This window comes from Agrococcus casei LMG 22410 (genome assembly GCF_900163565.1).
Lineage (GTDB): Bacteria > Actinomycetota > Actinomycetes > Actinomycetales > Microbacteriaceae > Agrococcus > Agrococcus casei.
Genome location: NZ_FUHU01000004.1, coordinates 1 through 87217 on the forward strand (window position 1 = coordinate 1; position 87217 = coordinate 87217).

General features: G+C 65.9%; 93 protein-coding genes, 2 tRNA genes and 2 pseudogenes. 59 read left to right on the top strand and 38 right to left on the bottom strand.

Translation table 11 applies throughout. The features are described from left to right. Nucleotides 1-175 precede the first annotated feature (175 nt). Together CZ674_RS00885 and CZ674_RS14315 are read left to right on the top strand one after the other, a co-directional pair. Nucleotides 176-739, top strand: coding sequence for a hypothetical protein (locus CZ674_RS00885; RefSeq protein WP_086990281.1), 564 nt, complete (start codon nt 176-178; stop codon nt 737-739). Nucleotides 740-1123: 384 nt separating this feature from the next. Beyond that, nucleotides 1124-2170: pseudogene (locus CZ674_RS14315) on the top strand (recombinase family protein); the annotation flags it as partial. A gap of 165 nt (nt 2171-2335) precedes the next feature. Here CZ674_RS14315 and CZ674_RS14320 read toward each other — a convergent pair. The 3 genes from CZ674_RS14320 to CZ674_RS00900 all read right to left on the bottom strand — a co-directional run bounded on the left by CZ674_RS14320 (nt 2336) and on the right by CZ674_RS00900 (nt 3777). Further along, complete coding sequence (locus CZ674_RS14320; protein ID WP_234988361.1) at nt 2336-2734, bottom strand: hypothetical protein; 399 nt, start codon at nt 2732-2734, stop codon at nt 2336-2338. Nucleotides 2735-2768: 34 nt separating this feature from the next. Beyond that, nucleotides 2769-2844, bottom strand: a tRNA-Lys gene (locus CZ674_RS00895). A gap of 42 nt (nt 2845-2886) precedes the next feature. Then, nucleotides 2887-3777, bottom strand: coding sequence for a DUF368 domain-containing protein (locus CZ674_RS00900; protein ID WP_200810021.1), 891 nt, complete (start codon nt 3775-3777; stop codon nt 2887-2889). 169 nt (nt 3778-3946) lie between these two features. Between CZ674_RS00900 and CZ674_RS00905 the strand changes: the two genes are divergently transcribed. The 5 genes from CZ674_RS00905 to pstB all read left to right on the top strand — a co-directional run bounded on the left by CZ674_RS00905 (nt 3947) and on the right by pstB (nt 8876). Continuing rightward, complete coding sequence (locus CZ674_RS00905) at nt 3947-4585, top strand: hypothetical protein (RefSeq protein ID WP_086990287.1); 639 nt, start codon at nt 3947-3949, stop codon at nt 4583-4585. Between the two features lie 282 nt (nt 4586-4867). After that, nucleotides 4868-5965 carry a phosphate ABC transporter substrate-binding protein PstS gene (locus tag CZ674_RS00910; protein ID WP_086990290.1) on the top strand — a complete coding sequence of 366 codons (1098 nt, stop codon included), beginning with the start codon at nt 4868-4870 and terminating at the stop codon, nt 5963-5965. Between the two features lie 85 nt (nt 5966-6050). Then, entirely contained in the window at nt 6051-6995 is a 945-nt protein-coding gene (pstC, locus tag CZ674_RS00915) for a phosphate ABC transporter permease subunit PstC (protein WP_086990294.1), read from the top strand. Beyond that, complete coding sequence (gene pstA / locus CZ674_RS00920; RefSeq protein ID WP_086990296.1) at nt 6995-8080, top strand: phosphate ABC transporter permease PstA; 1086 nt, start codon at nt 6995-6997, stop codon at nt 8078-8080. The genes pstC and pstA overlap by 1 nt, the downstream gene beginning before the upstream one ends. Before the next feature lie 16 nt (nt 8081-8096). Continuing rightward, nucleotides 8097-8876, top strand: coding sequence for a phosphate ABC transporter ATP-binding protein PstB (gene pstB / locus CZ674_RS00925; RefSeq protein ID WP_086990299.1), 780 nt, complete (start codon nt 8097-8099; stop codon nt 8874-8876). 69 nt (nt 8877-8945) lie between these two features. Here the strand turns inward: pstB and CZ674_RS00930 are convergent, their stop codons facing one another. The 3 genes from CZ674_RS00930 to mshD form a co-directional block, all read right to left on the bottom strand. After that, on the bottom strand, nt 8946-9893 hold the full coding sequence (locus CZ674_RS00930; protein WP_086990302.1) for an NUDIX hydrolase: 948 nt from the start codon (nt 9891-9893) through the stop codon (nt 8946-8948). Next, nucleotides 9890-12073, bottom strand: coding sequence for an RNA degradosome polyphosphate kinase (locus tag CZ674_RS00935; RefSeq protein ID WP_086990306.1), 2184 nt, complete (start codon nt 12071-12073; stop codon nt 9890-9892). The genes CZ674_RS00930 and CZ674_RS00935 overlap by 4 nt, the downstream gene beginning before the upstream one ends. Before the next feature lie 63 nt (nt 12074-12136). Next, the gene (mshD, locus tag CZ674_RS00940; protein WP_086990309.1) at nt 12137-12958 is read right to left on the bottom strand and encodes a mycothiol synthase; all 822 of its coding nucleotides are present in this window, start codon (nt 12956-12958) and stop codon (nt 12137-12139) included. A 56-nt stretch (nt 12959-13014) separates the two neighbouring features. On the opposite strand from mshD, the gene CZ674_RS00945 reads away from it, so the two are divergent. The 4 genes from CZ674_RS00945 to ygfZ are packed head-to-tail and all read left to right on the top strand — an operon-like array spanning nt 13015 to nt 15186. Next, nucleotides 13015-13359, top strand: a complete 345-nt coding sequence (locus tag CZ674_RS00945) for a hypothetical protein (RefSeq protein ID WP_086990312.1) — start codon at nt 13015-13017, stop codon at nt 13357-13359. A gap of 23 nt (nt 13360-13382) precedes the next feature. Next, entirely contained in the window at nt 13383-13505 is a 123-nt protein-coding gene (locus CZ674_RS14490) for a hypothetical protein (protein ID WP_268802376.1), read from the top strand. A 3-nt stretch (nt 13506-13508) separates the two neighbouring features. Beyond that, nucleotides 13509-14144 (top strand): FABP family protein, encoded by a 636-nt coding sequence (locus CZ674_RS00950; protein WP_086990315.1) that lies wholly within the window; start codon nt 13509-13511, stop codon nt 14142-14144. Then, nucleotides 14131-15186, top strand: a complete 1056-nt coding sequence (ygfZ, locus tag CZ674_RS00955; RefSeq protein ID WP_086990318.1) for a CAF17-like 4Fe-4S cluster assembly/insertion protein YgfZ — start codon at nt 14131-14133, stop codon at nt 15184-15186. The genes CZ674_RS00950 and ygfZ overlap by 14 nt, the downstream gene beginning before the upstream one ends. Here the strand turns inward: ygfZ and CZ674_RS00960 are convergent, their stop codons facing one another. Continuing rightward, on the bottom strand, nt 15187-16044 hold the full coding sequence (locus CZ674_RS00960; RefSeq protein ID WP_086990502.1) for a class I SAM-dependent methyltransferase: 858 nt from the start codon (nt 16042-16044) through the stop codon (nt 15187-15189). It lies immediately after the preceding gene. A gap of 52 nt (nt 16045-16096) precedes the next feature. Between CZ674_RS00960 and CZ674_RS00965 the strand changes: the two genes are divergently transcribed. After that, nucleotides 16097-16852, top strand: a complete 756-nt coding sequence (locus CZ674_RS00965) for a phosphoglyceromutase (protein WP_086990321.1) — start codon at nt 16097-16099, stop codon at nt 16850-16852. A 57-nt stretch (nt 16853-16909) separates the two neighbouring features. Here CZ674_RS00965 and phoU read toward each other — a convergent pair whose 3' ends face one another. Beyond that, nucleotides 16910-17572 carry a phosphate signaling complex protein PhoU gene (gene phoU, locus CZ674_RS00970; RefSeq protein ID WP_086990324.1) on the bottom strand — a complete coding sequence of 221 codons (663 nt, stop codon included), beginning with the start codon at nt 17570-17572 and terminating at the stop codon, nt 16910-16912. 186 nt (nt 17573-17758) lie between these two features. Between phoU and CZ674_RS00975 the strand changes: the two genes are divergently transcribed. After that, complete coding sequence (locus CZ674_RS00975; protein ID WP_086990327.1) at nt 17759-18895, top strand: sensor histidine kinase; 1137 nt, start codon at nt 17759-17761, stop codon at nt 18893-18895. An 8-nt stretch (nt 18896-18903) separates the two neighbouring features. Beyond that, nucleotides 18904-19584: a response regulator transcription factor gene (locus tag CZ674_RS00980; RefSeq protein WP_086990330.1), complete on the top strand. Its 681-nt coding sequence runs from the start codon at nt 18904-18906 to the stop codon at nt 19582-19584. A gap of 6 nt (nt 19585-19590) precedes the next feature. Here the strand turns inward: CZ674_RS00980 and CZ674_RS00985 are convergent, their stop codons facing one another. Further along, entirely contained in the window at nt 19591-20091 is a 501-nt protein-coding gene (locus CZ674_RS00985; protein ID WP_086990333.1) for a hypothetical protein, read from the bottom strand. Nucleotides 20092-20259: 168 nt separating this feature from the next. Here CZ674_RS00985 and CZ674_RS00990 point away from each other — a divergent pair, with 168 nt between their 5' ends. Both CZ674_RS00990 and ispD read left to right on the top strand, forming a co-directional pair. Beyond that, the gene (locus CZ674_RS00990; protein ID WP_086990336.1) at nt 20260-20742 is read left to right on the top strand and encodes a CarD family transcriptional regulator; all 483 of its coding nucleotides are present in this window, start codon (nt 20260-20262) and stop codon (nt 20740-20742) included. A gap of 22 nt (nt 20743-20764) precedes the next feature. Further along, on the top strand, nt 20765-21925 hold the full coding sequence (gene ispD, locus CZ674_RS00995; RefSeq protein ID WP_086990339.1) for a 2-C-methyl-D-erythritol 4-phosphate cytidylyltransferase: 1161 nt from the start codon (nt 20765-20767) through the stop codon (nt 21923-21925). On the opposite strand, the gene CZ674_RS01000 is transcribed toward ispD, so the two are convergent. Further along, nucleotides 21912-23111: a winged helix-turn-helix domain-containing protein gene (locus CZ674_RS01000; protein WP_159456853.1), complete on the bottom strand. Its 1200-nt coding sequence runs from the start codon at nt 23109-23111 to the stop codon at nt 21912-21914. The two genes, ispD and CZ674_RS01000, sit on opposite strands and share 14 nt — an antisense overlap. Before the next feature lie 73 nt (nt 23112-23184). On the opposite strand from CZ674_RS01000, the gene CZ674_RS01005 reads away from it, so the two are divergent. Together CZ674_RS01005 and ilvA are read left to right on the top strand one after the other, a co-directional pair. Beyond that, nucleotides 23185-24369 carry an AI-2E family transporter gene (locus CZ674_RS01005; protein WP_086990345.1) on the top strand — a complete coding sequence of 395 codons (1185 nt, stop codon included), beginning with the start codon at nt 23185-23187 and terminating at the stop codon, nt 24367-24369. Between the two features lie 5 nt (nt 24370-24374). Next, nucleotides 24375-25607: a threonine ammonia-lyase gene (gene ilvA, locus CZ674_RS01010; protein WP_086990504.1), complete on the top strand. Its 1233-nt coding sequence runs from the start codon at nt 24375-24377 to the stop codon at nt 25605-25607. 11 nt (nt 25608-25618) lie between these two features. Here the strand turns inward: ilvA and greA are convergent, their stop codons facing one another. Further along, nucleotides 25619-26107 carry a transcription elongation factor GreA gene (gene greA / locus CZ674_RS01015; protein ID WP_086990348.1) on the bottom strand — a complete coding sequence of 163 codons (489 nt, stop codon included), beginning with the start codon at nt 26105-26107 and terminating at the stop codon, nt 25619-25621. Between the two features lie 55 nt (nt 26108-26162). Further along, entirely contained in the window at nt 26163-26555 is a 393-nt protein-coding gene (locus CZ674_RS01020) for a DUF4307 domain-containing protein (RefSeq protein WP_086990351.1), read from the bottom strand. Between the two features lie 58 nt (nt 26556-26613). On the opposite strand from CZ674_RS01020, the gene mca reads away from it, so the two are divergent. Further along, a complete protein-coding gene (gene mca / locus CZ674_RS01025) occupies nt 26614-27519 on the top strand; it encodes a mycothiol conjugate amidase Mca (RefSeq protein WP_086990354.1) in 906 nt (301 codons plus the stop codon). Continuing rightward, nucleotides 27513-27839 carry a hypothetical protein gene (locus CZ674_RS01030; RefSeq protein ID WP_086990356.1) on the top strand — a complete coding sequence of 109 codons (327 nt, stop codon included), beginning with the start codon at nt 27513-27515 and terminating at the stop codon, nt 27837-27839. The genes mca and CZ674_RS01030 overlap by 7 nt, the downstream gene beginning before the upstream one ends. Here CZ674_RS01030 and CZ674_RS01035 read toward each other — a convergent pair. After that, nucleotides 27822-28229, bottom strand: a complete 408-nt coding sequence (locus tag CZ674_RS01035) for an Rv3235 family protein (protein ID WP_086990359.1) — start codon at nt 28227-28229, stop codon at nt 27822-27824. The genes CZ674_RS01030 and CZ674_RS01035 overlap by 18 nt on opposite strands. 124 nt (nt 28230-28353) lie before the next feature. On the opposite strand from CZ674_RS01035, the gene CZ674_RS01040 reads away from it, so the two are divergent. After that, nucleotides 28354-28938 (top strand): hypothetical protein, encoded by a 585-nt coding sequence (locus CZ674_RS01040; RefSeq protein ID WP_086990361.1) that lies wholly within the window; start codon nt 28354-28356, stop codon nt 28936-28938. Nucleotides 28939-28943: 5 nt separating this feature from the next. Here CZ674_RS01040 and CZ674_RS01045 read toward each other — a convergent pair whose 3' ends face one another. Next, the gene (locus tag CZ674_RS01045) at nt 28944-29195 is read right to left on the bottom strand and encodes a helix-turn-helix domain-containing protein (RefSeq protein WP_086990364.1); all 252 of its coding nucleotides are present in this window, start codon (nt 29193-29195) and stop codon (nt 28944-28946) included. A gap of 111 nt (nt 29196-29306) precedes the next feature. On the opposite strand from CZ674_RS01045, the gene CZ674_RS01050 reads away from it, so the two are divergent. From CZ674_RS01050 to CZ674_RS01060, 3 genes are read left to right on the top strand one after another with little or no spacing between them, the layout of a single operon-like run. Then, complete coding sequence (locus CZ674_RS01050; protein ID WP_086990366.1) at nt 29307-29918, top strand: SAF domain-containing protein; 612 nt, start codon at nt 29307-29309, stop codon at nt 29916-29918. Between the two features lies 1 nt (nt 29919). Further along, entirely contained in the window at nt 29920-31155 is a 1236-nt protein-coding gene (locus tag CZ674_RS01055) for an AAA family ATPase (protein WP_200810022.1), read from the top strand. 4 nt (nt 31156-31159) lie between these two features. Then, nucleotides 31160-32668 (top strand): sensor histidine kinase, encoded by a 1509-nt coding sequence (locus CZ674_RS01060; protein WP_086990506.1) that lies wholly within the window; start codon nt 31160-31162, stop codon nt 32666-32668. 56 nt (nt 32669-32724) lie between these two features. Here CZ674_RS01060 and CZ674_RS01065 read toward each other — a convergent pair whose 3' ends face one another. After that, entirely contained in the window at nt 32725-32973 is a 249-nt protein-coding gene (locus CZ674_RS01065; RefSeq protein WP_086990369.1) for a WhiB family transcriptional regulator, read from the bottom strand. Between the two features lie 249 nt (nt 32974-33222). Between CZ674_RS01065 and CZ674_RS01070 the strand changes: the two genes are divergently transcribed. Continuing rightward, the gene (locus CZ674_RS01070; RefSeq protein WP_086990376.1) at nt 33223-33606 is read left to right on the top strand and encodes a hypothetical protein; all 384 of its coding nucleotides are present in this window, start codon (nt 33223-33225) and stop codon (nt 33604-33606) included. 6 nt (nt 33607-33612) lie between these two features. Next, a complete protein-coding gene (locus CZ674_RS01075) occupies nt 33613-34449 on the top strand; it encodes an alpha/beta fold hydrolase (RefSeq protein ID WP_086990378.1) in 837 nt (278 codons plus the stop codon). 3 nt (nt 34450-34452) lie between these two features. Here CZ674_RS01075 and bcp read toward each other — a convergent pair whose 3' ends face one another. After that, nucleotides 34453-34923 (bottom strand): thioredoxin-dependent thiol peroxidase, encoded by a 471-nt coding sequence (bcp, locus tag CZ674_RS01080; protein WP_086990381.1) that lies wholly within the window; start codon nt 34921-34923, stop codon nt 34453-34455. 75 nt (nt 34924-34998) lie between these two features. Between bcp and CZ674_RS01085 the strand changes: the two genes are divergently transcribed. Further along, a tRNA-Lys gene (locus tag CZ674_RS01085) sits at nt 34999-35070 on the top strand. A gap of 136 nt (nt 35071-35206) precedes the next feature. Continuing rightward, nucleotides 35207-36247 (top strand): hypothetical protein, encoded by a 1041-nt coding sequence (locus CZ674_RS01090; RefSeq protein WP_143244577.1) that lies wholly within the window; start codon nt 35207-35209, stop codon nt 36245-36247. Here CZ674_RS01090 and CZ674_RS01095 read toward each other — a convergent pair. Genes CZ674_RS01095 through CZ674_RS14080 form a run of 4 tightly spaced genes read right to left on the bottom strand, consistent with a single transcriptional unit; the run spans nt 36226 to nt 38829 of the window. Beyond that, nucleotides 36226-36519 (bottom strand): hypothetical protein, encoded by a 294-nt coding sequence (locus CZ674_RS01095; protein ID WP_086990387.1) that lies wholly within the window; start codon nt 36517-36519, stop codon nt 36226-36228. The genes CZ674_RS01090 and CZ674_RS01095 overlap by 22 nt on opposite strands. Nucleotides 36520-36534: 15 nt before the next feature. Next, nucleotides 36535-37761 (bottom strand): pyridoxal phosphate-dependent aminotransferase, encoded by a 1227-nt coding sequence (locus CZ674_RS01100; RefSeq protein WP_086990390.1) that lies wholly within the window; start codon nt 37759-37761, stop codon nt 36535-36537. Nucleotides 37762-37765: 4 nt separating this feature from the next. Next, nucleotides 37766-38623, bottom strand: a complete 858-nt coding sequence (locus tag CZ674_RS01105) for a PfkB family carbohydrate kinase (protein ID WP_159456854.1) — start codon at nt 38621-38623, stop codon at nt 37766-37768. Next, nucleotides 38620-38829: a hypothetical protein gene (locus CZ674_RS14080; protein WP_159456855.1), complete on the bottom strand. Its 210-nt coding sequence runs from the start codon at nt 38827-38829 to the stop codon at nt 38620-38622. Before CZ674_RS14080 ends, CZ674_RS01105 begins: the two co-directional genes overlap by 4 nt. Nucleotides 38830-38907: 78 nt before the next feature. On the opposite strand from CZ674_RS14080, the gene CZ674_RS01110 reads away from it, so the two are divergent. From CZ674_RS01110 to CZ674_RS01130, 5 genes are read left to right on the top strand one after another with little or no spacing between them, the layout of a single operon-like run. Beyond that, nucleotides 38908-39915, top strand: coding sequence for a 3-oxoacyl-ACP synthase III family protein (locus tag CZ674_RS01110; protein ID WP_234988362.1), 1008 nt, complete (start codon nt 38908-38910; stop codon nt 39913-39915). A gap of 8 nt (nt 39916-39923) precedes the next feature. Next, entirely contained in the window at nt 39924-40694 is a 771-nt protein-coding gene (locus CZ674_RS01115; protein WP_234988363.1) for a glycosyltransferase, read from the top strand. Beyond that, nucleotides 40691-41857, top strand: coding sequence for a cytochrome P450 (locus CZ674_RS01120; protein ID WP_086990400.1), 1167 nt, complete (start codon nt 40691-40693; stop codon nt 41855-41857). Before CZ674_RS01115 ends, CZ674_RS01120 begins: the two co-directional genes overlap by 4 nt. Nucleotides 41858-41864: 7 nt before the next feature. Continuing rightward, complete coding sequence (locus tag CZ674_RS01125) at nt 41865-43430, top strand: class I adenylate-forming enzyme family protein (RefSeq protein WP_200810023.1); 1566 nt, start codon at nt 41865-41867, stop codon at nt 43428-43430. Next, nucleotides 43427-44347 carry an NAD-dependent epimerase/dehydratase family protein gene (locus CZ674_RS01130; RefSeq protein ID WP_086990403.1) on the top strand — a complete coding sequence of 307 codons (921 nt, stop codon included), beginning with the start codon at nt 43427-43429 and terminating at the stop codon, nt 44345-44347. The genes CZ674_RS01125 and CZ674_RS01130 overlap by 4 nt, the downstream gene beginning before the upstream one ends. On the opposite strand, the gene CZ674_RS01135 is transcribed toward CZ674_RS01130, so the two are convergent. Genes CZ674_RS01135 through CZ674_RS01145 form a run of 3 tightly spaced genes read right to left on the bottom strand, consistent with a single transcriptional unit; the run spans nt 44317 to nt 47173 of the window. Next, the gene (locus CZ674_RS01135) at nt 44317-44892 is read right to left on the bottom strand and encodes a cysteine hydrolase family protein (RefSeq protein WP_086990406.1); all 576 of its coding nucleotides are present in this window, start codon (nt 44890-44892) and stop codon (nt 44317-44319) included. The two genes, CZ674_RS01130 and CZ674_RS01135, sit on opposite strands and share 31 nt — an antisense overlap. Next, nucleotides 44889-46361 (bottom strand): purine-cytosine permease family protein, encoded by a 1473-nt coding sequence (locus tag CZ674_RS01140; RefSeq protein ID WP_086990409.1) that lies wholly within the window; start codon nt 46359-46361, stop codon nt 44889-44891. The genes CZ674_RS01135 and CZ674_RS01140 overlap by 4 nt, the downstream gene beginning before the upstream one ends. 17 nt (nt 46362-46378) lie before the next feature. Then, complete coding sequence (locus CZ674_RS01145) at nt 46379-47173, bottom strand: sugar phosphate isomerase/epimerase family protein (protein WP_086990512.1); 795 nt, start codon at nt 47171-47173, stop codon at nt 46379-46381. Between the two features lie 101 nt (nt 47174-47274). Here CZ674_RS01145 and ilvD point away from each other — a divergent pair, with 101 nt between their 5' ends. From ilvD to ilvC, 4 genes are read left to right on the top strand one after another with little or no spacing between them, the layout of a single operon-like run. After that, nucleotides 47275-48969, top strand: a complete 1695-nt coding sequence (gene ilvD, locus CZ674_RS01150; RefSeq protein WP_086990412.1) for a dihydroxy-acid dehydratase — start codon at nt 47275-47277, stop codon at nt 48967-48969. Nucleotides 48970-48994: 25 nt separating this feature from the next. Continuing rightward, on the top strand, nt 48995-50776 hold the full coding sequence (locus tag CZ674_RS01155; RefSeq protein WP_086990415.1) for an acetolactate synthase large subunit: 1782 nt from the start codon (nt 48995-48997) through the stop codon (nt 50774-50776). After that, nucleotides 50776-51282 (top strand): acetolactate synthase small subunit, encoded by a 507-nt coding sequence (ilvN, locus tag CZ674_RS01160; protein WP_086990418.1) that lies wholly within the window; start codon nt 50776-50778, stop codon nt 51280-51282. The genes CZ674_RS01155 and ilvN overlap by 1 nt, the downstream gene beginning before the upstream one ends. Nucleotides 51283-51309: 27 nt before the next feature. Then, entirely contained in the window at nt 51310-52335 is a 1026-nt protein-coding gene (gene ilvC, locus CZ674_RS01165) for a ketol-acid reductoisomerase (protein WP_086990421.1), read from the top strand. 70 nt (nt 52336-52405) lie between these two features. Here the strand turns inward: ilvC and CZ674_RS01170 are convergent, their stop codons facing one another. From CZ674_RS01170 to CZ674_RS01180, 3 genes are read right to left on the bottom strand one after another with little or no spacing between them, the layout of a single operon-like run. Further along, nucleotides 52406-53134 (bottom strand): GntR family transcriptional regulator, encoded by a 729-nt coding sequence (locus CZ674_RS01170; RefSeq protein WP_086990423.1) that lies wholly within the window; start codon nt 53132-53134, stop codon nt 52406-52408. Between the two features lie 9 nt (nt 53135-53143). Beyond that, entirely contained in the window at nt 53144-53950 is an 807-nt protein-coding gene (locus tag CZ674_RS01175) for a carbon-nitrogen hydrolase family protein (RefSeq protein WP_086990426.1), read from the bottom strand. Continuing rightward, nucleotides 53947-54624, bottom strand: a complete 678-nt coding sequence (locus CZ674_RS01180) for an RraA family protein (protein ID WP_086990429.1) — start codon at nt 54622-54624, stop codon at nt 53947-53949. Before CZ674_RS01180 ends, CZ674_RS01175 begins: the two co-directional genes overlap by 4 nt. A gap of 308 nt (nt 54625-54932) precedes the next feature. Here CZ674_RS01180 and CZ674_RS01185 point away from each other — a divergent pair, with 308 nt between their 5' ends. From CZ674_RS01185 to CZ674_RS01200, 4 genes are read left to right on the top strand one after another with little or no spacing between them, the layout of a single operon-like run. After that, nucleotides 54933-56012 carry an extracellular solute-binding protein gene (locus CZ674_RS01185; protein ID WP_086990432.1) on the top strand — a complete coding sequence of 360 codons (1080 nt, stop codon included), beginning with the start codon at nt 54933-54935 and terminating at the stop codon, nt 56010-56012. Nucleotides 56013-56015: 3 nt separating this feature from the next. Further along, nucleotides 56016-57122, top strand: a complete 1107-nt coding sequence (locus tag CZ674_RS01190) for an ABC transporter ATP-binding protein (RefSeq protein WP_234988364.1) — start codon at nt 56016-56018, stop codon at nt 57120-57122. Between the two features lie 3 nt (nt 57123-57125). Further along, complete coding sequence (locus CZ674_RS01195) at nt 57126-58031, top strand: ABC transporter permease (protein ID WP_086990435.1); 906 nt, start codon at nt 57126-57128, stop codon at nt 58029-58031. Between the two features lie 2 nt (nt 58032-58033). Then, nucleotides 58034-58816 (top strand): ABC transporter permease, encoded by a 783-nt coding sequence (locus CZ674_RS01200; protein ID WP_086990438.1) that lies wholly within the window; start codon nt 58034-58036, stop codon nt 58814-58816. Between the two features lie 64 nt (nt 58817-58880). On the opposite strand, the gene CZ674_RS01205 is transcribed toward CZ674_RS01200, so the two are convergent. Together CZ674_RS01205 and CZ674_RS01210 are read right to left on the bottom strand one after the other, a co-directional pair. After that, complete coding sequence (locus CZ674_RS01205; RefSeq protein WP_086990440.1) at nt 58881-59459, bottom strand: hypothetical protein; 579 nt, start codon at nt 59457-59459, stop codon at nt 58881-58883. Between the two features lie 34 nt (nt 59460-59493). Beyond that, nucleotides 59494-60084, bottom strand: coding sequence for a TetR/AcrR family transcriptional regulator (locus CZ674_RS01210; RefSeq protein WP_086990443.1), 591 nt, complete (start codon nt 60082-60084; stop codon nt 59494-59496). A gap of 101 nt (nt 60085-60185) precedes the next feature. On the opposite strand from CZ674_RS01210, the gene CZ674_RS01215 reads away from it, so the two are divergent. Genes CZ674_RS01215 through CZ674_RS01250 form a run of 8 tightly spaced genes read left to right on the top strand, consistent with a single transcriptional unit; the run spans nt 60186 to nt 66523 of the window. Next, on the top strand, nt 60186-60653 hold the full coding sequence (locus CZ674_RS01215) for a hypothetical protein (RefSeq protein ID WP_086990446.1): 468 nt from the start codon (nt 60186-60188) through the stop codon (nt 60651-60653). A 27-nt stretch (nt 60654-60680) separates the two neighbouring features. Further along, a complete protein-coding gene (locus CZ674_RS01220; RefSeq protein WP_086990449.1) occupies nt 60681-61670 on the top strand; it encodes a DUF2332 domain-containing protein in 990 nt (329 codons plus the stop codon). Between the two features lie 17 nt (nt 61671-61687). Continuing rightward, nucleotides 61688-62128: a hypothetical protein gene (locus tag CZ674_RS01225; protein WP_086990452.1), complete on the top strand. Its 441-nt coding sequence runs from the start codon at nt 61688-61690 to the stop codon at nt 62126-62128. Next, a complete protein-coding gene (locus CZ674_RS01230) occupies nt 62125-62481 on the top strand; it encodes a hypothetical protein (protein WP_086990455.1) in 357 nt (118 codons plus the stop codon). Before CZ674_RS01225 ends, CZ674_RS01230 begins: the two co-directional genes overlap by 4 nt. Nucleotides 62482-62527: 46 nt before the next feature. After that, nucleotides 62528-63634, top strand: coding sequence for a bifunctional 2-methylcitrate synthase/citrate synthase (locus tag CZ674_RS01235; RefSeq protein ID WP_086990458.1), 1107 nt, complete (start codon nt 62528-62530; stop codon nt 63632-63634). A 31-nt stretch (nt 63635-63665) separates the two neighbouring features. Beyond that, on the top strand, nt 63666-64493 hold the full coding sequence (locus CZ674_RS01240) for an aldo/keto reductase (protein WP_086990461.1): 828 nt from the start codon (nt 63666-63668) through the stop codon (nt 64491-64493). Between the two features lie 44 nt (nt 64494-64537). Beyond that, nucleotides 64538-65650 (top strand): hypothetical protein, encoded by a 1113-nt coding sequence (locus tag CZ674_RS01245; protein ID WP_086990463.1) that lies wholly within the window; start codon nt 64538-64540, stop codon nt 65648-65650. Between the two features lie 54 nt (nt 65651-65704). Then, on the top strand, nt 65705-66523 hold the full coding sequence (locus CZ674_RS01250) for a siderophore-interacting protein (protein ID WP_086990466.1): 819 nt from the start codon (nt 65705-65707) through the stop codon (nt 66521-66523). A 4-nt stretch (nt 66524-66527) separates the two neighbouring features. On the opposite strand, the gene CZ674_RS01255 is transcribed toward CZ674_RS01250, so the two are convergent. Continuing rightward, nucleotides 66528-67967 (bottom strand): APC family permease, encoded by a 1440-nt coding sequence (locus CZ674_RS01255; RefSeq protein ID WP_086990469.1) that lies wholly within the window; start codon nt 67965-67967, stop codon nt 66528-66530. A gap of 131 nt (nt 67968-68098) precedes the next feature. Here CZ674_RS01255 and CZ674_RS01260 point away from each other — a divergent pair, with 131 nt between their 5' ends. Next, nucleotides 68099-69007 carry a LysR family transcriptional regulator gene (locus tag CZ674_RS01260; RefSeq protein ID WP_086990471.1) on the top strand — a complete coding sequence of 303 codons (909 nt, stop codon included), beginning with the start codon at nt 68099-68101 and terminating at the stop codon, nt 69005-69007. Here the strand turns inward: CZ674_RS01260 and hisD are convergent. The 5 genes from hisD to CZ674_RS01275 all read right to left on the bottom strand — a co-directional run bounded on the left by hisD (nt 69004) and on the right by CZ674_RS01275 (nt 73020). Continuing rightward, nucleotides 69004-70326, bottom strand: coding sequence for a histidinol dehydrogenase (gene hisD, locus CZ674_RS01265; RefSeq protein WP_086990516.1), 1323 nt, complete (start codon nt 70324-70326; stop codon nt 69004-69006). The genes CZ674_RS01260 and hisD overlap by 4 nt on opposite strands. Nucleotides 70327-70345: 19 nt before the next feature. Next, nucleotides 70346-70531 (bottom strand): hypothetical protein, encoded by a 186-nt coding sequence (locus CZ674_RS01270; RefSeq protein WP_086990473.1) that lies wholly within the window; start codon nt 70529-70531, stop codon nt 70346-70348. Then, entirely contained in the window at nt 70524-70679 is a 156-nt protein-coding gene (locus tag CZ674_RS14085) for a hypothetical protein (RefSeq protein ID WP_159456856.1), read from the bottom strand. The genes CZ674_RS01270 and CZ674_RS14085 overlap by 8 nt, the downstream gene beginning before the upstream one ends. Nucleotides 70680-70682: 3 nt before the next feature. Further along, a complete protein-coding gene (locus CZ674_RS13875; protein WP_143244578.1) occupies nt 70683-71396 on the bottom strand; it encodes a hypothetical protein in 714 nt (237 codons plus the stop codon). 106 nt (nt 71397-71502) lie between these two features. Further along, the gene (locus tag CZ674_RS01275) at nt 71503-73020 is read right to left on the bottom strand and encodes a dolichyl-phosphate-mannose--protein mannosyltransferase (RefSeq protein ID WP_159456857.1); all 1518 of its coding nucleotides are present in this window, start codon (nt 73018-73020) and stop codon (nt 71503-71505) included. Nucleotides 73021-73054: 34 nt separating this feature from the next. Here CZ674_RS01275 and rsmI point away from each other — a divergent pair, with 34 nt between their 5' ends. Together rsmI and metG are read left to right on the top strand one after the other, a co-directional pair. Further along, complete coding sequence (gene rsmI, locus CZ674_RS01280; protein WP_086990477.1) at nt 73055-73867, top strand: 16S rRNA (cytidine(1402)-2'-O)-methyltransferase; 813 nt, start codon at nt 73055-73057, stop codon at nt 73865-73867. A 36-nt stretch (nt 73868-73903) separates the two neighbouring features. Next, entirely contained in the window at nt 73904-75436 is a 1533-nt protein-coding gene (gene metG, locus CZ674_RS01285; protein WP_086990479.1) for a methionine--tRNA ligase, read from the top strand. A gap of 12 nt (nt 75437-75448) precedes the next feature. Here metG and CZ674_RS01290 read toward each other — a convergent pair whose 3' ends face one another. After that, nucleotides 75449-75844 (bottom strand): hypothetical protein, encoded by a 396-nt coding sequence (locus tag CZ674_RS01290; protein ID WP_143244579.1) that lies wholly within the window; start codon nt 75842-75844, stop codon nt 75449-75451. An 86-nt stretch (nt 75845-75930) separates the two neighbouring features. Then, nucleotides 75931-76440 (bottom strand): hypothetical protein, encoded by a 510-nt coding sequence (locus tag CZ674_RS01295; RefSeq protein ID WP_143244580.1) that lies wholly within the window; start codon nt 76438-76440, stop codon nt 75931-75933. Nucleotides 76441-76511: 71 nt separating this feature from the next. Between CZ674_RS01295 and CZ674_RS01300 the strand changes: the two genes are divergently transcribed. From CZ674_RS01300 to CZ674_RS01320, 5 genes are all read left to right on the top strand, one after another. Further along, entirely contained in the window at nt 76512-77435 is a 924-nt protein-coding gene (locus tag CZ674_RS01300) for a TatD family hydrolase (RefSeq protein WP_234988365.1), read from the top strand. Next, on the top strand, nt 77432-78271 hold the full coding sequence (gene rsmA, locus CZ674_RS01305; RefSeq protein ID WP_086990486.1) for a 16S rRNA (adenine(1518)-N(6)/adenine(1519)-N(6))-dimethyltransferase RsmA: 840 nt from the start codon (nt 77432-77434) through the stop codon (nt 78269-78271). Before CZ674_RS01300 ends, rsmA begins: the two co-directional genes overlap by 4 nt. 24 nt (nt 78272-78295) lie before the next feature. Next, on the top strand, nt 78296-78832 hold the full coding sequence (locus CZ674_RS01310) for a hypothetical protein (RefSeq protein WP_086990488.1): 537 nt from the start codon (nt 78296-78298) through the stop codon (nt 78830-78832). Nucleotides 78833-78923: 91 nt separating this feature from the next. Next, nucleotides 78924-79859, top strand: a complete 936-nt coding sequence (locus CZ674_RS01315; protein ID WP_086990490.1) for a 4-(cytidine 5'-diphospho)-2-C-methyl-D-erythritol kinase — start codon at nt 78924-78926, stop codon at nt 79857-79859. Further along, nucleotides 79856-80695: an SDR family NAD(P)-dependent oxidoreductase gene (locus tag CZ674_RS01320; RefSeq protein ID WP_086990492.1), complete on the top strand. Its 840-nt coding sequence runs from the start codon at nt 79856-79858 to the stop codon at nt 80693-80695. Before CZ674_RS01315 ends, CZ674_RS01320 begins: the two co-directional genes overlap by 4 nt. Here the strand turns inward: CZ674_RS01320 and CZ674_RS01325 are convergent. After that, nucleotides 80692-82233, bottom strand: a complete 1542-nt coding sequence (locus CZ674_RS01325) for an HNH endonuclease signature motif containing protein (RefSeq protein WP_086990494.1) — start codon at nt 82231-82233, stop codon at nt 80692-80694. The genes CZ674_RS01320 and CZ674_RS01325 overlap by 4 nt on opposite strands. Nucleotides 82234-82413: 180 nt before the next feature. On the opposite strand from CZ674_RS01325, the pseudogene CZ674_RS01330 reads away from it, so the two are divergent. Then, nucleotides 82414-83724, top strand: a pseudogene (locus CZ674_RS01330) (ABC-F family ATP-binding cassette domain-containing protein); the annotation flags it as partial. Between the two features lie 131 nt (nt 83725-83855). Continuing rightward, nucleotides 83856-85640: an ABC-F family ATP-binding cassette domain-containing protein gene (locus CZ674_RS01335; RefSeq protein ID WP_086990498.1), complete on the top strand. Its 1785-nt coding sequence runs from the start codon at nt 83856-83858 to the stop codon at nt 85638-85640. A gap of 586 nt (nt 85641-86226) precedes the next feature. On the opposite strand, the gene CZ674_RS01340 is transcribed toward CZ674_RS01335, so the two are convergent. Further along, nucleotides 86227-87217, bottom strand: a 991-nt coding sequence (locus CZ674_RS01340; RefSeq protein WP_234988366.1) for a type IV secretory system conjugative DNA transfer family protein, incomplete at its 5' end; no start/stop codon positions are given.

An 87217-nucleotide genomic window follows, 5' to 3' on the forward strand; every position in this document is an offset into this window, starting at 1 on the left:
TCCTCTGCGAAGAGCCAGCAGCGACCATCGCAACAGCATCCCGCTTGAACTCATCGGAATAGATCTTCGGCACGATTGCCATCCTTCCAGCACGACCCCAGTCAGAAATCATGCGGTCATAGACTCAACCGAACCTTCAGCAGACCCCCCGGTATGGGGATCTGAGGCGACGAACATGAGCGACTACAACATTGAACCTGACGAGATCGACGTTGGTGCTCTCGGGGAAGACAGTTTTGATGCTCCCTCAGAGCCCCCACACCCAGTGAACTGGAATCTCCTGAGTGCTGACGATCTGGAGGCCGAGTGGCTTGAACTCAACCGATGGGTTGACTGGCTCCGTAAAACCTATGGGCTCCCGGCAAGCGTGATCCCGCCGTTCTGGCACCACCACCCCGAACTGGTGTGGGAACTGTCCGCACTACACCTGCACTGGCTCTGTGCCTACGACCCAGAACAAAACGGATCTGCACCACTGGGATGGCACCGTGATTTCGTGGACGCTCGACAACGCCTCCGCGACTGGGTCGCAGCCTCCGGCACACGCCTCGACCGAGACCGCCCGACACGGCAGACGACCTGGCCTGGTGAAGAACCGGCACCGCAAGTCGAAGACATTGTCATCGAAGATCGCGATGACGAGTTCACGGATTTTGTGCTGGCTGAAGTGAACGTTCGGCGTGCACAAGAGGATGAGTTCTACCGAACCCTCGACGCTGAAACCGGGGAAGTATCATGAGTGCCCCCGATCCGCGCCTCCCTGCCCGAATGCGAGATTATGAAGTGCATGCCGAGCTTCGGGAAACCCCGGACCTTCAACGCCTTGCCCAAGTCTTTATCGGAATGGCTCTCGCTCGCACCGAGCAACCCCGCACCGGTCACGAGGGTTCGGGCGGTGCACCTGGGGGCTGTCAGCCCGGTGAGATAGAATCTAGAGACGTAAGAAGCTAGCGGTCAAGCCTTCGGCTTGGCCGCGGTGCGCAGTCCTGTTTGGCCCATCGTGGCTTACCTGGCTGGCTCCGCAGAGAGTCGTCCAGGTCTTGTTTCCTTTTAAGAGTCGCACCGCACGAGCGGTACAGGCTGCTCGTGTTGGCCCCACCTATGGGGAGAGGAAACACAACCCGTGAGCACCACACAGCAATCTGCCGCCACCGACTTCACGCACCTCGGTGCAACCACCGCCATCGCAGTCTCATACCTACGAGTCTCAACGAAAGAGCAAGCTGAACGCGGAGGTCGTGACGAAGGCTTCTCTATTCCCGCTCAACGCGAAGCGAATCTGCGCAAAGCCCGCGACCTCGGCGCGATCGTGGTCGAAGAGTTCGTCGACGCCGGTGAATCAGCCCGGAAGGCCGACCGCCCTGAACTCATGCGCATGATCGAGTACGTCAAAACCAACCATGTGGCCTACTGCATCGTGCACAAGGTTGACCGCCTCGCACGTAACCGAGCCGATGATGTCGCGATCCATGTCGCACTCAAAGACGCCGGGGTCATGCTGGTCTCGGCAACAGAGAACATTGACGAGACTCCCTCGGGGATGCTGCTCCACGGCATTATGTCCACCATCGCCGAGTTCTACTCCCGCAACCTCGCCAACGAAGTCTCTAAGGGCATGAGCCAAAAAGCGATGACGGGTGGCACCAACGGAAAAGCGCCCATTGGATATCTCAACGTGACCACGCGCGATGAACTTGGCCGCGAGCTGCGCATCGTTGAACCTGACCCCACGCGTGCGGAGATCGTGAAGTGGGCATTCGAGGCATACGCGACGGGCAACTACTCAACTGCAATGCTCCGCGAAGCCCTCATCGACCGGGGCCTCACCACACCGCCCACGCCGAAACGACCAGCACGGCCACCCGCGCTATCGACGGTGCAGAAAATGCTCTCCAACCCGTACTACAAGGGCAGCGTGTCGTTTCGTGGTGCCACCTATGACGGCATCCACGAACCACTCGTCGGCCCCGAAGTCTGGTACCGAGTCCAATCAGTGCTCGGTGCGAAGCAAGTATCCGGTGAAAAAACCCAAACCCACGATCACTACCTCAAAGGCACCGTGTTCTGTGGCGAGTGCGGCTCCCGACTCATGGTCACCAACGCCAAGAGCCGCCGTGGCGTCATCTACCCGTACTTCATCTGTGCCGGTCGTCACGCCAAACGCACCAACTGTGAACGCAAAGCAATGTATGTGCCTGATGTTGAAGCCGCGGTCGAAGACTACTACCGGCGCATCCAAATCCCTGAACACACCATCCAGGCACTGCGTAACCTCATCACGGCGCAATTCTCACAGCTCCACGCCACGGTGAAGCAGGAACGCAACGCTCACGTGCTAGAACGCGACGATCTCCAGGCAGAGCGTTCCAAACTTTTGCAAGCCCACTATGCAGGAGCGGTGCCGCTCGATCTGCTCAAGTCGGAGCAGGATCGCATCGGCAGACGGCTCGCGTTCCTCGAAGCACAGATCGAAGCCGGTGACATGGAGTACGAACTGGCAAGTGCCCACCTTGATGACTGTCTCGCACTGGCCAAGGACTGCCACAAGCTGTACATGAGCATCGATGACTCGCTGCGGCGTATCGCCAACCAGGCATTCTTCGACAAGCTCTACCTCAGTGAAGAAGGCACCGTCACCGGTGAACCGGGAGAACCGTTCAACGCGTTCTTCGACCCGGGAGTGCAGACGATAGCGGCCCGCCACGAGGGACGGGCCGCTGAGTCGAGGTCTCAAACCGGTAATGTCGCCGGTTTGAACAACGACCTTCTGGTGGGCCCTGCGGGGCTCGAACCCGCGACCAATGGATTAAAAGTCCACTGCTCTACCGACTGAGCTAAAGGCCCCAACTGGTCTAGCGTACCGAATCGAGCGGGTGTTCGAGAACGTCAGTCCTGCAGCGGACGCGCGCCGACCTGGCGCCGTTCCCAGAGCAGCAGCGCCGTTACTGCAACGAAGCCCGCGATCATCGCGACGATGACCCACAGAGGCGAGTCTGCTCCGCCGTTCTCGGTCGCGGCCGGACCCCAAGGCCAGAGCGCACGAAGCGACCCAGCCATGAGCCCGGTCAGCACCACGAGCGTCACGTGGCGGTGGTTCGTCAGCAGATGCTGCAGCATCTTCACGAACGACGCGAGCCCCACGGCGGCGCCGGCCATGAACGACGCGATGTAGACGAAGTCGAGCGACTTCACGGCTGAGAGCGTCGGCTCGTAGAGACCCAACGTGAGCAGGATGAACGAGCCTGAGAGTCCCGGAATCACCAGGGCACAGATCGCCACGGCTGCACCGAAGAACACCACCCAGAGGTGCGGCTCGAACTGTGTCTGCGGGAGCCCCATCACGAAGAACGCGGCCGCCGCAGCGACGACTGCGAGACCGTAGTCGCGCATCCGCCATCGGCTCTTCGACTCCTGGTACGGCACCGGCAGACTGCCCAGCACGAGCCCGAAGAAGATCGCGTAGACGATCTGGGTGTGGCTGGTCACGATCGGCTCGATCAGCACGATCGCGATGCCGAGAAACACCGCCATGCCGATCAGCGCAGGCACCATCACGGGCCAGTTCACTTTGGCGAAGCGGGTCTGCGCGCGGGCTGTTCCGCGACCTCGAATGCCGTCTGCCACGGTCAGGCGGATGCCGCCGAAGACGTGCCCGGCCCCCTGGATCAGGTCGTCGTAGAGGCGAACGATGAGGGCGACGGTGCCGCCGCTGATGCCGGGAAGCGCTTCGGTCGTGCCGACCGCGCCTCCGCGAAGAAAGCTGGTGAACCAAGACACGGGCTGTGGAGTCCTGTCTGTCGAACGTCTGTCGAGTGGGAGCGAGTGCGAACTGCGACCTCGGCGTGCTGTGGCCATTCTACCCGTGTGCGGCCCGCTGCGAATGCGCGTACCCTCGGGTGCGAGCCGCGGCAGAGCGTCGCGGCGACCGGGTTTCTGAGGGGGCAAGATGGCAGAGCACGCAAGGCCTGCTCGCTATGCCTCGGAGTGGTTCGACCAGTTCGTCGGCGACGTTGACCCGGCGCTCCGCACACAGCTCGCACACGACACGGCGGATGCGCTGCTGACGCGGGTGCGCGAGAGCGAGTCGAGCGCCGAGACAGAGCAGGTGCTCCTTCGCCTTCAGGCGCTCGCCCGCGAGGACGGCATCGACTCGGTCGCTGAGCTGTGGTCGCAGGCGCGGGCGCACACGCTGCCCGGTGCCCTCTGGCGGGTGCACCTCGTGCACACGATGGTCGTGCAGCGCGCCGACGAGACCGCGAGGCTCTTCGCCCTCGGTGCGGAGTCGCTGCAGACCTCTGCTCCCGTCATCGCCGGCGCCGCTCCGCCGACCGGCCCCGAGCAGATCCGCGACCTCAGCAACGCCATCCTCAGAGGCGTGTTCACCGGTGATTTCGCCATGGCGCTCGAGCGGGCGGCGGCATTCTGCAGAGTCGTGGCTGCAGGGTCTGTAGAGACGGCAGACGAGACGGATGCGCTCAGCGACGAGCGCGCATCCGCTCTGACCCGCAAGGCCTCGAGACTCGCAGCCATCGCGGTCGATCTCGAGCGCTGCGCTGTGCTGTGGCGCGCCGACGCGTTGGTGTGAAACCGGCGTCTGCTTTACAATTGTCGGTGCCTGGCCGCGAACCCCGGGCTCCAATATTCGCCGCTGCGAGCGGCCTTCCGCCGAGAGGCGTTCCGCGGCCAGGCTTCTCTCGTCTTCGAGGCTTTTCGCGGGTTTGAGGACAACTGTCCATATGCGTTCACCTACCGTTCACCTAGGGTGTGGAATCTGTCTACTCGGCACGCTTAACGTGTTCGTCGGTGCGTTCGTCGCGCCAGACAGATGGAGAGCCTTCTCCATAACCGAATTTCCGAAAGGAACACCGTGAAGTTCACGAAGCTTGGCCGTGTTGCAGCACTCGCTGCAGCTGGCGCACTCCTGCTCAGCTCCTGCGCCTCGAACGAGGCACCCGCTGACGAATCCGAAGACACCACCGGCGGCGAGACCTCGTCGATCTCCGGCACGCTGAACGGCGTCGGCGCATCCTCGATGGGTGGCGCACAGACCGTCTGGATCGCTGGATTCCAGACCGCTAACCCCGATGTGACCGTCAACTACGACCCGGCTGGCTCGGGCGCAGGTGTCGAGGCAATCACCGGCGGCGGCGCTGACTACGCAGGCTCCGACGCAGTCCTCGAAGCCGACGCGACCAGCCCTGTCTGCGCTGCAGACGGCTACCCCGTCAACCTCCCCGTCTACATCTCGCCGGTCGCAGTCGTCTTCAACCTCGAAGGCATCGACTCGCTCAACATGGACGCTGAGACGATCGCAAACATCTTCAAGGGTGAGATCACCAACTGGAACGACGAGGCAATCGCTTCGCAGAACGAGGGCGTCGAGCTGCCCGACCAGGCGATCACCGCTGTGCACCGCTCAGACGAGTCGGGCACGACCGAGAACTTCGCCGAGTACCTGTCCGCAGTCGCTCCCGACACCTGGGACGCAGAGCCCGACAAGGTCTTCCCCTACGAGGGCGGCGAGGGCGCTCAGCAGACCTCGGGCGTCATCGACGCAGTGACTAACAACCAGGGCACCATCGGCTACGCTGACGCATCGCGTGCTGGCGAGCTCGGCACCGTTGCGCTCAAGGTCGGCGAAGAGTACGTAGAGTTCTCGGCTGACGCTGCAGCTGCAGTCGTCGAGACCGCAACCATCGAAGAGGGCCGCCAGGACGGCGACCTCGCATTCGAGATCGACCGCACCACGACCGAGTCGGGCGTCTACCCGCTCGTCCTGGTCTCGTACACCGTCGCTTGCTCGTCGTACGAAGATGCAGAGAAGGGCGCACTCGTTCACGCGTACCTGACGCACGTCATCAGCGAAGAGGGACAGCAGGCTGCAGCTGACGAGGCTGGCTCGGCACCCATCTCGGCTTCGATCCGTGACCAGATCACGGAGTCGATCGCCGGTATGGTCGAGTAGAACATTGTGAGATCTCTGGCCGGGGCGCGCTCCGCGTCCCGGCCAGAGTCACATAGCCCACACCACTCGAACCACGAAGGACGCCATGTCTAGCGCACCAGCTGCTGCAAGTCCGAAGCTCCGGGCTAAGGGCCGCCCGGCCGACATCATCTTCCAGGGCATCTCAACTTTCGCCGGCATCAGCATCCTCGTCATGCTGGGGCTGGTCGCGATCTTCCTCGTCGTGCAGTCCATTCCGGCCTTCGGCCCCGACTTCGACGTCAAGGGCACCAGCAACTTCCTCGAGTACGTCGGCCCTCTCGCCTTCGGCACCGTCTGGGCATCGTTCCTCGCCATGATCATGGCCGTGCCCGTCGCCATCGGCATCGCACTCTTCATCACACACTTCGCACCCCGCAAGCTGGCGTCGACGATCGGATTCGTCATCGACCTCCTGGCTGCGGTTCCCTCAGTGGTCTTCGGCCTCTGGGGCGCAAACGTGCTCGCAGGCTTCATGAAGCCCGCCTACGCCTGGCTGAGCGACAACCTCGGATTCATCCCGCTCTTCGCCGGCACCGCATCCGGAACCGGCCGCACCATCCTCACCGCCTCGATCGTGCTCGCAGTGATGGTCCTGCCGATCATCACCGCACTCTCGCGCGAGGTCTTCCTGCAGACCCCGCGACTGCACGAAGAGGCGTCGCTCGCCCTCGGCGCCACGCGCTGGGAGATGATCAAGATGGCCGTGCTGCCGTTCGGCGCATCGGGCATCGTCTCGGCGTCGATCCTCGGCCTCGGTCGCGCGCTCGGCGAGACCATGGCCATCGCCATGGTGCTCTCGCCATCGCTGGTGGTCTCGTTCATCCTGACGTCAGGCACGAACCCGTCGACGATCGCCTCGAACATCGCGCTCTCGTTCCCCGAGGCACACGGCAATGAGGTCTCCGCGCTGATCGCCACCGGCCTCGTGCTGTTCATCATCACCATCCTTGTGAACGGTCTGGCCCGCTGGCTGCTCGGCCGCAACCCCCGTACGGGAGGCGCGAAGTAATGACTACCGCAACCGCTGCGACCGGCAGCAAGCGCAACACCCTGACTGCGGGTCAGCTCTCGAAGTGGGCCCCGTGGGTGACGCTCGCTGCATCGTTCGCGCTCGCCGCCGGCCTGTTCATGCTCGTGGCCGTCGCCTCGTCGACTGACTTCAGCTGGGCTGGCGTCGCAATCGTCGGCTACATCCTGTTCCTCATCATCCTCCCGGTCGTCTCTCGCATCGTCGAGGGCGGCCGCAAGGCGATGGACCGCTTCATGACGGGGCTGGTGACCGGCGCCTTCCTGCTCGCGTTCATCCCGCTGCTGTCGCTCATGTGGACCGTCGTCTCCGAAGGCGCGGCGCGATTCGACGTGCAGTACTTCACGGAGTCGATGCGCAACGTGGTCGGCGAGGGCGGCGGAGCAATCCACGCGCTCGTCGGAACCCTGCTCGTCACGCTCGGTGCCACCGTGATCTCGGTTCCGGTCGGCATCTTCACCGCGATCTACCTGGTCGAGTACGGCCGCGGCTGGGTCGCGAAGGGCATCACGACGCTGGTCGACATCATGACCGGAATCCCGTCGATCGTCACGGGCCTGTTTGCGTTCGCCTTGTTCTCGCTGCTCTTCAGTGACCCCGGGTACCGTTCGGGCATCGGCGGCTCGGTCGCACTCAGCGTGCTCATGATCCCGACCGTCGTGCGCTCGACAGAAGAGATGCTGAAGCTTGTGCCCAACGAGCTTCGCGAGGCCTCATACGCACTCGGCGTGCCGAAGTGGCTCACGATCGTCAAGGTCGTGCTGCCGACGGCACTGGCAGGCATCGCAACCGGTGTCACGCTGGCAATCGCCCGTGTCATTGGCGAGACGGCCCCGCTGCTCATCATCGCCGGCTTCACCGCGTCGATGAACTACAACCTCTTCTCCGAGCGAATGATGACCCTTCCGGTGTACGTCTACAACCAGTACATTGCACCTGGAATGAATGTCTCAGCCGCCCACGAACGAGCCTGGACCGGCGCACTGACGTTGATCCTGATCGTCGTCGTGCTCAACCTCATTGCCCGACTGGTTGCGAAGATCTTCGCTCCCAAGGCCGGCCGATAACGAAGGAAAGACACCAGTGTCAAAGCGAATCGAAGCCAAGGACCTCAACGTCTACTACGGCGACTTCCTCGCCGTCGAAGGCGTCACCATGAACATCGAGCCGCGCAGCGTCACCGCGCTGATCGGTCCTTCGGGCTGTGGCAAGTCGACATTCATCCGCACCCTCAACCGCATGCACGAGGTCATCCCCGGTGCGCACGTCAAGGGGCAGGTGCTGCTCGACGGCGACAACCTCTACGGCGACGGCGTCGACCCGGTGCTCGTTCGCCGTCAGGTCGGCATGGTGTTCCAGCGCCCCAACCCGTTCCCCACGATGTCGATCCGCGACAACGTGCTCGCAGGCGTCAAGCTCAACAACCGCCGCATCGCGAAGAGCGACGCAGAGGCGCTGGTCGAGAAGAGCCTGCGCGGTGCGAACCTCTGGAACGAGGTCAAAGACCGACTCGAGCTACCCGGATCCGGCCTCTCAGGCGGCCAGCAGCAGCGTCTCTGCATCGCACGCGCGATCGCAGTGAGTCCCGAGGTGCTGCTGATGGACGAGCCCTGCTCGGCCCTCGACCCCATCTCGACGCTCGCCATCGAAGACCTCATCGGCGAGCTCAAGCAGGAGTACACGATCGTGATCGTGACGCACAACATGCAGCAGGCATCGCGTGTGAGCGACAGCACGGCGTTCTTCAACATCGCAGGCACCGGCAAGCCCGGCAAGCTCATCGAGTACGACGAGACCACCAAGATGTTCTCGAACCCCAACGAGAAGTCGACGGAAGACTACGTCTCGGGTCGCTTCGGCTGATTCCCACACCCCCGTTTGTTGCGAAAAACGCACCAGTTTGACTGTCAAACCGGTGCGTTTTTCGCAACTTCAGTGTTCGGGGGGAGCGTGGGTCTCGAAAGCGACGAGTCGCGGATGCGCGCCCACAGTCACGTGGAAGACAGAGAACTCTGCCGTGCTGAGGTGTGCCGAAAAACGCAGCTCCTGGTCGATCTGCGCATCCGTCTGCTCTGCGATTGACGCGACGATCGCCGGAATCACAGGCGCATGCGAGCAGAACACCGTCGAGCGCTGCTTCTCGAGCGCTTTGGCGACCTTGCGGCCGATGCCGTCGTCGTCGCCCGTGAAGGAGTCCTGTGACAGGTGCTTCGACGAGTGCACCTCTGCGCCGAGGCGCTTGGCCAGCGGCGCCACCGTCTGCAGGCAGCGCTTCGCAGTCGATGCCTGCACACGAGTCACGCCGAAGGCTGCGAGGCCTCCGGCGATCTGCTTCGCCTGCGTCTTGCCGCGGTCGGTGAGCTCGCGGGTCGAGTCGGGGCCCTCCCAGCGGTAGGGGTCGGCGGCCTTGCCGTGACGCAGCGCGACAAGCGCGACGGTGTGCTGCTCGCCCGCCTTGATCATCGCTTCGAACGACTCGAGCAGCCGCACATCCTCTTGGTAGGTGCAGCTCACCTTCGCCTCGTCGACCGTGAGCCAGTGCACTGCCTTGACTTCGCCGTTCGGCGAGAAGTCGCTCGCGGCGATCGCAGCCGCGCTGGCCTCCGCGTGCCAGTAGCGCACGACCTTGCGTCGGCCGTCAGGAAGCGCGTACTGGATCGTGCGTAGCGGCGCACCCAGGCGCACGGCCAGGCCCGTCTCCTCGTTCATCTCGCGCACGGCGCACTCGGGCAGCGTCTCGCCCGGGTCGAGTTTGCCCTTGGGTACCGTCAGGTCACGGTGCTTGGTGCGCTCTACCAGCAGCACTTCGACCCCGGCGGGGGAAGTGCGCCAGATGACCGCGCCAGCTGCGAGCACTGCGGCTTCGCGGCTGCTGCTCATCGATTGCGGCCCTTCGTTCTTCTCTGGATCTCGATCATGCGATCGCGCTGCAGGTCATTCAGCGGCTCGCCCTGCTCAGTGTAGGCGCGTCGGAGCCAGCTGCCGTCAGGCTGGGCGTGCCATGACGCAGTGCTGTCGCTCATGGCACGGTCGAAGAGGCTGGTGATGTCGCTCATGTGCTGCGTTGAGGTGAGCTGAATCAGCGCCTCGACGCGGCGGTCGAGGTTGCGGTGCATCATGTCGGCCGAGCCGATGAAGATCTCCTCGTTGCCGCCATTGAGGAAGGCGAAGACACGGGAGTGCTCGAGGTAGCGACCCAGCACAGAGCGCACCTTGATGTTCTCGCTCATGCCGGGCACGCCCGCCTTGATCGACGAGATGCCGCGCACCCACACCTCGACCTGCACGCCGGCGCGCGAGGCACGGTACAGCGCGTCGATGATCTTCTCGTCGACGATCGAGTTGACCTTCATGCGCACGCGGGCGGGCTGGCCTGCCTCGGCGTTGTCGATCTCGCGCTGGATGCGGTCGACGAGTCCCTTGCGCAGATAGCGGGGAGCGACGAGCAGGCGGTTGAAGTGGCGCTGGATCGCGAAGCCCGAGAGCTCGTTGAACAGGCGCGTCATGTCGCGGCCGACGTCGTCGTTGTCGGTGAAGAGCCCGAAGTCCTCGTAGACGCGGCTGGTCTTGGGGTTGTAGTTGCCGGTGCCGATGTGGCAGTAGTTCTTGAGCTTGCCGTGCTCGCGTCGCACGACCATGAGCAGCTTGCAATGGGTCTTGAGGCCGACGAGTCCGTAGACCACGTGCACGCCGGCACGCTCGAGCTTTCGCGCCCAGTTGATGTTGTTGGTCTCGTCGAAGCGCGCCTTGATCTCGACGAGCGCGAGCACCTGCTTGCCCTGGGCCGCTGCGCGGATCAGCGACGCGACGATGGGGGAGTCGCCGCTCGTGCGGTAGAGCGTCTGCTTGATGGCGAGCACGTTCGGGTCGTCAGCGGCCTGCTCGAGCATCGCCTGCACACTCGTGGCGAACGACTCGTACGGGTGGTGCACGAGCACATCCTTGCGAGTGATCGCAGAGAAGATGTCGTCGCCGTCGTCGTTGTCCTTGGGCAGCAGCGGCGCCGCGGTGACCGGCACGCGCTTCGTGTAGAGCAGGTCGGGCCGGTCGAGGTTCGAGATCTGGAACATGCCCGTCAGATCGAGCTCGCCTTCGAGGGGATACACCTCGTCGTTGCTGATGCCGAGCTCGCGCACGAGCAGATCGAGCACGACCTCTTCGACATCGTGTTCGATCTCGAGCCTGATCGGCGGCCCGAACTTGCGCCTCGACAGCTCTTTCTCGAGCTGCTGGATGAGGTTCTCGGTCTCGTCCTCGTCGATGATGAAGTCTTCGTTGCGCGTGACCCTGAAGATGTGATGGCCGATGACTTCCATGCCCGGAAACAGCTCGTCGAGGTTGTGCGCGATGAGGTCTTCGAGGGGCAGGAACCTCGTGGTCGAGCCGCTGGCGTCGATCGGCACGAAGCGCGAGAGCACCGCCGGAACCTTGAGCCTCGCGAACTCCTCGGTCTCGGAGCGGGGACTGCGGATGCGCACGGCGATGTTCAGAGACAGGCCGGAGATGTACGGGAACGGATGCGCGGGATCGACTGCAAGCGGCATCAGCACCGGGAAGATCTCGTCATAGAAGCGCTGCGTCAGCTCAGTGCGCTCGGCGTCGCTCAGCTCGTTCCAGCCGACGAGGAAGATGTTCTCGTTCTGCAGGGCCGGGCCGATCCACTCGGTGTAGCAGCGCGCATGACGCTGCTGCAGCTCGCGTGCGCGGGCGACGAGGCGGCTGTACTGCTCCTGCGGCGCGACGCCGGCGTTCGTCGGAACAGCGAGCCCCGTGACGATGCGGCGCTTGAGGCCGGCGACGCGAACCATGAAGAACTCGTCGAGGTTCGACGCGAAGATCGCCAGGAAGTTCACCCGCTCGAGCAGCGGAACCTGCTCGTCCTCTGCGAGCTCGAGCACGCGCAGGTTGAAGTCGAGCCAGCTGAGCTCGCGGTCGATGAACCTGTCGATCGGCATGCCGTCGGCAGTTTCGGCGGCGTGGTACTCGGGCTCGCTCTGATCGTCGTCGATCTGCGTCGCGAAGTCAGCGTCGCCAGCGGTTGGGCCGTGTTCGTCGGTCATGCAGTCAATGATGCCACCGGTGCATGAACGAAAGGTTGCGAATCAGCTCGCCCAGGGCTCAGCTCAGACGCTGTACTGCACGTCGATCGCCCAGCGCTCGAACCCGCCGCGGCGGTAGAGCTCGAGCGCAGGCGTGTTGTCGCCCTCTACGTACAGGTGGGCGAGCTCGGCACCCAGCTCGCGCATCCGCCCGAATGTCGCGCGCATCATGAGCGATCCGAGACCGCGTCCCTGCGCCTCGGGAACCACGCCCACCGCATACAGCTCGACGTAGTCGGGCTGGGGCTTGAGCCAGGTGAACGCGTCGATCTCGCCACCCGTCGTGTGGAGCAGCAGGTTGTCGTCGCTGTGCCAAGACTCGCGGCGCCTGTCGGCGAGGTCGCCGAGCGTGAGCCGACCCTGCTCGGGGTGGCCGGCGAAGGCTCGCGAGTTGGCGTCGACCCATGCCTCTGCATCGCCGTCGGTGAACGGACGCACCTCTTCGGGCACCTCGGCGTCTGCCGGAACCGGCGCGCGCAGCTGCAGCAGCTCGCGGGTCTTGGTCATCGACATGCGCTCGGCGATGGCTCGCGCAGCCGGGTGATCGCCATGCGCCCACACGCTCCATGCCGTGACGCCCAGCGTCTCGAAGTGCTGCGCCACGAGCTTCGCGAGCTTGTGCCCGCCGCCTGCGCCGCGCGCGTTCGGCCAGACCGCGAGCTCTGCTTCGCCAGCGGGTGCGACGAGTGCGACGCCGCGTTCGGTCGTGAGCATCGTGCGCTCGCCTCGGCGAGCTTCGATCAGTGCCTGGTCGTTGAACGGAGGGGCGCCGTCATGGTCTGCGACGGCGGCATTCAGATCGAGCAGACGCTGCAGGTCTGCCTGGTGCGGAGCCTGTTCATTCATGCGTCTCAGCCTAGCCGCGACGAGCAGATCGGCCGCAGGGCTGACACAATGGAGCCGTGAGTGAATCGTTGCCGAAGCCCGAGAGCGGTGACCGCCCGTTCGACGTGGCGGGCGCCAGCGGTCCGCGCCGCGTGCTCTGGCAGACCGTCGTGCCGGTGTGGCTGTTCACGATCGCCCAGGTCGTTGTCATCCTCGTGTTCACGGCGGCGACGGCCGGCATCTGGCTGCCCATCGCGTTCGGCCTCGCGACGCTGCTGGCGTTCATGCTGCAGCTGGCCGTGCCCACGACCCCCGGTCACGTCGCCCGGCTCGGATGGGCCATTGGAGGGTCGTTCGTGGTGCTCGCGATTCCGACGGCTGCGGTGTTCCTGACCGTGCCGCAGGTGCAGATCGGCGGCTGACGCTCAGTTGCTAGACTGGTGTCATGGATCAGATCCCCGTCATCGCCTTTGAAATCTTCTTCCTCGGCCTGCTGGGCCTTGCCTCGCTCGCCATCCTCGGCAGCGCGGTCGTGGTGCTCCGCGGACTCTTCCGGGGGCAGCGCTAAGCCGTGCTGACAATCGACGCCTCGCTGCCCAGCGAACTCGCGCCGCTGGCCTGGCTTGTCGGCGAGTGGGAGGGCACGGGCGTCATCTCGTACCCGCTTCCCTCCAGCGACGCGAGCGCCAGCGCAGACCCGGTCGAGATCGAGTTCGGCCAGCGCATGTCGTTCTCGCACAACGGCCTGGGCTTCCTCAGTTACACGGCTGCCGCGTGGCGCCTCGACGACGAGTCGCCGATTGCCGCCGAATCAGGGTTCTGGCGCCTGTCGCGCGCGCAAGACCCGCGTGACCTCGGCCCCGGCATGCTGCCGGCAGACGGCACGCCCATCGGCTCTGCCGCCGACCTCGAGCCGCTGCGCCGCGAAGACGGCGGGTTCGACATCGAAGCCTCGATCGTGCACCCGAACGGCGTGAGCGAGCTCTACCTCGGCACCGCCGCCGGCGCTCGCATCGACCTCGCGACCGACGCCGTGATGCGATCGCCGAACGCCAAAGAGCACAGCGCCTCCACGCGCATGCTCGGCCTCGTCGAGGGGCACCTGCTCTGGGCGTGGGACATCGTCGCCCTCGGCACACCCCTCACCTCGCACGCCTCCGCAAGACTTGCGCGCGTTGCAGAAAGCGCATCCGATGACGACGCTTGACTCGCTGCCGGGCGCCGTCGCCGATGAGCGCAGCGGCGTGCTGCACTACGGCCAGCCGATCCGCGAGCAGCGCACCTTCGACCGGGGTGCACTCGTGCCCGTGGCGCGCGAAGTGCTGCAGCTGACGGGCCCCGATCGCCTCACCTGGCTCGACTCGATCACGACCCAGCAGCTGAATCTGAAGCCCGGAGACAGCACAGAAGACCTCGTGCTCAGCCCGAACGGCAAGATCGAGCACGCGATGAAGCTCGTTGACGACGGCGAATCGCTCTGGATCATCGTCGATCCCGGTGCCCGCGCGAGCCTGGCCGAGTTTCTGCTGCGCATGCGCTTCATGCGCCAGGTCGAGATCTTCGAGCGCGACGACCTCGTCGTCGTCGGGGTCTCCGGTGCGCTTGAGGCGCCCGATGGCCCCGCCTGGCGCGATGGCTGGCCCGAAGCCGCGCCCGGAGGCGTGCGCTACGGCTCGTACCTGCCCGACACAGCGTGGTCGTGGCGCGAGGTCATCGTTCCCGCTGGCGCTGAACTGCCGACGGATGCCGTGGCCGGCTCGGTCGCGTACGATGCGGCGCGCATCGCGGCGGGGCGTCCGTCTGCGGCCGACGCCGACGACCGTGCGATCCCGCACGAGCTCGACTGGCTGACGACCGCCGTGCACCTCACGAAGGGCTGCTACCGCGGTCAGGAGACCGTTGCGAAGGTGCACAATCTCGGTGCGCCCCCGCGTCGGCTGACGCTGCTGCACCTCGACGGCTCTGACTCGGTCATGCCGGTCTCTGGCGCAGAGGTTCGGGTCGGCGACAAGGCCGCCGGTCACGTGACATCGGCCGCCTATCACCACGAGCTCGGCCCCATCGCGCTCGCGCTGCTCAAGCGATCGGTCGCACCCGACGCCCAGCTGACGGTGCTCGCGGGCGACGACGCGACGCACGAGATCTCGGCTGCGCAAGAGGTGCTGGTGCCGCCTGAGGCGGGCCACGCCAACCGGCCGCCGCGCCTGCCGCGGCTCGGCGCGGTCAAGCGTCCGCCGAATCGCCCCTAGTCACTGCTTCGGGCTGACCGCGCTCCACGGCAGCGTCAGCTCGCCCAGTCGCGTGCGCTCGCGCCAGTGCAGCACCGGCCAGCCGCCCGAGCGCATGCCGGCAACGGTCTGCGCCCAGCGCTGCGCCGCACCGAACGACGCATAGCCTGCAGACGCCTCCCAGGCGGCGTCGAGGTCGGCCAGTGCGGCATGAATGCGCTCGCCGGGCACATTGCGGTGGATCAGCGCCTTCGGCAGCCGCTCGGCCACGACCGAAGGCGCGGGCATCGGGTCGGTGCCGAGCTCGTCGACCTTGAGCGCGATCGTGAAGGTCTCGGGCCCCGCCGCAGACAGCGTGATCCAGCTGGCGACACGGCCGATCTCGTTCGACGTGCCTTCGACGAGCATGCCCCCTGGAGCCAGTCGCCCGCAGAGCTGACGCCAGACATCGGCGACCTCGCCCTCGTCGTACTGGCGCAGCACGTTCATCGCCCTGACGACCGCCGGCTTTCGCGGCGTCGCAAGCTCGAAGCCGCCGACCTCGAACCGCACGCGCTCTCGCAGCCCGTCTGCGGTTGCCGCGCCGACGTCGCGACCCAGCACCCGCGCATCCGCCTCGAGTGCCGCCAGAAACTCTGCCCGGGCCAGCTCGACGCGCTCGGGGTTGATCTCGAGGCCCAGAACAGAGGCGGTCGGGTTCACCTCGTTCAGGCGGCTGAAGAGTTCGAGCGTCGTCGTGGCGGATGCGCCGAATCCGAGATCGACGACGAGCGCGTCTGCGAGGCGGGCGGCAGGCAGCGAGCAGATCCAGCGGTCTGCGCGCCGGAGCCTGTTGACGCCGGTGGTTCCGCGCGTGATTCTGCCGACAGGTCTCACCATGCTCTCATCATCGCATCGGCGAAAGCGGCTCGTGCGCAGGTAGGCTGAGGTCATGACTGAACGCACGCTCATCCTGCTACGCCATGGCCAGTCCGAGTGGAATGCGCTCAACCTCTTCACCGGTTGGGTCGACGTCCGCCTCACGAACCTCGGCGCTCTCGAAGCCGAGCGGGGAGGTGCGCTGCTTCGCGAGAAGGGGCTCCTGCCCGACGTGCTGCACACATCGCTGCTCACTCGCGCGATCCAGACCGCCAACATCGCGCTCGACGCCGCCGACCGCGCCTGGATTCCGGTGCACCGCGACTGGCGCCTCAACGAGCGCCACTACGGCGACCTGCAGGGCAAGAACAAGGCCGAGACGCAGGAGCAGTACGGCGAGGAGCAGTTCATGGAGTGGCGTCGCTCGTTCGACGTGCCGCCGCCCGTGATCTCTGACGAGAACGAGTACTCGCAGGCGGGCGACCCCCGCTACGCAGGCATCGACGCCGAGATGCCCAAGACCGAGGCTCTGAAGAACGTCATCGACCGCCTCATGCCGTACTGGAACGGCCCCATCGCAGACGACCTCAACGCAGGCAAGACGGTGCTCGTCACTGCGCACGGCAACTCGCTGCGCGCACTGGTCAAGCACCTCGAGGGCATCGGCGACGACGAGATCTCGTCGCTCAACATCCCCACGGGCATCCCGCTGGTGTACAAGCTCAACGACCAGCTCGAGGCCATCGGCAAGGGCGAGTACCTCGACCCAGAGGCAGCCGCAGCCGGCGCCGCAGCCGTTGCCAGCCAGGGCAGCAAAGAAGAGCAGTAGAAGCCAGAACACATGAAGAGAGGGGGCCGCAGAAGCGGCCCCCTCTCTTGCATTGCCTTACTCGGCGTCGTCTTCTGCCTCGGTCCATTCGCCGGTCGCGAGGTAGTTCATCTTCTTCGCGATGCTGACGGCGTGGTCGGCGAAACGCTCGTGGTAGCGGCTGCCGAGCACCATGTCGACCGTCACGGTCGAGGGCTCGTTCCAGTCGTCTGAGAGCACGACGTCGAACACGCGCTGGTGCAGCGCGTCGACCTCGTCGTCGAGCTGGCGGATGCGGTCGCCGACGTCGACGCTCTCGGTCTTCAGCAGCTCGACCAGCAGGCCGGCGATCTGGATGTCGAGCTGGCCCATCTCGCGGAAGGTCTCGGCGAGCGTGCCTGGCACGACCTCTTCGGGGAATCGGTAGCGCGACAAGGTCGCGATGTGGCGAGCGAGGTCGCCCATGCGCTCGAGCGAGGCCGAGATGCGCAGCGACGACACGACGATGCGGAGGTCGCGAGCGACCGGCCCCTGCCGTGCCATGATGTCGATGCTGTACTCGTCGAGCGAGTCGACCTGCTCGTCGATGTTGACGTCGCTGGCGATGACCTTCTCGGCAAGCTGCACGTCGCTGCTGTGGAGCGCCTCGTGTGAGAGCTTGATTGCGGTCTCGACCGCTTCGCTGATGGAGACGAGCCGGGTCTGAACCTCGGCAAGCTCTTGCTGGAAGACTTCACGCATTACTTCGTCCGTCCTTAGTCTGGGGGCGTGCGATCATCGCACATTGACCCAGTGTTCCAAGCGCGGGTGAACACCAGGTGATGAGAGGGTAACGACTGTGTGCCCCTCCGGCCTTCCAGGGTAGCCGCACTGCTCTGAGAAGACCATTCGGGGCTCGTGCGCCGCACGCACCACTACGCTGGATGCGTGGATCATCCTGCCGCCCTCGTCCTCATTGCCTTCGGTTTCGGAGTCGCAGTGACGGCGGTCTTCTGCATTGTGATCTACAACGCCGTGAAGAGCAGCCGCTCGGTGCTGGCCATGAATGTCGAACGGATTCCCGAGGGAGTCGTCGACGTCGTCATGGCCCTCGATTCCGGCGGCATCATCCTCGACAGGTCGAACCGCGTGCTCGAGGCATCCTCCGGCGCGCTGCGCCTGGGGCTCGTGGCGGGGGAGGAGCTCTCGCACAAGAGCCTCATCACCATCGCCGAAGAGGCCCGAGAAGCAGGCGAGCCGCTCACGCGCATCCTCGAGGTCAGCCGCGGCCGATTCGCAGACGCGACGCAGATGCTGCTGCACGTGCGCGCGGCGCCGCTGGGCGTGCGCTACCTGCTGCTGCTGATCGACGACCGCACCGAAGAGGAGCGGCTGAACAGCGTGCGCCGCGACTTCATTGCGAACGTCTCGCACGAGCTGAAGACGCCGGTCGGCGCAATCTCTCTGCTGGCTGACGCGGTCGAGGCCGCCGGCGACGACCTCGAGCGGGTGCGGAGCTTCACGCGGCGCCTGCAGCACGAGTCGCACCGCCTCGGCGCCATGACCAAGGAGATCATCGATCTCACGCGCATCCAGGCAGAAGACCCGCTGGCAAGGCCCGAGACCGTCGAGATCGGTGCCATCGTCGACGCCGCCATCGACGCGAACCGGGTGGCAGCGGATGCCAAGTCGATTCGCCTGTCGGGGCGAGTGGTCGATGACGTCGAGGTGCTCGGCGATCCGCACATGCTGACGATGGCGCTGAACAACCTCGTGACCAACGCGGTCAGCTACTCGCAGGAGCACACGCATGTCGGCGTGGGAGCACGGGTCGAAGGCGACCTGATCGAGATCGCAGTTACCGACAAGGGCATCGGCATCGACCCCGCTGACCAGCAGCGCGTGTTCGAGCGGTTCTATCGTGTCGACCAGGCCAGGAGCCGCCAGACTGGCGGAACCGGGCTCGGCCTCTCTATCGTGAAGCATGTGGTGAAGAGCCACGGCGGCACGGTCTCGCTGTGGTCGAGGCCCGGCCACGGTTCGACGTTCACCATGAGGCTTCCGTACGTGAAGCCGCAGGCATAAGGAGACCCATGACGAAGATTCTGATTGTCGAAGACGAGGCGGCCCTTGCCGAGCCGCTGGCGTTCCTGCTCGAGCGCGAAGGCTACGAGGTCGTCACAGCAGAAGACGGCATCACGGCGCTGACGCTCTTCGACTCTGAGAATCCAGACCTCGTGCTGCTCGACCTCATGCTGCCGGGGCGCAGCGGCACCGAGGTGTGCCGCGAGATCAGGGCCACGTCGACCGTGCCCGTCATCATGGTCACCGCGAAAGACACCGAGGTCGACAAGATCGTCGGCCTCGAGCTCGGCGCCGACGACTACGTCACCAAGCCGTACTCGACTCGCGAGCTCGTGGCGCGCATCCGTGCGGTCCTGCGTCGCCGCGGCCCTGAAGAAGTCGAGTCGGATGCGGTGGTGGAGTGCGGTCGCGTGCGTCTCGACGCCGACCGTCACACCGTGGAGGTTGCGGGCGAGGAAGTCGCGATGCCGCTCAAGGAGTTCGAGCTGCTCGAGTACCTCATGCGCAACAGCGGCCGCGTGCTCACACGCGGTCAGCTGATCGACCGGGTTTGGGGCGTCGACTACTTCGGTGACACGAAGACGCTCGACGTGCACATCAAGCGCCTGCGCTCGAAGATCGAGAACGACCCGTCGATGCCCGCGCAGCTGCTGACAGTGCGCGGCGTCGGCTACCGCTTCGAGGAGTAGCGGAGGCTACTCGGTCTCGGTGTCGTCGGTCGTGGGCTCAGGCGTCGGGCCGAGGTCTTCGTAGCCGACGACGTCGGTCGAGATCACCTGGAGCGGCAGCGAGAGCGCCTCGCCCTCGCCGGCCGTGAAGGTCGAATTGATCGTCTGGCCGGCGACTGCGTCGGCGAGCTGCACGATCAGCTGGTTGTCTGCCGAGCCGAAGATCGACATGCCCGGCTCGAGCTGCAGCTGCAGCTGCGTGCCGTCGACCGTGATGTCGATGGACTGGGCGCTGTCTGCGTTGTTGACGAAGGTGCCGCTGAGGCTCGCACGCGATGTGTCGCTCGGGTCGACGACCAGCAGCACGTTGCGCACAGCGACCTCGCCGGTGTCGCCGTTGCGGCCGTCTGAGGGGTTGTACTCTTCTGTGGTCGCCTGCGGCGTGAGCATGTTGCAGCCGGTCATGCCGAGCGCGAGGCCCGTTGCGGCGAGTGCGGCGAGAGTGAGTCGGAGCTTCACGGTGGGCATTCCCTTCACGGTGGGCCTTCCCTCGATTTCAGTGCGATGGCAGGGGACTCATCCATACTAGTGCCAGACGCGGTCGGGGATCGGTCGTTGCCGACAGCACCAAAATCGCGACACGCCGACTGTGGTAAACTGGCAATTGTTTACACATGTCTATAAGGAGCCTCTGCAATGAACTTTGAGGTCGGCGAGACCGTTGTCTACCCCCACCACGGCGCAGCAACCATCACCGAGGTGAAAGATCGAAAGGTCAAGGGAGAGCTCAAGAAATACCTCAAGCTCAATGTGACGCAGGGCGATCTCACGATCGAAGTTCCTGCTGAGAACGTAGAGCTTGTCGGCGTCCGTGACGTCATCGGCCAGGAAGGCCTCGACCAGGTCTACGAAGTCCTGCAGGCTGCCTTCACTGAAGAGCCCACCAACTGGAGCCGCCGCTACAAGTCGAACCTCGAGAAGCTCGCCTCCGGCGATGTCATCAAGGTGAGCGAGGTCGTCCGCGACCTGTGGCGTCGCGACCAGGACCGCGGCCTGTCGGCAGGCGAGAAGCGCATGCTCGCGAAGGCCCGCCAGATTCTCGTCTCCGAGCTGGCGCTTGCCAAGAAGGTCGACGAAGACAAGGCCAACGAGATCCTCGACGAGGCGCTGGCCCAGTAGGGCCCTCGCCAAGCGCGCACCCATGGGTGTTGCTGTCATCGTCGTTGCCGCTGGCAGCGGCACGCGGCTGAAGGCTGACGCGCCGAAGGCATTCGTGCCGGTCGGCGCCCGATCGATGCTCGAGCGCGCGCTCGAGCCCATTGCACAATTGCCTGCTCTCGAGCAGGCAATTGTCGTCGTGCCAGCAGATCGCCTGCAGCAGGCAGAGCGGATGCTCGAAGCAGCCGGTCTCGCGGGCCGCGGCCGCGCAGTCATCGGCGGTGCCGAGCGGCAAGACAGTGTGCTTGCCGGGCTGGCGGTGCTGGCCGACGCAGCCGACACCGTGCTGGTGCACGACGCCGCGAGGCCGTTCACACCGGTCGAAGTTTTCGAGCGCGTCATCGAGCGCGTCGGGCGTCTCACAGACGGCGAAGGCGGCGCTGTTCCGGTGGTGCCCGTCGTCGACACCCTCAAGCAGGTCGATGGCGAGCAGATCGCGGCGACGGTCGACCGATCCGAAGTGCGAGCGGTGCAGACTCCGCAGGGATTTCCGCGGGCGGTCATCGAGGCGGCCAACCGAGAGCTCACGGGCATGCACACCGACGACGCCGGCATCGTGCAGCGCGCAGGACTCGCGGTCGTCACCGTCGAGGGGCATCCTCGCGCGTTCAAGATCACGACGCAGGACGACCTGCTGAGGGGAATGGCCATGTACGCCGAGGATCCTGCACTGCCGCGCATCCGCGTCGGAACGGGCACGGACGTGCATGCCTTCGACGCAGCCAGCCCGTTGTGGCTCGCGGGCCTGCTCTGGCCGGATCAGCCGGGGCTCTCAGGGCACAGCGACGGCGACGCTGTCGCGCACGCGATCGTCGACGCGCTGCTCGGCGCCGCCGGCCTCGGCGACATCGGCGGCATGTTCGGCACTGACGACCCGCGCTTCGCAGGAGCCTCGGGCACAGTGTTCATCGAAGGCGCCATCGAGCGGCTGCACGCCGCCGGCTGGAAGCCCGTCAACGTCTCGGTGCAGCTGATCGGCAATCGGCCCAAGCTTGGGCCCCGCCGCGACGAGGCGCAGCAGGCCATGAGCGAGGCGGTCGGTGCTCCTGTCAGCATCGCCGCCACCACGTCAGACGCACTCGGCTTCACCGGCCGGGGCGAAGGCGTCGCGGCGACCGCGACCGCACTCATCACGCGGCTGTAGCGGCCCGCAGCGTATCCGTCCAAGTTCCTGGGCCGACCAGCCGCACGTCGCTCAGCCCGTGCCAGTCCGCGTTCTGGCGCAGCAGCCGCAGCATGCGCGGGGCAAGCTCAGCAGCCCTGCCGGCGTGCGACGGCTCGACGTGTGCGTGCTGCACGAGCAGCGCATCCGCCTTCGCATCGCGCTTGAGGTCGACCCTGCCGACCAGCTCGCCGCCGATCATCACCGGCATGACGTAGTAGCCGTGCTCGCGCTGCGGCGCGGGCGTGTAGATCGAGATGCGGTAGTGAAAGTCCCAGAGGCGCAGCGCCCGCGGCCTGTGCCACACCAGCGGGTCGAAGGGCGACAGGATCGCATCGACGTCACGCCTGCGGGACCGCGCCTGGTCGCGTGCGAGGTACGCGGGGCGATCCCAGCCCTCGACAGAGACCTCGGTGACGTCGCCGCACTCGAGCAGCACGCCGAGCGCACGCTTCGCATCGGCGAGGTAGCCGAAGCGGTAGTAGTCGCGCAGATCGTCGAGCGTGGCGATGCCGAGGTGCACGGATGCGCGGCGCAGCAGCTCGTCGTGCGCGGTGTCGTAGTCGACGGGGTCGCCGATGTCGTGGCGGTCACGCACATCGAGCACCCGCTCGAACCGCTTGCGGCCGGTCACGACGAGGTCGCCCCCGCGAAAGAGCGCGCCGACTGCGCCGTGCACGGCGTTCTTGTGCCACCAGCCGCCGGGCATGCGCACATTGTCCTCATGCTCGATCTCGGTGATGGCCAGGGGGCCGCGATCGCGGATCTGCGCGAGCAGCTCGCGATGCAGGTCGCCGTTGCTCTCGAAGTGCTGGGCAAACCGCTTGCGAAACGACTGCTGTCGAAACGCGAACAGCGGCAGGTCGTCGGTGCGGATCAGCGCGGCCTCGTGCGCCCACGCCTCGGTGACCGGACCGAGTGAGCGGATGCGCGAGTCGTGGTGCGTGTGCCGGTCGACGTCTGCGGGTGCGATGCCGGCGGCGCGCGTGGCGGCGACGTTGTGATGGCTTCGCGCATAGACGTTGACGCTGTCGATCTGCAGCAGCCCAATGCGGTCGAGCGTGCTCTTCAGCCCTCGGATAGTGCCGGATGCGCGAGTCGCGACTCCCTGCGCGTCGAGGGCGATCGCACGGGCGGCGTTGAGTGTCAGCTGAGGAGCATGCGCCATCTGCCCAGGGTAAGCCATCGCAACAGAGGGCAATATGCTCAGTCCAGCCGCGCAGCGGGCATACCATGGGGTAATGCGATTCTTCCGCAACCGGCTCGAGGGAGCCGAGGGGGCCGAGCCCAGAGACGCCGACGCGTATGTCTCGCTCGGCATGCGTGTCGCCGGGGCCTGGTCGTGGCGCATCATCGTGGTCGCCGGCGTGCTGGCGCTCTTCTGCTGGATCGTCGCGACCTTCAGCTTTCTGGTCATCCCGCTCATGGTGTCGGTGCTCATCGCAGCGCTGCTGTCGCCCGCGGTCGACGGACTCCAGCGGCTCAAGGTGCCTCGTGTGCTCGCTGTCGCGATCATGCTGCTCGGGCTCATCGCTGTCGTCACATCGCTCATGTGGGTCGCGGTCTCGCAGATTCGCGCCGGGTACTCCACCCTGCAGGAGAAGGCGGTCGCCTCCTGGGAAGACCTCAAGCAGTGGCTGCTCGAATCGCCTCTGCATGTCACCGACGAAGACATCAACCGGTACCTCGGCGACGCAGCCGAGGCGCTGCAGTCTGACATCGGCACGATCTTCTCGAGCGCGCTGTCGTTCGGCACCAGCGTCGGCGGGTTCCTGACCGGAGTGCTGCTGGCGCTGTTCGCGTCGATCTTCGTGCTCTACGACGGCAAGGGCATCTGGCGCTGGCTGGTGGGCATCCTGCCGCTGCGAGCCCGCGTCGCGACCGACAAATCGGCCAGGCTCGGATGGGCGACGGTCGGCAACTTCGTGCGCGTGCAGGCGCTTGTCGCAGCCATCGACGCCGTGGGCATCGGGCTGGGCATGTGGATCCTGTCGTTCGTCGTCGGCGAGATCCCGCTGATCATCCCCGTCGCCATCCTGGTGTTCCTCGGCTCGTTCATCCCCGTGATCGGTGCCGTGCTGACCGGAGCCCTCGCAACCGTGATCGTGCTCGTCACCGTCGGGTTCTGGCCCGCTGTCGTGATGCTCGGCATCGTGATCCTCGTGCAGCAGATCGAGTCGCACGTGCTGCAGCCGATCATCATGGGATCGGCCGTCAAGATCCACCCGCTTGCGGTCGTGTTCGCGGTCTCGGGCGGCTCGATCGTCTCCGGGCTCGCCGGAGCCGTGCTTGCCGTGCCGGTCGTCGCGTTCGTCAACGTGTTCATCAAGTCGCTGGCCAACGGCAACTGGAGGCGTGTTCCGGCAGACGGACTGCCTGTCATCCCGTCGCAGAAGCAGTCCGAGCAGGAGCAGAAACCAGAGTGAACGCCATGAACAAGCCCACGCTTGAAGACATCATCGCCGCCCGTGAGCGGATCTCGGGCGTCGTGCAGACCACGCCGATGGAGCTGTCGAGATTCCTGTCTGGCAAGCTCGGCGACACCGTGCACCTCAAGTGCGAGAACCTGCAGCGCACGGGCGCCTACAAGCTGCGCGGCGCACACAACCTGCTTGCCCAGCTGTCTGACGAAGCGCGCGCGAAGGGCGTCGTCGCCGCATCCGCCGGCAACCACGCCCAGGGCGTCGCCTACGCGGCTACGGCGCTCGGCGTGAAGTCGACCATCTTCATGCCCCGCGGCGCCGCACTGCCGAAGCTGCAGGCGACGCGCGACTACGGGGCAGACATCCGCCTGCGCGGATCGGTCTTCCAGGAGACGCTGGCAGCGGCCGTCGACTTCGTCGAGGAGACCGGAGCCACCTTTGTTCCTCCGTACGACCACCCGCACATCATCGCGGGACAGGGCACCGTGGGCCTCGAGATCCTCGAGCAGCAGCCGGATGTCGACACGGTCGTCGTGCCGATCGGCGGGGGCGGGCTCATCTCCGGTGTCGCGATTGCGGTCAAGGAGCGCGCCAAACAGCTGGGACGCACCATTCGCGTGATCGGCGTGCAGGCGAGCGGCGCATCCGCGTTCGCACCCTCGCTCGACCAGGGCGAGCCCGTCACGATCGAGACCAAGCCGACCATCGCAGACGGCATTGCGGTGTCGCGCCCTGGCGACCTGACCTTCGAGATCGTGCGAGAGAGCGTCGACGAGATCGTCAGCGTGAGCGACGACGACATTGCGCGGGCCCTCATCGTGCTGCTCGAGCGTGCGAAGCAGGTCGTCGAGCCAGCAGGAGCCGCGGGAGTGGCGGGCATCCTCTCGGGCCAGATCCGGGGCACAGGCAACACCGTGGTGATGCTCTCGGGCGGCAACATCGACCTGATGTTCCTCGAGCGCGTCATCAGCCGCGGACTCACGGCCTCGCAGCGGTACCTCACCATGCGCCTGGCTCTGCCCGACCGGCCCGGCCAGCTGGCGATCATCTCGCAGATCGTCTCTGACGAGGGCGCCAACGTTGTCGAAGTGCTGCACACGCAACACGACGAGTGGACGGGCATCCTCGACGTCACGCTTGACCTGTCGGTGACGACAAGAGGCGCAGAGCACTCGCAGCAGGTGCTGGAGGCTCTGCGCCGTGCGGGCTACAAGCCGCAGATCAAGCTTGCGGGACGCTAGCCCCTGGGAATCTAGCCCCGGTAGGTCTCGACGTCGAGGATCTCGACGGCGATCGTGGCGCCGTTGGGCGCCTGGTACTCGGTCTTGTCGCCGATCTTGAGGTTCATGATGGCGGTTCCGAGGGGGCTCGATTCGCTGTAGACGTCGAGGTCGTCGCCCGGCTCCATGATCTCGCGGTTGCCGATCAGGAACGTCGACTTGTCGCCGGCGATCGTGGCGCGCACGACGGTGCCGGCCTCGACCTTGCCAGAAGCCTGGGGCGCTTCGCCGACCTTGGCCTTGCGCAGCAGCTGCGTGAGCTGCGAGATGCGGGCCTCGATCTGGGCCTGATCGTCTTTGGCTGCGTGGTAGCCGCCGTTCTCTTTGAGGTCGCCCTCTTCGCGCGCCTCTTCGATGCGCCCGGCGATCTCTGCACGACCTTCAGTGGTGAGCTGCTCGAGCTCGGCAGCGAGTCGGTCGTATGCCTCCTGGCTCAGCCACGTTTCGGTGGTGTCAGTCATAGTCGCTCCTGTAATAGAAGAACCGACCCCTCTGGGCCGGTCAGTAGCGACTAGCTTACGGTATCCAGCATCGATACACCATTCCGTTGTCAGGAAGCTCGCTGGTGTTGACGACGGTCGAGGCGACCTGCGTGCGGGCCTCGTCGGTGGGCACGTGGATGACCTTCCAGCCGACGACGGACTTCATCTCGTTCGTCGCCTGCACGGCGCAGTCGACCGCGACCTGGTCGTGCACCGAGACTTCGATCGTGATTCGCATCTGGTTCTCGTTGAGGGTCTCGCGGGCGACCGTGCGCGACTCGATGAGCGATGCGCTGCTGCCCGCGCCAGACCACAGGACCCACAGGAAGAAGGTCGCGGCGACGAGAGCGGCGGCAATGATGCCGAACAGCAGACCTCGGCGCTTGTCACGCGGAGTGCGTCCGTAGCGAACGTCTAGGGCAGTCATCCTGGCCTTCGTGGAAAGATGGGGGAGTTGTACCGTTTCAGTCTACCGGGGAGAACCCATGCGGATGCTTGCAGTTCACGCCCATCCCGACGATGAGTCGAGCAAGGGCGCGGCCACGCTCGCGCGCTATGCGAGTGAGGGCCACGAAGTCACCGTCGTGTCGTGCACCGGCGGTGAGGCCGGCGACGTGCTCAACGACCGCATCGCCCATATCCCGGCCGTGCAGCGCGACCTGACCGGCTACCGCCGCGGCGAGATGGCCGCTGCCCGAGACGCGCTCGGCATCGACCACATCTGGCTGGGCTATCACGACTCGGGGCTTCCCGGCGAAGGCGAAGACGTCGCGCCGAACTCCTTTGCCACGATTCCGGTCAGCATCTCGATGCAGCCGCTCGTGCGCATCATCCGACGCCTCAAGCCCCACGTGCTCGTGACCTACGACGAGAACGGCGGCTACCCGCATCCCGACCACATCCGCACCCACGAGATCTCGATGGCTGCCGTCGACGCAGCCGCCTCGGCCGCGCATCCGGAACTCGGCGAGCCGTGGCAGGTGCTGAAGGTCTACTACGACCGCGGGATGAACGGCGACCGCATGCACGCCTTGTTCGAAGACTACGAGCTGCACGACCCGACCTCTGACCGGCTCGAGATCATGCGCGAGTGGCGCGACCGCCGTGCGCCCAACGACGTGAGGCTCACGACCCGGGTCGACATCGGCGGCTTCCTCGAGGCACGCGACGCGGCGCTGAAGTCGCACGCATCGCAGATTCCCGATGACGCCTGGTTCTTCTTCTGGCCGCACGACGTGGTGCGCCGAGCATGGCCCACCGACGACTACGAGCTCGTGATGAGCAGGGTCGCCGACACGGTTCCAGAGAGCGAGCTCTTCGACGGCCTCGAGGCCTTCGACGACAGCGCCGAATCAGCCAGTGACGCACTTGCCAGAGGAGAATCATGCTGAACGAGATGCTGCTGTTCGCAGCGACCGCCTCCGAGTGGGATCCCGAACCGGGCTTCACGCCCGACCCCAACACCGTGACGCCTGGCGTCATCGGCTTTGCGGTCATGGCGCTGATCGCGGCGGCAGTCTTCGTGCTCGGATGGGACCTCAACCGTCGAGTGCGCCGGCTGCAGTTCCGTGAAGAGGCCCAGGAGAAGATCGCAGCAGAGGTCGCAGCCATGGAGGCCGAGCAGTCCGGCGCGGCAGAGTCAGGCGCGACAGCAGAGCCCGCGGCTGACCAGCCTGCCGCCGATCACGGAGCCTCAGAGCACGACAAGTGATGTAGCCCGCAGGCGCGTGCCGACGGGCTCGAGCCGCATCGCGACAGCACGCCCGCGAGCCGAAGTCGTGATGATCGCGGTCGCCTCTATTGCGTCGCCGATTCGCGAGTGCCGCACGCGCTGCACGTGCAGGTCGAGTCTGGTCGGAGGGCGACGCTTGGTCGCCTGCCGCATGCGCTGGGCGCTCATGGTGCGGCTCAGCAGACTCGCGTACGTCGGCTCGTCGAGCCACCTTGCCAGCTGCTCCGGCGACCGGACGCCGAGGAGCACCTCGACGACGCATCTCGAGAGCCGCTCGACGAGGGGCCCCGGATCCGCGAATGGATCATGAGCGGGTGCGGATGACCGAGTCGGCCTTGCAACGACTGCCTTGCGCTGTGCGGCTCCCATGCCGGCCTCTCGCTTTCCTGATGATCATTAAGTGCCAGAAGTGAATATAACGATCTTCTGAGAATGAGCACAACCCCTGTGGATAACTCTGCGGCGAATCGTCTGATGCCTATACGGTCGCTGTGTGCGATTCGACCATCTCTTCGACGACCTCGAAAGCCAGCTCGAGTCTGAGCTGGGCGCTTCTGAGCGCGGCGTCGCAGAAGAGGAGGAGCGGTTTCGCATCGGCCGTCTCGAGTTGCGCGAACGCCTCCGAGAGGGGCCGCAGTCGATCGACTTCATGCTCTCGGGCGGCCATCGGCTTCGGGCGCGTCGGGTCAGTGTCGGGCGCGACTGGTTCAGCGGCGAGGTGACCGACGGAGCAGCGGAGGGTGCCGGATGCGTGATCCCGTTCGCGTCCATCCTCGCGGTCCGCATGGACGAGGCGAGTGCGCTTGCCTCGACCGCGCCTGCGCCCGAGCGCGTGCGGCTGGCAGACCGCCTCAGCCTCGGCTTCGTGCTGCGAGACTTCGCCCGCCGTCGCGTGTGGCTGCAGGTGCACGGTGCTGTCGCGGGATCGCTGGCGCCTGGGGGCACGATCGATCGCGTCGCCCGTGACCACTTCGACCTCGCAGTGCACGAGCACGGCAGCATCCGCGCCCGTGGCAACGTCGCGCACATCGCACTCGTGCCGTTCTCGGCTGTCGACTGGATTCAGCTCGAGCCCTGAGAGTCCTACTTCGAGCGGGGCCCGAACAGGTCGATGACGCTTGCGGTCTGCGACCCCTGCCAGAGCGCCGAGCGGCGCTGCTGCTCGTGCTGGTCGGCCAGATACTCTTCGAGCGAGCTCTGCGTCACACGCTGCTGCCCGCCGACTCTGATGGCCGGCAGCTCGCCGTCGGCGATGAGCTGCGCGATGTCGCGAACGCTGACGTCGAGAGTGAGCGCAACGTCGGCCAGCGACAGGTAGGGCTCACGAATGGTCATACCTCCATTGTCGTGCAATGCCAGCGAAATAGCGACAGCCGGCTCAGCCTGTGGATAACTTTCGCCGCCTCATGCGCGCTTGTGCGAGCGTTGCAGCGAAAGGGGAGTGGAATGAAGACGAAGCGCTGGATCGACCCGAGGCTCATCATCGGAGCCGCACTGGTCGTGGTCTCGATCATCGGGGTCGCATTCGTGGTGACCTCGGCGAATCGAACCGTGGAGGTCTGGGTGGTCTCTGAACCGGTCGCAGCCGGCGAGGTGCTGGCAGCCGACGATGTGGCGCTGGCACGCGTGCAGCTCGAGCAGAGGTCGGAGCTCTACCACGTGCAGGATGACTCTCCTGTGGGTCTCGTGGTCACGCAGTCGCTCGCTGCCGGCGAGCTCATTCCGCGCAGCGGCGTGGTCGACGAGGCCATCGCGGCCTCTTCACGCATCGTGGTACCCGTCGACGCGAAGGCCGCAGTCGATCTCGGCAGGGGAGACGTGGTCGACATCTGGGCCGCCGCGCCCTCTGAAGAGCGCACGAGCGGCTTCGTCGAGCCGCGCATCCTGGTCGACGACGCCGTCGTCGTTGCGGTGCACGCCCCTGATGGCCTGCTGTCTGCGGCGAGCGTCGTGCAGGTCGAGCTGCTGATTCCCGACACCGAGACATCGCGTGCGCTCGATGCGATCTCGAACAAGCACGCGATCCACCTCGTGCCCGACACCGTTTCGGAGGGCTGAGGTGCTCGTCGTAGCGCTCGCCCTTTCGCTCGACCTCGAGGACCGATTCGCTCAGGCGGCGGTGGCCCACGGGCACGACGTGGCGATCCGAGCCGGAACCGATGCCGAGCTCATCGCCCGATTCGCGAGCACGCGCGCCGACATCGCCATCGTCGGCGGCAGCCCGCGACTGCTCTCTGCAGCGCTGATCGCAGCGGCCGACGCGGCTGGCATCAGAGTCATCGCCCTCGCGGACTCTGCCGCCGAGCGAGACCGCGCGAAGACGCTGTCGGTGCAGTCGCTGCCGAGCGACACAGACCCTGTTGAGGTGTTCGAGGCCGCAACCGCTCCGATTCCGGCGGCCACCGCATCCGACCGCGGAACCGTCATCGCGGTCTGGGGTCCGCACGGGGCTCCGGGTCGCACGACAGCGGCGATCGGCATCGCGGCCGAACTCGCCTTCGCCGGCGCCCAGGTCGCGCTCATCGACGCCGACACGCATGCGGCGTCGGTTGCGCCCTCACTCGGCCTGCTTGACGAGGCTCCCGGGTTCGCGGCTGCCGCTCGGCTCGCGAAGCAGCGATCGCTCACCGACGAAGAGCTCGACCGGGTCGCTGCGACATACGAGTGCCCTGGCGGCGAGCTGCGCGTGCTGACGGGCATCGGCAGATCAGACCGCTGGCCCGAGCTGCAGGCAGACCGCGTCGCGAAGGTGCTCGACCAGTGCCGCTCCTGGAAGCAGTTCACGGTCGTCGACACCTCGGCCAGCCTCGAGAGCGACGACCTGGTCTCGAGCGACCTGCATGCACCGCGGCGCAATGCGGCAACCCTTGCGGCGCTGCAGGCCTCAGACATCGTCTACGCCGTCACGGGCGCTGACCCGGTCAGCATGACGCGGTTCCTGCGCGTGCACGGCGACCTCACCGACCTCGTCGGAGCCGACCGCGTTCGCGTGATCGTCAACAAGGTGCGAACCGGTGCTGCGGGCCTCGCTCCCGGTGCGAGCGCTGCCGAGACCCTGCAGCGGTTCGCTGCGGTGACCCCCGCTGGGGTGTGGCCGGCGGATGCGGCAGCTGCGGGAGCCGCGCTGCTTGCGGGGCAGACGCTGCGAGAGGCGGCGCCTCGCTCGGCCCTCCGCAAGCGCATCACCGACCTCGTGCAGCCGCTGCTGCCGGAGGAGCAGAGAGTGACGCGTCGCTCGCGTCGCGGCGCCAAGCACCGCAGCAAGCGACGATTCGGCCGTGCGTCGCTACACTGAACGGGTGTCGACACTCACCTCGATAGTCCGCCGAGAGACAGGCGCTTCCGAAGATGACATCGCCTGGCTGCATCGGCTCGTCGCCGACTGGCAGCTGCTGGCTGACATGTCGTTCTCCGACGTCGTGATGTGGGTGCGCACCCCGGGAGGCGAGTTTGTCGCGGCAGCGCACGTGCGGCCGTCGAGCTCGGGCACACTGTTCTATCGCGACATCGTCGGCCAGAGCATTCGCGACGACTGGCGCGCGGCCGTCAGCGACGCGTTCGACCGCAGATCGATTGTCGACTCTGTCGACTACGGGGGCAGCCCGATGCGCGAGACGCGCATCCGTGCTGTTCCTGTCAGGCGCCGTGCGAAGCCGGGCTCGCCCGACCTGCTCGACGCGCCGCTCGCCATCATCACGCGGCACTCGAACATGGGGCACGCGCGCATTCCGAGCCGGCAGGAGCTCGCCTTCAGAGAGCTCGCCAACGAAGTCTTCGAGATGATCCAGGGCGGAGACTTTCCTGACGAGACTGCGCCGATCGGACCCAGGCGAGGAGCACCTCGTGCGGCTGACGGCCTGATCAGGCTCGACGAGGCCGGCACCGTGACCTTCGCCACGCCGAATGCCCTCAGCGCACTCAACCGCATGGGCTTCGCAGACGAGCTCGAGGGCCGTTCGCTCGCGCAGGTGACGACCGACCTGCTCGACGAGGAGTCTGAGATCGACGATGCGATGCCGCTCGTCGTCATGGGGCGTGCGCCGTGGCGCACCGACATCGAGGCCAGGGGTGTCACGCTGACGCTGCGCACCATCGTGCTGCGGCGCGACGGCGAGCGAGTCGGAGCCATCGTCCTGTGCCGCGACGTGACCGAGATGCGCGTGCGCGAGCAGACGCTCATCACGAAAGACGCCACGATTCGCGAGATCCACCACCGCGTCAAGAACAACCTGCAGACCGTGGCGGCGCTGCTTCGCATTCAGGCCAGGCGCACGCACTCGCAGGAGGCCAAGGAGGCGCTCGTCAATGCCGAGCGCCGAGTCGCGTCGATCGCGGTCGTGCACGACACCCTCAGCACCGGACTGAGCCAGTCAGTCGACTTCGACGAGGTCTTCGACCGCACGATTCCGCTGACGAGCGAGGTCGCGTCCGTCAACAACGTGCGCGTGCGGACAGAGCGCATCGGATCGTTCGGCGTGCTGCCGAGCGGCTATGCGACGCCGCTCGCACTTGCCCTGACCGAGCTTGTGACGAATGCCGTCGAGCACGGACTGCCCGGCATAGAAGACGGACGCGTCACGATCGAGGCGATGCGCAGCAACGACGAGCTCGTCGTGCAGGTGGTCGACAACGGTAAGGGCCTCCCCGCGGGAACAGCGGGGTCGGGCCTCGGCACGCAGATCGTGAAGACGCTCATCACCGGCGAGCTCTCGGGGGCGATCGACTGGGCCGACGGCGACGAGGGCGGCACCGTCGTCACCGTCACGATTCCGCTGCAGTACCTCGACCGCGACGACAACGACGACTGACGCACGAATCGGGGCCGACCACGATGGTCGACCCCGATTGCGAAAGGCTTCTTGGCTCAGCCGGCGCGACGTGCGCGGGCTGCGCGGCGCTTGAGTGCGCGACGCTCGTCTTCAGAGAGGCCGCCCCACACGCCCGAGTCCTGGTTGGTCTCGAGTGCGTACTGCAGGCACTGCTCGGTCACCGTGCAACGACCGCAGACCGTCTTCGCTCGCTCGATCTGGTCGAGTGCGGGGCCTGTGTTGCCGACCGGGAAGAACAGCTCCGGGTCGACGGTGCGGCATGCGGCGTCATCGCGCCAATCCATAGTGACTCCTTGTAGTCTGGGTGTGATGTCGCCCTGGGCGACACTCCGCGTGCAAATGATTCACCCCGATTCGACCGGCTTCTTCAAGCCTGTGACTCGGCGGGCGTCGCATTCGCTGCGGATGATGGAAAGTCCTGCGGCAGCGGGGCATCGTGCGCGGCTACCGAAAGACTATTTTCGCATAGGCGCGTCTGAGAGGCAAGGGATTTCTTGAGTTCGTCAGTAGAGAACACGTCTGCGAGCAGGCCCATGGCGGCCACCTTCATCAGTGTGATCCTGATGATCGAGGCGGCCGCGGTCATCGGCGTCGGCGTCTACACGGCCATCGTCGCGTTCGGCGAAGAGGGCATGCACATCGTCGGCACGCTCTTCCTCGCAGCGGTCTGTCTCGGCCTCGGCGTCTTTCTCATTCAGGCCGCTCGCGGAATGCGCTCCGGGCGACCGTGGTCCCGCGGAGCCGCGCTTGCGTGGCAGGTGCTGCAGATCGGTCTGGCCCTCGGATCATTCAACCCAGACAACCGCATCGTCTGGCTGGCGCTGCTGCTCGCGATCCCCGCGATCGTCGTGCTCGCACTCGTGTTCAGGCAGTCTGTGACCGACTGGCTCGCGCGCGGCGAGCGGCAGCAGGCCTGATCAGTGATGCCCCTCGTCGACATCGGGGGCAGGCGTCTGAGCGTCTTCGACAGTCCCGCCCAGGAGTCGGCGGGCGACGTGGTCGTATTCGAGTCGGGACTCGGTGCCAGCGGAGCCTTCTGGCGGCTTGTCGAGCGAGAGCTGCAAGGATGCGCACGCCTCGTGTCCTACGACCGCGCCGGTTACGGCATTTCTGATGCGGCACAGGGTGATCGCGGCCTCGAGGCGCTGGCCGACGACCTCGATGCGCTCCTCGAGACGCTGCATTCTCAGCGGCTGGTCCTCGTGGGCCACAGCTGGGGCGGGCCCATCGTGCGTCTTGTCGCCAGGAGGCGCAGGGCGCGTGGGCAGGACGTCACGGGATTGGTGCTGGTCGATCCCAGTGACGAAGGCGCGAGCATGTTCTTCGGACGCGCGTTTGCCGTGTCTGACGCGATGCAGCGGGCGCTGAGCGTTCCGCTCGCTCGGACGGGGCTGCTGCGGCGGCTCTACGGCACTGTGCTCAAGCCGCTCACGGGCGAGCTGCTGGATGCAGTCGCCGAGGCGAGCGCAAGCGTAACCGCAGCGAGAGCGTCGAATGCCGAACTGCTCGGTGTGACGGCAGGTCTCGAAGGCCTGCTTGCCCACCCAGAAGCAGAGACGGATGCGCCAGTCACGGTGATCTCCGGCGCTCGGTCCGGCAGGAGCGACCGGCGGCAGCGGGCTGAGCTCATTCGCGCTCACCAGCGGCGCGCTGTGCAGGCTCGGAACGGCCGCCATGTGCTTGCTCCGCACTCCGGGCACATGGTGCCGCTGAGCGAGCCCGAGGTCGTCGCAGACGAGGTCAGGCGTCTGCTCGCGTGAGCGCTACTCGCCGAATGCGAGCCGCTTGTTGAGCATGGCCAGGTGGCCCTTCGCCTTCGTGTTGTAGAAGGTGTGGGTGATGACGCCGTGCTCGTCGAGCACGAACGTCGAGCGCTTCACGCCGATGACGGTGCGCCCGTACATGCTCTTCTCGCCCCAGGTGGCGTACTGCTCGTGCACCTCGTGGTCGGGGTCAGACAGCAGCGTGTACTGCAGGCCGTCAGTCTCTGCCGCGCTCGCGAGCTTCTCGACCGAGTCGCGCGAGACTCCGACCACGGTGTAGCCGGCTGCTTCGAGCGGGCCGAAGCTGTCTCTGAAGTCGCATGCCTGGCTGCGGCAGGCCGAGGTCATCGCCTCGGGGTAGAACCACAGAACGACCTTGCTGCCGCGCAGATCGCTGAGCGAAACGGCGTCGCCGTGCTGGTTCTTGAGAGTGAATTCAGGGGCCTGCTGACCGACTTCGAGTTGTGCCATGGCTCCATCTCATCATGGGCGCAAGTGACCTCGGAGCTATGTTATAGTTGACAGTCGGTTCGGTCAGAGCCGTTTGCACCTCTAGCTCAATGGTAGAGCAGCTGACTCTTAATCAGCGGGTTCCGGGTTCGAGTCCCGGGGGGTGTACTGTGCATTATTCACCATCGATGGCTGGTGGTAGCTTTTCCTGCAGGAAGAACAATGAGAATGACGAGCTGCTAGGGAGCCCTTGCTCATGTCGAGCGCCAATGGTCACGAATCGGAAGAGCCTGCTGAAGGCCCCGTGAGCGTTGACGAGCGTTCGGCACGCTTCAAGATGCCGTGGTTCCTCAGCAAGACGGCCGTGATCTCTGGATCGGCTTTCATTGTCGCAGCCCTTGTGGCAGCAATCGTCATGCCTTCGATGCTCGACGCCGAGGCTGACCCGCCTGTCGCTGAAGAGCCCGCCCAGAGTCCAAGTGACCGCGGCATCGTCGAAGACTACAGAGCTGCTCAGGAAGCCCTCGCAATTGCGCAGTGTGAGGCTGAAGAGACATCCATTGCAGCCGGCACGCTCATGCAGCATCTCGGTTCGACGTTGGACGGAGCCGACGTGATCGGCACGGACGAAGCCCTGATCGGCGAGAACGAGCGTCTCAATCTGGCGAATGCACTCCAGCAAGTCGCGCTGCAGTTCGACGAAGCTCCGTTCACCGCCGAACAGCAGCAGCTCGTGGAGGGCGCAGACGACCGCACGCCATGCGATCAGCTTGAGCTGGACGACGCCGCAGCCGCCACAGGCGAAGCCCCCACGCGTGAAGACGTAGAGGCTCTGGAGGATCAGGCAGACAGCGTTGAAAGCATCGGCGTCGAAATGGCTGAGGTGACGGGCCTTGTCGATTCGCTCGCAGATCCCGTGCAGGCAGCGGTGCAGTCGATGCAGCCTGATTCGTATGTGACGGCGCTGTACTGGCGCGCGGACCCAGAAGTGCTCAATGCGCTTCCCGGCGCGACTGAGGAGATGTCGCAGTCGCTGAATGAGCAGAATGGCGGTGCCGAGTCGACTCTCGATCTGCTGGATGCTCTGGTGGTCAAGACCACGGCGGTGTCAGATGTCGTTGCATCGCACTACGCGAACTACGAGAACACGGAGCAGGATCAGCCCGGAGTTCCGGATCCAACCGATCCGGTCAACCCTCCGCCCCCCGATGATCCGCCACCCCCGGATGATCCGACTGACCCGACCGACCCGACTGACCCAACGCAGCCGACTGAACCGCCGACGTCACCAGAGCCACCGGACTTCGAGGAAGGCGAGCCCGTTCAGCTGACCCCTGCCGCTTGATCTGCAGGGGCGGCATGACGGAGGCTGCTTGATTGCTCGCGCGCACCCGTCTGCACGAACGATGCGCCGAAGAGCCCAGCGCCACACGCCATCGACGCGATCGCCGCGGCCTGCATTGCCCACACCAGCACAGAAGTGAGCAGATGCACAGTTGGCGAGCCATTCTCCTGTGACGCCACCAGCAGGTAGTGCGACGGCGTGAATGTATAGAAGAGGGCGGCGTAGGCGATCAGCACGATGCTGATCGTTCGAAGCTTCTTTGCTCGGTTCATATAAACAGGATAGCGCTACTGACGATAGCTCGCCAAGAAGTTTCCGAGACGCTCGATGGCACGCTTCAGGTCGCGGCGGTGCGGCAGCGTGACGATGCGCAGGTGGTCGGGCGCGTCCCAGTTGAAGCCGGTGCCCTGCGTCAGCAGCACCTTCTCTTGCCGCAGGAAGTCGAGCACGAGCTTCTCGTCGTCGCGAATGTGGTGCACCTCGGGGTCGAGACGCGGAAATGCGTACAGGGCGCCCTTCGGTGTCACGACGCTGACGCCGGGAATGCTCTTCAGCGTCTCGACGGCGACGTCGCGCTGGTCGTGCAGGCGCCCGCCGGGTGCCGTGAGCTCGTCGATCGACTGGTTGCCGCCGAGCGCCGCCTGAATCGCATACTGCGCCGGCACGTTGGGGCACAGGCGGGTGGAGGCGAGCAGATTCATCCCGTGGATGAAGCCCTTCGCGTGATCCTGCGGGCCCGAGACGACAACCCATCCGGATCGGAATCCCGCGGCACGGTAGGTCTTCGACAGGCCGTTGTAGGTGAGCACGAGCAGGTCGGGCGCGAGCGTCGCGATCGAGATGTGCTCGGCGTCGTCGTACAGGATGCGGTCGTAGATCTCGTCGGCGAGGATCAGCAGCGAGTGGCGGCGTGCGACCTCGACGATTCTCTCGAGCACCTCACGCGAGTAGACGGCTCCGGTGGGGTTGTTCGGGTTGATGACCACGATCGCCTTCGTGCGCTCGGTGATCTTCGACTCGATGTCTTCGATGCTGGGCTCCCAGCCGGCCTCTTCGTCGCAGCGATAGTGCACCGGCGTACCTGACGAAAGGCTTGTCATTGCCGTCCAGAGCGGGTAGTCGGGCATGGGGATCAGCACTTCGTCGCCTTCGTCGAGCAGCGCCTGCATCGTCATGGTGATGAGCTCTGAGACGCCGTTGCCGAGAAAGACGTCGTCGACCGAGATGCGCGGAAAGCCGGGCACCTGGTCGTAGCGGCTCACAATCGCGCGGCGAGCCGACAGGATGCCCTTCGAGTCGGAGTAGCCCTGGGCGTTGTGCAGATTGGCGATGACGTCCTGCACGATCACCTCGGGGGTATCGTGGCCGAATGGCGCCGGGTTGCCGATGTTCAGCTTGAGGATGCGATGGCCGTCTGCCTCGAGCCGCATCGCCTCGTCCTGTATGGGCCCTCGCAGCTCATAGAGCACGTTCTGGAGCTTGGTCGACTGGTTGAGAGAGCGAAGCGAAGCCATGCACTCATGGTAGTTGCAGTTCGCCTCCGGGGGCACGGCAGGTTGCGGCGGCGACCAGCATCGCGCGCTCCAGAGCTTCGCCCCACGGCTGCTCATCGAGCAAGGCAAGGGCGAGCGTCGCATTCGTCGCGTCGCCCGCGCCGATCGTGTCGACGATGGGCGCATCCATGTGCGCGATGGGGCGCTGCTCGTGCAGCGAAGCGGTGCGGATGCTCGCCCCGGCTGGGCCTTCGGTCACGAGTGCGACCTCGAGGCCTGCGGCAAGCAGCTGCTCGGCCGCATCGTGCGGCTCGAGTTCGAAGAGCAGCCGGGTGTCTTCATCGCTCAGCTTCAGCATCGTCGCAGCGGCTGCGAGCCGGCGCAGGTTTGCGGCGAACGCCGCGACGGTGGCGGGGTCGTTGTCGCGCAGGTATCCGGGCCGGGGATTCGCATCGAGCACGAACGGAATCGGCATTCGCTGCAGCGCTTGCAGCGCCTCCGTCTGCGCGTCGCTCTCCAGCGGAACACAGGAGACCACGACGCAGTCGGCCTCGGCGATCACCGCGGCCTTCGACGCGACGTCGAAGAATCGCTTGCGTCCGGCCTCGTTGAAGACGTACTCCATCGACTCGCCGACTCGGGTCGCCGTGGCTGTCGCGGTGCCGTGTGGCGCATCCGTCGCGTGCACTCGCACGCCGTGCTCGGCCGCGTGCCGCAGGAGGGCCCGACCCGGCTCGTCGTCGGCGAGCATCGTGATGAGGTCGACGTCTGCTCCGAGCTTCGCGAGTCCGACGGCGACGTTGAAGGCGGCTCCGCCGGGAATCTGGCGGCCGTCGACGATGTCGATCAGGGCGTCGCCGATGACGGCAACGCGATGGGTCACTTCGACAGCTCGCGCTCGAGCTCTTCGAGTCGAACCTGGCGATCCTGCTCGAGCACCGAGCCGATTGCGAGCGCGACTCCGATGCCCCACGAGCCCCAGAGCAGAAGGCTTCGCCAGTTGACGGGCGCTTCTTTCGTGACCTTGTAGACGCCAACGGCGCCGGCAACGGCTGTCAGGACACCTGGGTTCAGAAGAAACTTGCGCACATGCATACGGTACCGAACGCCCAGCAGGCGCGACAACTGCCCTGCCAAAGCCCAGCCTGGTCGGGTTAGGCTCCCGATGTGACCACTCCATCGCCGAACACGCGCATCGCCGCCATCAGAGTGAGCCTGCCCGAGACCGTGCGCACGGCTGACGAGACCGAATACATGCTGCGCACATCGAACCCGGGGCTGCGGCTTCCGACCGGTCTGATCAGCCGCATGACCGGTGTCAGGCGGGTGCATGTGCGGCATCCGGACCAGCAGGCCTCAGACCTCGCGGCCGACGCTGCGCGGGCCGCGCTCGCGGATGTGACCGGCCCCGTCGACCACCTGATCTTCGCAAGCGCCAGCCAAGACCTGATCGAGCCGGCCACCAGCCACATCCTCGCCGACAAGCTCGGCCTCGACCTGCCGGTGTTCGACGTCAAGAACGCCTGCAACTCGCTCGTCAACGGCATGCAGACCGCCTACGGCCTCATCGCCACGGGGCAGGCGAGCCGGGTGCTCGTGGCCAGCGGCGAGACGCCGACGAGCGCTGTGCGGTGGCAGCTGAGCTCGAAGCAGCAGTTTCTGCGGTCGTTCCCCGGCTACACGATGAGCGACGGGGGAGCAGCGGTCGTACTCGAGGCGGCGGATGCCCCGGGCATCGAGGGCATGTACTTCGCGTCGCAGTCGCGGCACTGGAGCATCGGCACACTGCCCACGGGCGGCTCGATGTTTCCGCGGGATCCCGAGGCGACCTACTTCGACATGGACGGCGCAGGGCTTGCCGAAGCGTTCATGGACCTGGGCCCGGGGCCCGTGTTCGAGCTGCTCGACCGGCTCGATACCAGCATCGAAGACTTCGATCTCATCGCGATGCATCAGGTGGCCGAGCCGCACCTGCCGCGCATCGCCGAGAGGCTGGGCGTGCCCGTCGACCGCATCGTGCAGACAATCGCAGAGCACGGCAACCTCGCGTCCGTCACCCTGCCGCTGCAGCTGCGCCTGGCCCTCGACTCGGGTCGCATCAGTGAAGGCTCGCGCGTGCTCATGGTGGGGCTGGCGGGCGGCATCAGCATCGGCCTCGTGGCGGTGACACTGTGAATGCAAAGGTGAGCGACCTCGCCGTCATCGTGCCCGTCTACAACGAGTCGGCTCGGGTGCACGAGACGCTGCGGCAGCTGCACGCTCAGCGCGACGATGACTTTGACGCGTACTTCGTCGACAACAGCTCGACCGACGGCTCGGGCGATATCATCAGGGCGTTCGCGGCCGAGCACGGGCGTGAACGTTGGCATGTGATCCACGAGCCGGTCAAGGGAACAGGCGCGGCCGCCGACACCGGCATGCGCGCTGCCATCGCGGCGGGCCACACGCTGCTGGCTCGCACCGACGCAGACTGCATTCCGCGCCTCGACTGGACGTCGAACATCCGAAAGGCGCTGACACCGAAGTCTGCGGGCGGTGACGGCCTCGACTTTCTCGGCGGCCTGCTGGTCTCGCGCCGCGACGAGGGCGAGCCGCTCTGGCGCCGCAAGCTGATGGAGTCGGCCGTCACCCTGGCGGTCGTGTTCGGCAAGCTTCGCGCGAGCAACCGCGGCAGCCAGTACCTCGGCGGGTACATCATGGCGCCCGGCTGCAACCTCGCGATCAGGGCCGAGACCTACACAGCGGCGGGCGGGTTTCCGCGCACGAAGATCGAAGATCTGCACGAGGACCGCGCGCTCGTCAACGCCGTGCGCGAGATCACGTCGCACTACGCCGAGCGACGCGACATCGTCGTAGCCGGCTCATCGCGACGAGTGCAGGCGTGGGGGCTGAAGAACACCCTGCTCTGGTACAAGGATCACGCCTACCGACCCGACCACGTGGACATCCGGTGACGAGCCAGGCAGACCGGTTCGCACGTGCGATGCGGGCGGATGCGCGGGTCGTCCGTGCCGCGCATCCGTTCGTCGCGTCGATGCTCGAGGCGGTGCGTCGCCCCGTCATGCGCCTGCCGCGAATAGGCCTGCTCGTGCAGCAGACAGACCTCGTGCGCGAGGTCATGAGCGACACCGACCGCTTCACGAAGAACGGGCCCGGCGCCTCAAGCGACCTCTGGACGCCCGTGCTCGGCGACCGCGTGCTGGTAAACATGCACGGGCCCGACCACCACGCGATGCGCCGCACGCTGCAGCCGATCTTCGCACCCGGGTTCGTGAACGAGCTGGTGCGCGAGATGGTCGAACCGCGATGGAAGCAGGCTGCGGCGTCATTGGCTGCGGGCGACAGGGTCGACATCGCGAAGGTCACGCGCGAAGGGGCGAGCGACGCGATCGCTGTGCTCGTCGGGCTCGACCGCGGCGCCGTCGACGACGCCATGTTCGAGTCGGTGACGCAGATCACCGGCATGGTGAAGCTCACCAGGCCCCGGCTGACTGACCAGCAGGCTCAGCGCGCTCGCGACCTGCTGGCCCAGCTCACCGAGCACGCCCACGCGGCGTACGCGGGCGACGAATCGACAGTGCCGGGGCGGATGCGCGCACTCGGTCTCAGCGAGCGCGAAGCACTCGGGGCGGTCGGGGCGTTCATCCTGACCGGAACCGAGACGCTCGCGGGCGCGATTCCGCGCATCACGGCGATGCTCGCCGACGCCGACTGGTTCTCGCAGCTGACCGATGACGCAGCCGCCGACCGCGCGATCGCCGAGTCGCTTCGCTGGACGACCCCGTCGCTCGCGACGCTCCGCTCAGCCCTGGTCGACACCGAGATCGGGGGAGCGAAGGTGCAGAAGGGCGACCGCATCGTGCTCGCCACCTACAAGGCGAACCGGCAGCGCGGGCCCTGGGATCCGACGAGCGACCGGGTCGCCGGGCTCAGGCAGCTCTGGTTCGGTGCCGGCGAGCACTTCTGCATCGGAGCCCCGCTGGCCATGGCGCAGATCCGCACCGCCATCACGGCGCTGCGATCGGTCGAGGGGCGTCTGCAGGCGACAGACCGCACCCCGCTTCGGAATACCGTCATCCCCTCGTATCGTTCCCTCGTGATGGAGGCGCGGAGGTGATGGCTCAGTGAACGCAAGAGCAGAGGGAGTCGACCTCGTGGCAGCGCTGTGGGCTGCGATGGAGTCTGAAGGCCCGGCGATCTCGTTCGCGGGCAAGACGATCACGTTCAGGCAGCTGCGCACCCGCATCCAGACCGTCGCCGCCAATCTGCAGCGCCGCGGAATGCAGCCGGGCGACCGCGTGCTCTTCTCGGTGCGCCCCGGCATCGACTCGATGGTGCTGGCGCTCGCGATGGTGACCGTCGGCGCGACCGTGGTATTCGCCGACCCGGGAGCCGGCCGCGCCCTGTTCGAGACCCGCGCCAAGCTCGCAGCGGCACGATGGGTCGCCGCCGAATCGGTGCTCTTCGCGGCCTCGACGCCGCTGGTGAGGCCCCTCGCCCGCGCTCGCGGCATCGACCTGCCCGACTACAGCCGCATCATCGAAGACCCGCAGGTCGTCTTCTCCGGGCCTTGGCTGCCGGGCGTGCCACGCGGTGCGCACTCGCTGCGGTCGCTCGAAAAGCCCCGCGGGGTGCCGACGCCGCTGACTGAGCAGCACGGCGACACGGATGCGCTCATCATCTTCACCAGCGGCACGACTTCCGTGCCGAAGGGGGTCGTGCACACGCGGCACACACTCGGCGCCGGGCTCGCCGACGTGAGCGAGGGGCTCGGCTTCAGGCCCGGCCAGCGCGTGCTCACCGACCAGCTGATGATCGGGGTGCCAGCGCTCATCGCCGGCGCCCACTGGATCATGCCGAAGTACGGCCTCGACCCGGGGGCTGCGCCAGAGGACTACCTGCCGCTGCTGGGAGACGCAGACGCGGCGTTCTTGACACCCGCATCCATGAACGCAGTGCTCGACGCTCTCGGCGACCGCACGCTGCCGGGCCTCGAGCTCGTGGCGATGGGAGGGGCTCCCGTGCTCTCACCGCTGCTCCGCCGCATCCGTACCACCATGCCGAATGCCAAGATCAGAGCGATCTACGGCATGACGGAGGCGCTGCCCGTCGCAATCGCCGACGGTCACGAGAAGCTGCGCCGCGACCCGGCAGACGGCGACTGGGTCGGCCGCATCGTTTCGTCGGTCAGCGCCCGAATCGCAGCAGACGGCGAGCTGCTGATCGAAGGGCCCGGCATCGCCCGCGGCTACCTGCACGAGCTGCCGAACGAGCTCGTGACGCTGCCCTCGGGCGACCTCGCGCGCATCGACGACGGCGACCTGGGACCAGAGCTGACGATGCTCGCCCGCAAGAAGGACATGCTGATCCGCGACCGCACCAACATCTACCCCGCGCTCTACGAGCCGGTCATCGTGACGCTGCCGGGCGTCGCCGAGGCGTACATCGTGGGGGTTCCCGACGAGATCGGCGACGACCGGGTCGTGCTCGCGCTCGTGCTCGCCGCCGATGCCGCGGCAGGCACACCGGCCGCGGTCGAGCGTGCGCTGCCGGGCCTCATCGACCACGCGGCTCTGCCCGATGCGGTCGTTCGCATCGACGCCGTGCCGCGCTCGGGCAGGCAGTCGAAGCCCGACCGCGAGGCGCTGTCGAAGCTCGTGGCGCCGATGCTCGAGGAGTCGCAGCGATGACGCTGCTGCGCATTGCCGTCACGGGCGCGAGCGGCTTCGTCGGAGGCGCGGTCGCCACGGCGCTGGCCTCTGCCGGACACGAGGTGCTGGGCTTCGGTCGCAGGCCGGGCGGCTGGTCGCACCCTCGCGGCACCTACCTGCAGCGCGACCTCGTGCACGACGCGATTCCCGAGATCAACGACGTCAACGTGATCGTGCACGCTGCAGCCCTCGCCGACGACTGGGCAGACTGGCACGAGGCGTTCGACGCCAACGTTCGCACGACGGGCCGCCTCGCAGGGCTCGCAGCCCACGCACGACTCGTGCACATCTCGTCGGCAAGCGTCTACGACCCCTTCGAGCCCAATGTGCTCGCGGCGGAGTCCGACTCTCTGCCCAAGCGCTACATGAACGCATACGGCGCGACGAAAGCGATCGCCGAGCGCATCGCAGCCCTGCACCCGAACGCGATCATGCTCAGGCCCCACGCCGTCTACGGCCCCGGAGACACAACCCTGCTGCCGCGAGTTGAGTCGCGCATCCGCCTCGGCACACTCGCCTTGCCGGGAGGCGGGCGGTCGCTGCACACCGTCACCCACATCGACACCATGGTCGAAGCGGTCGAGCTGTCGCTGCAGAGCACCGTGACCGGGCCGGTCAACGTGGGCGATGCCGAGCCTGTCGCGATCGGGGAGTTCATCGCGGATGCCCTGGCCGCCAAGGGCCGTGGCGTGCGGATCGCATCGGTTCCGGTGGGCGGTGCGCTCGCGGTTGCCTCACGTGCCGAGGGGCTGGCGAAGCTCACCGGCTCGACGCCATCGACGACTCGCTACGCAGTCGCGCAGATCGGTCGGGAGCGCACCCTCGACCTCACCCGCGCACACGACCTGCTCGGGCTCACGAGGCGTCAGCCGTCGCTGGCCTTTCTCGCTGCCTGATCCTGCTGCAGCACCTGAATCTGCGGCGAGTACAGCTCGCAGACTTGCAGTGCGGCAGCCGCGTTCTCGACGGTCGAGCCGGCGCAGGCGTCGGCCGCGATCCGCACGAACCGGCCTGCGTCGGCTGCGGCCAGAGCGGTCGAGATGACGCAGCAGTCGGTCGCGACTCCGCAGAGCATGAGCCGCTGCGCATCACCAGTCGCCTCGCGAAGCTCGTCGCCCCACTTGCCAAAGGTCGCAAGATCGATCGTCGGATGCACGCTCAAGTCGCGAGCATCGGGAACCAGGTCGAACAGCGGGTCGTCGGCAGGCCTGTCTGCGAACGGCCAGGCGTCGAAGTATGCGCCCCACGAGCCGGAGCGATCAGCAGTCGGCAGCCACCTCGTCACGATGACGCGGTCGCCGTAGTCTGCTGCGAGACTGCGGATGCGCGGCATCGCGTCAGCGAACAGGGGAGTGCCCCACTCAGACGCCTCGGGACTCGCGAAGACGTTCTGCGGATCGATGACGACCAGCCACTCTGCGCCTGCTGACTCAGTGCTCACGCCGCACCCTGCTCCTGCTTGCGGATCGTGCCGCGGCGCGCGAACCAGGTCACGACGAACGAGAAGACCAGGGCGAAGAACACGCCGAGGTTCGCGTAGGCCCAGTCGCCTTCGCGGCCGCCCACGATGCCGAGCAGATAGCCCTGCCAGTTGTTCCAGGCCGCGGCGTCGGCGAACATGTTGACGACCAGGCCCCATCCGACTGCCGATGCTGCGACCATGGTGCCGATCGACACCCAGTCCCACGAGCCGTAGCGGCCGCGTGCATCGAACAGCGCCTCTTCGTCGTAGTCGCGCCTGCGGGTGAGGATGTCGGCGATGAGGATGCCCGCCCACGACGCGAGCGGCACGCCGAGGGTGATCAGGAAGCTCTGGAACGGCCCCAGGAAGTCAGTGGCGAAGAACACCACCCAGATGGTGCCTGCGGTCAGGATCAGGCCGTCGATCGCAGCGGCTGCCGGGCGGGGGATGCGGATGCCGAGGCTCAGCAGCGTGAGGCCCGACGAGTAGATGCCGAGCACGGCTCCTGAGACGAGCGCCAGCACTGCGGTGAGCAGGAACGGCACCAACACCCACACCGGGAGGATCGTTGCGAGGGCTCCGACGGGGTCGACCTCGATGGCTGCGCTCAACGCGGGGTCGGAACCGGCCAGCAGCAGTCCGAGCACGACCAGCACCACGGGTGCGACCGAGCCTCCGATCGTGTTCCAGAGCACGATGCGCGAGTCGGGCGTCGAGCGCTTCTGGTAGCGCGACCAGTCGGCCGCGATGTTGATCCAGCCGAGGCCGAAGCCCGTCATCACCATGACGAGGGCGCCGATCACCTGGCCGGTGCTGCCGGTCTCGAGCGCCATGACTGCCGCGAAGTCGATGTGGGGAATGGCGAGCACCGCGTACAGCACCGTGACGGCGCCGGTGATCCAGGTCAGGATCGACTGCATGCGCATGATCGTGTGATAGCCGAGCACCGACGCCACGACGATGAGGGCGGCCACCACGACGGTCGCGATGATCATCAGCAACACGCCGCCGTCGAAGCCGAGCTGGGCGAGCACCGTCGACGTCGCGAGCACGGCCATGATCGCGAGGAATGTCTCCCAGCCGATCGAGGTCAGCCACGACACGATGCCCGGCACCTTCTGCCCGTGCACGCCGAACGCTGCTCTCGACAGCACCATCGTGGGGGCAGAGCCGCGCTTGCCGGCGATGGCGATGAGGCCGCAGAGCAGAAACGACACGACGATGCCGACGACGGCGACCGCCGTGGCCTGCCAGAAGCTGATGCCGAAGCCCAGGATGAACGACCCGTATGACATGCCGAACACCGACACGTTGGCCGCGAACCAGGGCCAGAACAGGTCGCTCGGCTTCGCGGTTCTCTGTGACTCGGGCACGATCTCGATGCCGGTCTTCTCGATCAGTCTGGCGGTCGGCGTCACTGCCGAATCCGCGTGTTCAGAATTGGTCATGAAGCAACGGTAGCGGGCTAATCCTGTCCCAGGTTCTCGTGTGCGAAATCGAGCGTTTCGGCGAGCAGTCGCAGCCGGTCGCGATCGGTCTTCGCCTTGCCGGTCTTGATCTCTGCGATGACCTGGCCGTCCCACTCGTTCTCGGCCAGCCACTCCAGCACTTCAGCCACCGGCTCGTTGCCGTGACCGGGCAGCATGTGCTCGTCGAAGAGCTTCTTGTCGTCGGCCGCGACGCCGTCGGTGAGGTGGATGTGGCGCAGCTTCTCGAGCCCCAGGTCGTGCGCGAGCTCGAGCGAGTTGCGCCTGGCCAGCGCGCAGTGCGAGAAGTCGAGCGTCGCGTGCTCGACATCCATCTCGCTGGGGTCGATGCCCGGCAGGTACGCCCGCTGGTCGCGGTCGCCCGTGCGCCACGGAAACATGTTCTCTACCGCGACCGTCACGCCGTATCGCTCGGCCACCTCGCCGACGACGCGTTCGAATCCGGTCGCGTACCGGCCCTGCCATCGGAACGGCGGATGCACGACCACGGTGGGCACGCCGAGTTCGGCTGCCAGCTCGGCCGACTTCTCGAGTTTGATCATGGGTCCGCGTCCCCAGACGAATGTCGTGAGCAGAAGCGTGGGCGCGTGCAGGGCCATGATCGGCTGGTCATACTCTTTGGAGAACTCTGCAAGACGCGTCTTCGAACGGGTGCGCGCATCCGTCGTGACCATGACTTCGACACCGTCGAAGCCTGTCTCTGCGCTCAGTCGAAAGCCGTCTTCGACGCCTTTGGGGAACACGCTGATAGTCGAGAGTCCAACAGGGATCATGCCGACCACGCTACGCCCGATTGATGAACGGCGACTGACGCGATGGCAAAGCGTTACGCGCGACTGCGGGGTCGCATGGCAACAGGCATAGACTTGAGTGCATGGCCGAAGTCGACATCAAACCGCGTTCAAGAGCCGTCACTGACGGCATCGAAGCCACCACGTCGCGAGGCATGCTTCGCGGCGTCGGCATGGGCGACGACGACTGGGACAAGCCCCAGATCGGCATCGCATCGAGCTGGAACGAGATCACCCCGTGCAATCTCTCGCTCAACCGACTTGCGCAGGGCGCCAAGGAGGGCGTGCACGCAGGCGGCGGCTACCCGCTGCAGTTCGGCACGATCTCCGTCTCTGACGGCATCTCGATGGGCCACGAGGGCATGCACTTCTCGCTCGTCTCACGAGAGGTCATCGCCGACAGCGTCGAGACCGTCGTCATGGCCGAGCGCCTCGACGGCACAGTGCTGCTCGCCGGCTGCGACAAGTCGCTGCCCGGCATGCTGATGGCAGCGGCCAGGCTCGACCTCGCGAGCGTCTTCGTCTACGCCGGCTCGATCGCCCCGGGGCGCGTCACGCTCTCTGATGGCACCGAGCGTGAGATCACCATCATCGACTCGTTCGAGGCCGTCGGTGCCTGCAAGGCCGGCACCATGAGCGAAGAAGACCTCAAGAAGATCGAGTGCGGCTTCGCACCGACCGAGGGCGCGTGCGGCGGCATGTACACCGCCAACACGATGGCCTGCATCGCCGAGGCGCTCGGCATGAGCCTGCCGGGCTCGTCGACGCCGCTCTCGGCTGACCGCCGTCGCGACATGTACTCGCACCGCTCGGGCGAGGCAGTCGTCAACATGCTGCGCAAGGGCCTCACGACCAGCGACATCCTGACCAAGAAGGCGTTCGAGAACGCCGTCACGGTCGCGATGGTGCTCGGCGGATCCACCAACGCCGTGCTGCACCTGCTCGCCATCGCCAACGAGGCCGGCGTCGAGCTTACCCTCGACGACTTCACGCGCATCGGCCAGAAGTCGCCGCACCTGGCAGACGTCAAGCCGTTCGGCCAGTTCGTCGCCCAGGACTTCGACCGCGTCGGAGGCATGCCCGTCATCATGAAGGCGCTGCTCGACGCGGGCCTGCTGCACGGCGACGCCATGACGGTCACCGGCAAGACGCTCGCCGAGAACCTCGCAGACCTGAACCCGGCCGCGATCGACGGCAAGGTCGTGCGCGAGCTCGACGACCCCATCCACGCCACCGGCGGACTGACCATTCTCGACGGAACATTCGCGCCTGACGGCGCCGTGGTCAAGACGGCCGGCTTCGACGCCGAGCTGTTCGAGGGCCCGGCACGCGTGTTCGAGCGCGAGCGTGAGGCGATGGATGCGCTGACCCGCGGCGAGATCGCAGCCGGCGACGTCGTGGTCATCAGGTACGAGGGCCCCAAGGGCGGCCCTGGCATGCGCGAGATGCTCGCGATCACCGCGGCCATCAAGGGCGCTGGGCTCGGCAAAGATGTACTACTCTTGACAGACGGAAGATTCTCGGGCGGCACAACCGGCCTGTGCATCGGACACATTGCACCGGAGGCAGTGGACGCTGGTCCTATTGCCTTCGTGCGCGATGGAGACAAGATTCGTGTTGACATCGCAGCTCGCACACTCGATTTACTCGTCGATGAAGCAGAGCTCGCCTCCCGGCGTGAAGGCTGGGAGCCGCTGCCGCCGCGATACACTCGCGGGGTCCTCGCCAAGTACTCCAAGCTGGTCAAGAGCGCCGCTCAGGGCGCCGTGACCGGCTGATCTGCGGGAAGAGAAGGCATCCACGATGACTCACCCACGCCCCGCACCGCCAGCTTCATCGCCCCAGGTGCTGACCGGATCCGGTGCGATACTCAAGTCGCTCGAGCTGCTCGGGGTGACCGACGTGTTCGGTCTGCCCGGCGGCGCTGTGATCCCCCTCTACGACGAGCTCATGCAGCAGGACGCCATCCGGCACATCCTGGTGCGCCACGAGCAGGGTGCAGGCCACGCCGCTGAGGGCTACGCCTCGGCGACCGGCAAGGTCGGCGTCGCGATCGCGACGAGCGGCCCCGGCGCCACCAACCTCGTCACGGCCATTGCCGACGCGTTCATGGACTCCGTGCCATTCCTCGCGATCACCGGCCAGGTGTTCTCGACCCTCATGGGAACCGACGCGTTCCAGGAGGCCGACATCACCGGCATCACGATGCCGATCACGAAGCACTCGTTCCTCGTCACGAAGGCAGAAGACATCCCGCGCGTGCTGCAGGAGGCGTACCACATCGCCTCGACCGGCCGCCCGGGCCCCGTGCTCGTCGACATCACGAAGGACGCCCAGCAGAACTCGGCGCCGTTCGTGTGGCCCGACCGCATCGAGCTGCCCGGCTACCGTCCGGTGACCAAGGCGCACGGCAAGCAGATCGCCGCAGCCGCTGATCTGCTCGCGGCTGCCGAACGACCCGTTCTGTACGTGGGAGGCGGCACGATCCGCGCCCGCGCATCCGAAGAGGTCATCGAACTCGCAGAGGCAACGGGTGCTCCTGTCGTCACGACGCTCATGGCTCGCGGCGCTGTTCCTGACTCGCATCCGCAGCACCTGGGCATGCCCGGCATGCACGGCAGCGTTCCGGCAGTGCTCGCGCTGCAGGAGAGCGACCTGATCCTCGCCCTCGGAGCACGCTTCGACGACCGCGTGACAGGCCGCGTCAGTGACTTCGCGCCCGGCGCCAAGGTCGTGCACGTCGACATCGACCCCGCCGAGATCTCGAAGATCCGCACGGCGGATGTTCCGATCGTCGGCGACGTCAAGGTTGTCGCAGCAGACCTCGTGACCGCATTCCGCGACCGCGCATCCGGCCCGCTCAGCGGCGAATCGCCGTGGTGGCAGCGGCTCAAGGAGCTGCGCGAGCGCTTCCCGCTCGGCTACGCGCCATCGAGCGACGGACACATCGTGCCGCAGCAGGTCATCGCCCGCATCGGCGAGCTGACCGGACCCGAAGCCACCTACGCGGCAGGCGTCGGGCAGCACCAGATGTGGACGGCGCAGTTCATCAAGTACGAGCGCCCCAATTCGTTCCTCAACTCCGGCGGCGCCGGAACGATGGGATACGGGGTGCCGGCGGCCATGGGCGCCAAGGTCGCAGAGCCCGAGCGCGTGGTCTGGGCGATTGACGGCGACGGCTGCTTCCAGATGACGAACCAGGAGCTGGCGACCTGCACGCTCAACAACATCCCCATCAAGGTCGCGATCATCAACAACTCGTCGCTCGGCATGGTGAAGCAGTGGCAGAACCTCTTCTATGAGGGCCGCTACTCGTTCACCGAGCTCGACACGGGCCACGGCCGCGCCATGGTGCCCGACTTCGTGAAGATGGGCGAGGCATACGGCGCTCTCGCCATTCGAGTGACGAAGGAGGAGGAGATCGACGACGCGATCAAGCTCGCGCTTGCGACCAACGACCGCCCCGTCGTCATCGACTTCGTCGTCTCGTCTGACTCGATGGTGTGGCCGATGGTGCCGCAGGGAGTCTCGAACTCGTTCGTGCAGTACGCCAAAGAACACAGCCCCGAGTGGGAGGAGGAGTAATGTCACACGTTCTCTCACTGCTGGTGGAAGACAAGCCGGGTCTGCTGACCCGTGTCGCCGGGCTCTTCGCCCGTCGCGGCTTCAACATCGAATCACTCGCCGTCGGCAAGACCGAGGTGCCCGGACTCTCGCGCATCACGGTCGTCGTCGACGTCGAAGACCAACCCCTGGAACAGGTGACGAAGCAGCTCAACAAGCTGATCAACGTCGTCAAGATCGTCGAGCTCGAACGCGACTCGTCGGTGCAGCGTGAGCACATGATGATCAAGGTGCGCGTCGACAACGCGTCGCGCGCCCAGGTGCTCGAAGTCATCAACCTGTTCCGTGCCCGTGCGATCGACGTGACGACCGATGCGCTCGTCATCGAGGTCACGGGCGACACCGCGAAATGCCAGGCGCTCGTGCGACTGCTCGAGCCCTTCGGCATCAAAGAGATCGTGCAGTCCGGACTGCTCGCGATCGGACGCGGTTCGAAATCAATCTCTGAGCGCGCGCTCAAGAACTGACAAGCTCTACTTAGGAGGAGAAACATCATGGCAGAAGTTGTGTATGACGCCGATGCAGACCTGAGCATCATCCAGCAGAAGAAGGTTGCCGTCATCGGCTACGGATCGCAGGGCCACGCCCACGCTCTGAACCTTCGCGACTCGGGCGTCGACGTGCGCGTCGGCCTCAAGCCCGAGTCGAAGTCGCGCCAGAAGGCAGAAGAGGCCGGCTTCACCGTCGGCACGCCGCGCGAGGTCTCGGAGTGGGCTGACGTCATCGTCATCCTCGCACCCGACCAGCACCAGCGCACCGTCTACGCAGACGAGATCAAGCCCGTCCTCGCAGACGGCAAGGCGCTGCTGTTCAGCCACGGATTCAACATCCGCTTCGACTACATCCAGGCTCCCGAGGGCGTCGACGTGATTCTCGTCGCTCCCAAGGGCCCCGGTCACACCGTGCGCCGCGAGTACGAGGCAGGCCGTGGCGTTCCCGTCATCGCAGCTGTCGAGGTCGACGCATCGGGCAAGGCCTGGGACCTCGCATGGTCGTACGCATCGGCAATCGGCGGACTCCGCTCGGGCGGCATCAAGACCACGTTCACAGAAGAGACCGAGACCGACCTCTTCGGTGAGCAGGCAGTGCTCTGCGGCGGAATGTCCGCTCTCGTTCAGAACGGCTTCGAGGTGCTGACCGAGGCTGGCTACCAGCCCGAGATCGCCTACTTCGAGGTGCTGCACGAGCTCAAGCTCATCGTCGACCTCATGTGGGAGGGCGGCATCGCCAAGCAGCGCTGGTCGATCTCCGACACCGCTGAGTACGGCGACTACGTCTCGGGCCCGCGCGTCATCGACGAGCGCGTCAAGGAGAACATGCAGGGCGTGCTCGCTGACATCCAGTCGGGTGCATTCGCCAAGCGCTTCATCGAAGACCAGGACGCCGGCGCACCCGAGTTCAAGCAGCTCCGCGACAAGGCTCAGGGCCACTCGATCGAGGCAACGGGCAAGAACCTGCGCTCGATGTTCGCATGGACGCAGCCTGACGCCGACTACACCGACGGCTCAGCTGCTCGCTGATCCCAGCAGCACATGAAACAACCCCCGGAGAGATCCGGGGGTTGTTTCGTCTGCTGGTGTTTGAGCTCTGCTACTTCGCGAAGACGTCAGCCACCTGGGTGAGGCTCGAGAGCAGATGCAGCTTCAGCAGCTCGAGAGCCTTGTCGACATCGTGAGCCTCCAGCGCCTCGGCGATGCCGGTGTGCTGATCGAGCGCCGATGCGCGGCGCTCTGGGATCGCCTCGAACATGGCGATGCCGAGTCGCATCTGCCGGTCGTGGAGGGTGTTGTAGAGCTGAGCGAACTCCGTGTTGCCTGTTGCCCGCACCAGCTCCCAGTGGAACTCCTTGTCGATCGAGACCATCTCGACCACCGCATCCGGCTCTGTGTCGAGCACGTGACGCTGCTGGGCGATGAGGCTCTTCAGGTCGTCGGCGATCTCGATCTCGTTCTCGCAGATCCATTCGACGCCGTGGCCCTCGAGCACGTAACGGGTCTCGGCCTGCTCGCGGATGCCGCGCACCGTGATCTCGGGAACAACAGCGCCGCGCCTGGGCAGGATGTCGAGCAGCCGCTCGCTCGAGAGACGGAAGAACGCCTCGCGCACGGGGGTGCGGGAGACGCCGGTCGCAGCTGCGACCTGCACTTCGGTCAGGATGGTGCCCGGGTGCAGGGCGAGTGTGACGATGAGGTCTTTGAGATAGACGTAAGCGAACTCTGCCGCTTTCACGCCTTCCGGCCTCGACGCCGATGGCAGGTCTGGAGTCGTGCTCCAGCTGCTGAATCGACCCCGAGACCGGTCAGCCGCGAAAGATCTCATCGCTACAGGCTATCCTGCTGCAATCTGAAAGCGACGATTGGTCAAGCTGGGATTTGCCTTTCGCACCGCTGCGACACGCTCGGTGTCGATGACAGCGGTTGCCAGTGCTCCGCCAGCTTCTCCGGCGCTTGCAGCGATGACTCCCATGGGGTCGATGATCATGCTCTGTCCGGTGCATGAGGGACCGGTCTGGCCGCAGGCGGCGAAGTAGACCGTATTCTCAATTGCGCGAGCACGCACGAGCGTCTCCCAATGCAGCTCCTTCATCGGGCCCACGGCCCAGGCTGCGGGCAGCACAATGGCTTCGGCGCCAGCATCGACAAGCCAGCGCATCATCTCGGGGAAGCGCACGTCGTAGCACGTGGCCGCACCGATCTTCACACCGCCCAGCTCGAACACGAGCGGCTTCGAGATCGGAGCCGCGGTCACGGTGTCGCTCTCGCGGTAGCCGAAGGCGTCATAGAGGTGGATCTTGCGGTAGACACCTTCGAGCACGCCCTCGGCCGAGATGTAGACGAGGGTGTTGAACGGTCGCACCGCGTCGTCGGGGTTGATCTCGGTGAAGCCGGCGATCACTGCGGTGCCGGCTGCCTTTGCGGCTTCCTTCACAGCGGTGACGTACGGTCCGTCGAGGTCTTCGGAGTGCTTGCTGTCGGGCCGCTCCTTGCCGGGGTCTGAGTACATGGCGTTCTCAGGCAGCACGACGAGGTCTGAGGAGTCGCCGGCGGCGGCGATCAGCTCTGTCGAGATGCGACGGTTCTCATCGATGTCGAGACCTGCGCCGAACTGGGCAACGGTCAGTCTGATCTTGCTCATACGGCTGCCACCGCCTGGGGAAGCTGCGAGGCGTCGAAGTGCTTGGATGCGCCGCTCCACTCTGAGAGCTTGGCGCCTGCGGCCACCTGCTCCTTCAGAGCCGGCTCTGCCTGCTCCTTCTTGCGGAGGATCTCGACGATGCCTTCGATTTCGTGCGGCTTGATCACTGCAATGCCGTCGCCGTCAGCGAAGACTGCGTCGCCGGGCTCGATGACTGCGCCGCCGACGGTGACGGAGACGTTGACTGCGCCCTCGATGCCGAGGATGCGGGTCGTGAGCGCCGAGACTGCCTTCGAGTAGACCGGCAGGCCGAGATCGCGGACCTCTTCGTAGTCATTGGTCGCACCCGACAGCACGACGCCGACAGCGCCGCGGGTCTTGGCGGTGAATGCCACCATGCCGCCGAAGCTCGAGCGGTCGTCGCCCGACTGCTCGACGACGAGCACGTCGCCGGGGCGAACGTAGTCTGCCGCGACGTGGAGGGCGGTCGAGTCGAGGTGGGGGAGTCGCACCGTGACCGCTGTTCCGACAAACGCGACGGGGCGGATGTTCGGTGTCAGTCCGCGCACGAAGCCGTGGTCGCGCAGATGGCCGAGGGTGGATGTCTGCACAGATGCGAGTGCATCGGCAGCTGCAGCCGGAATCTGCTCCGGCATGCGGTTGAAGGTAAACATGTGCTCTCCTGCTTCCGGTTCGCGCATCGCTGGGCGAACCGATTGTGATGGAACTGAGGTACCAGGCTCAGAGCATCGACATTCCGTGTACTGAATGTATACAGGCAGAATGCACGTTACGTCCATTCAGAGTCGAACGCAAGCCCCGTTACCCATCTGAGACCGAAAGTTCAGGTCAGACGCTGATTCTCTCGATGTGCCTGCCGATTGCTTGACATTGGGAATACGACGTGTATACAGTGACGCAACCAGGCTCACTGCATCGGGATACGGCTTCACAACCGTTCACTTCAAAGGAGAAGACCCCGATGTCTACGAACAGACGACTCACCCGCAACAAGCGACTGCTGACGATCGGCGCATCCATCGTCGCAATGGGAACACTGGCCTCGTGCGCCAGCTCTGGCGGCGGCGACGCCGACGGCCAGACCACCATCACCGTGCTCGGCTACACAGCCATCTTCGAAGACAACTTCACGCAGGCTGTCATCGAGGGCTTCGAAGCCCAGCACCCCGAGTACAACGTCGAGTACGTACCTTCACAGAACAGCGCTGAGATGCTCGGCAAGCTGCGCAGCGAGGCATCGAACCCCACGGTCGACGTGGCGATCCTCGACCAGTCGGTGGCCAACACCGGCATCCAGGAGGGCGTGTTCGCGCAGCTCGACGAAGCTGCGGTGCCGAACCTCGCCAACGTGGTCGACATGGGGCTGAACGCCGAGGGCTATGGCCCCGCGATGACCTTCGACAACCTGGTGCTGCTCGTTAACCCTGAAGAGGCGCCCGAGGAGATCTCGTCGATTCAGGATCTCTGGGATGCGCCCGACAACTCGGTCGCAATCCCCGCCGCACCCGACATCCAGGGAATCGCGCTGACCGCTCTGACGGCCAACAACCTCGGTGCTGACTACCAGGAGGACATCCAGCCGGCGATCGACGAGCTCGCGCTGCTGCAGCCGAAGGTCACCTCGTGGGATCCCCAGCCGGACGTCTACCAGACCGTGACTTCAGGCTCGGCACAGTACGCAGTGGGCTGGAACGCACGAGGACAGGTCTTCAGCGACCAGTCTGACGGACGCCTCCAGGTCGTGCAGCCCGACGACGGCATCGCCTTCCAGGTCAACACGATCAACATGGTCGAGGGAACCGAGAACGCTGAGGGCGCTCAGGCCTTCATCGACTACACCCTCTCGAAGGAGTCGCAGGAGAGCTTCTCGTCGGCGATGTTCTACGCACCGACCGTGAAGAACGCCGAGCTTCCTGAAGAAGTGCAGGCTCGTGTCGCTGACCCGCAGGACCCCAACATCGTCGAGATCGACTGGATCTGGATGGCTGACCAGCGTGACGCATGGACTGACCTCTGGCGTCGCACCGTGATTGGCGGCTAGACAATGACAAGCACTGCAGAACAGATGCACCTGTCGGTGCAGAATCTGAACAAGACATACCCGCGCACCGAGGTGCCGGCCGTGTCTGACATCAACCTCGACGTTCAGCAGGGCGACCTCGTCGCCCTGCTGGGCCCCTCGGGCTGCGGCAAGACCACGACGCTGCGCATGATCGCAGGACTCCTCGAGCCCTCGGCAGGCAGCATCCGCGTGAAGGGCAAGGAAGTCACCTCGACACCCGTGCACAAGCGCGGGATGGGCATGGTCTTCCAGTCGTACGCACTCTTTCCGCACATGAGCGTGCTCGACAACGTGTCGTTCGGGCTTGAGATGCGCGGGGGAGGTCGACGCGGCAACCGCAAGGCTGCCAAAGCGGCGCTTGACATGGTGCAGCTCGGTCATCTGGCCGAACGGCGCCCCGCTGCCCTCTCGGGCGGTCAGCAGCAGCGCATCGCTCTTGCCAGAGCGCTCGCCATCGAGCCTACGCTGCTGCTGCTTGACGAGCCGCTGTCGAACCTCGACGCGAAGCTGCGCGAGGCGATGCGGCACGAGATCCGCTCGATCCAGCAGCGCTCGGGCACCACGACCCTGCTCGTCACGCACGACCAGGATGAAGCACTCGACATGGCCGACAAGATCGCGATCATGGAGAACGGCATCATCCAGCAGTACGACGCGCCGCAGGAGATCTACGAGCACCCCACGAACAAGTTCGTGGCCAACTTCGTGGGCAAGGCGAACTTCATCCCCTCCACGTCGGTTCGTCAGGTCGGCGAAGGCCGCTACAGCATCGAGGCGGGCGCCTTCGGCGACCTCACTGTGCCCGGCGTCGTCGGGATCAAGGGCGACCGAGCTGAGCTCGTGCTTCGTCCGCACCGCGTCAGGCTCATGGCAGACGGTGAAGTCGCTGCAGACCGGCCGCGTGCGCGCGGACAGATCATCGCGAGCTCGTACACGGGCAATGTGGTGAGCTACGAGATGCAGTCAAGCGACAACGATCGCGTCATCCGCATCGACCAGCTCAGCCACCCGGCCGACCGACTCCCGGTGGGAGCAGAGATCACGGTCAGCTTCGATCCCGAAGATGCCTATCTCGTTGCGGAGGGCTGATCCATGGTCACACTGCAGACGACACAGCTTCGAACCGGCGGCCTGCCCGTCAAGGAGAAGCGAAGTGCCAAGCAGCGAGCTGGCACGCTCGGACTGATCCTGCCCGGCTCGATCGGGCTGTTCGTGGGCTTCGTGCTGCCGCTGATCGTCATGATCCGCATGTCGTTCAACCAGCACGGCACGGGCGGCCAGCTCGTCGAGACGCTCACGTTCGAAAACTACGGCAGGGCGCTGTCTGATCCGTTCTACTGGCAGGTCATCGGCAACACGCTGTGGCTCGGGCTCCTCTGCGGAGGCCTCGCGGTCATCCTGGCGTACCCGATCGCGCTGTTCCTGACGCGCACGACATCGAAGTGGAAGGGCGTCCTGATCGCGCTTGCGATCGCACCCCTGTTGACTTCGGCTGTCGCTCGCACGTACGGCTGGATCGCGATTCTCGGTGACCAGGGCATCATCAACGGATTCCTCATGGACACCGGTCTGCTGTCAGGCCCCATCCGTCTGAACAACGACATGCCCGGCGTGATCATCGCACTGGTCGAGATCCTGATGCCCTATGCCATCCTGGCGATGATCTCGGGCTTCGGCAGACTGAACAACTCCCTCGAGGAGGCCGCCGGAACTCTGGGCGCATCCCGCTTCAAGGTGTTCATGCGCGTGACGCTGCCGCTGACGCTTCCCGGTGTGTTCACGGGCTTCCTGCTGGTGTTCGTGCTGTCGATCAGCTCGTTCGTCACGCCGCGCCTGATGGGCGGCGGTCGCGTGTTCATCCTCGCCACCGAGGTCTACAACGAGGCGACCCAGACCCTCAACTGGCCGCTGGCAAGTGCCCTGTCGGTCATCCTGCTGATCCTGTTCGGACTCCTTGTGGCCGGCTACCAGCAGCTGACGAAGCGATTCGAGGACTGATCATGAGAAAAGCACTCAGTGGGACGGTCATCACCGTCATCTACCTGTTCCTTCTGGCGCCGATCATCGCGGTGTTCCTGATCTCGTTCAACTCGTCCTCTGCCCTGAAGATCGACCTCGGGTCGCCTTCGCTGCAGTGGTACCAGGAGATGCTGTCGAACTCGGCGTTCATCGAAGGCGCCAAGGTCAGCTTCATCACAGCGGCTGTCGTCTCGGTCGTCGTGCTGGTGCTCGGCGTTCCCGTGGCGCTTGCGATCGCAAGGCGTGAGTTTCCGGGCAAGAATGCGCTGTCTGCGTTCTTCCTGTCGCCGCTGCTGGTGCCGAGCGTGGTCATCGGTCTCGGCCTGCTGCTGGTGTTCCAGCCGCTTGCCCTGACCGGCACGTACCTCGGCATCATCATCGCTCACTTCGGCATCACCGTGCCGTATGTGATCAGGACGACGCTGATGAGCCTCAAGACGAACGATGTGAGCTGCGAAGAGGCCGCGCGCGTGCACGGAGCCGGACCGTTCACGACGTTCTTCCGCATCACGCTGCCGATCATCTCGCCCGGTCTCATCGCCGGAGCCGTCATGGCGTTCATCATCTCGTTCGACGAAGCGGTCATCTCGCTGTTCGTCGCGGGCTCCGGACGAACGACACTTCCCGTCGAGATGTTCCGGTACCTCCAGTACCGATCAGACCCAGCGATCGCCGCCCTTTCAGTGATCCTGATTCTGATCTCGGTGCTGCTGGTCGTTGTGATCGAGCGAGTCGTCGGACTCCGAAAGGTCATGAACAGCTAGCGAAGCCTGCCCCAGGCACGAACAGCGGCACCCTCGGACTCGATCGAGGGTGCCGCTGCTCTGCTCAGCGACGCTGCAGCAGATAGACGTATCCGCCGCCCACGGGGTTGTCCCACAGCATCGTGTCTGCATCCCATGCGGTGACCGTGTAGCTGTACTGGCCGCCTGGAAGCTCTATCACCTGCCCGTTCAGCGTGACGTCGGCGGCGTTCTCCGCGAAGTCGGTCGCTCCCGGAACATGCTGGCAGTAGAGCATGCGATCTGGCGACGGGAAGACGTAGCGGTGATCGTTCGTGACCTCTTCGAAGCCGGCTCCCTCGTCGGTGTGGGTGTGCTGCCACTCGCCGATGAGCACGTCAGGCAGTTCGCCCTCCTGCCCGGCCGGCGCATCCGCGTCGCTCATGAGTTTCGGGGTGTCCCAGTCGCAGGTCTCCTCCTGCTGGGCGTCAGCAGGTTCAGCAGACTCAGCAGTCTCGACAGGGTCGGCAGGCTCGGCAGTCTCGACAGGCGCGCTTTCGACAGCCGAGCCTTCGTCAGCCGTGGGCGTGGAGCACCCGACAAGTGCGAACAGCACGGCAGTCGCCCCGGCGGCCACGGTCCATCGGATGCGGCCGAGCAGGGGCCGCCGGAGTGTGGTGTCCATGAGCCCTGTCTACGTGGATGCCCTCACATCTGGCTCACACGGTGACCACAACGGCTCCCCGCAGCAGCGCCTCGAGCTGCCGCCGGGCATCTGCGACCGTCATCGAGCCCTGCATCGTGAGCAGCTGCACCGCGAGGCCGTCGACGATGGTGTGCAGCAGCGGCAGGGCCTCATCGACCGTCGCTCGCAAGTGTCCCTCTGACGCCAGCTGCTCGAGCCAGCCGCGCTGCTGCCGTTCGCTCTGCTCGACGAGATCGAAATACGCGGCGCGGATGGTCGGCTCGGCATCTGCCCCGAACGCCCGGCTGAGCGTGTCTATATACGGAACCATGAGCGCCATGGAGTCATCGTCGGGAGGCAGCATCTGCATGAGGCACTCTGTCAGTCGCGTCACCGGGTCGACGGATACGTCGTGGATGCGAAGATCGCTGGTGGCATCGCCCTGCATCCGCACCACGATCGCCTCGTAGAGGTCGCGCTGCGACGGAAAGTAGTGACGCAGCGTGCTGGCTCCTATGCCCGCCTCAGCGGCAACCGCGCGGACAGACGCGCCGCTCAGCCCGTGCTGATGCACGAGTCGCTCGGCGGCGTCGAGGATGGCAGACCGCCTGTCTGTCTGGCTCATGCATGCCATCATACTCCGGGCCCGCACAGTGTGCTGGTACAGTGTGTTAGTACGGCGTGCCAATAGGCACATCCGACCTACGAGAACACAGGAGAGCGCTCATGATCGAAGCCCTGCAGGACTGGACCACCTCACTGCCCCCGGCACTGCAGTGGCTCGCTGTCATCGCGATCGCCGCAATCCCGTTCGTCGAGTCGTACGGAGGGGCAGCGATCGGTGTGATTGCCGGCATCCACCCCGCAGTCGCGATCGCCGCGGCAGTGATCGGCAACGTCATCTCGATGCTCGTCTTTGTGCTCAGCGCGCACGGCATCCGCGGCAAGGTCAAGAAGAGCGACCAAGAGCTTTCGCCCAAGCGACAGAAGCTCAAGCGCATGTTCGACCGCTTCGGCGTTCCCGGCGTCAGCCTGCTCGGGCAGCTCGTGCTTCCGAGCCAGATCACCTCAGCTGCCATGGTGTCGTTCGGCGCGTCCAAGAACGCAGTGATCTTCTGGCAGATCATCTCGATCATCATCTGGGGCCTCGTCTTCGGCGTCCTCGCCGCGCTCGGCATCTCGCTCCTGAGATAGCGCTGCCACTGCCGTAGGGTTTCTCGCATGGAACCTCTCAGCACCGCGCTCTCGTCGGCCGTCAGCACGAGCTACGAGCGCTGGGCGCACCACGAGGCAGATGCAGCATCACCGCTCTATGCGGGCTGGGCGAGGGGAATCGCGGCAGACGACGCGCTCGCGGCGCTTCTGGCCGAACTGCCGCAGCGCAAACGACAGCCGAACCTGGTGTTCGCCGCCGCTCGCACATCCGGGGTGCCGCTCGCGCCGTGGAGTGCGGTGCGTGACGCGTTCGCCTCGCAGTGGCCGCGCATCCGTGCGACCGTGCTGTCGCGGGTGACGCAGACGAACGAGGCGCGCAGGCTTGCGACGCTGGTGCCGGGGCTGCACGACATCCGCGGGCCGATCGCGCTGATCGAGGTCGGGGCGAGCGCCGGCCTCTGCCTCTACCCCGACAAGTGGCGGTACCGATTCGGCCCCGGAAAGTACGTCGGCGAGGCGAATCGTCCGCTGCTCGAGACGGATGCGTCGCCGTCGGTGCCGCTGCCCGCTGAGGTTCCGCAGGTGGTCTGGCGCGGAGGCGTCGACCTGAATCCCCTCGACCCCGCCGACCCGGCGACGAAGGAGTGGCTCGAAGCCCTGATCTGGCCGAACGCCCACGGGGAGCCTGACGGCGAGCGCGTCGATGTGCTGCGCACGGGCCTCGCGATCGCCAGGCGTGACCCGGCGCATCTGGTCAAGGGCGATCTGCTCGAGGAGATCGAGGGACTAGTGACCGAGGCGAAGCGGCACGCTCGTCGGGTGGTCGTGTGGCACAGCGCTGTGCTCGCCTACCTCGACGAGCGCGACCGCACGGCGTTTGCGGACTTCATGCGCGCATCCGGAGTCCGCTGGATCTCGAACGAGGGCAAGCTCGTCGACGTGGGCCCGGCGGCTCCGTGGGCAGACCCCGCCGACTTCGTGCTGCGCATCGACGGCCAGCCCGTGGCCCGCACCAACCCGCACGGCCGCAGCATCGACTGGGCTTCGGATCTCTAGCAGTACGCTGGGGAGTGATGAACGACGACCAGAAGCCCGAGGCAGAGAGCGCCGACGACGCACTCAGCTGGGAGGGCGACGACGAGCTGCAGCGAGCCACGAGCCTCGACGAGCGCGCACCCGCAGACGATGATGACGATCTGGCGCCGAGGCGCGGGGTCTTCGACGTCGTCCGCGAGATGACGCGAGGCGAGAAGGCAGTCGCCGCACTGTTCATGGTGCTCTCGCTCGCATCCGCTGCCGGCTGGATCGCCGTCGTCGCGACGAACCCCGTCACGCTAGAGGGAACCGCCCTGATGCTGATCTACGAGCTCGGCGAGTTCCTCTCGATCGTGGGCGCGCCGCTGGCCGCCTTCACCGCAATCCAGGTCGCTCGCGGCCGCGCACGCACGATCTGGCTCGCCAGCCAGTTCGTCGTGACGCTGCCGTGGCCGCTGCTGCTGGGAGCCCTGATATGAGCCGCTCTGAAGAAACCGCAGTCGCCCCCGAGACGCGATCGAGCGACGTCGCCATCGTCTACCTGGTGTTCGCGCTGCTGTTCGGCTTCTCGCTGTTCATGGCGTGGGGCAACTTCCAGGGGGTGCCCGAGTTTTACGCGTTCATGGGCATCGCAGGCGCCACTCCGTGGGTGCTGCTGGTGGCTGGCATCGTCGTACCGCCCGTGCTGTTCGTGACGGGCATGGCCATCGCTCGCGGCCGGTCGATGATGGCGCGTGCCGGCATCATGCTGGCGGCGCTCGCCGTCAATGCGCAGATCTCGCTGCTGCTCGAGCAGGCGGCGCGCAATGTGGCCGCAGGGGTTCTCGGTTAGCCTCCTGGCGTAAGGTGGTCACGCCAACGATGGAGAGAAGGTGCGCATGTCAGACAGCATCGCGAAGGGTCTTGTCGGCGTCGTAGCCGACACGACGGCGATCTCGAAGGTCAACCCCGAAACCAACTCGCTGCTGTATCGCGGCTATCCCGTGCCCGAGCTGGCTGAGCACTGCTCGTTCGAGCAGGTTGCCCTGCTGCTCTGGAACGGCGAGCTGCCGAGTGACGCCGAGCTGGCAGAGTTCACCGAGTTCGAGCGGGAGAACCGCGCACTCGATGCCGATGTGCGCGAAGTGCTCGACCGTCTGCCCTCGAACGCGCATCCGATGGACGTCGTGCGCACGGCACTCAGCTTCGTCGGCGCGCGTGCCCTCGCCGAGCACCCCGACGAAGACGGACTCGACCAGGCCAAGCGCCTGTTCGCCGTGATTCCCTCCATCGTCGCCGCGAACCAGCGCATGCGTCGCGACCAGGAGATCATCGAGCCTCGCGACGACCTCGACTACTGCCAGAACTTCCTCTGGATGACCTTCGGCGAAGAGCCAGCCCCCGAGGTGGTCGAGGCGTTCCGCGTCTCGATGATCCTCTATGCAGAGCACAGCTTCAACGCGTCGACCTTCACGGCACGCGTCGTGACGTCGACGCTCGCCGACCTCTACTCGGCAGTCGTGGCGGCTGTCGGCGCCCTCAAGGGGCACCTGCACGGAGGCGCGAACGAGGCGGTCATGGAGATCTTCCGCGAGCTCGAGGGCGGCGTCGAGCCGGGCGCCTGGCTCGACGAGGCATTCAAGCAGAAGCGCAAAATCATGGGCTTCGGCCACCGTGTCTACAAGAACGGCGACTCTCGAGTGCCGACCATGCGGGCAGCGCTCGAGAAGCTCGCGGCGCACTACGAGCGCCCCGACGTCATGGAGCGCTACGACGGCCTCGAGCAGGCGATGGCAGACCGCAAGCCGATCAAGCCCAACCTCGACTACCCGTCGGGCCCCGCATACGACCTGATGGGATTCGAGACAGAGGTCTTCACGCCGCTGTTCGTCGCCGCACGCGTCGTAGGGTGGAGTGCGCATGTTCTCGAGCAGCGCGCAGACAACGCTCTGATTCGTCCGCTGTCGGAATACTCCGGCGCCGACGAGCGTCACATCCAGTCTTAGTCCATCAGTTTCAGCAGTTTCAGGAGACCACATGACGATTCCCACCCTCTCGCTCAATGACGGCACGTCGATTCCGCAGCTCGGCTACGGCGTATTCAAAGTCGACCCGGCCGAGACGGAGCGACTGGTGACCGAGGCGCTCGCCGCCGGCTACCGCCACATCGACACCGCCACCATCTACGGCAACGAAGAGGGCGTCGGACGCGCGATCGCGGCCAGCGGCATCGACCGCAGCGAGCTCTACATCACGACCAAGCTCTGGAACGACCGCCGCGGCGCCGAGCAGACTCGCGCCGGCCTGTCAGAGAGCCTCGAGCGCCTCGGCCTCGACCACGTCGACCTCTACCTGATCCACTGGCCCGCCCCGAAGAACGGTCCCGTGCAGGAGACCTGGGAGACCTTTGCGAAGCTGCGCGAAGAGGGGCTCACGACCTCGATCGGCGTCGCCAACTTCGACGACCGCTTTCTTCCCGCCGTGCTCGAGACCGGCATCACTCCCGTCGTGAACCAGATCGAGCTGCACCCGCAGTTCCAGCAGCGCACCACCACGCTGCTGAGCGAGAAGAATGACGTGAAGATCGAGGCATGGGGCCCGCTCGGCCAGGCCAAGGTCGACTACGCTTCTGGCCCGATCGGCGAGATCGCAGCCGCCAACGGCATCAGCTGGGCGCAGGCCGTGCTCGCATGGCACCTGCAGCAGGGCCGCATCGTGTTCCCCAAGTCGTCTTCTCGGGGGCGCATGGACGAGAACTTTGCTTCGGCACAGGTGCAGCTCTCCTCCGAGCAGCTCGCAGTCATCGACGGGCTCGACAAGGGCCTCGACGGCCGTGTCTCGGGTGATCCGGCCGAGGTCAACTAGCGGCACCACCCCAATCGGTCACATGACCCCGCTAGCATGCGGCCATGCAGCAGGGTCAGGAAGCCGAGCATCGGGTGCGAAGGCACTGGCTGCCGCGCCTCCTCGAGGTAGGCGGCACAGTGATGCTGGTCGCCCTTGGTGTGGGCGCCGTCGCGCAGGCCTTCCTCTGGCAGTCGCCAGACGACAGCCTGGTGGCGGCGCCTTCGCAGTCTCAGCTGCCGGAGACCGCTGACCCCCTGCCCGCCGCGGCCGACGTGTTCGACGAGTTCGGCGCATCCGTCGTCGGCACGACCGTGACGTTTCCGGATGCACCAGTGACGGATGCGGCGGCCGCCTTCGACTGCACGGGCTGGAGCGTCGTGCTGCAGGGGTTCCACAGCCGATTCGTGCTCGTGGGGGCGTGCGATGACGTCACGGTGGCCGGAACCCACGTCGACGCCTACATCGAGGGCACCGCTGCGCTGACGATGGAAGGCCCCGAGTCTGCAGTTGCGGCAGGTGCGATCGGCACGCTGACGATGCTCGGGGCGCACACCACCGTCATCGCAGACGCGGTCGAGGTGCTCGCGGGCGACGCGTCGTTTCCGCATCTCGTGCTGAACCAGGTGGGCGACGATCAGAGCGACTTCACGTTCGGCACGGCGGCGGTGGCGGCGGGACTTGCCGACGACCAGTATGTCGACAGCTTCTCGCCCGAGCTGCTTCGATTCGAGTCGATGCCGCTGGCGGCGGACGACGTCGAGACGCGCATCGTCGCTGCCGACACGACCGAGCATGCGTGCGACGGCGAGCGGCTCGTGGTGCGGGACCGCTCGCCCGATGCTGCGCTGCTGATCACGGGGGAGTGCGACACCGTCATCGTCGCCGACCGCGAGCAGATCGAGATCGAGCGCGCGTCGACGGTTGTGGTGCTCGAGGGCAGCACGCTCGTGGAGCTCGGCGACATCCAGACGCTCGTCGTGACCGAGGTCGGGGTCGGCGCTTCGGCGGCATCGATCGAGGCCCTTGCCGTCGGAGGCTCGATGCTGGCACTCGATGCCGACAGCATCGCCGCGATCGTCACGACGCAGTCCGCCAGTGATGTGACGTGGAGGTCGGGTGCTCCGCTGAGCTCGCTCACGGCACCGGAGGGCGCCACCGGATTCAGCGGACCGTGAACACGGGGTGCCCGCCCGATAGACTTAGGGTTGCCTAACCCGAAGGAGGGCCACTTGTCACAGCGACCCGCGCGACCACAGCGACCAACCGTGTGTCTCGAGATCATCGAGAAGCAGTGGCTGACGCCGCACCTGCTTCGCCTCATCGTCGGCGGCGAGGGATTCAGCGGCTTCGAGCCCAACGACTCGACTGACATGTACTGCAAGCTGCTGTTCGCACACGACGGTTCGCCGCTCAAGGAGCGCGTCGACATGGCCAAGATCAGGGCCACGAGGCCGAGCGACGAATGGCCGAAGACCCGCACCTACACGATTCGCTGGGTCGAGCCCGAAGCACGGCGGCTCGCGATCGACTTCGTGGTGCACGGAGCCGAAGGGGTCGCGGCACCCTGGGCTGCGGCGGCTGAGCCGGGCGACCTGGTGCAGTTCTCGGGCCCCGGAGGCGCGTGGTCGCCCCCTGAGGCAGAGTTTCACCTGTTCGTCGGCGACGAGTCGGCGATTCCCGCGATCGCGGCGGGGCTCGAGCTCCTGCCAGAGGATGCCCGTGGCCACGCCGTGATCGAGGTCGGAGAGCATACGCTCGACATCGCGCATCCGAAGGGCGTCACGCTCGAGTGGATCGTGCGCGGTGAGGGCGAGTATGACCCCGGTGCCCTTGCGGAACGCGTGCTCGCACTCGACTGGCCCGCGCATCCGTCTGAGAGCGTCTCCGTCTTCGCACACGGCGAGCGCGAGGCGATGAAGCTGCTGCGGCCGATCTTCAAGGAGCGCGAGATTCCGCGCGAGCGCCTGTCGATCTCGGGCTACTGGGCCTACGGACGCGTCGAGGACGCATTCCAGGCCGAGAAGCGCACCGAGATCGGCAAGGTCTGAGCCGCTAGCCCTTCTGCTTGGCCTTTCGCTCGCGAACCGCGGTGAGGAGCAGGGCCTCGGTGTTGACGCCTGCCTCGATGCCCTTCGGGATGCGGAACAGGAAGAACATGCCGATGGCCCACCAGGCGAGGCAGAACACGTATGACATGGTGTCGATGCTGGCCGGCATGCCGGGAATGTAGAGGGTGAACAGGCCGAACGTCAGGATCACGCCGAGCACGCCCAGCGTGGTGCTGAACTTGCCGCGTCCGACGCGGAAGGGGCGCTCGAGTGCGGGCTCCTTCTTGCGCAGGATCAGGAACACGACGCAGACCATGAAGTACGTCACGACGATGCTGGGCGAGCCCGAGTCGACGAGCCAGCCGAGCATGCCGGTGCCGAAGAACGGGGCCGCGACCGAGAGCGCGCCGACGAACAGCACGGCGTTGCCGGGGGTGTTGAACTTGGGGTGCAGCTTGCCGAACCAGGCAGGGAGCATGCTCGAGCGGCCCATGGCGTAGAGCAGTCGCGAAGCGCCGATGAGCAGGGCGATCCATGAGGTCAGGATGCCCGCGATGCCGCCCGCGAGCAGCACGTTCGCCATGATCTGGCTGTTCCAGAGTGCGCCCATCGCGTCTGCGGTTGCGAGGTCGCTGGCTGCCAGGTCGCCGGCGGGCATCGACGACGACGAGGTCAGGATGACCATGACGTACCAGGCGCCGGCGATCAGCACCGAGATCGGGATCAGCTTGCCGATGCGGCGCGGGCTCATGTTGAGCTCTTCAGAGGCCTGCGGAATCACGTCGAAGCCGACGAAGAGGAACGGCACGACGATGAGCACGGTGAACAGGCCCGTGGTGCCGGTGAAGAACGGCTCCATGTTCGAGACTTCGCCGCTCATGAAGCTGCCGGTCACGAGCATGATGCCGACGATGATCAGGAAGACCACGACGAACGTCTGCACGACGCCTGCCAGCTTGACGCCGAAGTAGTTGATGGCGGTGATCACGATTGCTGCGACGACGCCGATTGCGACCCAGACGGGTGCGACCTCAGAGCCGAAGACCGTGTACATGGGGTTGTCGAGGATCTGCGGGAAGAGGTACGAGATCGTGCGAGGGAGCGCGACCGCCTCGAACGCCACGATCGAGATGTAGCCGCCGGTGATGCCCCACGAGCCGACGAATGCCCAGCGCGGCCCCATGCCTCGCATGAGGTAGTGGTGCTCGCCGCCGGCCTTCGGCATCGCAGCAGTGAGCTCGGCGTACAACAGGGCCACGAGGGCCATGATGAGCCCGCCGCCGCCCATGGCAATGGCTGCGCCAGCGGTTCCGGCGTCTTCGAGCCAGCCGCCTGTCAGCACCACCCAGCCGAAGCCGATCATCGCGCCGAACCCGAGTGCGTACGAGTCGAATGCGTTCAGGGCCTTCTTGAATCCGGGTTGTGCCGTGCTGTGTTCAGACATGCTGTGCCTTCCAGTGCCGGGGCGTCGGTGCCCATGGGTCTCTCTGCGACTTTCGTCGCGAGTCAAAAGTAGGGCACCGGCGGCTTACGGCACAACCCCTGAATCAGCGTCTGATGCAATAGGCTTTGCCTATGACACTCGCACAGCTGCGCGCGTTCCTCTCGGCCTATTCGCTGCGCACATTCACGGCAGCGGCAGAAGAGCTCGACGTCTCGCAGGCATCGGTGTCTGAGCTCGTGGGCCGGCTCGAAGCCGAGCTCGAGGCGCCGCTGTTCGTGCGCGGCGGAAGACAGCTCGTGCCGACCGCCGCAGCCGACGAGCTGTTCTCGCACGCACAGCGCACGCTCGCGGCTGCAGACGACGCAGAGCAGGCCATCCGCTCGCTCAATGGGCTGCAGTCGGGTGTCGTCTCGTTCGGCGTTCCGCGCAACGCCGGGTACTACGGGGTGCCGGATGCCGTGCTCGAGTTCCACAGGGATCATCCAGGGGTTCGCGTGCGCATGGTGGGCATCAACTCGAACAGGGTCGCCCGTGCCGTGCTTGCGGGGGAGCTCGAAGCCGGCCTCGTCGTGCTGCCCGTTGACGAGCACGGCCTCGATGTCGAGCCGCTTGCGGTCGACGAGGTGCACCTCGCGACGATGAACGAGCTGCCCGCAGGCACCGGCGCGACCCTTGACGATCTGCTCGGGCCGGGGCTGATCCTCTACGACGCCGAGAGCGGGTGGGAAGACCCGACGCGTCGCCAGCTGCTGCGCCGTGCACACGAGTCAGGCCGGGAGCTCACGGCGCAGGTCGAGATCGAGTTCGTAGACACCGCGCTGCGACTCGTCGCAGAGGGTGCTGGCGCGACGATCGTCAGCGGTTCCCTGCTGCGCGCAGGCGAGGTGCCAGACGGCGTCAGAACCTACTCGTTCGAGCCGCGCTTCGTCGAGACGCTGGCACTCATCAAGCGCAAAGATGCCCCGCTGTCGCTCGCGACCGCAGCGATCGCAGAGGTGATGCGCCGCTGCATCCGCCGTGTGACTCCCGGCACTGATTAGTTCTGCTGACCCTGCCACCGGTCGAGGCGGTAGGTCGCGGTGCGGCTGTGCGCCTCCATGCCCTCGGAGTCTGAGATGACCTGCACCGCGTGCGCGGCTTCTGGGGTTGCCTCGCGCGTGAGGCGCTGGTAGGTGAGCGGCTTGATGAAGCGCGAGACCGAGAGGCCGGCCGAGTGCTTGGCGCCGCCGGCGGTCGGCAGCGTGTGGTTGGTGCCGGCCATGCCCTTGTCGGAGTATGCGACCGTGCTCCATTCGCCCAGGAAGATCGAGCCGTAGTTCTTGAGGCGGTCGTGGTACCAGTCGTCGCGGCTCGTGATGATCTCGAGGTGCTCGGGGGCGAGGTCGTCCATGAGCTCAGCCGCGATCTCGGGGGTGTCTGCGACCGTGATCGAGCCGTAGTCGCGCCAGGCCGGGCCGGCGATCTCTGCGGTCGACAGCGTCTCGAGCTGCTGCTTGACCTCGACGGCGACGCTCTCGGCGAGCTCGCGAGACGTCGTGATGAGGGCTGCGGGCGAGTTCGGCCCGTGCTCGGCCTGGCCCAGCAGGTCGGCTGCGACGATCACGGGGTCTGCGGTCTCGTCGGCGATGATCGCGACCTCGCTCGGCCCTGCGGGCAGGTCAATGGCGACGCGGCCGAACAGCTGGCGCTTGGCCTCTGCGACGTACGCGTTGCCGGCGCCCACGACCATGTTCGCGGGTGCGTCGTCGAGCAGGCCGAAAGCGAGCGTTGCGATGGCCTGCACTCCGCCGATCGTGTAGGCGCGATCGACGCCGGATGCGTGGGCCGCGAAGAGCACGGCATCATTCGGTGCGCCGTTCGGCTGCGGGGGCGTTGCGGCCGAGACCACGGGCACACCGGCCTCCTTGGCGACGCCGACCGACATGAATGCGCTCGCGGTCAGCGGGAACCGGCCCGCTGGCAGATAGGCGCCGACCTGCTGCACGGGCACGTGGCGCACGCCGCAGACGATGCCGGGAGCAGTCTCGAACGAGTAGTCCTGCAGCTGCTGACGTGAGTGGGCTGCGAATGCGCGGGTGCGCTGGGCGCCGAGCTCAATGGCGTCGCGCAGGTCTCTGGGCAGGCGGTCGCCGCTGCTTGCGAGCCGGCCGCCGTCGACGACCAGTTCGCCCTCATGATTGTCGAGCTTGCGTGCGTACTCGCGCACCGCATCCAGCCCCCGCTTCTCGATGTCGAGCAGCATCTCGCTGACCGTCTTCGCGACGGCCGGGTCGTGCTGTGCACTCGGCGTCGTGCTGGGTGGCTTGATGAAGCTGAACTTGCCGTCGAGGGCATCGAGAACTCGTGGTGTGAAGCGCATGACCACAAGGTAGACCGCCCTATTGGCGCAGGACAACCCCCGGTGCTCCTGCGGTTGGCACAGGCTTAGCCTGTGCTCTTCTTGCCTTGAGCGCAGTGCCAATGCGGTAGACAGCTGTGAGCACCCAGATGCCCAATGCCATCAGTGCCAGAAGCGGTGCGGCTCCGAGGAGTGCGCGGATGACGTCGCCGATCGCGTCAGTCATGCTGTGCCTCCCTTGGGGCTTCGCCTGCGATGAGCGGGAGCAGGTGGCGGAGTGCGCGCTCGAGAAAGACGATCAGGACGATGATGAAGATCGGTGCGACGGCTGTCTGCAGGATGAGCAGCAGTGATGCCAAGACGTTGGATGTCATGTTCTAGTTCCAGAGGTGAGCGGACGTGCTTGAGGAAGTTGGACCGATGTTGGCCTGAATCCACCAAGTCCCTGTTATTCCAGCCTGGCCGATGCCGCAAAGCTCGGTGACTGTCAGTCGAACCTTGGCCGGGGCGGAGTTGGCATAGCTATCGCGCTTAAGGACGTTGAAACTGCTGGATTGAATGGCGCAGAAGGTGTCAAACGATGGGCCCCAAGGTTGTCCAGAAATTTGGGCTCGTCCGGGCCAGCGTGAAAAGTTCAACGTGAACGCGTACTCGCGCACTAGGTTGCCGTGGCTCACGCGACAATTGGTAAATGAGCTGGCGCCAGCAGAAGTGTAGACGGTGCATCCCGAAACGCTAGACGGGCCAATTGGCAGAGACTCCTGTGGGCGTTCCATGCCGCTCCATTGATATGAGCCGTCGTCCCATCTGGAGATCGTTCCGTGCATCCCGTCGTGCCACCACGGTTCCACGCTGGATGGCGGAGTGCCGGAGTCGGACAGGAGCGGTTCGCCTTGGAGTGCTGTCAATGTCAGTGATTCATGAAACTCGTCGGGAACGGCGAATGCTTCCAAACGTTCCTCAATGACGGACTCGAAGCTGGGGCTTTGATCGCTTGCTTGCGCAGTCGCCGGAGCCGGTGCGCTGTGCGGCAGGACCAATGCAAGCGCGGCGCCAGCCGTCACTATGGATTTAAGGATTCTGGATCGCATCGTCGTGACACTCCTTTGAGTCGATTTCAGGTGCTGAATCAAGGCTAGCCATTAATCAACCCCAGTGCAATCATCGTGTGTGCACCAATTAACCGTGAGTGCTTCCCTACCGCCACCCGGGCAGCCAGTAGCGCAGCCGCATCCAGTCGTCGGCGACCGGGAAGCCGTAGATCACCGGGCTCCAGAAGACGTACGCCATCACGACGAATGCTGCGAATGCGGCGACGGCCGAACCGTTCGCGATTCTGAAGTCTCGCGACAGCGGCGACCCGGGCAGTCCCTTCGCCAGCCATCGCAGCAGGTACACGAGCAGCAGCACGATGAACGGTGCGTAGACGATCGAGTAGAACGAGAAGATCGTGCGGTCGGGGTAGAGCAGCCACGGCACGTAGCCGGCGGCGATCGCGACCAGCAGCATGCCCAGCGTCGGGTTGAGCGTGCGGCCGAACAGGAACAGGCCCGCCAGCAGCGCCACGGTGCCCGCCCACCACAGCACCATGTTCGGCATCGCCGACACATACTGCACGTAGCCCTCGGCCGGGGTGTCAGAGGCGAACCCGGTCGGCCGCAGCATCAGCAGCCACTCGATTGCGGGCGACTGGAAGGCATGATCCTTCGTCAGCCCGACATGGAACTCGTAGGTCTTGACGTGGTACTGGATGAACGAATGCCAGGTCTCGGGCCACTCGTCAGGCATCCACGAGACGCGGTTGTCGCTGCTCTCGCCCGCCCAGTGCCGCATGTAGCCGCCCGAGACGAACCAGCCGGCGAACGATGCGACGTACGCGATGGCGGCAGGCACGACCAGCAGCACGAAGCTCACGGGGCCCTGGGTGGCGAGCCCCACGAGCGACTTCATCGACTTCGAGGCGCGGTACGAGTCGACGACGTCCATCACAACTGACCAGAGCCCGAACGCCGCGAGGTAGTAGAGACCTGACCACTTGGTCGCGGCCGCGCAGCCGAATGCGATGCCGGCAGCCATGATCCAGGGCCGCCACAGGAACACCGGCATGCCCCTCTCGGACTGCAGCCAGCGCACCACCCGCGCTGGCGCATCCCGTCTGTCGAGTGCGATGAACGCCACGCCGAGCGCAACGAACATCGCCAGCACGATGTCGAGCAGAGCGGTTCGGCTCATCACGATGGCCTGTGAGTCGATCGCCATGAAGAAGCCTGCGAGGCCGCCCCAGAGCACCGAGCGCGTCAGCGCGACGCCGAGGAAGTAGGTGACCGCGACGAGCGCGACGCCGACCAGCACTGCCGGAAACCGCCATGCCCACACCGAGTCGATGCCGAAGATGGCGGTTCCGAACCCGAGGATCCACTTGCCGAGCGGCGGATGCACGACGAACGACGGCTTGTCGGTCATGCCGCGAGGGTCGCCCTGTTCGAAGAATTCGTTGGCGTTGTCGCTCCACTCGAGCTCGTGGCCCGCCTGGTAGAGAGCGTAGGCGTCTTTCACGTAGTAGGTCTCGTCGAAGACGAGGGTGTCGAACTGGTCGAGGTTGACCAGGCGAACAGCGAGCGCCAGCGCGATCAGCGCAATGGGGGTCGCGATCGCTGCGATGCGATGTCCGCGAGGGGACTGCACTCGGCGCATGGTCGAAGCGATCAGGGTCACGCGGTCGATTCTTTCATCATGGGACGATAGTTCGGTGATCATCCTCGGAGCGACACCCATCGGCAACCTCGGCGACGCCACCCCGCGGCTGATCGACGCATTGAACACCGTGAAGATCATCGCGGCAGAAGACACCCGAACGGCCATCCGGCTCATGCGAGCGCTCGACGTCGACGCGCATCCTGAGCTCATTGCCCTGCACGAGCACAACGAGCGCGTGGTCGCCGCCGATCTCGTGGGCCGCGCGGCCGAAGAGGATGTGCTCGTGCTCACCGACGCTGGCATGCCGACCGTCTCGGATCCCGGGTTCGTCCTCGTGCGCGAGGCCGTCGCCCAGGGCGTCGACGTGACCTGCCTGCCGGGGCCGAGCGCAGTCGTGGTCGCGCTCGCGGTGAGTGGGCTGCCGACCGACCGGTTCGCGTTCGACGGCTTCCTGCCCAGAAAGAAGGGGCAGCGGCTAGAGTACTTCGCGTCGCTCGCCGCAGAGCCGCGCACCGTTGTCGTCTTCGAGTCGCCGCACCGCATCGCGTCGACGGTCGCCGACATCGCCGAGGCGCTGCCCGACCGCCAGATCGCCGTGTGCCGCGAGCTGACGAAGAAGTTCGAAGAGGTGCGCCGCGGAACCGCCGGCGAGCTGCTCGAGTGGGCGAGCGGCGAAGTGCGCGGCGAGATCGTGATCGTGATCGCGCCGGGCGAGCAGCGAGTCCGGTCGTTCGACGAAGCGGCGACGGATGTGCGGGCCCTGGTCGCCGACGGCACCAGGCTGCGCGACGCGGCGGCGGTTGTTGCGCAGTCCACCGGGTTCAGCAAGCGCGACCTCTATGAAGCGGGCCTCGGCCGAAGCTGAACGCCGGGCGCCAGCCCAGCTCGTAAGATTGGTGCCATGGGTTTCTATGTCACCACGCCGATCTTCTACGTCAACGACGTTCCGCACATCGGCCACGCATACAACATCGTCGCCGCTGACGCCCTCGCAAGATGGCACCGGATGCGCGGTGAAGACACGTGGATGCTCACCGGAACCGACGAGCACGGCCAGAAGATCCTGCGCACGGCGACTGCGAACGACTCGACGCCGGAGGACTGGACCGACCGTCTGGTCGACACCGCCTGGAAGCCCAACCTCGAGGTGCTGAACGTCGCCAACGACGACTTCATCCGCACCACCGAGCCCCGTCACCGTGACGGCGTGCAAAAGTTTCTGCAGCGCCTCTACGACTCGGGCTACATCTACTACGGCGAGTTCGAGGCCGAATACTGCGTCGGCTGCGAGGAGTACAAGACCTCGACCGACCTCGTGCCCGGTCAGGGCGAGTACGAGGGGCAGCAGGTCTGCTCGATCCACTCGCGTCCGACCGAGACGGTGAAGGAGGCCAACTACTTCTTCAAGCTCTCTGAGTTCCAGGATCGCCTGCTCGATCTCTACGACTCGCGTCCCGAGTACGTGCAGCCTGCCAGCGTGCGCAACGAGCTGCGCTCGTTCATCGCAGCCGGCCTCAATGACCTCTCGATCTCGCGCTCGACGTTCGACTGGGGCATCAAGGTGCCGTGGGACGAGAAGCACGTCGTGTACGTGTGGTTCGATGCGCTGCTCAACTACATCACCGCAATCGGCTACGGCGAAGACGACGAGAGCTTCGAGCGCCGCTGGCCCGGCAACCACATCGTCGGCAAAGACATCGCGCGCTTCCACGCCGTGATCTGGCCGGCCATGCAGATGGCTGCCGGCATCGAGATCTCAGAGCGGGTGTACGGTCACGGCTGGCTGCTCGTCGGCGGCGAGAAGATGTCGAAGTCGAAGGCGACGGGCATCAGCCCTGAGCAGATCACCGACGTGTTCGGTGTCGACGCGTTCCGCTTCTACTTCTTGTCGGCCATCCACTTCGGCTCAGACGGCTCGTTCTCGTGGGAAGACCTCGACTCGCGCTACCACTCTGAGCTCGCGAACGGCATCGGCAACCTCGCAAGCCGAGTCATCGCCATGATCAACAAGTACTTCGACGGACAGATCCCGCAGAATGCTGCCGAACCAGCTCTTGCTGAGCTCTTCGCGGGCGCCACCGACCGTGCGAACGCCGCGATCGACGAGTTCCAGATTCACGACGCCGTCGCAGAGGCCTTCTCGATCGTCGACCGCCTCAATGGCTACATCACCGAGACGACACCGTGGGTGCTTGCGAAGGACGAAGCGCAGCGCGACCGGCTCGCCGAGGTGCTGGCCACCAACATCCGCGGCATCGGCACGGCCGCCGTGCTGCTGGCGCCGATCATGCCCGAGAGTGCGCAGAAGCTCTGGCAGGGCATCGGCGGCGAGGGCGACATCGCCGATCAGCGCATCCAGGACGCCAGCAGCTGGGTCGGCTCCGACCGAGTCGGCGAGCTGCCGCCGCTGTTCCCCCGCATCGAGCAGAGCTAGCAGCGCCCGAAGTCAGTACGCGGGCCAGGGCTCCGGAGCAAACGGCTCTGGGTCGATGGAGACGGTGCGCTCGTCGCCTCCGTCTGTGCTGACCAGATGCGCATTCACAGCCCCGGTCACCTCGAACGGCTCGGCGAAGACTGCCTGGTAGAGGTACGGGTGCAGATCTGCGGTGCATGTGGTTTCGTCATTGCCGGCGGGAGGATCGAACCGCATTTCGATCTCATCGCCGTCGCTGACGACTTCGACGGGAGTCGGGTCGCAGGCTTCGACCCCAGAGCCTCCGAAGTAGATGTGCAGCAGTTCTCCCGGCTCGTCCCACCACAAGGTGAACTCTCCGATAGGAAGCGCGTTCACGTCGATGTTCGGATCGCTGACGATCACTGGGTCAGCGGTGTGGTCAGTCATTCCCCCTGCGCAGCCGACCAGGCCAAGCCCGCCGACGAGCACACACGCTGCGGTCAGACACGCAGCGGTCACAGCCCGTGGAGCATTCACGGCTTGAACGGCTCGTCGCTGATCTCGGATTCGACCTCGGTCTCGTCCTCAGACGTGTTCGTCAGAGTGAGCGGCAGCGGGCCGTTCACAGCAAACGGCTGATCCCACTCGACTTCCCAGCCGTGGATCACGAGGTCCATGGTGCAGGTGAGGGCCGCGTCGACGGGTTCGAAGTCGATCGTGACCTGCGTGCCGTCGGTCGTCGCCTCGATCGGCGTCGGCACGCAGCCGGGGGTGCTCGACCCCGAGATGTAGATGCGCAGGGTCTTGCCCGGTTCGATCCAGTGCACGGATGCGGGGGCGTCGGCATCGAGCGGAACTTCCAGCGAGCCGCTGCTCAGCGCGGGCGTCGCGGTCTGCTCGTCGGTCTCCGACGGAAGCGGAGCGCTCGTCTCGGTCGACTGCGACGGACCCGACTCGTCTGCGGACTCGTCTGCCTCGCCGCCGCCGCTCGCGCATCCGGTCATGGCAAGCAGCACCACTGCTCCGACTGCCACTCTGCGCATGTGCTGGCCCCCTTCGATTCACTCCAGCATAGGGAACAGCAAACCGGCTGCACGCTCCTAGACTTGTCGTCATGTCAGATCGTCTTGCCGTCGGCCCCTCATCGACCGTCATGCCCGGCGGCGAGTACGTGCGCGAGCGAGAAGACAGCTCGCGTGACCGCGGCCGCCCCGCGGTGCCCGAGCCGCTCGCGATCGCCGTCTACGACAATCACACGCACCTCGAGATCCAGGACGGCGAGGAGTTCGGCTACGACCAGGCGCTGGCACGTGCGGCCGAGGCCGGCATCGCCGGTGTCGTGCAGGTCGGCGGCGACGTGGAGTCGAGCAGGTGGTCGGCTGCCCTTGCCGCTCAGGAGTCTGGCGTCCTGGCTGCTGTTGCCGTGCATCCGAATGAAGCTCCTGGCTACAAGGCCGCCGGAACTCTCGACGCTGCGCTTGCCGTGATCGACGAGCTCGCCGAGCAGCCCCGGGTTCGAGCGATCGGCGAGACGGGCCTCGACTTCTTCCGGACCGAGGGTGACGAGGCCCTGCGAGCACAGGCGGAGTCGTTCGAGGCGCACATCGACATGGCGAAGCGGCACGGGCTCGCGATGCAGATTCACGATCGGGATGCGCACGACGCGGTCGTCGAGACGCTGCTGCGGGTTGGCGCACCAGTGAAGACGGTCTTTCACTGCTTCTCGGGTGACGAAGACCTGGCTCGGCTTGCGAACGAGCACGGCTGGTACCTGTCGTTCGCGGGCACGGTGACCTTCAAGAATGCCGCCAACGTGCAGCGGGCGCTCGATGTCGTCGACCACTCGCGCATTCTGATCGAGACGGATGCGCCGTTCCTGACCCCGGTGCCGCTGCGGGGGAGGCCCAACAGCCCCTATCTCATGCCGCACACCGTGCGATTCATGGCCGAGCGGCTCGGCATGCACGAGGATGCGCTGTGCGAGATCGTCAACGAGAACACGCTGCGGGTCTACGGCAGCTGGAAGGACGACGCATGAGCGAGCAGGGCGCGCTGCTGGGAGCAGCCGAGATCCGCGAGCTTGCGGCCAGCCTCGACGTCGTGCCGGCCAAGCGGTGGGGGCAGAACTTCGTCGTCGACGGCAACACGGTTCGCCGCATCGTGCGCGTGGCAGACGTCGCCGGCCAGCGCGTGCTCGAGATCGGTCCGGGGCTCGGCTCGCTGACGCTCGGACTCACCGAAGCAGGCTGCGATGTGGTCGCGATCGAGATCGATCCGCGTCTCGCCGCGGCCCTGGCCGCGACCGTCGAGCGCAAGCAGCCCGGGGCAACCCTTCGCGTGATCGCCGACGACGCGATGCGCGTCACCGAGCTGCCGTTCGAGCCCGAGGCTCTTGTCGCGAATCTTCCGTACAACGTGTCGGTGCCGGTGTTGATCCACATGTTCGAGCACTTTCCGACGCTGCAGCGGTGCCTGGTCATGGTGCAGGCCGAGGTCGGCCATCGCATCGCGGCTGCGCCCGGCAGCAAGGTCTACGGCGCACCGAGCGTGAAGGCCGCCTGGTGGGGTTCGTGGAGCGTCGAGGCCGAGGTGTCGCGCCAGGTGTTCTGGCCGGTTCCGAACGTCGACAGCGTGCTGGTCGGATTCAGGCCGGGCGAGATCCGCGGAGACGAGACGCTGCGGCGGGCAATGTTCGACGTCGTCGACGCGGCCTTCGGGCAGCGCCGCAAGATGCTGCGCGGAGCACTCGCCGGGCTGTTCGGCTCGAGCGAGGCGGCTTCGTCGGCGATCACGGCAGCGGGCGTCGACCCGACCGCACGAGGCGAAGCCCTGACGGTCGACGAGTTCATCGCGATTGCGAGACAATTGCGGTAGAACGCTGAGCACAAAGGAGTCGCAATGCCCAAGCACATCCGACAGCAGGCCGGTTCTGAGGCCCTGCACACAGCGACCGGGCGCACGCATGACGAGTGGCACGAAGTGCTCGTCGCAGCCGGCGCATCCGGGTGGAAGCACAAGCAGATCGCCGAGCACCTCGTGGCCGAGCACGGCGTCGACGGCTGGTGGGCGCAGGGCATCACCGTCGACTTCGAGCAGCGGGTGCAGGGTCGTCAGCCCGGTCAGCGCTCTGACGGCACGTTCGAGTCGGCTGTGCGCCGCACGATTGCCGGCGAGCAGCTGGCTGCGCTCGAGCTCGTGGCCGCATCGGTTGCAGAGCGCTACGGCGAGCCCGTCGCCAGGAGCATGACCCTTCGCACGCCCACGATTCGATTCAAGTCAGGCGACACCCGCGTCATCGTCGACGCGCAGCAGCCGAAGGCATCCGGCACTTCGGTGGGCATCACGGTCGCCAAGCTACCCACTGCCGAAGCACTCGCAGAGGCCAAGTCGTGGGCGACAGGTGTGCTCGAGACCTGCCGCGACGGCCGGGGCTAGAAGGCTTGCAATTGATGGTGCACACAACAATTGGGTCTCGCTCGTCAGGAATCTTGCAGAAACAGCATGAACCGACCAGTAGGTTGAACAGGTGACAGATCGCGTGGTCCGCGCGAAAGCGCCAGCAAAGATCAACGTCTTCTTGGGCGTGGGATCCCTGCGATCCGACGGCTATCACGACCTCTCCACGGGCTTCCTGGCCGTGAGTCTCTTCGAGCATGTCGAAGTGCGTGCGGCCGACGACTTCTCGGTGACGCTCGACGGATCGATCGACACCTCGAGCGTTCCGCTCGGCGAATCGAACCTCGCGATCCGCGCCGCCCGCGCAGTCGCCGAGGCGTGCGGCGCAACAGGCGGTGCGCGCATCCGCATCGAGAAGCATGTTCCGATCGCTGGTGGCATGGGAGGCGGCAGTGCGGATGCGGCGGCCACCCTGGTCGCGTGCAACGAACTGTGGAACGCGGGGCTGAGTCGCGACGAGCTGCTCGCGCTCGCGGCCGACCTCGGCGCCGACGTGCCGTTCTCCCTCACCGGCGGCGTCGCCATGGGCACCGGCCGCGGCGATCAGCTTTCGCCTGCCCTGCACAGGGGCAAGATGCACTGGGTGCTCGTGCCGGCCGACGGCGAGCTGTCGACGCCGGTGGTCTTTCACGAGCTCGACAAGCACCGCTGGAGTCAGCAGGGTGAGCTCGAGCGCAACGTGACACAGCCCATCGTCTCTGTCGGTGCGATGCAAGCGCTGCGCCTCGGCGACGTCCGCATGCTGGCCGAGACCATGCACAACGACCTGCAGGCGCCTGCTCTCAAGCTGATGCCCCGTCTGGTCGGCACCCTCGAGCTCGGAGAGCGGATGGGCGCACTCGCCGGAATCGTCTCGGGTTCCGGGCCGACCTGTGCCTTCCTCTGTGAAGATGAAGAGTCAGCAGTGCAGCTGGTGCAGGACTTCTGTGACCAGAGCATTCGCGCTGTTCACGTCACCGGCCCCGTGGCCGGAGCCAAGATCACAGGAGCGAAGGTCAGATCATGAACGACATCATTCGCGGAGCAACCGTGCTCGTGACAGGAGCCGCTCGCGGCATGGGCGCCATCTTCGCTCGTCGGGCTGCAGAAGACGGAGCAGCGGCGATCGCCCTGTGGGACATCGACGAGGCGCGGGCGAACGAGCTCGCAGCCGAGCTCGAGAAGCACGGCACGAAGGTGCGCGTCTATGTCGTCGACGTCTCAGACCTTGATGCGATCGAAGCGGGCGCCGCGCAGGTGCGTGCCGAGATCGGCGTGCCCGATGTGCTCATCAACAATGCCGGCATCGTCAAGGGCGCAGCGTTCTGGGAGCACGATCAGCGCCGCGACATCGACGCGACGATTCGGATCAACACGCTGGCCCCCATGTGGCTGACGCGTGACCTGCTGCCCGAGATGATGGCTGACACGTCGCGGCCCAAGCGCATTCTCAACATCGTCTCGGCTGCTGCGACGCTGCCGAACCCCGGCATGAGTGTGTACGCCGCATCGAAGTGGGCAGTGCTCGGCTGGAGCGAGTCGCTGCGACTCGAGTTCGTCAAGCACAGGGTCGACCACATTGCGGTGACCTCGTTCTGCCCGAGCTACGTCTCGACCGGCATGTTCGAGGGTGCGCGCGGGCCGATGCTGACCCCGATTCTGACGCCCGAGACCGCGACGCAGGCTGCCTGGAGCGGCATGCTGAGCGGCAAGCCGATCGTGATGAAGCCCTGGACGGTCAAGTTCGCCATGGCGCTGCGCGGCGTCCTGCCGACGCGTGCATGGGACGTCGTCGCAGAACGGATGGGCGTGTACTCGTCCATGGACAAGTTCGTCGGGCGCACGGGCGCGAACCAGCGCTAGAACAGCTCGGTTTCGAGCGGAGGGTCGTTCCACGGGTCTGGTCCGTCGGGCGGATACGGATCATGAGCTTGTTCTGACTCGATGATGATCGCGGTCGCAACCGGTTCGGGCTCGACTCGGCGCACGGTGCCGTCGGGGCTTGTCCATTCGAGGGTTCCGTTGGGCAGCTGCTGCACCCGCCAGCCGCGATTCGGGCCGAGCCGATGCTTCAGTGTGTGGTGGTGCCGGCAGAGCACTTCGAGGTTGTCGGCGACCGTTCTGCCGCCGTCTTCCCAGGCTTGGGTGTGATCGACATCGCAGTGCATAGCGGCTCGGCTGCAGCCGACGAATCGGCAGGTCTGGTCGCGCGCGACGATCAGACGGCGAAGCGAAGCCGTGGGCTGGTAGACGTCGGCTGTGACAGCCACGCCTGATGCCGGATCTGTGAACAGCCGCACCCACGACGGGGCACCGCCTGCCAGTCGCAGGGCGGTCGCGGTGTCGATGAGCGCGCCGCCGGCGGTCTCTGCCTGCTGGGCGCCGGCAACACCCGTGACGAGCGTTGCGGGCATCGTCACGTGCACCTTGGCGGTGACGCCTTCGAGCAGGCCCGCGTCGCAGGTGCCGGTGATCAGGGCCGCCATCGCAGTGTCGCTGAGCCGCTGCGGCATGCGCCGCACGTCGTCTGCCGAAGCCGAGCGCGCCGCCTCGGTGAGGCGGTTCAATGCGGCCTCAGCCAGCAGTCCTGATGTCTTGATCACCAGATGCGCCATGCCTCCGCGCTGCTCTTCGATCCAGACAGCGCGATCGGCGAATGCCTCTTTCGCGATCTCGTCGGGGTCGCGGTGCTGAAAGCGCCTGGCGATGCGTGCGCTGACGCGTGCAAGCTGGCTCGGGGTGCGGTGGCCGACGACATCGAGCACCTCCTGCTCGAACCAGGGGCGCTGACGCTCTGTCAGTGCTTCTCCGGCGCGCTGGATGACGCGCACATGGCCGCGGTGGATGCGCCCGGCAGACCACGCATCGAGCGTCGCCGGATACTGCTCGGCGAGCAGCGCCGCCTCAGAGATGCGACCGCAGACCGTCTGCTCGGACTTCTGCAGCACCGAAGCCACAGTGGAGGTGACGAGCTGCTCTTCGGTCTCGTGGTTCATGCTGAGGCCGCCCGACTGGAGGCGCGCGACCTCGGCCGTCAGCAGGGCCGCGTTCGAGCGCATGCGCGTGAGCATCGCCTCTTGCCTCTCGACGAGCTGCTCGAAAGCGACGACGTTCGAGAGCTCCTGGTCGAGGGCTCGGCGGGCGTCGATGAATGCGCGAGCGTCGTCGAACGAGTCAAAGCAGCAGTCGCCGACCGTGAACCTGCCTGAGCCCTCGTCGACGATGTCGGCCTCGGTGAGCGACTGCGGCGTCGCGAGCTGGGCGAGCGCGGGCGTCGGCACGACGGGCTGTGAATCTGCGGGCTGTGAGGTTGCATCGCGGTGTTCATCACCACGGTTGGGCTCATCGCGCTGACCCTCAGACTCATCGCGGTCTTCTGCGCTGTTCGCATCATTCTGCACTGTTGCTCACCCCGTCTCTGCACTCGTTTTCGGCCTGCAAACAGACTGACAGCAACGTCTGACACGGCGACCCCGCGGCGTGTCTTGCGGTGCTGGGTCGTGCTGCGAGCATCCGTGTTCCTGCTCTGCTGCCGCCCCGATGCCGCGACTGTGCCGCCGCACGACTAGCCTGGTACTGCAATGGCTCATCTCCTCGGCGCCGAAAAGGTGCACTTCGAATACCCCAATCAGGTTGTCTTCGACCAGATCTCTCTCGGTCTCGAAGACGGCGACCGCATTGGCATAGTCGGTCGCAACGGCGACGGCAAGACGACGCTGCTGCGCCTGCTCGCCGGAACAGCCGAACCCATGGGCGGTCGCGTCACGCGGCGCGGCGGCGTCACCGTCGGCGTGCTCGATCAGCGCGACAGCCTCGACCACGACGGCACCATCGCCGAGGCGATCGTCGGAGACCGGCCAGAGCACGAATGGGCTTCTGACCCGCGCGTTCGCGACGTCATCTCGGGCCTCGTCGGCGATCTCGACTGGCACGCGCGCATCGGCGACCTCTCGGGTGGCCAGCGCAGGCGCACGCAGCTGGCGGCGCTGCTGGTCGGCGACTGGGATGTGCTCATGCTCGACGAGCCCACCAACCACCTCGACGTCGAGGGCATCTCGTGGCTTGCCGAGCACCTCAGCCGCAGGTTCGCAGGCAACAAGGGCGCCTTCGCGACCGTCACGCACGACCGCTGGTTTCTCGACGCTGTCTGCTCAGGCACCTGGGAGGTGCACGACGGCATCGTCGAGCCCTTCGAGGGCAGATACGCGGCCTATGTGCTGCAGCGTGTCGAGCGCGACCGCATCGCATCGGCGACAGAAGAGAAGCGTCGCAACCTCATGCGCAAAGAGCTCGCTTGGCTGCGCCGGGGGCCGCCCGCGCGCACTGCCAAGCCGAAGTTCCGCATCGATGCTGCCAACCAGCTGATCGAAGACGAGCCTCCGGTTCGCGACAAGATCGCACTCGCGCAGGTTGCCGCTGCGAGGCTCGGCAAAGACGTCGTCGACCTGCTCGACGTGGGAGTCAGCTTCGGCGACACCGAGGTGCTGCGCGACGTCACCTGGCGCATCGCACCCGGTGAGCGAACGGGCATCCTGGGGCGCAACGGCGCCGGCAAGTCGACGCTGCTCGCGCTGATCTCGGGCACACTGCGTGCCACCGAGGGGCGGGTCAAGCGAGGCGTGACCGTCAAGGTCGCGACACTCACGCAGGAGCTCGACGAGCTCGCAGAGCACGAGGCCGAGCCCGTTCGCACGGTCGTCGGCAGGCTCAAGGCGAACTACACTTCCGGCGGCAAGGAGATGACGCCAGGGCAGCTGCTCGAGCGTCTCGGGTTCCGCGCGGGCGAGCTGTCGACGCCCATCCGCGACCTCTCGGGCGGCCAGCGCCGCCGACTGCAGCTGCTGCTCATCCTGCTCGACGAGCCCAATGTGCTGATCCTCGACGAGCCGAGCATACCCGAGGCGGGTTGGGCTTGTCCCTTGATTCTACGGGCTTCTCGGTCCCACCGGAAGCGTAGGGGCACGTGCGTCGCTCTGCGGAAGGTGACTCGCGCCCGATCAGTAAGCCTTATGGGGAGGCGCTGATGGCGCATCTGCTGGGGGCCGAAGCCCTGCACTTGGAGTACCCCACTCGGGTCGTGTTCGACTCGGTGACGATCGGCGTGAACGAGGGCGATCGTATCGGGATCGTTGGTCGCAACGGTGACGGAAAGTCCAGTCTGCTCGGGATGCTGTCAGGTCGCATCGAACCCGACTCGGGCCGCGTTACCCGACGCGGCGGGGTGACGATGGGCGTGCTGGATCAGGCCGACACACTGGATGACTCGGCAACGGTCGGATACGCTATCGTCGGCGATCGGCCCGAGCACGAGTGGGCGAGCGATGCGAAAGTGCGCGACGTGATCGCTGGCCTCGTGTCCGACCTTGCCTGGGACGCGCGGATCGGGACGCTTTCTGGTGGCCAGCGCCGCCGGGTCGCCCTCGCGTCGCTGCTGACTGGCGAATGGGATGTTGTTGCGCTGGACGAGCCGACGAACCACCTCGACGTGGAGGGCATCACCTGGCTTGCCGGGCATCTACGCTCGCGGTGGGCAAGGAACGCGGGCGGTCTGTTGATCGTGACGCACGACCGCTGGTTCCTAGATGAGGTCGCCACCGTGACATGGGAGGTGCACGATCGAATTGTGGAGCCGTTTGAAGGCGGGTATGCCGCCTATGTGCTCCAGCGGGTCGAGCGTGATCGGCAGGCCGCGGCGGTCGAGGCCAAGCGGCAGAACTTGATGAAGAAGGAACTGGCCTGGTTGCGTCGTGGGGCGCCGGCCCGCACGTCCAAGCCGAAGTTTCGCATTGAGGCGGCGAACCACCTCATTGAGGACGTGCCGCCGCTGCGCGACCGGATCGAGCTGAACCGGCTTGCCGTTGCCCGGCTCGGCAAGGATGTGATCGACTTGCTTGACGCGGGTGTCTCGTTCGATGGTCGCGAGGTGCTACGCGATATCGAGTGGCGCATCGCACCCGGTGAGCGGGCGGCGATCCTCGGGGCTAATGGTGCGGGAAAGTCCACGCTGCTGGGTCTTATTGCGGGAACGGTCGAGGCTACGACAGGGCGGGTCAAGCGAGGCAAGACCGTCAAGCTTGGTGTGCTCGATCAGCAGTTCCAAGAGCTCGAGGAGATCGCAGACGACCGGGTGAGGGATGTCCTTGCCCGAGCTAAGACGAGCTACGTCATCGACGGCAAAGAACTCAGCCCCGCACAGCTCCTCGAACGTCTCGGTTTCTCGCGTGAGCACCTATCAGCTCGTGTCGGGGAGCTGTCCGGTGGGCAGAAGAGGCGGCTGCAACTGCTTCTCGTGCTGCTCTCGGAACCTAACCTGATCGTTCTAGACGAGCCTTCGAATGACGTGGACACGGACATGCTCGCCGCGATGGAGGACCTATTCGACTCCTGGCCTGGCACGCTCATCGTCGTCAGCCATGACCGCTACCTTGTAGAGCGGATCACGGATCAGCAGTACGCGATTCTCGACGGGCGGCTGCGTCATCTCCCGGGAGGTATGGACGAGTATCTGCGACTGCGTGAGACGCAGCCAAGCTCGCTATCCGTTGCCGTCGTCGCCATCGCGCCCGACGCATCTGAGCAGGGGCTATCGGGTGCGGAGGAACGTGCCATGCGCAAGGAACTCAGCGCTACTGAGCGCAAGCTCGAACGGTTGGGCGAGCGGGTCGCGAGCATCCATGAGCGCATGGCTGAACACGATCAGGGCGATTATGCAGGCCTGGGCCGGCTGAATGATGAGTTGCGTGAGGCAGAGGAAGAAGCCGCAGTGCTGGAGGAACGGTGGTTCGAGCTTTCTGAATGCCTCGGCTGAGCGATGTGAGCTGAGTATTTGAGTGGGTTCTCCCGATCACGTCGCGGGTTTGAACATCGAACACGGGTGGGCCTTCCCAAGCGATTCTCAAACACGCGTCCGGCCCTGAAATCGTTGATTCACCTTGTTCTCAAGGTCTCTGAGGGGCGGGGGCCGCGCGGCCGGAACTCGAGAAGACGCGATGCTCGGGGTCCGGTCGCGAAGAATACGGTGAAGTCTCAAACACGATTGACACTCGATCAGCGTGCAGAAATGGTCGCTGATTACGAAGCGGGGACGTCGGTGAAGGCTATCGCCGCGAAGTATCGTGTGCATCGGGGAACCATTCCGACGCTCGTTGCGCGTGCTGGTCGCCGTCTCAGGACCCCGGGCCTGGACGAGGCCGGTCGCCGTAGAGCGTGTGATCTCTACGAGGCGGTGTACACGTTGGCGGAGGTTGCCGAACGGCTCTCCGTTGATCCGAAGACGGTTCGCGATGCCGTTGTCGGCGCCGGGGCAGACATTCGCCCGCGAGGTAGACAAGCTCGTGGGGTTGTGGAGTCGCTCCGAGCCGCGAGCACTAGGCGGTGACCCTCGCCGATTTCACTTAGCCTTCTATCGCAAAGGTGTCGGCTGCCTGTTCATCGGCCACGGCGGGCATGTAGCCGTATCGTCCTATGTCCACGCGTTTCGTGAAGCGGATATCGAGCGAGTCCGCCCCAAGCGGTTCCAGGGGATCGGTGTTCTCCATGACGATTACCTGACCGTCAAAGTTGTCCTGGATGTCGCGGTAGAACGCTCGGACGACACCCTCTGGTGGCTCATCGTCCGACTCTGCGGACTGATCCGGCGGTCGGTAGGTGACGAGAGGCGAGTCGAGTACGACGAATCCAGGGTGAGGTAGCTCACGGTCGAAGCAGTACTGGGCGAGGGCGAGCGTGAAGGCGGCATGGAGAACAGCACGGACTCCCTTGCCGTGCGCTGAGCGCCGTTGGTCGCCAGCGATAATGTCGAGTTCGTTTCGGTCGTAGCGAACGGAAGCTGCGGACGGGTACCCCCACTCGGCGAGGCGCTTGGCAATCTCGCCTGAGAACTCCCGCACTGCGGTGAGGCTCAACCCCGCAACCGCCGTCGCGACCTCGGCTTCGGTCTCGTCAGCGATCCGGCGGATCATGTCTTCGAAGGTCTTGACTTGCTCGTAGAGGCTCAGGTGCTTCTCGATCTCGCTGCGCTTGGCAAGAAGATCGCGGAGGTTCCCCTTCTCTGGGTTCATCTTCGCGTCGAGCCTTTCGATGTCCTTCTGTAGGGCCAAGACGTCTTGACGGTTCGTCCCGATCGACGCACGAAGCATCGTGGTCCGTGCTTCAAGGTTCTCGATCGTCACGCGGAGATCATCCAGAAGACCCTGGGTTTTCAGAGTCTCGGAGTCCACCGAGTTGCCGAAGCTGGTGGTGTCGCCCTCGCAGTTCAGATTGAGATGTTGACTGGCCGGTTCCGCACCGCAGAACACGCAGGTCCCGCTTCGGAAGTAGCCGAGCAGACTTCCGGTCGCTGTGCGAGTCGTCGGTTTCCGATTGATGGGTGCATTGCCGAGCGTA

What these genes read in the sequence shown, in the direction of transcription:
- CZ674_RS13875 (WP_143244578.1), bottom strand. Translation starts at nt 71,396, where the DNA reads ATGCGATCCAGAATCCTTAAATCCATAGTGACGGCTGGCGCCGCGCTT.
- CZ674_RS01260 (WP_086990471.1), top strand. Translation starts at nt 68,099, where the DNA reads ATGACACTCGCACAGCTGCGCGCGTTCCTCTCGGCCTATTCGCTGCGC.
- CZ674_RS14490 (WP_268802376.1), top strand. Translation starts at nt 13,383, where the DNA reads ATGGATCAGATCCCCGTCATCGCCTTTGAAATCTTCTTCCTCGGCCTG.
- CZ674_RS01095 (WP_086990387.1), bottom strand. Translation starts at nt 36,519, where the DNA reads ATGAACCGAGCAAAGAAGCTTCGAACGATCAGCATCGTGCTGATCGCC.
- CZ674_RS01145 (WP_086990512.1), bottom strand. Translation starts at nt 47,173, where the DNA reads ATGATCCCTGTTGGACTCTCGACTATCAGCGTGTTCCCCAAAGGCGTC.
- CZ674_RS01035 (WP_086990359.1), bottom strand. Translation starts at nt 28,229, where the DNA reads ATGGGAGCCGCACAGCGCAAGGCAGTCGTTGCAAGGCCGACTCGGTCA.
- CZ674_RS01155 (WP_086990415.1), top strand. Translation starts at nt 48,995, where the DNA reads ATGACTCACCCACGCCCCGCACCGCCAGCTTCATCGCCCCAGGTGCTG.
- CZ674_RS01210 (WP_086990443.1), bottom strand. Translation starts at nt 60,084, where the DNA reads ATGAGCCAGACAGACAGGCGGTCTGCCATCCTCGACGCCGCCGAGCGA.
- ygfZ (WP_086990318.1), top strand. Translation starts at nt 14,131, where the DNA reads ATGACGACGCTTGACTCGCTGCCGGGCGCCGTCGCCGATGAGCGCAGC.
- bcp (WP_086990381.1), bottom strand. Translation starts at nt 34,923, where the DNA reads ATGGCACAACTCGAAGTCGGTCAGCAGGCCCCTGAATTCACTCTCAAG.
- CZ674_RS00985 (WP_086990333.1), bottom strand. Translation starts at nt 20,091, where the DNA reads ATGCCCACCGTGAAGCTCCGACTCACTCTCGCCGCACTCGCCGCAACG.
- CZ674_RS00905 (WP_086990287.1), top strand. Translation starts at nt 3,947, where the DNA reads ATGGCAGAGCACGCAAGGCCTGCTCGCTATGCCTCGGAGTGGTTCGAC.
- CZ674_RS01205 (WP_086990440.1), bottom strand. Translation starts at nt 59,459, where the DNA reads ATGGACACCACACTCCGGCGGCCCCTGCTCGGCCGCATCCGATGGACC.
- CZ674_RS01255 (WP_086990469.1), bottom strand. Translation starts at nt 67,967, where the DNA reads ATGTCTGAACACAGCACGGCACAACCCGGATTCAAGAAGGCCCTGAAC.
- CZ674_RS00960 (WP_086990502.1), bottom strand. Translation starts at nt 16,044, where the DNA reads ATGGTGAGACCTGTCGGCAGAATCACGCGCGGAACCACCGGCGTCAAC.
- CZ674_RS01240 (WP_086990461.1), top strand. Translation starts at nt 63,666, where the DNA reads ATGACGATTCCCACCCTCTCGCTCAATGACGGCACGTCGATTCCGCAG.
- CZ674_RS01130 (WP_086990403.1), top strand. Translation starts at nt 43,427, where the DNA reads ATGACGCTGCTGCGCATTGCCGTCACGGGCGCGAGCGGCTTCGTCGGA.
- CZ674_RS00980 (WP_086990330.1), top strand. Translation starts at nt 18,904, where the DNA reads ATGACGAAGATTCTGATTGTCGAAGACGAGGCGGCCCTTGCCGAGCCG.
- ilvC (WP_086990421.1), top strand. Translation starts at nt 51,310, where the DNA reads ATGGCAGAAGTTGTGTATGACGCCGATGCAGACCTGAGCATCATCCAG.
- CZ674_RS01310 (WP_086990488.1), top strand. Translation starts at nt 78,296, where the DNA reads ATGCCCAAGCACATCCGACAGCAGGCCGGTTCTGAGGCCCTGCACACA.
- mshD (WP_086990309.1), bottom strand. Translation starts at nt 12,958, where the DNA reads ATGAATGAACAGGCTCCGCACCAGGCAGACCTGCAGCGTCTGCTCGAT.
- CZ674_RS01175 (WP_086990426.1), bottom strand. Translation starts at nt 53,950, where the DNA reads ATGAGCAAGATCAGACTGACCGTTGCCCAGTTCGGCGCAGGTCTCGAC.
- CZ674_RS01020 (WP_086990351.1), bottom strand. Translation starts at nt 26,555, where the DNA reads ATGACTGCCCTAGACGTTCGCTACGGACGCACTCCGCGTGACAAGCGC.
- greA (WP_086990348.1), bottom strand. Translation starts at nt 26,107, where the DNA reads ATGACTGACACCACCGAAACGTGGCTGAGCCAGGAGGCATACGACCGA.
- CZ674_RS00930 (WP_086990302.1), bottom strand. Translation starts at nt 9,893, where the DNA reads ATGAGCAGCAGCCGCGAAGCCGCAGTGCTCGCAGCTGGCGCGGTCATC.
- CZ674_RS01045 (WP_086990364.1), bottom strand. Translation starts at nt 29,195, where the DNA reads ATGACCATTCGTGAGCCCTACCTGTCGCTGGCCGACGTTGCGCTCACT.
- CZ674_RS01230 (WP_086990455.1), top strand. Translation starts at nt 62,125, where the DNA reads ATGAGCCGCTCTGAAGAAACCGCAGTCGCCCCCGAGACGCGATCGAGC.
- CZ674_RS01190 (WP_234988364.1), top strand. Translation starts at nt 56,016, where the DNA reads ATGACAAGCACTGCAGAACAGATGCACCTGTCGGTGCAGAATCTGAAC.
- CZ674_RS01225 (WP_086990452.1), top strand. Translation starts at nt 61,688, where the DNA reads ATGAACGACGACCAGAAGCCCGAGGCAGAGAGCGCCGACGACGCACTC.
- pstA (WP_086990296.1), top strand. Translation starts at nt 6,995, where the DNA reads ATGACTACCGCAACCGCTGCGACCGGCAGCAAGCGCAACACCCTGACT.
- CZ674_RS01320 (WP_086990492.1), top strand. Translation starts at nt 79,856, where the DNA reads ATGAACGACATCATTCGCGGAGCAACCGTGCTCGTGACAGGAGCCGCT.
- pstC (WP_086990294.1), top strand. Translation starts at nt 6,051, where the DNA reads ATGTCTAGCGCACCAGCTGCTGCAAGTCCGAAGCTCCGGGCTAAGGGC.
- CZ674_RS01140 (WP_086990409.1), bottom strand. Translation starts at nt 46,361, where the DNA reads ATGACCAATTCTGAACACGCGGATTCGGCAGTGACGCCGACCGCCAGA.
- CZ674_RS01070 (WP_086990376.1), top strand. Translation starts at nt 33,223, where the DNA reads ATGGCGGCCACCTTCATCAGTGTGATCCTGATGATCGAGGCGGCCGCG.
- CZ674_RS01215 (WP_086990446.1), top strand. Translation starts at nt 60,186, where the DNA reads ATGATCGAAGCCCTGCAGGACTGGACCACCTCACTGCCCCCGGCACTG.
- CZ674_RS01185 (WP_086990432.1), top strand. Translation starts at nt 54,933, where the DNA reads ATGTCTACGAACAGACGACTCACCCGCAACAAGCGACTGCTGACGATC.
- CZ674_RS01235 (WP_086990458.1), top strand. Translation starts at nt 62,528, where the DNA reads ATGTCAGACAGCATCGCGAAGGGTCTTGTCGGCGTCGTAGCCGACACG.
- CZ674_RS01335 (WP_086990498.1), top strand. Translation starts at nt 83,856, where the DNA reads ATGGCGCATCTGCTGGGGGCCGAAGCCCTGCACTTGGAGTACCCCACT.
- CZ674_RS00990 (WP_086990336.1), top strand. Translation starts at nt 20,260, where the DNA reads ATGAACTTTGAGGTCGGCGAGACCGTTGTCTACCCCCACCACGGCGCA.
- hisD (WP_086990516.1), bottom strand. Translation starts at nt 70,326, where the DNA reads ATGCGCTTCACACCACGAGTTCTCGATGCCCTCGACGGCAAGTTCAGC.
- phoU (WP_086990324.1), bottom strand. Translation starts at nt 17,572, where the DNA reads ATGCGTGAAGTCTTCCAGCAAGAGCTTGCCGAGGTTCAGACCCGGCTC.
- CZ674_RS14085 (WP_159456856.1), bottom strand. Translation starts at nt 70,679, where the DNA reads ATGACATCCAACGTCTTGGCATCACTGCTGCTCATCCTGCAGACAGCC.
- CZ674_RS01100 (WP_086990390.1), bottom strand. Translation starts at nt 37,761, where the DNA reads ATGGCTTCGCTTCGCTCTCTCAACCAGTCGACCAAGCTCCAGAACGTG.
- CZ674_RS01170 (WP_086990423.1), bottom strand. Translation starts at nt 53,134, where the DNA reads ATGAGATCTTTCGCGGCTGACCGGTCTCGGGGTCGATTCAGCAGCTGG.
- CZ674_RS00965 (WP_086990321.1), top strand. Translation starts at nt 16,097, where the DNA reads ATGACTGAACGCACGCTCATCCTGCTACGCCATGGCCAGTCCGAGTGG.
- CZ674_RS01180 (WP_086990429.1), bottom strand. Translation starts at nt 54,624, where the DNA reads ATGTTTACCTTCAACCGCATGCCGGAGCAGATTCCGGCTGCAGCTGCC.
- CZ674_RS00935 (WP_086990306.1), bottom strand. Translation starts at nt 12,073, where the DNA reads ATGACCGACGAACACGGCCCAACCGCTGGCGACGCTGACTTCGCGACG.
- mca (WP_086990354.1), top strand. Translation starts at nt 26,614, where the DNA reads ATGCGGATGCTTGCAGTTCACGCCCATCCCGACGATGAGTCGAGCAAG.
- ispD (WP_086990339.1), top strand. Translation starts at nt 20,765, where the DNA reads ATGGGTGTTGCTGTCATCGTCGTTGCCGCTGGCAGCGGCACGCGGCTG.
- CZ674_RS01290 (WP_143244579.1), bottom strand. Translation starts at nt 75,844, where the DNA reads ATGACTGACCACACCGCTGACCCAGTGATCGTCAGCGATCCGAACATC.
- CZ674_RS01270 (WP_086990473.1), bottom strand. Translation starts at nt 70,531, where the DNA reads ATGACTGACGCGATCGGCGACGTCATCCGCGCACTCCTCGGAGCCGCA.
- CZ674_RS01300 (WP_234988365.1), top strand. Translation starts at nt 76,512, where the DNA reads ATGTCAGATCGTCTTGCCGTCGGCCCCTCATCGACCGTCATGCCCGGC.
- CZ674_RS01050 (WP_086990366.1), top strand. Translation starts at nt 29,307, where the DNA reads ATGAAGACGAAGCGCTGGATCGACCCGAGGCTCATCATCGGAGCCGCA.
- CZ674_RS00885 (WP_086990281.1), top strand. Translation starts at nt 176, where the DNA reads ATGAGCGACTACAACATTGAACCTGACGAGATCGACGTTGGTGCTCTC.
- CZ674_RS01245 (WP_086990463.1), top strand. Translation starts at nt 64,538, where the DNA reads ATGCAGCAGGGTCAGGAAGCCGAGCATCGGGTGCGAAGGCACTGGCTG.
- CZ674_RS01200 (WP_086990438.1), top strand. Translation starts at nt 58,034, where the DNA reads ATGAGAAAAGCACTCAGTGGGACGGTCATCACCGTCATCTACCTGTTC.
- CZ674_RS01065 (WP_086990369.1), bottom strand. Translation starts at nt 32,973, where the DNA reads ATGGATTGGCGCGATGACGCCGCATGCCGCACCGTCGACCCGGAGCTG.
- CZ674_RS01195 (WP_086990435.1), top strand. Translation starts at nt 57,126, where the DNA reads ATGGTCACACTGCAGACGACACAGCTTCGAACCGGCGGCCTGCCCGTC.
- CZ674_RS01005 (WP_086990345.1), top strand. Translation starts at nt 23,185, where the DNA reads ATGCGATTCTTCCGCAACCGGCTCGAGGGAGCCGAGGGGGCCGAGCCC.
- CZ674_RS01030 (WP_086990356.1), top strand. Translation starts at nt 27,513, where the DNA reads ATGCTGAACGAGATGCTGCTGTTCGCAGCGACCGCCTCCGAGTGGGAT.
- CZ674_RS01075 (WP_086990378.1), top strand. Translation starts at nt 33,613, where the DNA reads ATGCCCCTCGTCGACATCGGGGGCAGGCGTCTGAGCGTCTTCGACAGT.
- ilvD (WP_086990412.1), top strand. Translation starts at nt 47,275, where the DNA reads ATGGCCGAAGTCGACATCAAACCGCGTTCAAGAGCCGTCACTGACGGC.
- CZ674_RS01220 (WP_086990449.1), top strand. Translation starts at nt 60,681, where the DNA reads ATGGAACCTCTCAGCACCGCGCTCTCGTCGGCCGTCAGCACGAGCTAC.
- ilvA (WP_086990504.1), top strand. Translation starts at nt 24,375, where the DNA reads ATGAACAAGCCCACGCTTGAAGACATCATCGCCGCCCGTGAGCGGATC.
- CZ674_RS01000 (WP_159456853.1), bottom strand. Translation starts at nt 23,111, where the DNA reads ATGGCGCATGCTCCTCAGCTGACACTCAACGCCGCCCGTGCGATCGCC.
- rsmA (WP_086990486.1), top strand. Translation starts at nt 77,432, where the DNA reads ATGAGCGAGCAGGGCGCGCTGCTGGGAGCAGCCGAGATCCGCGAGCTT.
- metG (WP_086990479.1), top strand. Translation starts at nt 73,904, where the DNA reads ATGGGTTTCTATGTCACCACGCCGATCTTCTACGTCAACGACGTTCCG.
- CZ674_RS01295 (WP_143244580.1), bottom strand. Translation starts at nt 76,440, where the DNA reads ATGCGCAGAGTGGCAGTCGGAGCAGTGGTGCTGCTTGCCATGACCGGA.
- ilvN (WP_086990418.1), top strand. Translation starts at nt 50,776, where the DNA reads ATGTCACACGTTCTCTCACTGCTGGTGGAAGACAAGCCGGGTCTGCTG.